At 46.9% G+C, this 115,343-nt stretch carries 93 protein-coding genes and 1 pseudogene; 40 read left to right on the top strand and 54 right to left on the bottom strand.

The features are described 5' to 3' along the window. Nucleotides 1-84 precede the first annotated feature (84 nt). From U2F10_RS11785 to U2F10_RS11770, 4 genes are all read left to right on the top strand, one after another. Nucleotides 85-630 (top strand): GNAT family N-acetyltransferase, encoded by a 546-nt coding sequence (locus U2F10_RS11785; RefSeq protein WP_163699293.1) that lies wholly within the window; start codon nt 85-87, stop codon nt 628-630. A 320-nt stretch (nt 631-950) separates the two neighbouring features. Next, entirely contained in the window at nt 951-1,391 is a 441-nt protein-coding gene (locus tag U2F10_RS11780) for a MerR family transcriptional regulator (RefSeq protein WP_499872179.1), read from the top strand. A gap of 33 nt (nt 1,392-1,424) precedes the next feature. Beyond that, nucleotides 1,425-2,207 carry a glucose 1-dehydrogenase gene (locus U2F10_RS11775; protein ID WP_499872177.1) on the top strand — a complete coding sequence of 261 codons (783 nt, stop codon included), beginning with the start codon at nt 1,425-1,427 and terminating at the stop codon, nt 2,205-2,207. A gap of 14 nt (nt 2,208-2,221) precedes the next feature. Next, complete coding sequence (locus tag U2F10_RS11770) at nt 2,222-3,208, top strand: Vgb family protein (RefSeq protein ID WP_499872176.1); 987 nt, start codon at nt 2,222-2,224, stop codon at nt 3,206-3,208. Between the two features lie 59 nt (nt 3,209-3,267). On the opposite strand, the gene U2F10_RS11765 is transcribed toward U2F10_RS11770, so the two are convergent. Next, complete coding sequence (locus U2F10_RS11765; RefSeq protein ID WP_499872174.1) at nt 3,268-4,332, bottom strand: hypothetical protein; 1,065 nt, start codon at nt 4,330-4,332, stop codon at nt 3,268-3,270. A gap of 200 nt (nt 4,333-4,532) precedes the next feature. Between U2F10_RS11765 and U2F10_RS11760 the strand changes: the two genes are divergently transcribed. Further along, entirely contained in the window at nt 4,533-5,360 is an 828-nt protein-coding gene (locus U2F10_RS11760; protein ID WP_499872173.1) for an AraC family transcriptional regulator, read from the top strand. Nucleotides 5,361-5,428: 68 nt separating this feature from the next. On the opposite strand, the gene U2F10_RS11755 is transcribed toward U2F10_RS11760, so the two are convergent. From U2F10_RS11755 to U2F10_RS11745, 3 genes are all read right to left on the bottom strand, one after another. Then, nucleotides 5,429-6,262, bottom strand: a complete 834-nt coding sequence (locus U2F10_RS11755; protein WP_163702672.1) for an SWIM zinc finger family protein — start codon at nt 6,260-6,262, stop codon at nt 5,429-5,431. Nucleotides 6,263-6,274: 12 nt separating this feature from the next. Beyond that, nucleotides 6,275-9,481 (bottom strand): DEAD/DEAH box helicase, encoded by a 3,207-nt coding sequence (locus U2F10_RS11750; protein WP_499872171.1) that lies wholly within the window; start codon nt 9,479-9,481, stop codon nt 6,275-6,277. 246 nt (nt 9,482-9,727) lie between these two features. Then, nucleotides 9,728-10,396 (bottom strand): HAD family hydrolase, encoded by a 669-nt coding sequence (locus U2F10_RS11745; RefSeq protein ID WP_499866704.1) that lies wholly within the window; start codon nt 10,394-10,396, stop codon nt 9,728-9,730. Between the two features lie 631 nt (nt 10,397-11,027). Between U2F10_RS11745 and U2F10_RS11740 the strand changes: the two genes are divergently transcribed. Beyond that, nucleotides 11,028-12,146 (top strand): DICT sensory domain-containing protein, encoded by a 1,119-nt coding sequence (locus U2F10_RS11740; protein ID WP_163668564.1) that lies wholly within the window; start codon nt 11,028-11,030, stop codon nt 12,144-12,146. 82 nt (nt 12,147-12,228) lie between these two features. Here U2F10_RS11740 and U2F10_RS11735 read toward each other — a convergent pair whose 3' ends face one another. The 7 genes from U2F10_RS11735 to U2F10_RS11705 form a co-directional block, all read right to left on the bottom strand. Further along, a complete protein-coding gene (locus U2F10_RS11735; RefSeq protein WP_499872169.1) occupies nt 12,229-12,642 on the bottom strand; it encodes a carboxymuconolactone decarboxylase family protein in 414 nt (137 codons plus the stop codon). Further along, nucleotides 12,639-13,049 carry a MerR family transcriptional regulator gene (locus tag U2F10_RS11730; protein ID WP_163668560.1) on the bottom strand — a complete coding sequence of 137 codons (411 nt, stop codon included), beginning with the start codon at nt 13,047-13,049 and terminating at the stop codon, nt 12,639-12,641. Before U2F10_RS11730 ends, U2F10_RS11735 begins: the two co-directional genes overlap by 4 nt. A gap of 546 nt (nt 13,050-13,595) precedes the next feature. Next, the gene (locus tag U2F10_RS11725) at nt 13,596-14,816 is read right to left on the bottom strand and encodes a PQQ-dependent sugar dehydrogenase (protein WP_499872358.1); all 1,221 of its coding nucleotides are present in this window, start codon (nt 14,814-14,816) and stop codon (nt 13,596-13,598) included. A 59-nt stretch (nt 14,817-14,875) separates the two neighbouring features. Next, entirely contained in the window at nt 14,876-18,064 is a 3,189-nt protein-coding gene (locus tag U2F10_RS11720) for an efflux RND transporter permease subunit (protein WP_163668556.1), read from the bottom strand. 84 nt (nt 18,065-18,148) lie between these two features. Continuing rightward, the gene (locus U2F10_RS11715) at nt 18,149-18,820 is read right to left on the bottom strand and encodes a GUN4 domain-containing protein (protein ID WP_163668554.1); all 672 of its coding nucleotides are present in this window, start codon (nt 18,818-18,820) and stop codon (nt 18,149-18,151) included. 54 nt (nt 18,821-18,874) lie between these two features. Beyond that, on the bottom strand, nt 18,875-20,176 hold the full coding sequence (locus U2F10_RS11710; RefSeq protein WP_163668552.1) for an efflux RND transporter periplasmic adaptor subunit: 1,302 nt from the start codon (nt 20,174-20,176) through the stop codon (nt 18,875-18,877). Between the two features lie 490 nt (nt 20,177-20,666). Next, on the bottom strand, nt 20,667-21,527 hold the full coding sequence (locus U2F10_RS11705; protein ID WP_499872167.1) for an AraC family transcriptional regulator: 861 nt from the start codon (nt 21,525-21,527) through the stop codon (nt 20,667-20,669). 163 nt (nt 21,528-21,690) lie between these two features. On the opposite strand from U2F10_RS11705, the gene U2F10_RS11700 reads away from it, so the two are divergent. Beyond that, nucleotides 21,691-23,658, top strand: coding sequence for an ATP-binding protein (locus U2F10_RS11700; RefSeq protein ID WP_499872165.1), 1,968 nt, complete (start codon nt 21,691-21,693; stop codon nt 23,656-23,658). 57 nt (nt 23,659-23,715) lie between these two features. Then, nucleotides 23,716-24,360: a response regulator transcription factor gene (locus U2F10_RS11695; RefSeq protein ID WP_163702684.1), complete on the top strand. Its 645-nt coding sequence runs from the start codon at nt 23,716-23,718 to the stop codon at nt 24,358-24,360. Nucleotides 24,361-24,621: 261 nt separating this feature from the next. Here the strand turns inward: U2F10_RS11695 and U2F10_RS11690 are convergent, their stop codons facing one another. The 8 genes and pseudogenes from U2F10_RS11690 to U2F10_RS11655 form a co-directional block, all read right to left on the bottom strand. Further along, complete coding sequence (locus U2F10_RS11690) at nt 24,622-27,384, bottom strand: protein kinase domain-containing protein (protein ID WP_499872164.1); 2,763 nt, start codon at nt 27,382-27,384, stop codon at nt 24,622-24,624. 87 nt (nt 27,385-27,471) lie between these two features. Further along, nucleotides 27,472-28,422, bottom strand: coding sequence for a GDP-L-fucose synthase (gene fcl, locus U2F10_RS11685; protein WP_163668527.1), 951 nt, complete (start codon nt 28,420-28,422; stop codon nt 27,472-27,474). A 433-nt stretch (nt 28,423-28,855) separates the two neighbouring features. After that, nucleotides 28,856-30,241 (bottom strand): adenosylhomocysteinase, encoded by a 1,386-nt coding sequence (gene ahcY, locus U2F10_RS11680; RefSeq protein WP_499872163.1) that lies wholly within the window; start codon nt 30,239-30,241, stop codon nt 28,856-28,858. Between the two features lie 400 nt (nt 30,242-30,641). After that, entirely contained in the window at nt 30,642-31,796 is a 1,155-nt protein-coding gene (gene metK / locus U2F10_RS11675) for a methionine adenosyltransferase (protein ID WP_499872162.1), read from the bottom strand. A 387-nt stretch (nt 31,797-32,183) separates the two neighbouring features. Continuing rightward, nucleotides 32,184-32,941, bottom strand: a pseudogene (locus U2F10_RS11670) (Uma2 family endonuclease). 202 nt (nt 32,942-33,143) lie between these two features. Then, nucleotides 33,144-33,515, bottom strand: coding sequence for a XisI protein (locus tag U2F10_RS11665; protein ID WP_499872161.1), 372 nt, complete (start codon nt 33,513-33,515; stop codon nt 33,144-33,146). Then, nucleotides 33,503-33,877, bottom strand: coding sequence for an element excision factor XisH family protein (locus U2F10_RS11660; RefSeq protein ID WP_499872356.1), 375 nt, complete (start codon nt 33,875-33,877; stop codon nt 33,503-33,505). Before U2F10_RS11660 ends, U2F10_RS11665 begins: the two co-directional genes overlap by 13 nt. Nucleotides 33,878-34,089: 212 nt before the next feature. Next, the gene (locus tag U2F10_RS11655; RefSeq protein ID WP_499872160.1) at nt 34,090-34,698 is read right to left on the bottom strand and encodes a YdcF family protein; all 609 of its coding nucleotides are present in this window, start codon (nt 34,696-34,698) and stop codon (nt 34,090-34,092) included. Between the two features lie 229 nt (nt 34,699-34,927). On the opposite strand from U2F10_RS11655, the gene U2F10_RS11650 reads away from it, so the two are divergent. The 3 genes from U2F10_RS11650 (at nt 34,928) to U2F10_RS11640 (ending at nt 35,956) form a co-directional block, all read left to right on the top strand. Next, nucleotides 34,928-35,335 (top strand): nucleotidyltransferase family protein, encoded by a 408-nt coding sequence (locus U2F10_RS11650; RefSeq protein WP_499872158.1) that lies wholly within the window; start codon nt 34,928-34,930, stop codon nt 35,333-35,335. Next, on the top strand, nt 35,332-35,712 hold the full coding sequence (locus U2F10_RS11645; RefSeq protein ID WP_499872157.1) for a HEPN domain-containing protein: 381 nt from the start codon (nt 35,332-35,334) through the stop codon (nt 35,710-35,712). Before U2F10_RS11650 ends, U2F10_RS11645 begins: the two co-directional genes overlap by 4 nt. Before the next feature lie 112 nt (nt 35,713-35,824). Further along, nucleotides 35,825-35,956 (top strand): hypothetical protein, encoded by a 132-nt coding sequence (locus U2F10_RS11640; RefSeq protein ID WP_499872156.1) that lies wholly within the window; start codon nt 35,825-35,827, stop codon nt 35,954-35,956. Here the strand turns inward: U2F10_RS11640 and U2F10_RS11635 are convergent. The 14 genes from U2F10_RS11635 to U2F10_RS11570 form a co-directional block, all read right to left on the bottom strand. Further along, entirely contained in the window at nt 35,941-36,276 is a 336-nt protein-coding gene (locus U2F10_RS11635) for a XisI protein (protein WP_499872154.1), read from the bottom strand. The two genes, U2F10_RS11640 and U2F10_RS11635, sit on opposite strands and share 16 nt — an antisense overlap. Then, nucleotides 36,264-36,392 carry an element excision factor XisH family protein gene (locus U2F10_RS11630; protein WP_499872152.1) on the bottom strand — a complete coding sequence of 43 codons (129 nt, stop codon included), beginning with the start codon at nt 36,390-36,392 and terminating at the stop codon, nt 36,264-36,266. The genes U2F10_RS11635 and U2F10_RS11630 overlap by 13 nt, the downstream gene beginning before the upstream one ends. A gap of 207 nt (nt 36,393-36,599) precedes the next feature. Next, complete coding sequence (locus tag U2F10_RS11625) at nt 36,600-36,725, bottom strand: hypothetical protein (protein ID WP_284681995.1); 126 nt, start codon at nt 36,723-36,725, stop codon at nt 36,600-36,602. 291 nt (nt 36,726-37,016) lie between these two features. Continuing rightward, on the bottom strand, nt 37,017-37,871 hold the full coding sequence (locus U2F10_RS11620; RefSeq protein WP_499872150.1) for an FkbM family methyltransferase: 855 nt from the start codon (nt 37,869-37,871) through the stop codon (nt 37,017-37,019). A 26-nt stretch (nt 37,872-37,897) separates the two neighbouring features. Further along, nucleotides 37,898-38,662 carry a glycosyltransferase family 2 protein gene (locus tag U2F10_RS11615; protein WP_499872148.1) on the bottom strand — a complete coding sequence of 255 codons (765 nt, stop codon included), beginning with the start codon at nt 38,660-38,662 and terminating at the stop codon, nt 37,898-37,900. Next, nucleotides 38,652-39,839 (bottom strand): glycosyltransferase, encoded by a 1,188-nt coding sequence (locus U2F10_RS11610; RefSeq protein WP_499872146.1) that lies wholly within the window; start codon nt 39,837-39,839, stop codon nt 38,652-38,654. Before U2F10_RS11610 ends, U2F10_RS11615 begins: the two co-directional genes overlap by 11 nt. A gap of 45 nt (nt 39,840-39,884) precedes the next feature. After that, entirely contained in the window at nt 39,885-40,475 is a 591-nt protein-coding gene (locus tag U2F10_RS11605) for an acyltransferase (protein WP_499872144.1), read from the bottom strand. A gap of 5 nt (nt 40,476-40,480) precedes the next feature. Continuing rightward, nucleotides 40,481-41,617, bottom strand: a complete 1,137-nt coding sequence (locus tag U2F10_RS11600; protein WP_499872142.1) for a glycosyltransferase family 4 protein — start codon at nt 41,615-41,617, stop codon at nt 40,481-40,483. Nucleotides 41,618-41,685: 68 nt separating this feature from the next. After that, the gene (locus tag U2F10_RS11595; RefSeq protein WP_499872355.1) at nt 41,686-42,963 is read right to left on the bottom strand and encodes an oligosaccharide repeat unit polymerase; all 1,278 of its coding nucleotides are present in this window, start codon (nt 42,961-42,963) and stop codon (nt 41,686-41,688) included. Between the two features lie 44 nt (nt 42,964-43,007). Then, complete coding sequence (locus U2F10_RS11590) at nt 43,008-43,799, bottom strand: putative capsular polysaccharide synthesis family protein (RefSeq protein WP_499872141.1); 792 nt, start codon at nt 43,797-43,799, stop codon at nt 43,008-43,010. A 135-nt stretch (nt 43,800-43,934) separates the two neighbouring features. Beyond that, on the bottom strand, nt 43,935-45,275 hold the full coding sequence (locus U2F10_RS11585) for an MATE family efflux transporter (RefSeq protein ID WP_499872139.1): 1,341 nt from the start codon (nt 45,273-45,275) through the stop codon (nt 43,935-43,937). Between the two features lie 164 nt (nt 45,276-45,439). Continuing rightward, nucleotides 45,440-46,126, bottom strand: a complete 687-nt coding sequence (locus U2F10_RS11580) for an O-methyltransferase (protein ID WP_499872138.1) — start codon at nt 46,124-46,126, stop codon at nt 45,440-45,442. Nucleotides 46,127-46,313: 187 nt separating this feature from the next. Beyond that, nucleotides 46,314-47,606, bottom strand: a complete 1,293-nt coding sequence (locus U2F10_RS11575; protein WP_499872137.1) for a glycosyltransferase family 4 protein — start codon at nt 47,604-47,606, stop codon at nt 46,314-46,316. A 493-nt stretch (nt 47,607-48,099) separates the two neighbouring features. Beyond that, complete coding sequence (locus U2F10_RS11570; protein ID WP_499866682.1) at nt 48,100-49,161, bottom strand: glycosyltransferase family 4 protein; 1,062 nt, start codon at nt 49,159-49,161, stop codon at nt 48,100-48,102. Nucleotides 49,162-51,642: 2,481 nt separating this feature from the next. Here U2F10_RS11570 and U2F10_RS11565 point away from each other — a divergent pair. Together U2F10_RS11565 and U2F10_RS11560 are read left to right on the top strand one after the other, a co-directional pair. Next, the gene (locus U2F10_RS11565; protein WP_499872135.1) at nt 51,643-53,073 is read left to right on the top strand and encodes a polysaccharide biosynthesis/export family protein; all 1,431 of its coding nucleotides are present in this window, start codon (nt 51,643-51,645) and stop codon (nt 53,071-53,073) included. A 70-nt stretch (nt 53,074-53,143) separates the two neighbouring features. Then, complete coding sequence (locus U2F10_RS11560) at nt 53,144-55,453, top strand: GumC family protein (RefSeq protein ID WP_499872133.1); 2,310 nt, start codon at nt 53,144-53,146, stop codon at nt 55,451-55,453. 37 nt (nt 55,454-55,490) lie between these two features. On the opposite strand, the gene dinB is transcribed toward U2F10_RS11560, so the two are convergent. Together dinB and U2F10_RS11550 are read right to left on the bottom strand one after the other, a co-directional pair. Next, on the bottom strand, nt 55,491-56,552 hold the full coding sequence (gene dinB, locus U2F10_RS11555) for a DNA polymerase IV (protein ID WP_499872132.1): 1,062 nt from the start codon (nt 56,550-56,552) through the stop codon (nt 55,491-55,493). A gap of 106 nt (nt 56,553-56,658) precedes the next feature. After that, on the bottom strand, nt 56,659-57,669 hold the full coding sequence (locus U2F10_RS11550) for an adenosine kinase (RefSeq protein WP_163702709.1): 1,011 nt from the start codon (nt 57,667-57,669) through the stop codon (nt 56,659-56,661). A 307-nt stretch (nt 57,670-57,976) separates the two neighbouring features. Here U2F10_RS11550 and U2F10_RS11545 point away from each other — a divergent pair, with 307 nt between their 5' ends. Beyond that, a complete protein-coding gene (locus U2F10_RS11545) occupies nt 57,977-59,461 on the top strand; it encodes an ammonium transporter (protein WP_499872130.1) in 1,485 nt (494 codons plus the stop codon). A 155-nt stretch (nt 59,462-59,616) separates the two neighbouring features. On the opposite strand, the gene U2F10_RS11540 is transcribed toward U2F10_RS11545, so the two are convergent. Beyond that, nucleotides 59,617-60,078, bottom strand: coding sequence for a hypothetical protein (locus U2F10_RS11540; protein WP_499872128.1), 462 nt, complete (start codon nt 60,076-60,078; stop codon nt 59,617-59,619). Nucleotides 60,079-60,663: 585 nt separating this feature from the next. On the opposite strand from U2F10_RS11540, the gene U2F10_RS11535 reads away from it, so the two are divergent. Both U2F10_RS11535 and U2F10_RS11530 read left to right on the top strand, forming a co-directional pair. After that, the gene (locus U2F10_RS11535; protein ID WP_499872126.1) at nt 60,664-60,981 is read left to right on the top strand and encodes a hypothetical protein; all 318 of its coding nucleotides are present in this window, start codon (nt 60,664-60,666) and stop codon (nt 60,979-60,981) included. A gap of 108 nt (nt 60,982-61,089) precedes the next feature. After that, nucleotides 61,090-62,736: a dynamin family protein gene (locus U2F10_RS11530; protein ID WP_499872124.1), complete on the top strand. Its 1,647-nt coding sequence runs from the start codon at nt 61,090-61,092 to the stop codon at nt 62,734-62,736. Here U2F10_RS11530 and U2F10_RS11525 read toward each other — a convergent pair. The 3 genes from U2F10_RS11525 to U2F10_RS11515 all read right to left on the bottom strand — a co-directional run bounded on the left by U2F10_RS11525 (nt 62,730) and on the right by U2F10_RS11515 (nt 65,455). Beyond that, nucleotides 62,730-63,092 carry a hypothetical protein gene (locus U2F10_RS11525; RefSeq protein ID WP_250565072.1) on the bottom strand — a complete coding sequence of 121 codons (363 nt, stop codon included), beginning with the start codon at nt 63,090-63,092 and terminating at the stop codon, nt 62,730-62,732. The genes U2F10_RS11530 and U2F10_RS11525 overlap by 7 nt on opposite strands. Before the next feature lie 84 nt (nt 63,093-63,176). After that, complete coding sequence (locus tag U2F10_RS11520; RefSeq protein WP_499872122.1) at nt 63,177-64,457, bottom strand: S8 family peptidase; 1,281 nt, start codon at nt 64,455-64,457, stop codon at nt 63,177-63,179. Between the two features lie 404 nt (nt 64,458-64,861). After that, the gene (locus tag U2F10_RS11515; protein WP_499872120.1) at nt 64,862-65,455 is read right to left on the bottom strand and encodes a hypothetical protein; all 594 of its coding nucleotides are present in this window, start codon (nt 65,453-65,455) and stop codon (nt 64,862-64,864) included. 575 nt (nt 65,456-66,030) lie between these two features. Between U2F10_RS11515 and U2F10_RS11510 the strand changes: the two genes are divergently transcribed. Continuing rightward, complete coding sequence (locus U2F10_RS11510; protein ID WP_163667153.1) at nt 66,031-66,966, top strand: phosphodiester glycosidase family protein; 936 nt, start codon at nt 66,031-66,033, stop codon at nt 66,964-66,966. A 271-nt stretch (nt 66,967-67,237) separates the two neighbouring features. On the opposite strand, the gene psbA is transcribed toward U2F10_RS11510, so the two are convergent. From psbA to hemF, 4 genes are all read right to left on the bottom strand, one after another. Next, nucleotides 67,238-68,320, bottom strand: a complete 1,083-nt coding sequence (gene psbA / locus U2F10_RS11505; RefSeq protein ID WP_163667151.1) for a photosystem II q(b) protein — start codon at nt 68,318-68,320, stop codon at nt 67,238-67,240. Between the two features lie 260 nt (nt 68,321-68,580). After that, nucleotides 68,581-70,005, bottom strand: coding sequence for an oxygen-independent coproporphyrinogen III oxidase (gene hemN, locus U2F10_RS11500; protein WP_163667148.1), 1,425 nt, complete (start codon nt 70,003-70,005; stop codon nt 68,581-68,583). 98 nt (nt 70,006-70,103) lie between these two features. Then, nucleotides 70,104-70,847, bottom strand: a complete 744-nt coding sequence (locus U2F10_RS11495; protein ID WP_163667144.1) for a biliverdin-producing heme oxygenase — start codon at nt 70,845-70,847, stop codon at nt 70,104-70,106. A 191-nt stretch (nt 70,848-71,038) separates the two neighbouring features. Then, nucleotides 71,039-72,091 (bottom strand): oxygen-dependent coproporphyrinogen oxidase, encoded by a 1,053-nt coding sequence (gene hemF / locus U2F10_RS11490; protein ID WP_250565071.1) that lies wholly within the window; start codon nt 72,089-72,091, stop codon nt 71,039-71,041. Nucleotides 72,092-72,380: 289 nt separating this feature from the next. On the opposite strand from hemF, the gene acsF reads away from it, so the two are divergent. The 3 genes from acsF to U2F10_RS11475 all read left to right on the top strand — a co-directional run bounded on the left by acsF (nt 72,381) and on the right by U2F10_RS11475 (nt 75,055). Then, a complete protein-coding gene (acsF, locus tag U2F10_RS11485; RefSeq protein ID WP_163667141.1) occupies nt 72,381-73,451 on the top strand; it encodes a magnesium-protoporphyrin IX monomethyl ester (oxidative) cyclase in 1,071 nt (356 codons plus the stop codon). A 23-nt stretch (nt 73,452-73,474) separates the two neighbouring features. Then, complete coding sequence (locus tag U2F10_RS11480; protein WP_499872117.1) at nt 73,475-74,290, top strand: radical SAM protein; 816 nt, start codon at nt 73,475-73,477, stop codon at nt 74,288-74,290. Nucleotides 74,291-74,476: 186 nt separating this feature from the next. Beyond that, complete coding sequence (locus U2F10_RS11475; protein ID WP_163667136.1) at nt 74,477-75,055, top strand: TetR/AcrR family transcriptional regulator; 579 nt, start codon at nt 74,477-74,479, stop codon at nt 75,053-75,055. Nucleotides 75,056-75,133: 78 nt separating this feature from the next. Here U2F10_RS11475 and devC read toward each other — a convergent pair whose 3' ends face one another. Both devC and U2F10_RS11465 read right to left on the bottom strand, forming a co-directional pair. Beyond that, a complete protein-coding gene (gene devC / locus U2F10_RS11470) occupies nt 75,134-76,309 on the bottom strand; it encodes an ABC transporter permease DevC (protein WP_499059790.1) in 1,176 nt (391 codons plus the stop codon). 113 nt (nt 76,310-76,422) lie between these two features. After that, complete coding sequence (locus tag U2F10_RS11465; RefSeq protein ID WP_163696505.1) at nt 76,423-77,766, bottom strand: HlyD family efflux transporter periplasmic adaptor subunit; 1,344 nt, start codon at nt 77,764-77,766, stop codon at nt 76,423-76,425. A gap of 294 nt (nt 77,767-78,060) precedes the next feature. Here U2F10_RS11465 and U2F10_RS11460 point away from each other — a divergent pair, with 294 nt between their 5' ends. Then, nucleotides 78,061-79,416: an ATP-binding cassette domain-containing protein gene (locus tag U2F10_RS11460; RefSeq protein WP_163667127.1), complete on the top strand. Its 1,356-nt coding sequence runs from the start codon at nt 78,061-78,063 to the stop codon at nt 79,414-79,416. 159 nt (nt 79,417-79,575) lie between these two features. Here U2F10_RS11460 and U2F10_RS11455 read toward each other — a convergent pair whose 3' ends face one another. The 7 genes from U2F10_RS11455 to U2F10_RS11425 all read right to left on the bottom strand — a co-directional run bounded on the left by U2F10_RS11455 (nt 79,576) and on the right by U2F10_RS11425 (nt 88,510). Continuing rightward, the gene (locus U2F10_RS11455) at nt 79,576-80,952 is read right to left on the bottom strand and encodes a fatty acid desaturase (protein ID WP_499872116.1); all 1,377 of its coding nucleotides are present in this window, start codon (nt 80,950-80,952) and stop codon (nt 79,576-79,578) included. A gap of 179 nt (nt 80,953-81,131) precedes the next feature. After that, nucleotides 81,132-83,465 (bottom strand): alpha/beta fold hydrolase, encoded by a 2,334-nt coding sequence (locus tag U2F10_RS11450; protein WP_499872114.1) that lies wholly within the window; start codon nt 83,463-83,465, stop codon nt 81,132-81,134. A gap of 96 nt (nt 83,466-83,561) precedes the next feature. Beyond that, nucleotides 83,562-83,837 (bottom strand): FeoC-like transcriptional regulator, encoded by a 276-nt coding sequence (locus tag U2F10_RS11445; RefSeq protein WP_163667118.1) that lies wholly within the window; start codon nt 83,835-83,837, stop codon nt 83,562-83,564. 83 nt (nt 83,838-83,920) lie between these two features. Then, nucleotides 83,921-86,239 (bottom strand): Fe(2+) transporter permease subunit FeoB, encoded by a 2,319-nt coding sequence (feoB, locus tag U2F10_RS11440; protein WP_499872112.1) that lies wholly within the window; start codon nt 86,237-86,239, stop codon nt 83,921-83,923. Next, entirely contained in the window at nt 86,232-86,903 is a 672-nt protein-coding gene (locus U2F10_RS11435; protein ID WP_163667113.1) for a FeoA family protein, read from the bottom strand. The genes feoB and U2F10_RS11435 overlap by 8 nt, the downstream gene beginning before the upstream one ends. Nucleotides 86,904-87,438: 535 nt before the next feature. Next, complete coding sequence (locus U2F10_RS11430; RefSeq protein ID WP_499866661.1) at nt 87,439-87,678, bottom strand: hypothetical protein; 240 nt, start codon at nt 87,676-87,678, stop codon at nt 87,439-87,441. Between the two features lie 592 nt (nt 87,679-88,270). Further along, nucleotides 88,271-88,510, bottom strand: coding sequence for a hypothetical protein (locus tag U2F10_RS11425; protein ID WP_006514548.1), 240 nt, complete (start codon nt 88,508-88,510; stop codon nt 88,271-88,273). A gap of 863 nt (nt 88,511-89,373) precedes the next feature. Here U2F10_RS11425 and U2F10_RS11420 point away from each other — a divergent pair. The 5 genes from U2F10_RS11420 (at nt 89,374) to U2F10_RS11400 (ending at nt 95,571) form a co-directional block, all read left to right on the top strand. Beyond that, on the top strand, nt 89,374-90,333 hold the full coding sequence (locus tag U2F10_RS11420) for a FecCD family ABC transporter permease (RefSeq protein WP_499872354.1): 960 nt from the start codon (nt 89,374-89,376) through the stop codon (nt 90,331-90,333). A 2-nt stretch (nt 90,334-90,335) separates the two neighbouring features. Then, nucleotides 90,336-91,163 carry an ABC transporter ATP-binding protein gene (locus U2F10_RS11415; RefSeq protein ID WP_499872111.1) on the top strand — a complete coding sequence of 276 codons (828 nt, stop codon included), beginning with the start codon at nt 90,336-90,338 and terminating at the stop codon, nt 91,161-91,163. Nucleotides 91,164-91,419: 256 nt separating this feature from the next. Next, nucleotides 91,420-93,627, top strand: coding sequence for a TonB-dependent hemoglobin/transferrin/lactoferrin family receptor (locus U2F10_RS11410; RefSeq protein ID WP_499872110.1), 2,208 nt, complete (start codon nt 91,420-91,422; stop codon nt 93,625-93,627). An 83-nt stretch (nt 93,628-93,710) separates the two neighbouring features. Next, a complete protein-coding gene (locus tag U2F10_RS11405) occupies nt 93,711-94,619 on the top strand; it encodes an ABC transporter substrate-binding protein (protein ID WP_499872108.1) in 909 nt (302 codons plus the stop codon). Nucleotides 94,620-94,848: 229 nt separating this feature from the next. Further along, nucleotides 94,849-95,571 (top strand): DUF8692 domain-containing protein, encoded by a 723-nt coding sequence (locus tag U2F10_RS11400; protein ID WP_499872107.1) that lies wholly within the window; start codon nt 94,849-94,851, stop codon nt 95,569-95,571. A 124-nt stretch (nt 95,572-95,695) separates the two neighbouring features. Here the strand turns inward: U2F10_RS11400 and U2F10_RS11395 are convergent, their stop codons facing one another. Continuing rightward, nucleotides 95,696-96,481, bottom strand: a complete 786-nt coding sequence (locus U2F10_RS11395) for an ABC transporter permease (RefSeq protein WP_163666224.1) — start codon at nt 96,479-96,481, stop codon at nt 95,696-95,698. A 395-nt stretch (nt 96,482-96,876) separates the two neighbouring features. Here U2F10_RS11395 and U2F10_RS11390 point away from each other — a divergent pair, with 395 nt between their 5' ends. Beyond that, nucleotides 96,877-98,838, top strand: a complete 1,962-nt coding sequence (locus U2F10_RS11390) for an FAD-dependent oxidoreductase (protein ID WP_499872105.1) — start codon at nt 96,877-96,879, stop codon at nt 98,836-98,838. Between the two features lie 18 nt (nt 98,839-98,856). Next, a complete protein-coding gene (locus U2F10_RS11385) occupies nt 98,857-99,951 on the top strand; it encodes an aromatic ring-hydroxylating dioxygenase subunit alpha (protein WP_250565024.1) in 1,095 nt (364 codons plus the stop codon). 79 nt (nt 99,952-100,030) lie between these two features. Here U2F10_RS11385 and U2F10_RS11380 read toward each other — a convergent pair whose 3' ends face one another. Next, a complete protein-coding gene (locus tag U2F10_RS11380; RefSeq protein WP_163666219.1) occupies nt 100,031-101,122 on the bottom strand; it encodes a DICT sensory domain-containing protein in 1,092 nt (363 codons plus the stop codon). A gap of 469 nt (nt 101,123-101,591) precedes the next feature. Between U2F10_RS11380 and U2F10_RS11375 the strand changes: the two genes are divergently transcribed. The 12 genes from U2F10_RS11375 to U2F10_RS11320 all read left to right on the top strand — a co-directional run bounded on the left by U2F10_RS11375 (nt 101,592) and on the right by U2F10_RS11320 (nt 115,315). Next, nucleotides 101,592-102,359: a proteasome-type protease gene (locus U2F10_RS11375; protein ID WP_163671718.1), complete on the top strand. Its 768-nt coding sequence runs from the start codon at nt 101,592-101,594 to the stop codon at nt 102,357-102,359. A 694-nt stretch (nt 102,360-103,053) separates the two neighbouring features. Further along, the gene (locus tag U2F10_RS11370; protein ID WP_499872103.1) at nt 103,054-109,062 is read left to right on the top strand and encodes an RHS repeat-associated core domain-containing protein; all 6,009 of its coding nucleotides are present in this window, start codon (nt 103,054-103,056) and stop codon (nt 109,060-109,062) included. After that, a complete protein-coding gene (locus U2F10_RS11365) occupies nt 109,059-109,427 on the top strand; it encodes a hypothetical protein (RefSeq protein ID WP_499872101.1) in 369 nt (122 codons plus the stop codon). The genes U2F10_RS11370 and U2F10_RS11365 overlap by 4 nt, the downstream gene beginning before the upstream one ends. A 211-nt stretch (nt 109,428-109,638) precedes the next feature. Next, a complete protein-coding gene (locus U2F10_RS11360) occupies nt 109,639-109,812 on the top strand; it encodes a hypothetical protein (RefSeq protein WP_499872100.1) in 174 nt (57 codons plus the stop codon). Nucleotides 109,813-110,262: 450 nt separating this feature from the next. Then, nucleotides 110,263-110,889, top strand: coding sequence for a hypothetical protein (locus tag U2F10_RS11355; protein ID WP_499872098.1), 627 nt, complete (start codon nt 110,263-110,265; stop codon nt 110,887-110,889). A 25-nt stretch (nt 110,890-110,914) separates the two neighbouring features. Beyond that, complete coding sequence (locus tag U2F10_RS11350) at nt 110,915-111,247, top strand: DUF6572 domain-containing protein (protein WP_163696766.1); 333 nt, start codon at nt 110,915-110,917, stop codon at nt 111,245-111,247. A 73-nt stretch (nt 111,248-111,320) separates the two neighbouring features. Further along, entirely contained in the window at nt 111,321-112,193 is an 873-nt protein-coding gene (locus tag U2F10_RS11345; protein ID WP_499059757.1) for an RHS repeat-associated core domain-containing protein, read from the top strand. Then, nucleotides 112,190-112,597, top strand: a complete 408-nt coding sequence (locus U2F10_RS11340) for a hypothetical protein (protein WP_163696768.1) — start codon at nt 112,190-112,192, stop codon at nt 112,595-112,597. The genes U2F10_RS11345 and U2F10_RS11340 overlap by 4 nt, the downstream gene beginning before the upstream one ends. A 106-nt stretch (nt 112,598-112,703) precedes the next feature. Next, a complete protein-coding gene (locus U2F10_RS11335) occupies nt 112,704-112,970 on the top strand; it encodes a hypothetical protein (RefSeq protein WP_499059755.1) in 267 nt (88 codons plus the stop codon). 108 nt (nt 112,971-113,078) lie between these two features. Continuing rightward, complete coding sequence (locus U2F10_RS11330) at nt 113,079-113,375, top strand: hypothetical protein (RefSeq protein WP_499872096.1); 297 nt, start codon at nt 113,079-113,081, stop codon at nt 113,373-113,375. 37 nt (nt 113,376-113,412) lie between these two features. Beyond that, a complete protein-coding gene (locus tag U2F10_RS11325; RefSeq protein ID WP_499872095.1) occupies nt 113,413-114,345 on the top strand; it encodes an RHS repeat-associated core domain-containing protein in 933 nt (310 codons plus the stop codon). 103 nt (nt 114,346-114,448) lie between these two features. After that, nucleotides 114,449-115,315: a hypothetical protein gene (locus U2F10_RS11320; RefSeq protein ID WP_499872093.1), complete on the top strand. Its 867-nt coding sequence runs from the start codon at nt 114,449-114,451 to the stop codon at nt 115,313-115,315. The last annotated feature ends 28 nt before the right edge of the window (nt 115,316-115,343 follow it).

Below are 115,343 nucleotides of genomic sequence, written 5' to 3'. Positions count from 1 at the left end.
TTGTTTGAGGTATATCCAGTGTATTGCTCTTCAGTCAACATTCAGTGCTGTTTCGCATAAGATCGAAATAATCAATCCAATACCATGCAGTCTTTTCAAGATATCAGGTCAGTAAGTGTGCGCGCACTCACCTCCGCCAATGCCGAGGCATATCATGCCGTACGCTTGTCTGCGCTCTGTGAACAGCCACCCGCTTTCGGTTCTCTCCCTGAAGACGAACTGAGCCTCTCCGAAACTGCCGTTAGGCTGGCAGAAAGCGATGACCGTTGCTTCTTCGGAGCATTCCAAAACGAACAACTCATTGGGATTATTCGGATTTCTCGCTATTCAGCTTCCAATGAGAAACATCGTGCATATTTGGCGGGACTCTATGTCTTTCCCTCGTTTCGTTGTCACGGCTGTGGCAAAGCGCTCATCCATAAAGCGCTGAATTGGGCAGCAAATGCCAAAGATATCAGGAGAATCTATCTAACTGTTGTCACCCAACAAGAAGCGGCGATCCATCTTTATCAGTCATTGGGCTTTCGCACATATGGTACTGAACCGGAGACCTTTTCGAAAGGTGGACAGTTCTATGATGAGTACCTGATGACCTTGGCACTCAGCTCGGATAATGACCGCAACGCTTAACCATCGCACTGCACCTAGACGTCAGGATATGGTTGATTGAGTCCCAAAAGATGTTTGCGTCCGGTGAGCGTGATCGTTAGCCAGAATATTCTCAGCACTGTGAGAAAATGGCTCAGAGCATACAGAGTTACTTTGAACTTGAGCAAACTGTATCTGCCCAACAAGGACGCTACGTAATTGAATCGGCACTCAACCAATGGGGTGGGTAATGAGGCAGCGGGCAATCTAATTACGTGCATCACCGAACACCTTGGACTGAGACAGTATTGATGCGAGCCGGCTATTGACCTAGAGCGCACTCTACCTTTTATAGTTGCGGTATGACGACTGAATTAACCATCCGACAAGCTGCTGAGGCAACAGGGCTAAGTATCCACACTTTACGTTATTACGAAAAAGTTGGGCTTTTAGCTCCGATTTACCGAGCATCTAATGGACATCGACGGTACTCCGCCGAAGATATTGCTTGGCTAGAGTTTTTGGTGCGTTTGCGGGAAACCGGAATGCCAATCAAAAAAGTGATTGCCTTTGCAGATTTGGTGCGTCAGCATCCCAATGAAGTTAGTGAACGACGCGTGTTACTTGAGGAACATCGCAATCAGGTCAAACAACACTTAGAGGAACTCACCCATCACTTGCAAGTGATTAACTTGAAAATTGAACACTATCAACAACTGGAAGCAACTGGTGAAAACGATCACAACTGCATTTTCTGGAAGCATCATCTTGCAAAATCTCTAGACAGCAAGTTGAACAAATAATTTTCACCTCAACCTAAATTAGGAGACTCAGAAATGAAGTTTCAAGGCAAAGTAGCCCTCATCACTGGGGGTAGTTCTGGCATGGGTCAAGCGGCTGCGATCGCATTTGCCCAACAGGGTGCAACAGTGATCATTGCAGCGCGACGTGAAGATCAAAGCCAAGATGTGATTTCTCAAATTCATGCTTTAGGGTGGAAGGCTCACTTTATTAAAACAGATGTGGCAAATTCTGATGAGATTCAATCACTGATCGAAAAAGTAGTCGACTATCATGGTCGCCTGGATTTTGCCTTCAACAACGCTGGAACAGAAGGTAAATTTGCCCCCATCACCGAGCTAACAGAAAGCGACTGGGAACACACAATCACGATCAACCTGAAGGCAGTTTGGCTCTGCATGAAGTATGAAATTGAACAAATGCTCACACAGAAAAGCGGAGGCGCGATTGTCAATACATCGTCTTGGCTAGCAAAAGGTGGGTTAGTCGGTTCTACGATCTATTCAGCGAGTAAAGGTGGACTGGATGGCATGGTCAGACCTGCCGCGTTGGCGTACGCAAGTCACAACATTCGCATCAATAATATCAATCCCGGCATCATTGATACGGCGATGTTTCGTCGCTTTGGCAATCCCGACGATCCAAATGATGCCGTTGTGCAAGCCTTCACTCACCACATTCCACTCAAACGGTTAGGTAATTCTCAAGAAGTGGCAGAAACCGTATTGTGGCTCTGTTCTGATGCCGCCTCATACATCACTGGACAAACCATCTCTGTGGATGGTGGATATGCCATTCCCGGACACCGCGTCGCTTAAAAGGAAGTAATGCAATGAAACGACGAGAATTTCTTTTGGGGTTGGGATGTGCGGGTACGATCGTGCTGTCCTCCAACCAACCGATTGCCACGTCTTCAAGAGAACTAGAGCCGATCGAACTACCTGCTGGTTTTCAGTATCCCAATGGTATATCCCATGGCAGCGACGGCACACTCTATATTGGCTCCATTACCAGTGGACAGATTTTGCGAATCACGCCTGATGGCAAAACCGAGATAGTTTTCCCCGGTAATGATGAAGTATTTGCCGCCACCGCATTACGACTAGATGAACCACGCGGTATTCTCTGGGGCAGTTCACCTGATTTCCTGGGAACCCGTAGCGCCAATGGGGAGACCGTTCATCGCCCACCGCGCATCTTTGCCATCGATGTTCGTTCTGGTAATGTGCTACAGGTCATTTTGATGCCGGAGGGTGGTTTCGGCAATGATCTGGCCATTGATCCAGACGGCGGCGTTTACGTCACCGACAGCACCCTGGCTCGGATTCACTACCTGGCTCCGGGAACAAGCCAGTTGCAGACTTGGGCAGTCGATGAGCGGTTTCGGGCCGAGCACATTGGACTGGCTGGCATTGCACGGCGATCCGATGGCGTCTTAATTGTGGGACATTATTCTAACGGTACTCTCTTCAAAGTGATGCCTCAACTTGACGGATCTGCAACGGTTGAAGAGATTTCTTTGGAAAGATCGCTAGAGAATCCAGATGGCATGCAATTTGCCCCCGATGGTTCGTTGATTCTCACCGAAGGCGCAGCTACCAGCGGTAATGGTCATCTTTTACGTATCCATAGTTTTGCATCTGGCACAAATCCAACGCCAATTGAGACATTAGCCTCTGATCTTAAGTCACCCGTCAATCTGACGCTGGTTGGACAAGAGATTTGGGTTACTGAGTCCCAGATCCGTCATCGTCTGAGGCCGGGGCAAGAAACCCAAGTTCCCGATCGTTTCTTCGTGCATCGATTTAAGCTGTTGTAAAGATAGGCAATCGCCGCAGCACAATCGTAATCGATCGACGGCGATAACAGTCTGCGCGATCATCGTCCATTCAACCCATCAGTTCGCCACTGCCGCCACTGCAGTAGCAACCAAGCTCGATGCTGCTTGAACAGCGTATAAAAGTAGATTGCCAGAATCGCAACAAGGCAGACTGTGCCCAACGTGTTATATGTGTTGATAATTTGCTGGTGGCTCCAGCCATGACCATAGGCGAGCCTCTCCATGTCGCCATCACCGCCCCACATTGAGCCCCACGGAATCTCCTGAAAACCACGTCGCACTTGCCGCCAGTTCCATAGGCTGCCAAAAAATGTAAACGATGCACCAACAACAACAGGGTAGCGGTACAGTCCCCACTGAAAATACTGCGGGAGTGGAAAATAGTAGCCCACAATTAGCAGAGCACAAATCAAAAACTCGCCACCAATGCCACCGAAGTACAACAACATATCAAACGTATTGGCCGACATTAGCCAGGTCATGCCAAACTGTATGACTGCAAGAGAGATAGCTAACAGCCTGGGCCAGCGCTTCTGTTCCCGCTGCCCAGCCCAAAACAGCAATCCCAACAGGAGCAACACACCAACATACACAAACAAAGACCGCTCCGGATTGACTGGCGTAAACCCAATGGGTAAAGGAATAGCACGCCGTCCAGACATCCAGGCTACGACCGCATGACCGAACTCGTGAAACCAGATATCAATACCCTGCAGCAGCCCTCCGATGGGCGCAAAGGCTTTCAGAAAAATACCGGTCAGTACCATTAATGGAAAATAAAACACCGCGCTAAAGCGGTTGTCAAAGGACATTAGATCAGTATCAGCCTTGGTCAGTGGCGCGATCGCAAACTTCTGTTGCCAGGCTGCCTGCTTTGGTGCCGTCAAACCATAAACATGCACCACCCGCACATCCGCCAGTCCCAGTTCAGCTAAGTCTATACGGTAAAGCAACGTCCGTAGGGTATTGGTCGCAGGCTCCGGCATTGGCGCATCGGCTATCGTCAGACCGATATATAAATGCTCTCCGCGTACACTGACCTGGGCCGAGAGCCCAACCTGCGCGATCTCAGCTACCAAAGCATTGAAGCTATCCGGCTGCATAGGCTATTTCACCGTATGAAACTAATGCTAGCGTTCCCATTCTTGCAAGTTGGGCAGGGTGCAATAGACATCAAACTTATCGGTCTGATCATCAAGTAACTGGTACAAGTTTATCAGAATCAACCTGAATATGTTCCTTGGAAAACGTCCCGATTTGATTTGATACCCTATATTTCTTCTATTTTGTTTGGAGCACGACAGTGCGCATACTAGCCATTGAACCCCATCCTCAACTGCGACCCTATGTGCTGAGTTATAGGATGGTTGAAGACAAGCTGGGAGAAGTTGCAGGGACACCTATTTGGACCTGCCCGGAACCCATTGGTGTGTTGAGCGCAAACTTTGGGAAACGTTCGTACCATGAATCGGGCAAGATTCACCCTAAGGTTGGTTTGCTAGGGGTACAAACGCGCACTCGTAAATGGATCTCCCAGCCAGAGACTTTGTTTGTCATGGCCATCCTGACCGTCCCCGGCATGATGATCTTGTTTCCAGATATCGGCCAAGATTGTGCGGATAACCTGCTTGATATGGCAGATTTGTGGGGTGAGCGAAAAGCAGGAGAATTTTGGCGCTGCCTTCCCCACGAATTGCCACCCGATGATGTCAAAAGTGCACTGGATGGGTGGCTCCTAAACTTGTTCAGGGCAGTGCCGGTTTCTGTTGTGCAGCGTCGTTTGCAGTTACATCAGGTGCTGACGTCCAATAGGCGCATTGATACAGCCTGTGAACAACTGGGAATAACTCCGAGATCGCTACAGCGTGAATTTCAACGCCATCTTGGCGTCAGCCCCAAGCAAGTGATGAACCTGTATCGATTACAACGCAGTGTCAGGGCCAATGTGGAGACTATAGCCCAAAGGCCGCTGCAAGACTTTGCAGATCAAGCCCACGAAATACGCGCGTGGCGTCGATATCTGAGCCGAACGCCTGGCCGATATAGCCCTGAGAATAGATCGATGCTGGCTGAAACGTTTGCGTCTTCAGCCCAGGGAGTCAGCCTGGATCCAACTATTTTCTACCTATAGATGCCGCATCTATAGATGTCGCATCGATGTCGCAAATGTTCAATACACTCAACAGTGATTGCTTGCCTTTATAACTGTCCCTTGGCTTTTACCTGCTCATACAACGTCTCCATTGCTTCAATAAACGAATTATCCCGATCCCAAAAGCCCGGAAAGTCTCCTTGTTTTTTCACTGGAATGCCTGACACTGGATTATCGGGTAAAACCTCCATTGTTTGAGGCAAACGCTTGGCTCCATGCCAAAAGTCTCGCAACTCAGTTTTTGCAGGTACTTTGATTGTCTCTAGTGGCGCGTAGTAAGAGTCTACTGGTTTAGGAGGTTGCTGTTCTAACTGTAATTCCGCTGACAGCGCCTGTCCTAAGGGAGATTTTGCCAGTTCCTGTAATAATTCCTCCCGTGACAAGCCCCGCAGTTCAAACAATAAAAACGGATCTTGATCGAGTTCTGCCGCGACCAAATAGTAAACACCGGCAATATGTTTGCATGGATTACTGTAGTCTGGACAAGAACAGCTGGTTTTGAAGTCTCTGGCACTTGCTGGTAGCAGATTGAGGTTTAGCTGCTTAAATGTATCCTCAATATTGTCTGGAATCTCGTTGAGCAATAAACGAGAAATCAAACTTGCTTTGGAGGCAATCAGTGCGATCGCAGCTGACCACTTGGCCTTACTCAAAGGCTGGAACTCAATCGTGGTGAAATACAGTGGTTCCTTATACACTCCAAAGTAAGGATTCACCGAACCTCGGACCTGTGCGGTGACTCGCCCACCCTCAATGTCAAAGCTTTTAACCTTATTGCCCCTGGCATAGGAGCGCCCACGACTGAGGCGTCCTGGGTCGGTTAGCTTTTCAATGGCTTGGATGAATTGTTGTCCCCACCAGCTGCGACTAAATTGGCTCATGATGCTTCCCTCCTACTCCATGATCGCACTTTTGTTCAACGAAATCAGCTGCCTAAACGCATCGTTATCCAGCTCTGTTAACCAGGATTCATCGGCCCCAACAATTGAACCCGCCAGCTTCTTCTTATCTTCGATCATTTCGTCTATGCGCTCTTCCAGGGTGCCCATGGCTACAAACTTGTGGACAAACACATTTTTCTTCTGACCAATTCGAAAAGCCCGATCTGTGGCCTGATCTTCCACCGATGGATTCCACCAACGGTCAAAATGGAAAACATGGTTAGCTTTGGTCAGGGTAATGCCTACACCACCAGCCTTGAGCGAAAGCACAAATACCGACGGTTCTGTTTCCGGATCTTGGAATTCAGCAATCATTGCTTCGCGTTTTTTTCGTGAGGTGCCGCCATGGAGATAGTAGGTATTACAGTGAAAGGTGTGACGCAGGTATTTCTCCAAGGCTGACCCCAGCTCGGTGAATTGGGTAAATACCAAAAGGCTATCCCGCTCCTCCATGGCCTCTTCCACCATTTCGGTAAGGCGGGTGAGCTTATGGGAGCGCACCGCCGTAAACTCACTATCATCCTGTAAAAACTGCCTTGGATGATTGCACACCTGCTTCAACTTTGTCAGCGTTGCCAAAATCAATCCCTTGCGGTGAATGCCTTCTGCGGCCTGTAGCTGAGTCTCCACATCTTTGACCACGGCTTCATAGAGCGATGCCTGTTCTTTCGTCAGGTTACAGAACAGTTTTTGTTCCACCTTATCCGGCAGGTCTTTGATGATTGATTGGTCTGTTTTTACCCGCCGCAAAATAAAGGGCTCCACCAGTTTTTTCAGGGTGGCCGACTGACGCGGATTGTTACTTTTCTGAATCGGTACCTCAAAGCTTTTACGAAACTGGGCCTGGGTGCCTAAATAGCCGGGATTTAAGAAGTTAAAAATGGACCAGAGATCCAATAGACGGTTTTCAATTGGGGTGCCGGTGAGGGCCAATCTGTGAGGCGCAGAGAATTTACAAATGGCTTTGGTTAACGCTGCTTTAGGGTTTTTGATATTTTGCGCCTCATCCAGCACAATGCGGTGCCACTCGACACCATTAAACAGCTTGGCATCTTTGCGGGCTAGTGCAAAAGAGGTGATCAAGATGTCATGCTCTCGACAGGCTTTTTTGAAGGTTTTAGCATCCTTGGCACGGTCGCTACCGTGATGCACGGCGGCCTTAATTTGGGGAGCAAACTTTTGGATTTCCCGGAGCCAGTTGCCGACCACAGAGGTGGGGGCAATCAGCAGCGTAGGCGGTACTTGGATGGCTTCTGCCGTTTTCTTTTTACGGCCTTTTTTAGGTTTAGGGGGTTGCCGTTCTTGCACCATGCGGGCAATCACCTGGACGGTTTTACCCAACCCCATATCGTCGGCCAGGCAGCCATTGAGACCCAGCTGTTCTAGATACTGTAACCAGGAAACGCCTCGCTTTTGGTATTCCCGCAGCTGACCTTGGAATGTATCGGGGTTATCCACGGGTTGGAGCTTATTTTTGTCGCCCAGTTTAGTGAGCATATCGGCGAGGGTGTCTTTGCGATCGCACTCCACCTCCAAATCATCCTCACCCGCCGCCGTTAGCTTCATAAAGTCCAACAGTGACAGCTCTGGATTCTCCTGCTGATGAGTTTTCCAAAACTCCAGCATCTGCTGCATCTTGTCCTGGTCCAGCTCCATCCATTGACCGCGAAACTGCACCAATGGCGTCTTAGCATTCACCAGCTGGTTCCACTCCTGTTCCGTGATCTTTTCTTCGCCAATGGCTAGTTCATATTGGTACTCCACCAGGCTCGCAAAGGAGAAATAACTCTTGGATTTATCGTCACCTCCTGACAGGGACTTTCCTTTGGCCTTGAGCCGCACCTTCGCCCGCTGTCGTCCCTTGGGGGTCCACCAGGCGGGCACAATCACCTTATAGCCCGCATTTTCTAACACCCAGGCCGACTCTTTGAGAAAGTTAAAGGCTCCATCCAGAGTGAGCTGAATGCCAACGGGCTGGTCGGTTTCCATGCCCTGCCAGAGATCGGGATAAATCCGAGCAGCATAGCCTAAGTTTAGCAACAGGTTTTGCTCAAACTCTCCCCCCAATTGGTCTTTTATCTGTTTCTGTTGCTTAGGTCCCATGCGCCAATAGTTATCTAAGGCTAGCTTGAGGGAGGGATCATCTTTAGGCGCAACCTGAAACTGTAGCTGCCAGGGGTCGTCTGGTTTGAATGGGTCTTGGAGATGAAAGTACAGATAAAAGGGCTGATCGGTCTGGGTGCGGACAATGAGATCGCGCCAGGCCTGCCATTGTTGATATTGCTCTAACCCTTCAGCCTGGGGCCACACATCTAGATCTAAACAGTCCGTCAGCACTGAATCTTTGATGGTGTTTTCAAATGCTTTTGTAAACTGAGTATGGGCCACAATTTCAGTCAGTAAGCATTCTGAGAAATGCCGCAGGAGAGACAACCGATCGTAAAACTGAGGTGTTGTAAACGGTTCCGCAAATCCTGCTGCACACATCAGGGGCATGTGCTCCACAAATTCCTCCAGGGTAGTCCCATAGTCTTCACCAATAAACTCCCACCCTGAATAAATTTCAAAGTTGTCTGACCGCTTAGATGACTGACGTTTCTTGATGGGGTCTAGCGAACGGTATTTGAGGGCAGGAACATAGTGATCTTTCCAAATAATCCGTTTTAACGCTTGGGTAAAATGGAACCAAAATAGCAGGTCTGCCCCTAGCTGGATCTCACTCAAATTGTGTAGGGCAAGAAAATGAAGCTCATTGAGTAAAGGAATAACAGAATTTGGACCTGCTTTACTTTTAACAGCGGCGGCAGCTGGGATAGAACAACAATCAATTTGCCAATATTCAAATTTAAACCGATCGGGTAAGTCAATCTCCAGGTAGCGCGATAGCTCTAAAGACGGCAGTGGCTGATTGTCAACCGTCGGCAATAGGAAGTAGCAGGGAGTGATCAGCTCCTCCAACGGATATCGATCGGGGGACTGAATCTTAAACTCATTCGCTAGTAGGTCAACTAAATCTGCCGCCACTAAGTGTCTAGGATGGCATGGCTCTGCCTCCTGAAACGCTGTTTCTGCAATAGTTTCAACCCATAGGTAAAATTCACCCGATAGAATAAAGTCAGTCCCAGATTCAGGAATCCAGGTACCGTGAAGGATTTGCATGGCAAGTCACGGAATAGAACGTAGATATGGCCCAAGTTAGCGCCCATACTATCGCGTTTGGCTTTGCTGTTACAGCTAATTGCTTGATGTAACGTAACACTATCTCCACATAAGCGTGTTCCTTGTTACATCATTTTTATGGATACTTAGGAAATACTGTTATGAGCGTTATTCCTTAATATCTAAGTCCCATGACCACCTATGAATGTCCTGACTCTGAGCTTTTGGCTAAACAGTAAACCAACATCACAGTTCACCATTTAAAATCCAATCAACCAGCTCTTCTACACCAGCACCGCGATATTGGGTGGTGACGCGGTCAGCCATATCCTTAACGGCTGGCAGAGCATTGGCGACGGCGACGCCCAAACCACAGCTTTTAAGTAAGTCAAAATCGTTTTCCGCATCACCGATCCCGACAACTTGATTAGCCGTCAGCCCCAGCTCAGTCAATGCCACGTTGAGCCCCGTCGCTTTGGTAACGTTGGCAGGCAACACCATGACAGCCCGCTTATTCATAATCACTCGGGATGCTAATCCCATGGATTGAATGGTTTGCTGCACCACGGCTCCATGGGGTTGCCAGGTGGATACAATTACCCGTCCTGTGTTGATCGGGCTAACGTGCTGAGCCTTGAGGGTGGCGATAAATGCGTCAGGGGGTGGGTCCGCCAACAGTTGAAGCCGCTCACTGGCGGGGTGGTAGAAAACCGCACCATTCTCAACAACGACACCATCAAAAATGGCCAGGGCTGAAAAAGCGTTTTGTAGATCTGTCAACTCTCGCCCAGTTACCATTAATAGCAAGCCCCCTGCTTGCTGATAACGCTTTAGAGCCGCCAACGTGGTGTCGGCAACACGCCCCTCGGTGGCTAATGTGCCATCATAGTCGGTTGCGATCGCACGATATTTCATACCCCTCCTCCAAAAAAATATTCTCGTCAGTTGTCAGCCTATGTGCAAGCAATTCCAAGTTATTGGTGTAACATCCCTCAGCAACTGTGCCTTAGAACACGTCGCTAGATATCATCTATTGGTACCTGTTGGTATCTGTCATTTATCCTATTTTAAGAACACTTTTATAGGCTAACCCATTAAACTTCTAGGAAACATTCCCTGAAGTCAATTGAATACGTTATCATCCTAGTAATTGAAAACAAGCGTTATTCGTCCAATTTCACCTCTAAATTGACTGTTTCTGCGTGTGTTTGACCTCAACTGTTAGAGTAAATAGTCAAATGTCTAGTATTCTTCTATCTTTAGAACATTCCTGGCATTTGAGTCAAAATGTTGAGCGGTGGAATATTTAGTGGCAAACGCTAGAGTAGTGTAAGAGTGAACTCATCAATGAATAGAGTCTTGTGAAACTCTTTTCATTGCTTATGTCTACAAGGACATGTACAACTAAAAATAGCCAGTATTAACGATGTCAAGGCAATAGTTTCAATAAACTTTGAACTATTGCCAGGTACTCAATGGCACTGGGGGCATCTATGTTGTTGTTGTTTAGGTTTGTCTACTAGTAGGTTCAGCCTGCGTATTTTTGATGGATATATCCCTCTTTCGCTCACTTGCAGGGCAATACGACACCCTGCGCTTTACGCGCTCGGTTGAAATGATGAACGTGATCAGTCAGCAGATTGAAGATCAGATTCTTCAGCATCAATTGGCGGTTGATTTTTACGCAGGTTTCCAGCGCTTTTCAAATTTTCCCGAACAAATGCGCCGTTATAGCCGGTTAGGCTCAGTTTGTCGACGGGTCTATGTGTTCGGTGTGCCAGATTGTCAGCCACCTTCAATCCAAGGGGTAGAATTTATTGAGCTGAGTCCTACGTCAGCTCTGGCACAGGAATGGTTTTTGTTTGTTGACACGTCTGAGTTTTGGGCGACCTTAGTGGCTCAAGAAACTGAAAACCAGCCTGGTACCAGTGGGCGTCAATACGATGCGCTATGGTCCTATGACGAAGCTGTGGTAGATCGCATTGCCTTGCTCATGTCCCAGGTAATGGAATCCATGTATCGCCCCGTGAAGGAGCGCCTCTACAGTCAGCAGTATATGCACATTGCTGAGATCAACAGTCGCATGCTGGAGTTGATTGAGCAAACTGACAAGGTGAGCCAGCGTCGCTGGCAACAGCTTCGTACTGTGCACAATATTGCAGAAATGTCATCTAACAGCCCATCAAAACTGTTGCAGAATACGGCTATTATTTTGCAATCTGTCTTTGGGGCAGCTGGCGTAGCCATTTCGTTCAAACTTGATAACGATTACTACACCGTTCCGGTGCTTGTGGGTGAGGCCAATGGTAAGGGTCGCAAAATTTCCTTGGCTAAGGGTATCAGCGGACAGGTCATGTGCCAGGGACGTCTGGTACAGATTCGAGATACTAATCAACGAACGGACGTAGACGTGGTGATGCCCACAGCCCAATCATTAATTGCGGCACCGCTCGTCTGTCGTAAAATTTCAGGGGCAATTTCCATTGGTGCACCTGAATCAAATCATTGGAATGATGAGGATGCTAAAACGCTGATGGCCATTGCCAAGGTTGTTGCGTTGCAATTTGAGCAGCTATTAGTTAAAAAAAATCAGCCTAATAGTACAAAAAACTCCAACTCAGCTCCTGTCCATGGGGTGCCGCACCGCATAGATATGGCTATTTAACGATTGACGCTGCTCATATCGGGATAACGTTTGGTGCCGGGAATGGGAACAATGGCATCGCCGTTTTCGAGTTTTCATGGGTTTATTCTCCAGGTAGGTGGATATTGCGCTCTGCAAAGACCTGCTTAACGGCGGTAATGCCATTGAGAGCAGCGGGGAATCCTGCATATACGGCCATCTGCATCACAACTTCAACAATCTCTTGGGCGGTACAGCCGACATTCAGGGCGGCGTGAATGTGAACTTTGAGCTGCGGTTGGGCATTCCCTAACGTTGTGAGGGCGGCGAGGGTGGCAATTTCTCGGGATTTTAGATCTAAACCCGGACGGGTATAGATATCGCCAAAGGGAAATTCGATGACGTAGCGGGCTAGATCGGGTGCAATGGATTGCAGACTATCGATTACTTTTTCTCCGGCTTCGCCGTCAATGGTTTTGAGCATTTGCCAGCCTTGCTGGTAACGCTCAGAGGTTGCAGACTGGGCAACGGAATTCATAATGTTCTCTGGGGTGATGTTTGCACAGGTGTTTCGGACAGTTTGGTTTCAATCTCTTTATAGTGTTGAATTTTCCAGTCGATTACGGTGAGGTTTTCTTGTAGCTCCTGTAGTTGTTGCACAACGGTTTGGCGATGGGCTTCTAGCAAGGCGCGCCGTTCTTGTACGGCGTCAGGATGTTGGCGTAGCAGTGTGGCATATTGCTGAATCTGACGAATGGGCATGCCGGTCATGCGCAGTTTGGTGAGAAACTGAATCCAGCGGATATCTTGCGCTGAGTAACGACGGTGACCGTTGCTGGCCCGATGGATGGGGGCAATTAGGTCACAGCGTTCGTAGTAGCGCAGGGTGTGGGTGCTCAGGCCGGTGGCTTGGGCGACTTGTTGGATGGTGAGTGCCTGGTCCATAAGCCTAGGTTAGGAGTTAGAGTGGGCTCTAAGTCAAGGGGGTATTTTGGGGGTATTGGTAGAGGGTTAGAGGGGTTGCTCAGGGCTTTCCTCCTTTCCGGAAATTTCTAAGCTAGTCTACCTAGGCCTACTGGGGTTTACCCTCCTAATGTGGGGGCCTAAACTCCCTTGTTCGAAGCCACATCAGCTACACCACTTAAGCAAGCTGGGGTTTCCCCCGACAGGGTGATCGCTTAGCGCAAACATTCTAGTGAAGGTTGGGTTACGGCGAGGTCCGGGTAAAAGGTATCTCTGTTGTACGAGATCTTCTTTGGTGTCAAGAATCTTTAGGTTCTCAGGTTGTTTCCAACATCTCTAACACCAAATGTGAATCATTCCCCTTCGTTTAAAGGAGATATCTCGTAGGGGCTGTGCCTTGTGCCAGCCCCCGCATCAAAGGCTAATCACTAACGGCTATACCAGAACACCATCACTCAAAACTCAAAACTTACATACGCCCCAATAACCAATAACCAATAACCAATAACTCCCCCTTCCTTTAGCCGCCTACCCTGGCTCTAACCGAATAAGCCGCCCGTTGGGTTCATCGGTCAAAATATAAATCAGCCCGTCCGGCCCCTGGCGCACATCCCGCACACGCTGGCCAATGGGGATAGGTGTTTCACTGACAACCATGTCAAGATCGTCCAGGGCAATGTGTCGCACATCTTGCGAAACCAGACCGCCAGCGAATAGGTCACCTTGCCAATCAGGGAAGCGATCGCCCTGGTAAATGAGTAGACCAGACGGTGCGATCGCAGGTGTCCAAACCACCAGAGGATCGATCATGCCCGGTCGCGATCGCTCCGATGAAATTTCGCCACCGGTATACTCACGACTGTGGGTCACCACTGGCCAACCATAGTTCTCCCCTGGGTCCACCCGATTCAGCTCGTCACCACCCCGTGAGCCATGCTCTGTGGCCCAAGCCTGACCGGTGATGGGGTCTACCATCAGTCCTTGAATATTGCGATGGCCATAGCTCCAAACAGCGGGATCAGCGTCTGACGTATTGGCAAAGGGATTATCCTCTGGCACGGACCCATCGTCGTTAAGGCGAAGAACTTTACCCAAATGACTATCCAGCTTTTGCGCCTGATGCCGAATCAGCTCACCCTCTAGCTGTAGCGGTGGATTACCGCCATCGCCAATGGAAATCAGCATTGTATTATCCGGCAACCAGCTAATGCGCGAGCCAAAATGCTGACTACCCTGTTTGGTCCGATTCACCTCAAAGATGACGGTCCAATCAGAGAGGGTATCACCATCAAATTGTGCTCGGGCTACACGGGTCTGATTTGCCCCCGAAGAACCAGCGGCATAGGTAAAATAGACCCACTGATTTTCAGCGAACTGAGGATGCACTGACACATCCATTAAACCGCCCTGGCCAGCGGCAAATACATCAGGCACACCCGATACGGGGGTGGGATCCAGAAAACCACCTGCCTTAATGAGCCGCACCCGTCCTGGACGTTCGGTCACCATCAGGGTGCCATCCGGTAGCCAAGCCATTCCCCAGGGATGCTCTAAGGGTTCTACCAGAATGGTTTGTTGTAGGCTCTCTGCCTGGACCTGGCTGGAAGGATCTGAGTTATTAGACAATGCAGCCTCTGCCGGAGCATCAGGTGAGGTCGCTGACTGCTCTGGATTAGACGTCGCACAGCTCAACACCATGGCCCCAGCCATGACAGCTCCAACGATGGAACTTAATCTATATCGGAGCATTGCCATCTCTCCTGTTTGTAATTACCTCAACGATAGACAAACATCTGCCGATTGTGTGTTTATTTGCGAGCCGCAAGTGCCATCTCAGGTGTCGCTTCTGTAGAAACCTCTGGTGGCATCGGTGATAGGTCACGACAGTTATCCTTAAACCGGCAAAAGAAACTGACAATGACGATATAGAGCACTGGCACAACAAACAGGCTCAACACTGTGGAGACGATCATGCCACCAAAAACAGCAGTGCCTAGAGATTGACGACTGGCGGATCCGGCTCCTGTGGCAATGACTAGAGGAAAAATCCCCAACAGGGTGGAAATGGCAGTCATGATAATGGGTCGCAACCGTTGCTGAGCAGCTTCTACAGCTGCACGTACAATGGATAAACCTTCATCTCTTAGCTGATTAGCAAATTCCACAATCAGAATTGCGTTTTTACTGGCTAAACCAATCAGCATTACCAGACCCACCTGGCAATAGACATCGTTTGGCAATCCCCGCATAGAAATCGCCAGCAGTGCACCCAACATGGCCAGCGGTACCGCCAACAAAATAATCACTGGGTCAATAAAGTTCTCATATTGGGCCGCCAGCACCAAGAAAACAAAAATAATGCCCAAACCAAAGATAATCGGAGCCTGGCCACCGGATTCTAGTTCTTCTAAAGAGATACCGGACCATTCAAACCCCATGGATGTGGGCAGGATTTCACTGGCGATGCGTTCCATAGCTGCGATCGCTTGTCCAGAACTGTAGCCTGCTGCTGGCGAACCATTGATTTCAATAGAACGAAACAGATTGTAATGATTGATGGTTTGGGGTCCCGTAGTGGGTGAAATGGTCACCAAAGTATCCAGAGGGATCATCTCCCCAGTCTCAGACCTTACATAGAGATTGCCAATATCGCTAGGATTCGAACGAAACTGGGCATCGGCCTGCATGTAAACCCGATAAGTCCGGCCAAAGGCATTGAAATCGTTAACATAGCGCGACCCCAAAAAGCCCTGTAACGTATTGAGAATCTCATCAATATTCACCTGCATCGCTTTTGCCAAACTGCGGTCAATATCCACATCTAACTGCGGTGCATTGGCCGTGTAGGTAGTAAAAACATTCTGCAATTCTGGAGCTGCATTGGCTGCTGCCACAAGTTCATCCTTAGCCTGCATAAATGTTTGCAGATCGTTATTGCCCTGGTCCTGTAGCTGAAAGACAAAACCGCTAATGCTGCCTAATCCCTGAATAGTCGGGGGATTAAAGGCAATCACATTGGCTTCCTTAATCTGACCAAACTGTGGCCACACCTGACCCAGTACAGCCTGAGCCGATTGCCCTTCCCTCGGGCGCTCACCCCAGGGAATCAGGGGAGAAAAAATCACACCGTTGTTGGGAATATTACCGCTAAAACCAAACCCGCCTAAGGAGAAGGTACCCTCCACTTCAGGAATACCAAGATACGTTTGATCTACCTGTTCAATGATGTCACTGGTGTAGTCTACCGAAGATCCTTCGGGTCCCTGCACCAGGCTAATTAAATAGCCCTGGTCTTCCTCTGGCAAAAACGCTGTCGGTACTGAGGTATAAAGCCAGGCTGCCACACCCAGGGCGGCAACAAACAAAATCAGCACTGTTGTTTTTAGGCGAGTGAGGCGTCCCAAACTCACTTGATAGCCATGACGCATAGCATCAATACCGCTATTTACCCAACCAAAAAATCGCCCCAGCCAACCACCAGGCTGTTGCCCTGAACGAATTAACAGCGCCGATAGGGCAGGGGTCAAACTCAGAGCATTAAACGTGGAAATAGTAACAGCAAAAGCAATGGTTAGAGCAAATTGGCGATAAAGCTGTCCTGTCGTCCCCGGAAAAAAGGCCACTGGAATAAATACAGCTAACAGCACTAGCGAGGTGGCAATCACCGCCCCTGTCAGCTCACGCATGGCTTCAATCGCAGCCAGGTGGGGCCGCATACCCTTATCCTGGATTTTGCCAGCAATGTCTTCTACTACAACGATGGCATCGTCCACCACCATCCCTGTCGCCAGAATTAAACCAAACAGGGTGAGACTGTTGATGGAGAAATTAAACACTTTAATAAAGGCAAAGGTGCCGATTAAGGCCACCGGAATCACCACCGCAGGAACAATGGTGGCGCGCCAGTTTTGAAGAAACAAAAACAGTACCAGCACCACCAAAATAATTGCCTGAAGCAGGGTACTGACGACCTCTTTTCTAGATTCCACTACAAATAACGAAGGGTCGTAGGGGACTGCATAGCTCAACCCTGGTGGAAAGTCTTCTGCCAGATCAGCCATGGTGGCTTTAACCGCATTGGCAGCTTCTAGAGCATTGGTGCCGGGTGTTTGTACAATCTGATAGCCAATCGCCCCCTGCTGTCGATAGCGGGCAAACGTGTTGTAGCTTTCTGCCCCTAGCTCGGCTCGACCAATATCGCGAAAATAGACTAGATTGCCATCATCTTCAGTTTTGATGACCAGGTTTTCAAACTCGCTCACCTCTTCTAAACGACCCTGGGTGCGCAGGGTTAGCTGATAGCTGAGGCCATCTTCCGTCGGCGGTTGACCAATACTGCCTGCCCCCACCTGCAGGTTTTGTTCTTGAATAACATCCACCACATCTTCGGTGGTAATATCACGAGCCGCCATCCTAGCTGGGTCAAGCCACAGTCGCATAGCATAGCGCCGTTCACCAAACGGCTGTATCTGAGCCACACCTGGAATTCGTCGTAGGGCATCTAGCACGTAGAGATCAGCGTAGTTACTAATAAAGTTGTCGTCGTAAAGACCTTCCTCTTCGCTGTAGATGGCCATCCCCACTACCACGCTGCTGGATTGTTTACGCACCGTAACCCCGGTCCGCTGTACTTCCTGAGGTAGCTGGGGGGTGACAATGGAAACTCGATTGAGAACGTCGACAGCTGCAATATCGAGGTCGTAGCCCTGACGAAATGTGATGGTAATTGAACTCGTGCCATCATCACTGCTGGTGGAGTTCATATAGCGCATACCGCTAACGCCGTTAATCTCACGCTCTAGTGTGGTGGTTACGGTTTCTTCCACCACTTCGGAGCTGGCACCAATGTAGTTAGCGCTGACAACCACCTGCACCGGACTAATGTCAGGATACTGTTCCACAGGCAGCGTCGGAATCACGATGGCCCCCACCATAAAGATGATGATAGAGAGCACCATGGTGAGCACAGGGCGGCGAATAAAAGTTTCGACAAACATGGGGCGATCAGGGGAGGGGGGAGAAGGGGAAAAATCTTGTAGGGGCTGTGCCTTGTGCCTGCCCCGCTATGCCGAAATTTTCTTCTACATATCGCAGGTAATTAAACGATTGAGAAAGTAATTTGTCATCCGAGACCCGTAGGGAGAATTCCACCAGCGAGATGGATGGCACCCCTTAGGTGCGTTGAGAGAAAAATCCAATTCATCACATTTGCGCCAGCGATTCCCGGTAGGAGTTTGTTCACTAACGCCTTCACGCCAGCCCAAAGCAGCACCCCATCGCTGGGTAAGCTGCAGGTCTTCACCGATGGTGCTTTCCAGGCTACCGCCTAACTCCTGGTAAATTTGCAGCTGCACACTAAAGCCAAAGTGTCCTTCGCTGTAGGTGGACCATAGACGGTCAATTACTTGCAGCTCACCACAGGAGAAGCTACGAATTTCGCGGGGGCTGAGGTCTTCTAAGTCGGAGACACCAGCAATATCGGCAATCAGCCGAACAGTTTCTTTGTCAGCAGCAAACCATTCCTGATTGGATAGCTGTTCGTGCAGGGTTTCGTATCGGTAGAGATCGCCCACCACCATTAAGCGACGTTCGATCTGGCGCACCTGTTGGGGCAGCTGGGATAGCTGACTGATTTCTTCACGCAGCGCTGAGATCTCACCCATCATTTTCTGAATGGCGAGGAGTTCTGGACTGGGTGAGCTGTCAACGGGGGTGGTTTGGGAGGGATCCTGTTGGGAGTTGGGGGAGGTCATGGGGAGTGGGGGAGAGTTTTGAATTGTGAACGGGGGCTCCAGGCTAAGTGCCTATTAGTTGGCTGAGGTGGAGTTGTCCGCAGTGACGGGTGCGCCGTCGGATAGGCGTAAAATGCCGGCGGTGATAATGGTTTCTCCTGTGTCTACACCGCTGATGATGTGATAGCGATTGTTATCTATGGTGCCAAGCTGGACCGGGCGTTGAACGGCAACAAATTCGCTATCACCTTCTGTGGCCGACTCCATCACGAATACAAAGCTTTGGCCACCGACACGGGAGATGGCGGTGGTGGGCACCATAACGCCGGGAGATTCGTCCCAGATAACATTGGCGCGAACAAACTGTTCATCCCGCAGTTGTCCATCGGGGTTAGGGAAACTTGCCTTAGCCAGGATGGACTGGGCTCCTGCTTCCACCCGCTCGGCGACAAAGCTGATGCGCCCTGTTACTAAGGGGTCTAAACCTTCCTGGGTACGAAGTTCTACGGGTAAACCTGCTCGCAGTTCGTTGCTACGTTCTACCGGAATCGAGAGACGCAGATCCATAGTTTGATTGCTGGTCAGGGTTGTGATCATCTGTCCGATGTTGACGTAGTCACCGACTTTGACGGGTAAGTCACCAACAACTCCATTGATGGGGGCGACAACCTGATAGTCGGATAGGTCTTCAGTGGCAACAGCAGCATTGGATTCTGCTCGACTTAAAGAGGCACGGGCTTCTGCCAGGTTGGCACGGGCAGTTTGAATACGACGCTCGGCTGCTGCTAGGGCTGCGATCGCAACATCCCGATTTCGCGCCACCTGGTCCAACGACTGCTGCGCCAGAGCTCCCGCATCTACTAAAGATTGTGTACGCTGATATTCAGTGTCCTGCAACGCCCGTTCAGCGATAGCACTATCCCGATCCGCTTCTGCCTCTAAAATTTCTGCCTGGGCTGCACTGCGTGAGGCGCGAGCCACTTCAATGTCAGCAATAGCTCCACTGACAACCGCTGCGGGACGGTCTGGGCTGAGCTGCAAAATCGGCGTCCCCGCTGACACCCGATCACCTGCCACCACCAGTATTTGAGTAATACGGCCCTCGACTTCAGGCCGCAGCATTACCCGTTCCTGAGCTTCCAGCGCGCCAACAAATTCTGAGAATTCTTTTACGGGGGCAGAGCGCGCTGTTTCGGTTTCAACGGTGGTGGATTGGGCTGCGATCGCGCCAGGTACTACATCCTGCTGAAATCGGCTCCATAAAAACCATCCACCCGCCAGTCCTAGAAATCCTACTAATAACCAGAGCCATCCTCGATGACGGTTACGGCCAAGACCAGACGATGCGGTTGGTGTAATCGCAGATTGTGTTTCCATGACTGTCTTTGCTCTGAAAGGGTGGATAAAATTGCAATAATTTTGTTGTGAATGCAAAAAACACTTTCTTCGACAATTTTCGACAATTAGACAATTATAAGGATCTTAAACAACCTAAAGTAACGTTAGCAGATCTGAAGCAACTGTGGAGGAATCCCTCGATACATAGGTTACGCCCCTGACTGTAACCAGTAAGTGTGCAGTGTTACCAAGTTTTTATTACAAGAAAAGAAATATAAATTTTGCCAAATTTTTGACTATCACTCAAAACTGAGTCAGGTCATTTTCCATCTAAGTCATTACCAACTCAAGGTACTAAGCGTTCTCGATCATGGATAGAAGATTCTTCCATAATTGCAATAAATGATGCGAGTGGTTGAGCCAAGAGCTTGGCATCGGGCTCAAACAGAAAGGCTTAGCTCTGACCCACCCGATATCGAAGAATATCAAACCCTAACATCGAAGTCTTGAACATTCTTGCGGTTTTTGATCATTTTTGTCGCAAATAGCGGCCTGGCGTCACCTGCAAGAATCGCTTGAACTGCCGTGTCAGGTGACTTTGATCGGAAAAGCCAGCATCTTCGGCCACTTGCCTGAGTGACAAGCCTTGGTGTAGCAACTGTTTCGCGCGGTTAACCCGAGCCTGGATCTGATATTGATGTGGGGCCATACCCACCTCTTGCTGAAAGATATGGTGCAGGTGGTAAGGACTGAGCCCAACCAGCTGGGCCAGCTGATCAAGCGATACATTTTCAGTTAGATGGGCCATCAGATAGTCCTGCACTTGCTGAACACGGTGGCGATCTCGCTTAGGTGTCTGGGGTACAACGCGTTGTTCTGCATGCCGTTGGATCAGCTGATTGAGACATATCGATAGTAGGGTCGTGCGTTCAAGGGTGCTAGTCTGTTGTTGAAAGGTGCCAAAAAACTGCAAAAATTGGGTGGCTAAGGTGCGATCGTAAATGACTGGGTTATCAAAAAAAGGTAAACCAGTAGAAGACCCTGATAAGGCCGTAAAAACCTCAGACAACCGATCAGGATGAATGTAAAGCATCCAATAGGTACGATATTGTTCGAGCCAGGTCTGTTTACGAGTGGTGGCATGTACCTCCCCCGAATGCAGGAGACTAAAGTGCCCCATCGGTACCGGATGTCCCCCGCCTCGATAGAAGTACCCTCCGTTGGTATCCTGACTAAACCCCAGTTGATACTCTGGATGACAATGTTTGGGAATTGGGCCAGCGGGTCCGGGCACCAAGTGATACCATTCCAGCAAAATTCCCTCAAGCTGCCATGTTTTAATGGTGTGTTTCGCATTGGTAAGATTGGTTTCAAAATGGTTTTGATGCATACATAAATTTTCGAGAAGGGCATGTATATCACTTATCAAACCTAGCGTTGGGGAAATGTTCTAGACAGGAGTACCATGTTTTTACCTTTGCAGAATCGGGCAATCTGATGGCAAGCCAATGCTTGGCCAACTATTGTGATCTGAACAAAACCAGTCTGTGGGTATGCAACATCTTTTAATTATCGAAGACGACCAGGGAAAGCGTGCCGTCAATTTATATGCTGATTCTGGATCCATTGGTCGCGATGTCAGCAACTCAATTGTTCTCCATTCTAAAGAAGTCTCGCGTCAGCATGCCATTTTATTACGGGTGCCCCATCCTGGTGAAGATGACTACGGGTTTCAGATTATTGATGGCAATTTACAGGGAAAACCTAGCACTAACGGTTTGTTTATCAATGGCCGACGCTGCGATTCTCGTAATCTGCGCCACGGTGATGAAATTGTATTTGGGGCCAATGTGAAGGTGCGGTACCACACGGCTGCTGATAGTGAGGATGTGCAGTGGCTGCTCTCAGGCAGTGATGAAGCAGAAAAGTATATGGCCACACTCATTGCCGCCCCTGTGGATTCATCGCTCATGGCTGAATCAGATCGCCCCCAAGATGCTGTTATTGCTCGCCTGGCGTCGTTTCCTCAACTGTTCTCCCATCCAATTATTGAGCTTGCTCTAACAGGGGAATTGACCTACCTCAACCCGGCTGCCGTTAGCCAGTTTCCTACCATTAGTTTGGCCAAACTCAGCCATCCGATTTTAGAGGGAGTGATTGATGCCGTTCAGGCCGAGGAAAAACAACAATTTGTCCGCCATATAGCGGTCGGCGATCGGATTTTTGAACAGGCATTTCACTATATTCCCCAGAGCGATCTAATTCGCTGTTATTTAGTTGATATTACTGAGCGTAAACGGGCCGAAGCTGAGCTTCAAGCACTCCACGATGGCTTAGAAGCTCAGGTCAAGGAGCGTACCAGCCAGCTATGGGCAACCGCTGAGCATCTAAAACAAGAACAAAAAGCTCTACAGGCCAGCTATGCCACTAATCGAGCCTTACTCAATGCCATTCCAGATCCCATGTTTCGCATTAGCGACAAGGGTCAGATTGTGAACTTTAGTGAACCCAAACACCATACGTTGCCCTTTGCTCCCAGTGCTTGCTTAAAGCATTATTTAACTGATGTGCTGCCCCAGCCGGTGGCCGCAGCAATGCAGCAATGCATTACTCGGGCATTAGCAACTGAAGAAATTGAGGTACTGGAGTTTCAGCTAGCCCTTGACAGTGAAAATCGTGATTTCGAGGCACGTATTGTTAACAGCTCCCCGCAAGAAGTCATGGCAATTATTCGTGACATTACGAAGCGAAAACAGATTGAAACAGAAATTCGCCACACCCTGGAGCGGGAACGAGAACTCAATGAGATGAAAACCCGATTTGTGTCGATGACATCCCATGAGTTTCGCACACCTCTGACAACAATTTTGTCATCGGCAGAACTATTGAAATATTATGGTGGACAGTGGGAGATTACCAAGCAACATCAGTATTTACAAAAAATTCAAACAGCTGCCACCCATATGACTGAGCTATTAAATGATGTGCTATTAATCAACAAAGTGGAGGCTGGTCGGATGGAGTTTAATCCGCAGCCGCTGGTGCTTAGTGAGTTTTGTCAGGAAATTATTGAAGAATTGCAAATTACGACGGATCGCCACAGTTTGGTGTTGCGATCGCACCTGCCCAACACATCCCATCACATTGACCGTAAACTCATGCGCCATATTCTGACTAATTTGTTGAGTAATGCCATCAATTACTCCCCTAGCGGTGGTGAAATTCTGGTTACCCTGGAGACCACAGACCATGATCTGACCCTATCGGTGCAAGACCACGGCATTGGTATTCCAGAAGCAGCGCGTCCGACACTCTTTGAATCATTTGTCCGGGGGCCTAACGTTGGCACAATTTCAGGGACCGGTCTGGGGTTGGCCATCATCCAAAAATCCGTAGAATTGCACCATGGACAGATCACCTTTGACAGTACCGTTGGTCAAGGAACGACGTTCGTGATTACGCTGCCTGTGATTTCTCTGAGTAACCCAACCACATTCTCGGGCAACCTAATAAATGCCTAGGGCTCTGTATTTATCTATCCATCAGTCGAACATATTAGGTCTACCCGAGAAAACGTAATGATTAAAATTTTAGTAATCGAAGACGAAGTAGAAATTCGTTCAAACCTTTTAGAATTACTGACATTAGAAGGCTACAATGTTGTTGGAGCAGACAATGGCATGACTGGCTTACTAGGAGCCTTTGAGCATTTGCCAGATTTAATTATCTGTGATGTCATGATGCCTGAACTTGATGGCTATGACGTGCTACGGGCCCTACGTCAGGAACCTAAAACCATAGCAACTCCCTTTATTTTTCTGACCGCCCTGGCAAACAAAGGAGATGTGCGTCAGGGGATGGTGCTGGGGGCAGATGATTATTTGACCAAGCCCTTTACCCGTGCAGATGTGTTAACTGCCATTAAAAGTCGTTTGCAAAAGCAGGCTGCTTCACAAGCTCAATTGTTAAAGTTGCAACAAGAGATTCAGCTATTCCGTGAAGGTCTTAGTGGCAATCAGGTAGAATTACTGACCAATATACGGCAACACATGAAGGAGGCAGCCACCAAATTAGAGATTGTTGTCAATATCCTGAAGGCATTACCCCCTAGTGAGCAACGAGAGCGTAGCATTGCCCTTGTCCAGAATGTCTGTGCTTCCGACATTAAAATATTGTCTCAAATTCCAAATTTTGAATATTTATTAGAGACAACATCAATGTAATGTACATCAACAATGTGTTGATCCCTGTAGTTAAAATATTCAGCTAAACTTAGCTCCAATAATAGCAACAACAACAATAACAATGATTAATGCAGCTATCATCAAAAATGCAGTTGTATACATAGGACATTAAAAGATAAACTGTATCAGATCACACACTTTATCACCATATCAGTATTTTGTTCGATTTTCAGGAAAGGTGGTAAAGTTCACCTTTTTTTGACAGTTCAGAGTTTTGAGTTCCCTTGAGGTCGCAGACAACTAGGTATTCTCTTCTCCAAAAGAGGCAAAATGCTCAAGCAAGAGTCGATGCATAAATATATACCCACCCCCCACTTTTTGGAGAAAAATGCTATCAGCAGCGTAATCCAGGAACTTACGGTAGTTCCAGGGAGTCGTGCCACTCAGGGTTAGAATTATTCGGAGCAGGGTGTGTTTGATCAGGGCTTCACCACCACCCGCGGCAAAGCCAAAAGCCAAACCGGTCGCAGCCCAAAATGAGGCTTTGGTATTGCCAATTAGAACTCCAGGTACGTACAGCGTAACCATGGATATCAGGGCAAATAAGGTGGAATTGCGGGCTGATTGCCAAATGCCATCATTGGGACGACTGGTATTGCCGATGCGTTTGCCGCTGAAGCCACGAATCAGGCCAAATGTGAGACCCAGGGTGGCCCCAAAAGCCAGACCGATCAAGCTATGGTTGGCGAAACAGGTGCCATTACGAAGGCAAGCGCTATCGCCAAATATAAACCCGAAGCCCACTTTGAGACTCCAGCCAATTAAGGGGCCTAAACTCAGCCCCAGCAATAAGTTATTGCGAGCTTGTCGCCAGGACCAGCGCAATGTCTCAGCAGGGGTGATGCGATAAACACCAAAGATGCGGCTACAAATCAGGCTACCTAAGCCAACGGCCAACAGTAGTCTGTCCCAAGCGAGCACCTGAGCACCCAGGAGAGTGGCGATCGCAAAAAAGCTACACCACAGTCCAGCCACATAACAACGTCTCAGCTTTGGGGCCAGCCAATCGGGTTGAATCCGTTCAATTAGAAGAACAGTTTGGGATGTGAGCACCAATTGCTGTGCCAGAGACGTTAACCAGCCCTGGATTTGGGCCGTGCTGTAGAGAGGGTGCCCAGGGCGATGGGTCAACATCCGCTGAATGTAGGCATCAAACAACTGATGTTGATAATCTCCATGGTGCGGCTTATGGCCCAATCGCAAAATCTCGTCAGACGATACTCCCTGATAGGTGAGCACCATAATATTCAAAATCAGTGGCGAACGGGCCAACTCCATCAGAGAGGTTGTGGCATCTTGAACAGCGGCATTTTGTTCTAAAAGAGATTTTAAGCCAGTTAACCCCTGCTCAGGACGATTTAGATACGCTAAAATCTGTTCATCGGTGAGGGGGCGCAGGTAAAGAGCAGCCTGAAATTCAAGCTTTTGGGGTAGTTGCTCATAGTCACGAATGCGACAACAAACCACCATTTCAGGACCATAGTCTCGATGGAATTGGTTTAAAGCCTCGATACAGGCGGTGCGACGGTCAGGTGCCACTTCATCCAGGCCATCTAACAGCAATAACAACTGTTGTTGATCTACCCAGCGTCGACCAATGGCCTGAGGTACCTGATATTTGCTGTTGAGTTCTTTAACCAGCCATGGAGCAATTGCGCCACTGCGCCATGACGAGAGATTGAAGATCACCGGTAACCGCTGTTGCTCTTCAGCCCGATCGAGCAATTTGCGGGCCAAACTCAGCAGTGTGGTGGTTTTGCCAGCTCCTGGTTCACCCAAAATTAAGAGAGTGCGACCTTCGCCAATGGCATCAAAAACATGGCTGACCTGGGTACCTGCTGGCAACGGTTGGGGCGACTGGCCGGGAGTAGCGTAGGTAATTTGCCAGGGAAGTGAGATCGCATCGGGTCGTTCTTCTAACCCTAAATTCAACAAAACTTGACCGTGGAGAGAGCGATCCAGAACACCTTCGATCCAGAAACGGCGCACCTTATTGAGTAGAGCCTGACGATTCCGATGGGTTTGTTGGGAGTACGAATTGGCGAGAGCGAAGTTAGACGTGCCCTCCACCGAACAATGAGAAAGCGACGTAGGTTGGGTTGCCCCTAAGAAACCCAACGTGCCTGCTAATGCCTCCTTTCCTGGCAAAGGGCTTGTCGGCAACACTGTCGGCCCAGACCCAGACGCTACCTCCGATGTTTCTAGCCCATCAAATAGCGTTTGAAACACCTGTAGCGCTTCCCCCGCAGTCCCATACCGTTCACGATGGTCCAAATGCACCAACCGGTCGATAAACTGGGCCAGCTCCTGGGGGACACTGACCCCCACACGGGCACAGGTGGCAGGGGTGCCAAAGCCCATAGGATGCCGTCCGGATAGCGCCTGGAGCATCACCATCCCCAGGCCATATAGATCACTGCCAAAGCAAGGATGGGCCGCTTGCTGCTCTGGAGCCATATAGCCCAAAGAACCAATGGCAACGGACAAGTCTGGGTTGGGTGATGCTTGCAGTGCTTTGACCGCACCAAAGTCAATCAGCACTAGCGGACCTGCGGGTTGATCCGGCTCCTGCCGTCGCAAAATATTGCTAGGTTTAATATCGCGGTGAATGACCCGCTGGCTATGGACGGCAGCCAATACCGTCAGCAGGCCTTGCAGATCCTGGATCACCTGCTCCACCGCCATGGGGCCAAGGGCAAATTCGTCCGCCAGGGACTGCCCTGGAATATATTCTTGTACCAGGTAAAGTTCGCCCGCTTCTTCTATGTGGGCGAGTAATCTTGGTATCTGGGGATGTTCCCCCAGCCGATAAAGGGTTTCAGCCTCCAGGTTAAATAGCCGCTTAGCAACCTCAAGGGCATCCGTGTGGATGGGATTGAGCTGTTTAACCACACAGATAGGATGGCCGGGCAATTGCTCATCGTGGGCCAAGAAGACTGTACCAAAGCCGCCTTGACCCATAGGTTTATCGATGTGATAGCGATGCGCTAGGCGCTGCACCATAGTGATTTGTGGCGTTGCTGAGCCACGATGGTAGTCAATCTGTCAGCGTCTGACAAGTAGATACCATATCAGCTGTAGCGCCCTTGCCTATGCGCCTACGCCCCGTAGGGATTCATAGTGCAGCTGGAACCAGTCGTAGGTTTTGGCAATGCCCTCCTGTAGAGAGGTTTGGGCCTGCCAGCCCAGGTCAGTAAGCTTAGAGGGGTCCATGAGCTTACGGGGCGTGCCATCGGGTTTGCTGCTGTCAAAGACAATTTCGCCGCCGTAGCCCACTACATCCTTGATGGTTAGGGCCAGCTCTTTAATGGAAATTTCCTTGCTGCTACCGATGTTGACAAACTCAATGCCCTCATACTTGTCCATCATGAATAATAGGCCATCGGCCAGATCATCCACATAGAGAAATTCCCGTAGGGGGTTACCGCTGCCCCACACATCTGCCGTGGGTTGGTTGGCGAGCTTGGCTTCATGGAACTTGCGCATCAGGGCCGGTAGGACATGGGAGTTGGCCAGGTCAAAATTATCGTTGATGCCATACAGGTTAGTGGGCATGGCGGAGATAAAGTTGACGCCGTACTGACGGCAGTAGTTTTCACACAGCTTGAGACCGGCAATTTTTGCGATCGCATAGGGCTCATTGGTGGGCTCCAGAAAACCCGTGAGCAGAGACTCTTCGCGCATGGGCTGGGGCGCTAGCTTGGGATAAATACAGGAAGAGCCCAGGAATAATAGCTTTTTGACACCCGTTTTATAGGCACTATGGATAACATTGGCCTCAATCATCAGGTTATCGTAGAGAAACGAGGCACGATAGGTGTTATTCGCATGGATACCACCGACCTTCGCCGCCGCCAGAAAGACATAATCTGGTTTAGTCGCTTCAAAAAAAGCTTCAACATCAGCCTGTCGGCAAAGATCCAGCTCCTTACTACTCTTAAGCAATAAATTTGTATAGCCCCGATCTTTGAGAGCACGGACAATAGCACTACCCACAAGGCCATTATGGCCAGCGACGTAAATCTTGGCGTTAGTTTCCATAATGGTTAAGTATGCGAAAAAAAATAAAAGTGTCTAAAGTGTCTATCGTTCTAAGTGTATCCTTAGCAGCTTAAATAACTTTAATCAACGCCAAGGAAACGGCACCCAGTTACTTTATTCACCCTTCACGCTTATGACTAAACTTCAGAACATTTTTATAACCAGACTGGCGTTCTAATGAAAAGAAATTGATTGGAATATGGGTGTTTTTCACCCGTGCTGAATATACCCCACTCATCTTTCACTATTCACGTATCCCCATAGCGATAATCTGATAAATCTCATTTCCGTTGGTGTTGGTGTTGCCGTGATATCACCACGAACAACAAGAAAGTTAAAAACCCAGTTAGCCTTTAGCATAAAAGGCTAACTGGGTTTGAAGCATGGTCAGATTAAACCAGACCAGATCTCACAACCTGGACCGTATTCAACCTTAGTACTTGTAGCTATCGGTCTTGAAGGGACCTTCTACAGACACATTGATGTAGTCAGCCTGGGTTTGAGTCAGCTGAGTAATCACACCGCCAAAGCCTTCAACCATGTAGCGAGCAACTTCTTCATCCAGGTGCTTAGGTAAGACATCTACCGTAATGGCATTGGCCTTATCTGCATCGGACAGATCAGCAAACTTGCGCTCAAACAAGAACATTTGAGCCAGCACCTGGTTAGCAAAGGAACCATCCATAATGCGAGAGGGGTGGCCAGTGGCATTACCCAGATTCACCAAGCGACCCTCTGCCAACAAGAGCAAAAAGTCTTGGGGGTCATCGCTACGATAAATCTTATGTACCTGGGGCTTTACTTCTTCCCACTGCCAGGTTTTACGCATGTAAGCAGTGTCAATCTCGTTGTCAAAGTGACCGATGTTGCAAACCACTGCGCCGGGCTTTAACGCTGCCAGCATGCTAGCGTCACACACATTGACATTTCCCGTTGCGGTGACCAACAAATCAGTGGCTGCTAGCAAATCTTTGTTGAGGTTAGCGCCTGTGCCATCGTTGACACCGTTATTGTAGGGTGACACAACTTCAAAGCCATCCATGCAGGCCTGCATAGCGCAGATGGGGTCAACTTCCGCCACCTTAACAATCATGCCTTCTTGACGCAGAGAGGCCACTGACCCCTTACCCACATCGCCATAACCAATCACCAGGGCCTTTTTACCAGCCATCAGGTGGTCAGTACCGCGCTTAATCGCGTCGTTTAGACTGTGGCGACAGCCATACTTATTGTCGTTTTTAGCTTTAGTGACAGAGTCATTGACATTGACAGCAGGAATCTTGAGTTCGCCCTTCTCTAACATTTCATAGAGACGGTGAACACCTGTCGTGGTTTCCTCGGTCACACCGTGGACATTGGTGAGCATTTCAGGATAGGTCTCGTGGATGTAACCGGTCAGGTCACCGCCGTCGTCCAAAATCATGTTGGCATTCCACAGCTGACCTTCAGGGGTCCGGCAGGTCTGCTCAATGCACCACATATATTCGTCTTCGGTTTCACCTTTCCACGCGAAGACGGGAACACCCGCTTCAGCAATGGCAGCGGCGGCATGGTCCTGGGTAGAGAAAATATTGCAAGATGACCAGCGCACCTCGGCACCCAATTCAATCAAGGTCTCGATGAGCACGGCTGTTTGAATGGTCATGTGAATACAGCCGATGATCTTAGCGCCTGACAGGGGCTTGCTGTCGCTATATTTTTTGCGAATAGCCATCAGAGCTGGCATTTCGCCTTCTGCGATCGCAATTTCTTTGCGGCCCCAACTGGCCAGACTAATATCAGCTACTTTGTAGTCTCTTGTAAGTGTTTGTGCGCTCATGGGCTTCCTTATGGTGAGTGACAAGTTTATCTGACCAACCTATTCATTATGCCGTTAGAGGATGTTCTAGGCATTCTACTTTCCAAATGCTGGCTTAAAGCAGATATTCTCCTTTTGGAGGGGGCCTGATTCTTTTGCAGAAGCTATTTCTATGATTAAGCGACTGTCAAAGTGGCTAACGGTTGTTCAGGCCCCCTTTTATGGAACTATTTGCATTCGCCTAATTAGGCATACTGGGGATTCCCTCAAAATCCGTCTCCCTAGGGAGACGGATTTTGAATGTAGACGCCAAAGCGGCTTCTCGCTGAGTGGGCTCAACTTTCCGAGTGATCTATTCGGTAACCTTGAGCAGCAAAGGACAGCCTATGCCAGGCTCGCATTTCAGGAAAAGCAAGCTTACCTAAAGTGCGGCTTTTAGCAAATCAGCCTTATCGGTTTTTTCCCAGGTAAAGTCAGGCAGTTCACGGCCAAAGTGGCCATAGGCAGCCGTTGGTCCATAGATCGGTCGACGGAGGTCGAGCATATCGATCAGACCCTGGGGGCGCAGGTCAAAATGCTCGCGAATGAGCATGGCAATTTTGTCATCCTCCAGCTTGCCAGTGCCAAAGGTATTGACTGAAATAGACGTGGGTTCAGCGACACCAATGGCATAGGAAACCTGGATTTCGCACAGTTCTGCCAAACCAGCTGCAACAATATTTTTGGCCACATAGCGACCGGCATAGGCCGCTGAGCGGTCTACCTTAGAGGGATCCTTACCGGAGAATGCGCCTCCACCATGACGGGCCATGCCGCCGTAGGTGTCAACAATAATTTTACGACCGGTGAGGCCACAGTCACCGACAGGGCCACCAATGATGAATTGTCCGGTGGGGTTAATATGGTACTGCGTTTCAGCATGTAACCATTGATGGGGCAGCACAGGCTTGATGATTTCCTCCATGACGGCTTCACGGATATCGCCCAGGGAAATGTCCGGATCATGCTGGGTAGAAAGAACTACGGCATCAACAGCAACAGGCCTACGGTTTTCGTAGCGCAGGGTGACCTGGCTCTTAGCATCAGGGCGAAGCCAGGGCAGCACCTTATTTTTGCGTAGATAGGCCTGGCGTTCTACTAGCCGGTGGGAGTAGTAAATAGGGGCGGGCATCAGCACATCAGTTTCACTGGTGGCATAGCCAAACATTAGACCTTGGTCGCCTGCACCAAGATCTTTGTTTTCGCCTTCGTCGACGCCCATGGCAATATCAGTAGATTGCTTACCGATAGCATTGACAACGGCGCAGGAAGCTCCATCAAAACCTAAGTCTGAACTGTTATAGCCGATGCCGATAATGACATCACGGACGATATCTTCAAGATCAACATAGGTGCTGGTGCGAACTTCACCTGCGATGATGGCCATACCGGTTTTTACCATGGTTTCCACGGCAACACGGGAGTGGATGTCATCTCTTAATAGGGCATCTAAAACGGCATCGGAAATTTGGTCGGCCATTTTATCGGGGTGGCCTTCTGAAACTGATTCTGAAGTGAAGGTGCTATATAAACTCATGGCAAACGCTAATCGCAGATACGAAAACTACCTAGGGCGAGCAATAGGTATAATGGCTTAACTATATTAGTTGATATGCATACAATCGTTAATGCTGTCTAAGTAGCGATGTTTTTGCTGCACTATTAGGGACATGCAGATAAATAGTCCCTCTATAGAACATCTAACGATACTTGGTTCCCTTGAGCAAATTAATCAAAGTCCAGGGTTGATTAACGGCTGCTCTATAGTTCGAGAGAAGGCCATGAACAGCTTTCTCTCAATTTTGCAAGAAAGAGATTATTGTTCTACAGAAATATTGATGCAGTATCGGGGATTTGTTCAAACCCTGTTGAACTGTAATACATAATTCTAGTAGTTCACACGTCCATTGTTGTAAATCCTGAATCACACAGTATTTGGATTAATTCCTTGAGATCGCAACATTTCAGCCAATCGCTCAGCCCGTTGGTGCTCTTGTTCAGCTCGTTGCCGTTCCTGGTCAGCTTCCTGGGTAACTGCCGCTACTTTTTCTACGGCCCAGGGAAGTAACTGTCCATTGGCATCCCACCACCGTAGCCAATAGCCATCTCTTTCTTCTTTTTTGCCGCGCCAGGTTCCTAAAAAGAACCCCATGGCTTCTAACCAATGTTGACCTTCTGGGTTAGGTTGTTCTAGTTCATAGCGTCCATTGGTCAGATGATAAACTTCTAGAAGTCCACCTTCTGGTTCAAAAATCACATAGGTAGGTACCTTTAAAATCTGTTCATAAAAGAACCACTTGCCGGGTGGAAATGTTTGCTTAGATGAATATTCTTTGCCATCTTCATCTGAGAGAAATTCCATCACCACGGCTGGTGCCTCACCGTCTAAATTAGGTGTATAGGCTTTGCGTGTCTGTCCGGGTTAATTCACTCGGGCAACATAGAGCCAGGCGGGGGCTTTAATTACCAGGTTTTCGTTCATCGTGGCACACAGGCCAAAATTAGATGCTATCAGCATTTCTGGTTGAATCCAGCTACTGAGTTCTAGGGGTTCGCGTAATGCCCCCCTGCAAGCAGTGGTTGACTAGTACTTTCTAAAGGTTTTTCGTCCAGATTGAAGTCCTCTGGTAAGGGGTTCCAGGTAATATGCAGCTCTGCTAGCTTAATTGAGGCAGCAACCATCACATTTTCCTTAGGAACTATCGCTTCTTATTTTAGGATGACTTACCGAAATAAGGGCTTGTAAAAATTAAGCTCATGGTTTTGACTATGGCTCTTTTGTCTAAAAGCAAATGGGATACCCTCTCCTTTTAGAATTTTGGCACACTGCGTAAAATTCTAAACCACCTCACCCAGTACCTAATACGCTATGGTATTTCTGGGGTTAAGCGCTGAGAGGAGTATGTTGCTGGCTTGCATGGCTATCGCCATATCCTGTATGTGGTCGAACTTCTGGTGACTGTAAACCGAAAACGATGTCTTTGGCAGGAATACCTATTTCTACTAATTCTTCTGCTATGAGGCGATCTGTGTTGTTGGCTTGAATCCAGACTTGGCCATCAATAATGTCAATGTGCATGACTATATGATGTATGCGCTGTCCTTTTGACCAGCCTAGAGACAAAAGTATGTAGCGGTTGTGTGTGTTATCGAAGAGAACCTTGTTATGAATGTCGATTTCATTGGCTATGGGAATGTTTGCATAGTCATTGAGCAAATCCATAACTATTTGCTTATAACGCTCTAGGGAATCCATTGCACAATCTCCTGATTTTGTGGGTCAAAAATAATTAGCTTGAACCGGTCGTTGTCTAAGAGAATTTTGGCAAATTGGTCTTCTTCGAAAAGTTCTTTATAGGCGACTAATGGCATTGCCAAATATAGGGTTCTGTCTGGTTCAACTTGTTTCAGAATGTCATCATATAAGATGAATTGCCCTAACGCTTGCTGTAAATCGGCTACTCTTGATTCTCTAATAAAGCTTTTGATTTCGACAGCGATTTTACGACTCGCTTGTTGGGCTGCTAAAAGTTCTTCTGCACCTAAATCTACTGACAGAGTACGTTTTGCCCATTTAAGCTGATAAGGGTCGTGGGTGATTGTCCAGCCTGCATTGATGAGGAGCTTTTAAACGACTTGATGATATAAATCTTTAGCAGGCATTGTTGGCAGTCTTCAGCTTATTTAGACTTATTTACTCTTAATTATAGTCGACATGGATGCTGGTACGAATTAGAAAAGCCCACAGAGGAAGGCCGTGCCGCAATTATGTTATCGCCAAAAGGTGGTCGCTGCAAAAGAGGCAATGCTGATGGAATCAACAATGTGTTCTAAGCATTAGGCTGTGATTTTTTAGATGGTCTAGAGGGAGGGTCAGGATCCAGACTAGAGCCAGTGCGACCGGTGACTAGCCATAGCCAACTGCGGGCGATGTCTCTCACAATTTTATGCTGAGACTCGGACGGTGTGTTGGAGGGAACAGAAATTGGGGTGTAGGCAATGCCGCGACTGCCGAGGACCCAAAAGGCGATGGCTTTGGAGCGGGGCATATGGAAGTCTGAGGTGACTAAATAGATGTGGCGGATGTTGTGGGCCTGGAGTTGGGCTACCAGTGTGGTGAAGTTGGTGACGGTATCGGTGGCGCTATAGTCCAGGTTGACTCGCGTTAGGGCGACGTTTTGGGCTGAGAAAATTTTATGGGCTTGGGTGGGGTCTAAGCCGCTGGATACCCACACTGCTAGTTGTGGGTTTTGGGTGGCTAGTTGGGCGGCGGCGGGCTCTCGGGTATTGCCGCCGCCGAGGACTAAAATGGCTTCGGGGTCAGGGGATTGATGAGCTGAAACTATTAGCCTGGCTTTGATGGCTAGGATGATTAGAAGGCTGGTGATTGTGAGTGCGATCGCGCCATAAAATATCCACTGTTGCCGAAACTTAACCATGACTCCGAATACCGCAACAGTCGATGTACACAAATGTACTTTAACCCAGACAGTGTGTTAGTGGCTTCTGATCAACTGCTGAAAGCTAAAATGCAGTGTATGGGCTGCTTTGTCTAAGTAACCGTGTAATCTAGTATGCTGGCGATTATGGAGAGTGCGTATTTCGGCATCGAAAATTCAATTCCAGTCTCTATCCTTATACTATCTAAACTGTAACTAGGCTGGAATTATGGTCGTTCCAGATTATCAGCATACGGGCTTGACTCCAGGTTTTAAGTTAGACGACCTTCCCACCATTGAGGAAGTTGATTTCCTTAATCCAAAAATCAAGCAACTCTTGGGCGAGTTCAAGCAATTGCTCAAAAAATTTTACGGACAGCGCTTAGCAAATTTAGTGCTTTTTGGTTCTTTTGCCCGTCATGAGGAAACGCAAGATTCTGATGTAGATGTCTTGATCGTTCTTAATGGTATTGATGTTTCTACGGGTGATGAGATTTGGCAGCTGGGTGATGCTGAAATCGAGCTGTTATTAAAATATGGTGAGTTGATTTCGGTACTTCCTATATCAATCTATGATTTCTTGTATCGTGATTCTCCATTATTGAGAAATATTCGCCAGGATGGCATTGTTATATGAGTGATGCTTCTCAGTTTCTAGATCTGGCTGAGGAAGAGTTAGTGGCTTCACAGCTTCTGTTACAGAATACATACTACCGTGCTTGTATATCCCGTGCATACTATGCAATGTACTATGCTACACAGGCTTTACTGACTACCAGGGATATAGAAAGTCGCACTCATAAAGGCGTTCTTCAACAGTTTAGTCAAAGTTTTGTCCAGCCAGGTGATTTACCTGTCAGTATGGCTCAAAATTTGAAAAGGACCTATGGTCTACGTCAGCTGGGCGATTATGAAGCCGCCGTGGTTGTGACTGAGGAATTGGCAACGCAGGCGTTAGAAGCTGCTGTTGAGTTTGTTGAACAGGTGAGAAGGTATTTGGGGAATAGTGATTAGGTGTTTCTCCAAAAGAATTTGGGTGCTACTGTTGTCGAGTAACAGGCTGGCTGAATTGACAGGCTGCAATTACCAAGCCTGGGGTTGATCCATAGGATGATTCAGAAGGCTGGTGGGTGTAAGTGCGATCACGCTGCGAACTAGTACCGACTGGCAGAAATATGGCAACTATCCCATCTACCCATCCACCCATCTACGTCGCCAGTTTTTAGAGTTAGAAGATAACAGTCAGCTTACAGCGTAGTCTGACAATTCACGCATGTAGCTAGGGTGAAAGCCGAGGACAATGTCTTGTTTAGGTACGCCTTTGTCGACGAGTTCTTGGGCTAAATCGTGTTCAGTGGAGTTGGCAAGTAACCAGATTTTGTTGTTACGGATGATAAAGTGCATGGGGCAGTGGTGGACCCAGCGTTTTTGTAACCAGCCTGTGTGCCAGATTTGGTAATGATGACGCTCTGTGTCGAAGGAGACGTCTACTTCGATATCTCCATAGGCGGGTCTTGTTTTAGCGTGTTCTAATAACAAGTCCTGAATAATTGTTTGATAGTGGCTTAGTTTATCCATTGCACAATTGCCATATCAACACCACCCACTTTTAATTCGAGGGGATCGTGGGTGATTGTCCACTGTTCTTTTAGGAGTGCAGTCCTGACAACGTCATGAAAAGTATCTTTGGCCACAGTGGTAATCCAACCTGTACACACACATATTATAAGTCTGTATCAAGTACTTCATTGCTGCGACTACCAATTAAATCCTCTCTATGAGGAATATGGCTCTCATAACCTTCGGAAGACGAAGCTCTGAGAGGACTTTTAGTGGGATGATGTTTCTCAGTTTCTAGATCTGGCTGAGGAAGAGTTAGTGGCTTCACATGTCGTCGAGTATTAGGCTGGCTGAATTGACAGGCTGCAACTACCAAACCTGGGGTTGATCCATAGGATGATCAGAATGCTGGTGGTTGTAAGTGCGATCGCGCCGCGAACTAGCCACTGTTGCCAAAGCTTAACCATGGTTCTGAATACTGCAACAGTAGATTAACACTACTGTACTTTAATCCAGACGGTTAGTTAGTTGCCACTGTGGTGTTGGAATTGACTAAGCAAACGATCTTCTTCGATCAGGCAATTGTTTGTTCTTTGCTTATGCTTCTTTTTCAATTAACCGTAGTGATAGTAGTAGCTCAGCAAACATTTGTTGAAATGCATGACACCAACTGTACTAATTATCAAGAATATTAACTTTGAAAATGAGACAATGAGAGTAGAATCCACGATTAAATGCTATCAGAATAGAAATTCTTATCAAGTACGTGGATCTGAGATTCGAGGTAGGTTAGAGCCATTCATTTCTAAGGATTCAGTAGGATAAGCCAAAGTATTGAAAGCACATTTTTCATTGTCAAATCTTGAGACTTTAGGCAAGTTTCCATCAAAGACTTTATATTGGAAAGAATGAAATATCTCTGTAATTTCTGCTCTATATTCTGTCCCAACTTCGCAGTAAATTATAGGCCGAGATTCAGACAATATTTTTCTAGAGCCTTTAAGAACATTTACTTCGGCTCCTTCAACGTCAATCTTGACAAAATTAGGTTTTTCAGAAATTTTTAGCAGATCATCCAAGCTAAAAGTAGGAACAAAATTTCGCTCACGATATCCACCCATTTGAGAACGCCCACCTGCTTTAGCTAAAACATTTGAAGCTCTTCCACGAGTGGCGACTAAAAAGGTTTCAATACCACAGTTTTCAGCAACAGCTACTGGCAATACATCTACAGACAAATTCTGATTCTCTCGAAGCCTGGTGGATCTTTGAATTAAGTTTGCTAACCATATATCTGGTTCAACAGATAGAACATGGCCTTTTGTACCAATAATACTAGCAGCAGCAAAGGTGAATACACCTACGTTAGCCCCGATATCCCAAACAACATCGTCTTTATTGACACATTCTAATGCTATATCAAGAAGTTCCTTATCAAAAGCTTCAGCCCCCAGCTTAAGATACTTCAATTGAGCATCAGGACTAACAAATAAAGGAGTCTTCGAAAACTTCGAGGGCAATCTCCGAATAAAAGTTTTCTCACGACTTAATTGTTCAGCTAGTTTACGCAACACAATAAATTTTCCTCCTAAAATAAGTGGAATAAAAATCATTCCAAGGCTTCAATAAAATCCTGCCACTATCTGAACTCTTTTTCTATAAGACGCAAAGAGAGTAATATTTCAGCAAACGTGCGTTGAAACGCATAGTAACAACCATACCAGCCATCAAGAATACCGCCCCTGAGAATGAGACAGTAAAGCAGAATAATCAATGGAGCTAAAACTTTTCGTTTGCGAATACGATCACCTAAACTCAACTCGTTATTGGGTGTATTAAGCAATTTGTCTACTTCAATTAGCATGTATCGATCTTGTGCCCACAGCCAGCGGCTGAGAGCTTTACGATCATCATGATGGATATAATTTTTAAGATGGCCTGAGTCACCTACGACCTGTAACAGTTGGGTATGTCCATCATTAATATATGAGCTACGGCCCTTTCGTGAAAGAATCTGGCGAGGAGGTAAAATTGTTCCCCGCAAAGGCTTACCGAATACGCAATATTTGAACCGAGCGAAATAACCGTCTATGCTGTCTTCAGGGTTCAATTCAGCTATCTCGGCTATTAGTTCATCAGGTAGCACATAATCTGAGTCTAAAGAGAGGATCCAATCGGTTTCTACTTGGTCTAAGCCATAGTTCCACTGGGGTGCATAGCTATCAAATTTACGCTTGAAAATATCTACTTTTGGATATTTTACAAGAATATCTAGTGTTGCATCTGTGCTAATGCTATCGATAACAACAATACGTTCGGCCCAATCAAGTTTTTTTAGAGTACGTTCGATATTGGGTTCTTCGTTATAGGTAAGAATAACCGGGGTAATTTGCTTAAGTAGCATATTCAACTATAGGTTGTTTGTCGAGAATATTCTGATACACCCCATGTAAGTTCTTGGCGATTTGGTCCCAAGTATAATGTTGGAAGATAAATTGTCTTGCTCTTTGTCCCATCTCAGTAGCACTGTCAGGATCGCTCAAACAGGCGAATAGCGCATCGGCAATAGCTTCTGCATTGATTTCAACAACATGGGCAGCATTAGCTTTTGCAGCTTCAGGAAAATTACAACCTGTTGTGATAATGCAAGGCAATCCAGCTGCCATACCTTCTAAGACAGACATGCTAAATCCTTCTGAGTAGGATGGGGCAATGTAGTAATCTGCTGCTGCTAAAGCTGAATATTTCGTTTGCCCGGTTAGAATTCCGGTAAAGGTAACTGAATCTAAGCAGTGGTTGTCTTTAAAATATTTCTGAGCAGTTGGTAAAAAGCCAATATTGTCGGGTCCTGCAATTGCGAGGTGTGCATTTGGAAATTGGGGTTTGATTTTGCCAAATGCTTTTGCCAAGAGATCAAGCCCTTTCTTAGGATCGATTCGACCTAAAAAGAGAATTAACTTTTTATCTCTTGTTTCTGGAAACCGTTCATAGAACTTTTGAGGTGTTGGTAAGGTCTCAAAATCTTTACGATGAATGCCGTTTGGCGCGATTACAAGGGGAGATTGTAAATTGAGTGGCTGAATTTGTTGTGCTTCAGTGGAAGCTAACATTTGTAGAGCACTAGCTCGCTGAAGAGCAGGCTTTTCGAAAAGGTTATAATAAATTTTCTTTTTGCCAGCTTTATAAGATAAAGCCCATGGTTCTAGCATTCCTCGGGGTATGACAACATAGGGGATGTTATTCCAACGACATGCTAGGTAGGCGGGGAGGTTAGGAACAGAGAAGATAGCGTTAGTCTGAACCAAATCGTAATTTTTGACATTTTGAAACAGCCATTGGGTTATTGAGAAGCTTAATTTATAGTCACCAATGGTTTTGCATGGAAAAACTTGCACACGATAATTATCTTTTTGAATCCAGGTTTTGGTAGGTTCAGCAATAACATCTTTTCCGTTAGCGTTAGTGCTTACCAAATCAACGTCAATACCAGACTTACCCAATGCTTGAGCAAGTTCTATAACGCTCTTAGATGGCCCACCATAAACAGATCCCAATGAGGGAACTACTACCAAAAGTTTCATAGCTCAAGTAATACAGAAACAGAATGAACACATATAAGTCATTGATCATTTAGTGGATGTAGTTTCTTTGTCTCTGTATTTAATGACCTTAGCAGGAGTTCCAACAGCAACTGCGTAAGATGGAATATTTTTAGTAACTACACTGTTAGCTCCAATAACAGCACCATTCCCTATTTGAACACCCTTGCCAATGTAAACTCCTCGGCCAATCCAAACATCATCTCCTATTTTGATAGCAGCACCTGTAAAGCCTTGTGAGTATATGAGGAGATTTGAGTTAGAGAACGTATGATCGTTATCTCGAATAGAGACAAATTCACCAATTCTAGTATTATCTCCAATCACTATGCCATATAAGGAGGAAAGATATGTATAGTCATTTAAGCCAACATTTGAGCCAATTCTAATAGCACTATCTGGTCCACAATTTAAGAATATTCCTTTGCCTAAAGTGCAAGCATCGCCTAAACGAATATCACGAAATGCATAGCCAAAACGTGGAAATCCTTTGAATTGACAACGTTGACCTAACTCCCTAAAAAAAAATCTAGGGAATAAAAAATAGCTGTAAGCTCTTAGAAAGAAAGCAACCATCTCGATTGCTTTAAAGACTTTTGCTAAAAACCGGTAAATCATAGAAATTAAGCCTTTTGGACTAAAGCATATTGAATAGCCTTATGGAGGCCATTTGCGAATAAGTTTGGTCCAAACTTAGCAATATGTTCTAATGCCGATTCTTTCATGCTGTTTATATCAAAATCAGGAGAACTAACTTTAAACATGAAATTAGCTAATTCTGATGGTTTCGTTGGATCAAACCCGAAGCCTGTCTTTCCTTCTATAACTAGTTCATCAAAACAGCCGCAAAGATTAGAAACAATAGCTGGCAAACCAGCTGCCATCGCCTCATTTACCACTAAGCCCCACTGTTCTTGAATACTTGCATGTATAAAACAACTGGCATAGGCAAAATAAGGTAAAAGCTCCTTCGGCTGAAGAAAACCAGTTAGATGTATGGATGACTCTAAATGTAAGGACTGAATTTGGGATTCTATTTGTGGTCGCAACTCTCCATCACCACATAACACTAAATCCCAAGGTTCAGATGGTTGCTTCTGCCGATATTCTGCATAAGCTTTAATGATTGTTGGGATATTTTTTTTAGTAATAAACCGATTAATCGCTAAGAAATAGGGTTTCTGAAGCTTTGATGGATGGGACAAATGGGCAAGCTTATTTGGATGATAGTCTTGATTGCCAATAATGTTATACCCCAAGAAAATAGCATCCTCTTTCAGACCTAGTTTGACAAGATAGTCTTTATGCTTTTTCCCACCAACTAATGCTGATTGATAATTACTTATAAGGGCTTTTTTGATAGTTTCTGTTAACCATTTCCTGGGTGCATCATCTTCTTTACTTTCAGAAAGTAGAATGGCTGGCTTTCTGTGGAGTTTCGTCCAGGCTAGGGCTGCCAGGGTTGTAGGCTGTTGATAGCCATTAAGCACTAAAGCGTCAGGCTGGATTCGGTTTAACCGTTCAATCAGTGATCGAATAAGCTTGAATAGTTGAGGAATGGATTGGTATTGAGAAGGACCATCGGAGAGAATTTCTCGGGTATATGGAACTTTAGTTTCAGTAGGTTTCCAATCATAGACACTAGAAACTCGTCCAAACTCAATATGAGATAGGACATAATCAGAATTATTTTCTGAGAATGCAGACCACCTTGCTTGAATATAGGGGTTAGTTGTAGAACTGAGGCCAACAATATTCATTTTCAAGGACTATTCTAATTCAAACAACATGCGTTTAAGCTAATCAATTGATAGAAAATAGATATTTTTTAGATTAGCTTATGAAGCAACTTAGACTTGAATATTTGACTAAAGCAGAAAGTAATTGTAAATAGAAAAGCATAATTTATAAATAAGTAGAAACCATGGGTAATACTTAAGAAGATAGAAGTCGTCATAAAGCAATAAGCAATCATAGCAACTTCTTTGCCCCTCTTGGCAGCCTCCCAAAGTGTTCGCATTATTTTAGATTGGAAGAAGAAACAAATACTTCCTAAGAAGCCAAACTCAGCAAACGTATTCCCTAAGCCCGTTTGTGTTGTGCCGAGCTTATAGCTAAAGTATTGATTCAGTTCAAAATTCTTCAAATAACTAACAGGAGATATATTGATGTAGAGAAGATCTTTAAAATCTTCGCCCAAAAACTGGCCAGGAATAAAGTTAAAAACCAAATCATTCCAAAAACCAGAACCTAGACCAAAATAGAGGTGATCAGTTGTCAAAGAAATTATATTTACAGCATTTGAAAAATCATATGGATAATCATCTGTAAAAGATTCGACTACAGTTTTTTGAAGGAATTCAATACTTATTTGACCACTGAATAAGCTGTTCCAAAAATCAAACCGCGAAACAGCTAATGCTGGAATCAAAATAATAGGAGCTATTAGAATAAAAACTATCAATGATCTATTTAATGTGATTTTTTTTCTAAAGAAAAGCATACAAATTACTGGAAGTAAAATAAGAGCCAGTGGACTCCGTCTACCCCCAGTAATCACCCGTTGTAAAGTCAGAAAAATTGTTGCTAGCAATAGTAATAAATTATTAAAACTCTTTTTCTCAATGAACTGAGACAAAAAATATGCATATGGAATATAAACTATTCTGGCTACGAAGAGAATTTTTGTACCTATCCCAGTTAATTGCTGCCCACTTTCATACTCAAACGAAGATTTAAGTTGTTCAAATTTAAATGCTGCAAAATTAGAAATAAGACTTAGAAATATCATTGTAAAAAACAAGGCTTTTCCATGTATCTCATCGCTAAACTTACATAGGAATCTAAAAAAGAACTTAATACACCCTGATCTCCAACCCAAGTAGGATGCTAACAGGCATATAATTGCGTATACCAATGTCCAGTAGTAAGCATCTGGATTTAATACTGTTCGCTCTAAATCTAGACTTTCAAAGGCAAACATCTGAGGTACTAGAAAGAAGATATAAGCACTAGAAACTAAGTTGGGAGCATGTAAAAATGCACTTCTAGAAATAAATGCTCTAGAGTAAATTAAGAGAGAAAGTATGATTAATATAATTAGCAATCTGTTACCCTCTAACTTAAATATTACATTTACAATAACTATATTCAACCTTTAATAAGGTAATCAGCAGACCATTTCTGAAAGATTGCATCTCTTTCAATGCTAGAATAAAAATGATTTAAGTATTTAGATTTATTAATATAATCCAAGTACTCGTTTGGAAATTTAGCTTCTTTCTTAAAGCGCTTATATGTCTTAGAATATGCTTTAGAATCACCTAAATTTTTATTTTTTATTCTAAAATCATCAATATTCAAGAATTCTTTTATTGCTTTCTCTTTTAAAGAATTTTCTATCTCACTTTTAATTAAAAGAACCTCTGCATTCCCTTTTTCAATAGTTACATAACCTTTTTTTACAGAGAAAGGATAATTATAAACATCGATATCTAGATATCGCTCTAGATTCTTCTCAAACCAAGTTTCCCAAGAAAAATCAAACTCCGTCGATAGAAATTTATTCATCGTCTCCTCAACAGTGAGTTGAGGGCTAATCACATTATCTCCTGTATAAATGCTATACCTATGGAAAAAATTTGATACTGATTGGCTAATTGGATCACGCACTGCCGTAATAATTTTAATTGGCTTTTTCTTAATGATAAATTCGTTATAAAGTGTCACTGATCTGGGCCAATCTGGAAGATTAAGAGTATGTTCACCAAAAACTCTATATTTCCCTAATTTAGTTTGTAGCGACCTGGCAATTGAAGTTGTGCCGACCTTAGTCATAGTCCACACTAATATTGGAGGACCAAATATATTGGCAAGGGCAACTCTTTTAGGAAAAATAAATTTATCAATTTGACGATACATCATTTTATTTTTAGTCATCATTAATTCAAGGTATAGATACGTATAAAGATTTACATTAAATAATATTTAAAACTATTTTTATAACACAATTAATCATTAATACTTTTCAAAGAGATATATTCAATATTTTCTTTATGAACTTATTTGATTGTCTATCTAAACTTTTTTAAATGATGGAATTTTAAATATGCTTACTAACATCGAAACCAACTTTTCATTCAAGATTTTTGCTGAACCATAAAAGACATAAACCACCATTACAACATCAACCAATAACAGAGAAGACGCAGCAGAAATTACTCCATATTCAGAGATCAACAATGATGCTACTCCAACAGAAAAAGAGATAAGGACTATATACGTTGATGTTAGCTTCGCATGTTTATTAGTCGCCGTATGAATAACAGAACTGCTAAACCACAAAGTGTTTGTTATCATCAGCAAAAGCATTATTAGAAAAACATTTCTGTCGAATATCAAAGCACCTTTAGTCCAAAAATCAAATATTTTCTCACCCAACAAACCTAAAATACTGACTAAAACTATGACACTCCAAAAAGATATGCTACAACAACGTCTATGTAATTTACGAGCTAATTGAAGGTTCCCTTCACCATAAGCCCTAGATATTTCTGGCCAAGTGGAGAATCGGATCGCATTCATAAACTGAAATGAAAATCGACATAGCGTTCTTAATGTTGCAAAGCTTGCAACGGCTGTCGGTCCAATATAATTAGCAATTACCAGTAATATGCCTTGATTATTAATTGCATTGCCAAGGGGTAAGCCGAGAAAAGTTAAAGCCGGGACAGTTAATTTTTTTAGAACACTTTGACTAAATTTTGAAAAACCGATTGGTAGCCATGAATTTGTTTTTCTAAGTTGCAAATAAAGATATATAACACCAATGATTCTTGAAAATAGCAGTGCTAATGCTGAGCCGAAGATATTTGCGCCAAAAACAACAATTAGCGTGGCCAACAACCATTCAATCAACCGAGTTATGTTTAAAATGGTGGTTCCCAGAGGATAATAACCAGTAGCCTTGAAACCAGCATGAATAACGTTACCTTGTAAAACGCTTATTGAATAAAGCGTTAATAATAAAGCTGTAAACTTAAACCCATACAAATTTAGTGTAACGTTAAGCCAATTTTGTATCGGAAAACTAAAGATTATATAGGTGCTTAATAGAGCAATTAACACCGAAACTAAAGTAGAAAATGCCCAAACAGTCTGAAAAATTTCAACTGCTTTATTTCTATTACCCTGAGCTAATTCCATTGCCATCGCATTAGCTGCTGCTGCTCCAAAGCCCAGATCGCTAATGGCTAAATAACTTGGAATTGCATTGAGTGTAACCCATATTCCGTATACTTCGGCTCCCCAGTAAGTTATAAAAAGTGGAACACTAAGAATTTGGATGACAATGCTTGAACCTTGACCGAGTAAATTAGCTTTAATCCCATTTATAATTCTGCTACGAACAGAGTTCATATGAGGTTTCCTAAATCATTTCTTTCAAATAACTAGAGAATTCGAAACTAATTTTCTAGAAAGACTTGATGGTTGTATACTCCCAGTAGATTCAATCCCTTATCCTCACAAGAACACTAAAATCTCCAAATAAAAACAGTGCAAGTAGGCTCTGCGTAGGCTTTCTAAGGTACTTTTATCATCAAGCCTTGTTGAACAAAAAACTGAGTAGGTGCAAGATCAGTAAAATATGTGATCTTAGCACCTACTTTATGAGCAAACTCAAGTGCATATTTCTCTGCGAGGCGTATGTCACCAATCCCTACAGAAGAATATTTATCCGAATTGTCGAGATACAATATGCCACCTGATCGGAGAAGCTTAATTGCATTTTTGACGCATTCACATCTAACCTTGCCATCAATCATAATAAGATCAAAGCCATCAGAATCACTAGCCATGAAAGTCTTATACTCCTGATGGTTTTCAGCAAAGTGATAGTTAACATTATCTAACTGCTTCTTTTCGAGAACTTTGCTTACCTTGTCATACCAAGTCCTGTAATCCTCGACTGAACAAACTTCACCTGCATATTTTGCATACCAAATGGTTGACATGCCGGAGCCAAATTCTAGTACACGTGATTCTTTTGAAAGAAACTCTCTTAATACTCCGATAGCTTCATAAGAAATCCATGGTAATTCAGGACGATAATCAATAGTAAGTCTCAGAATACCTGAGACTAGGGACAAAGGTCCGTGCTTTAGGAGTTTTGATAAACTAATCAAATTTCCCTTTTCATCATGCAATCTTGTTTTACGTTTTTGCCCAGAGATAATTTTGGTTGTTAGGTTAGATATAGTTTGAGTCATGATTTTCCTTATGATTAGAAGCCTGTTAGCTATTAGTCCTTTTTTAGCTAAGCTATCACGTTAACTAAAAACTAAAAGAATATTTTCATGCTTGCAAAAAAGAAATTAGAAGTCTGAATTAGTTCAATTACACCTTGCTTTTCTCTCTAAAAAGTCAAGCTTCTTCGGTTAAACCAGTTGAGAGAGTTTACCTAAAATGCTCCATCAACTTATAGTACTGCTGACCAATAGTATCTAGTGTAAACCGCTTCTCCATCTCTGCCCGTCCTCTCTGCCCCATTTTATAAACCAGCGCTAGATCTGCCGCTAAGGCTTCAATAAATCTCGCCACCTCCTCGCTGTCCCCATTCCTAAAAGCGGAACCGCAACCACCCGCCTTAACTAACTCCTTCAAATAAGTTCCCTCCGGACAAATCACCGCAATTGGTCTCCCTGCCGCCAACGCAGGATATAACTTACTCGGAGCCACCAAACTCTCCATCCCCTCACTTACACTAACCAACGACACATCACAGGCCGTCATCGAATACGGAAGATCCTTCTTATCCTGATATGGCAAAAACAAAAAGTTCTCCTCCAAACCCTCCGCCTTTACATCCTCAATCAGCTTCTCACGCTTTGCCCCGCCCCCAATACATACAAACTTAATCGGCTCATTCCGTAACAGTTTTGCCGCCTCAAAAATTGTCTTAATATCATGGCAGCGGCCCATATTCCCCGAATATAGCACCGTAAACGTATCCACTAAGCCATGCTTACGGGCAAACCAATTATCCTTCTTTTCCATCGGCTTAATCAAATCTGGGTCTGCCCAGCTATGGATCACCTCCACCCGGTCCGCAATATCCGGACAATGATCCACCACCCGATCCTTCATCGAAGGGCTCAACACAATTAAGGCCTTTGCCCGTCGCCATACCCGCTGATTTACCCAACGCCACAGCTTAGCCACCGGATGATGATAATCCACCACACCCAGCTCCACCGCAATGTCTGGATACAGGTCATACAAAATCACCACATAGGGTGTATTAAACAACAGACTAATCAAATACCCCACCACCGGCAAAAATGGCGGAGCCGTTGTCAGCAACAGCACCCTATCCTTTTGCCAACCATGGTGCAACAAATGCAAAAAAGCACGAATTACAAACAACAAACCATTCAGCGCCTTACCCCGCAACCGATTAGACCACAGCTGCGTCATCCGCGAACGATGTATATCTAAATTGTGAGCTTTCTCCCTGCGGGGAGCCTCGGCCTTACCATAGGCATAGCCCGGCTGGCCCGTAAACACCTCCACTGGCATGCCTTGCTTTGCTAACTGCCTCACTAGCTCATCCAGCAGCTGACCCGTGGCAGCATAGTCAGGGGCAAAAAATTGAGTAACAAGTTTAACAGTTTGCTGCGTCGACTGAACGTCAGATTGGTCGTCAAAGGAAACTGCTTGAGTAGGTGGGTATAGTTTTCCAGGAACCATAAAGCGTTAGCATTAGTAAAAGATAGAGCAGTGAAACAAAACTGTTGCCAAAAATTAGTAAGTAGGTAATCTCAGATCTTGCACGAAGGTCGGTTGTGAAGCTCAAACCCACGTTAGGTTCAAAACCCAACTAATTGAGGGCTGTCCACTAAAGGGACAAGATTGGCTAGGCAGCTCTAAATATAGAGCGTTTAGGGATTCTTTAACCGCTTGAGCGGTTTTGAGCCAGTTAGCCTTGCGACTTTGAGTCCAAGGTGGGTTAATGCTTCCTTGCCAGGTGCAAGATCTCAGTAATCGTAAAGATCTACAGCGTCTGAAGACCATCTTTTCCCAATATTAGGAGAGACTGAATCCAAGCCCCCAAGGTTGGGGGTTTGGGGGCCTGAACAAGCTGAAACCACTTGGGCAGCTGCTTGAACATAAACAATCTTTTAATAAAAGAATTCACCCTACCCAAGCCTGGGAGTTTGGGAGCCTGATAACAGTTGCATTTCTAGGAAACCTGCGCCACTCGCCAGGCTCGCCAGGAAGCAATGCCAAGGATGGGTGTAGAAATCACCATTGCCAAAATACCATTGGGAATCGGAGCCAGGGTAAAGGCCCAGCTACCAATCCAGAGGCTGAGGGCATAGATAAATAACACAGCACCACGATGGGAAAAACCAATCTTCAATAACCGATGGTGTAAATGGCTTTTGTCAGCAATAAAAGGAGACTTACGCCGCAGCAACCGTGAAATAATCACCAGTGTCATATCAAAAATTGGCACCGCTAATACAATCAATGGAATTGTAACGGCAGTTGCCCCTTTTACCAGACCGGTCACGCTAATCACCGCCAACATAAACCCAATAAAATAAGATCCCCCATCACCCATAAAAATACAGGCCGGGTTAAAGTTATAGACCAAAAAACCACACAGGCTACCCACCAAACACATGGCCAACAACGCCACCGACGGTTCGCCAATAAATAAACAAATCCCCACGGTGATCAGGGCAGCAATGGCGCTCACCCCCGAAGCTAAGCCATCTAAACCATCAATCCAGTTAATGGCATTCACCATCCCTGCAATCCATAACAACGTGATTGGCAAGCTTAACAATCCTAGATGTACCAGACCTATGCCTGGCACATTAAAAAAGTCAATGCGAATGCCGTTTTGCCACACTAGGGCTGCGATCGCTAACTGACAGACTAAACGAAACTTAGGCGAAAGTCCTTTTAAGTCGTCACAAAAGCCCAATAGAAAATAGCCACTGCCCCCCAGTAAAATAATTGCTATTTCTCGTTGGGCCATCGGCAATAAATAGCTAAAGCCACCTAATCGCCAGAGACAGATGGCGGCTGCCAGTGTACCCAGAAAAATACCAATCCCTCCCAAACGTACCATTGGAACTTGATGAACCTTGCGATCGTCGGGCAAATCCACATGGCTGCAACGAATTGCTAATGTCCTAACAATGGGGACACTAACAACAACAACAACAAATGCACTGATAAAAGCAAAAAAATAAAAACCGTAGCCAAAAAACAACGCTGACAAATCAAGCATCACATTAATGCCAACATAGATCTAACAAGTAATAGATGTTGGTATTCGCAAACAGCACGCTCTTCAGGTCTTAAATCAATAACCGTCAAGCAATTTCGATGCAACTTCTCTTAGTCAAGGCGTTTTCTTGAAAAGACTATACCGGCTAAAAGCCCCCAATCAGACATAACCCTGATATTCCAACTAGGCATACTAGATTTTTCTAAATGCTAGGAGAAATAAACCTCAAAGCTTCCCAATGGTGGAGGGTTCAGGGGCATAAAAATAGGTAGTTTCTTTATCAGAAATATCCTCAGTAAGTTGCAGATAACATTCTTGGTAGAGCCCGCTTTTTGCTGAAATACAGCAGATACATTGACTTAGGAAGCGGCAAATAAATAAAGTTCCCATACTACAATTTGTCACAGGCACTTTTGTCAAGCATATCCCTGATGTGGACACGTTATCCATAAAAAACAATTATCGATAACATGTGGTTTCTAAAGATTGTTCGTAAGAAAGAGCGCATCGTCAGCTAGAAAACCTATGAAAAAAATACTGCTACCATCCAACAGCCTCGGGAGTAAGAGGCCATTAGACATAGAAAATAAACAGACAGTTCAAAGAAACAATACTTTACACCAACCGACAAGATCGTATTTTTACATCACCTACCTAAACACACAATTGAAAAAACATAGCACTGTCTCAAGGTAAGCGATTACTGATTTAGAGGATAAACCGGTCTAGAGGCATTGATACTTGACGGTATCTCACAACTAAAGTCATCCCGAGGATCAGCAATGCCCCAGTTAAATAGCCTTGATGACGTACTGAGCAGATCTACTTGATATTTCCCAATTAAGTTACTGGTAACATTGTCATATTCCGGATGAAATAACCACCTATTTTTGATGGAAATCCTTTCCTAATAAAGGATACAGCCACTCAGTATAATCACGGGCAGGGGTAGTTAATCAAACGCAGCATGGGGGAACCCCCAGTATCCTAATTAGGCGAATGTAAATAGTTCCACAAAAGAGGGTCTGAACAATCTGAACCCACTTGGTCTGCTGCTCACCCACAGAAATATCCTGAGAAGGAAACTGTCCTACAAGATCATCTCATGCTGTTTTCTTGTTATAAAAATAGGGCAAACTCTAAAATGCCAGGTTCCTACTATCAGTGCTTCAGAGCTAAATATTTATATATAATCAGCAAGCTCAAGCATTGAGTAAATTTTCACAGAACGATTGACTAAATCAAAGCTATTATGCGGAGATAGCCTCCAGAATCTCGAATAATAATACTATCAGGTTATATTTTTGTCAATCGACCATTATCGACTGGCCGATAGTCTCAATTCTCTCTCAGCCATTGAATTTTCCTTTGGCAAACGATTGAATATTAATAAGATTCCAATCGTGAAATTGTGTAGCCCCCTCCCTTACCAAGGTCTACGGTGTATACATAAGTCAGAGAGAATGGCTAAAACCCTTAAAAATCCTAGGTTTCAATATGGCCTGCCAGGGGTTCCCCTGACGAAGGGGAACCGTCAGGGAGGGGGCTGGATAACTAGCGCTAACACCTGTAGACCACTCCGTTGGTTCCTCCTTCGTAAGGCTACAGTGTCCACACAAGTACTGGAAACTAGCGTTCGCGGTTGCCTCACCCCCTTTAACTCCCCCCTTGGTAAAGGCAGGGTTGTTTCGTGTTCACCAGAGAAAATCTGTAAGGCTTATTACTTCATTCATGCTGAATCGAGAGATGATCGGAGGGAGCCAAAACCGGTTGCTTGGGGTCCCTCCGAGTTCCCCGAACCCTCATGGTTAGGGCCGGGAGGCCGCCCTAAGGACCCAGCCTACTAGGTTGTCCTCAATGGCATTAAATTAAGGGTTACGGCGGGGTCAATTAATCAGGTTATCGCATTGTTGTTTGGCCCACCTCCAAGTAGGGCATGTCTTTCCTCAAATGAGCTTTCAATACCTTCAGATTTTCTGTCTAGACAATGAAACAGACCTACTCCTGGGAGGGGACAAGGTATTCCCCTCAGCCTAAAGAGCAGGCTTCGCCAACTTAAGGGAACAGACCTCCAACATGTCTCAAAACAGTACATTCTTTTCATGCAAAAGTCTTAGTCCTACAGTCCAAATTCTTGATGAGGACTCGTAAAAAACTATACTCATCTCTCCGTCTTTCTACTATTTGCTAACTATATAAAATAGATATATAGCAACGCCATAAAGTTCAGGATTTTCCGGATATTACGGGCCATCGACAGCATTTCTCTAGAGGGTGATAACGGCTTCTCTGACTATTTTCTGCGGTGTTCAGGTCTACCTACATTATTGTTAAACGTTTCAGTATTTGCCATTGCTGATTTAAAGGATAAACCAAACTGTTAAAAGCGGCATATCTCAGCATTTTTCGATAACGCCATCGTTTGGTTCAGCAACGCCCAGTATTATCTTGCATCGTTTTTAGCCTTCTATATGTCCTGCAATGACTAGCTCCAGATATTTGAAAACGGTAATTCGGACAGCCCTAATAACAGGGTTTGCCCTGGGAACTGCTGTCGGTAGCCCAGCCCTGGCCGTACTGCCCGACATAACAGTTTCTGCTGCATCCGTTTCATCCCTCAATGATATTTATTTATTGGGACCGGGGGATTTGATCACCGTTGATGTGTTTAATGTACCTGAGTATAGCGGTGAGCAGCGAGTGTTAGCCAATGGCAACATTAATTTACCCGCCGTTGGCCAGGTATCGCTGAGTGGTTTGACCCTGGCTCAGGCGGAATTAGCTATTAGCGAGAAATATCGATCAGAAGTCCGTTATCCGCAAATCACTGTAAATCTTTTAACACCCCGTCAGCTCCGTATTGCCCTCACAGGAGAAATTCATGTGCCCGGTCAATATACCCTACCCGTGGGGGGCGAAGGGCAGTTTCCTAGCCTGATCGAAGCGATTAAGGTAGCAGGCGGGATTACCCAGGCAGCTGATTTAAAGCGAGTGGAAATTCGACGCCGGGTGGAAAATGGTGGCACGCAACGGGTAGTTAGTGATTTATCTGCACTGCTCACCCAGGGGGATCTGACTCAAGATTTTCCTTTGCGTGATGGTGACTCCATCACCATCATTGAAATGGATGAGATTGACGTGCAAATGTCAAGGCAGATTGCCCTGTCTAATATTGGCCCCGACGAGGAAGAAGCCATTAGTGTTGCTGTGGTTGGTGAAGTCTTTCGCCCAGGCACTTACAACTATGCCTCGCGCTCTGGATCGGGTCAGTCTGTTACTAGCAATAATGCCACTGCCACCAGCGTGCAGCAGCCGGGTCGGCTGACGGTAACCCGTGCCTTGCAATTGGCTGGTGGGGTAAAACCCCTAGCAAATCTTCGCCAGGTAGAGGTCAAGCGAACAACGCGTTTGGGTGAAAGTCAAACGATTTCCCTCGATTTGTGGCAACTGGTGGAATCTGGTGAACGAGAACAAGACTTAATTTTGCAAGAAGGTGACACCATTGTGGTGCCAACTAACCTGACGGCCAGCTCAGAAGATATTGGTCTGCTCACGGCTACGAATCTGTCGCCAGATTCAATTGCGGTCAATGTGGTGGGTGAGGTCGAAAGCCCTGGCCCCGTGGCTGTGGCGGCTAGCACCACCCTCAATCAGGCTGTTCTGGCGGCGGGTGGTTTTAATCGTCGTGCCAAAGAAACGGTGGCCTTGATTCGCTTAAACCCTGATGGGACTGTTACCCAGCAGTCGTTTGAGGTGGATTTAGCCCAGGGTCTTAATGCTGACGGGAACCCCATACTGCAGCACAACGATATTGTTGTTGTTGACCCCAATGCGGCGGCTCGCCTATCCGATGGGTTAAGTAATTTTCTCGGTCCCTTTCTCCAGATTCTACCGTTTGGCAATCTGTTCTAACCGGCTCAATATACTCATTTTTCCTACTCTTTTATCCTCATTAGACTCCTAGTTTCTTTTTAACCGCCCTATGGATAATCTTGCTTCAGCCAACGGTGCGTCTGTTAACAGCCTGGCCAAAGCGTACCAACTACCTCAAATGCCATGGGCTCAGGATGACGATGAGCTAGACCTGGCTCAACTGCTCACCGTGCTGCGGCGACGATCCCTACTGATTACGGGGGTGGCTGCCGGTGTGATGGGCACGGTCATGTTTAATACCCTGCGCCAGGAACCAGTTTATGAAGGGAGCTTTGAAGTTCTGGTAGAGCCGGTTAATGCCGATGATAATCTCTCGGACTTAAGTGGTCTCCTGGCAGAAGCTGCCCCGGTCAAACAGTCAGGCCTGGATTATGAGACTCAGGTGCAGGTGTTGCGTAGCCCTGAATTGATTGCTCAGGTGATCGCAGAGCTAGAAACCATTAATCCAGATCTTGATTATGAACGTCTGCTAAAAAACCTCACTATCAGACGGGTGGGGGAAACTAAAATTATTGAGGTGAGCTACAAGGGCAATGACCCGGTCGAGATCCAGGCGACCTTGGATGCGCTTTCAACGGTTTATTTAAAGTACAGTCTGGATGAACGTCAAACGAATCTGCGCCAGGGGATTCATTTTGTTGACCGGCAGTTGCCTGAGTTAAAAGAGCGGGTTAATGAGCTACAAAGCCAGCTGGAAAGATTTCGTCAAACCTATAATTTCATTGATCCAACGACGCAAAATCAGCAGATTACCACACAGGCTCAGCAACTTAGCACCCAGCGTCTGGAAATTGATCGACAGCTGGCTGAGGCGGTGACTAACTACGAGCTATTGCAAAGTGAAGGGGGCAGTGAAGTTGCGCTGCAAAACGCACCGGTTTATCAACAGCTGATTCAAGAGCTGCGCCAGGTGGAAACAGAAATTGCCACTGAACTGACTCGTTTTCAGCCAGGAAGTCTGGCTATTCAAGTTCTTGAAGATAAGCGAGAGAGAATACTTCCGGTCATTGAGGCAGAGGCCCAGCGGGTATTAAATGCAAAATATGCTGAAGCTGAAAATGCCATCGAATTGTTATCCACTCAAAATGTCACCATTGCGGCGGCTGAAGCCCAGTTGCAAAATACGCTGACTCAGTTACCGACCCTGGCACGAGAGTATAGCGATCTACAGCGTGAACTGGAGATTGCCGTTGGTGCCCTCAGCCGCTTTTTGGAAACGCGCGAACAATTACAGATTGAGGCGGCCCAAACCGAAATTCCCTGGGAAATAATCGAAGCACCCAGTCGGCCAGAAACTCCCATATCGCCTAATCCAAGACGTAGTTTTGTGTTGGGCATTGTTGCCAGTCTGTTGATTAGCGTTGGGTCAGCGTTGCTGCTGGAAAAAATAGATACTGTTTGCCGCACCGTTGATGAGATTGAAAAGGTCGTAAAACTGCCGTTATTAGGCACAATTCCCTACCATGGGGAATTTGACACTGCTCCACAACAATCTAATGGGGCGGGCCAGTGGCTACAGCAACGTCTCAGTAAAAAGGGTACGGGGGCCACCGATGGATACTATGGCTATGGTGGCTCGCAGTTTTTGGAATCCATGCGGTTGTTGCACACAAATCTGTCGTTGATGGGGGCCGATCGGACAATTCGCTCAGTAATTATCAGTTCGTCCATGCCCAATGAGGGTAAGTCCACCGTTGCCCGCCATCTGGCGCAAACCGCTGCCACCATGGGCAAACGAGTCTTGCTAGTGGATGCAGATCTGCGGCGACCTACGGTTCATCAGCGTCTTGGGTTAAGCAACAAAACAGGTCTTAGCGATCTGCTCTCGGGCAATGTTACGAGGGGCAGTGGGATACTGCAAAAGGTCATGCCCTTTCTGGATTTCTATGCCATTACAGCCGGTACTGCGCCCCCCGACCCGGTTAAACTACTGGCATCTAAGCGGATGCGACTGTTGATGAATCAGCTAGAAAAACAGTTTGACTTGGTGGTTTATGATACGCCACCGCTGGTGGGTCTGGCGGATGCCACGTTGATTGCGGCTAACACCGATGGTCTGATCCTGGTTTCTCGGTTAAATGGTTGCGATCGCAACATCCTCCAGCATGCCATGGACAACATCAGCTTCACTAAAATTCCCGTCCTGGGTCTGGTCGCCAACGGTGTCTCCGCCAACGGCAATGGGTACAAGTATTACTCCTCCGGCGACTACGGAAGCCAAGCGGAACCAGCCAATCCCCCAACGGCTGACACCACAGATGAGGATGCCAACGTCCTGGCCGCCGCCGCCAGTAAAAATGGCAGCTCACCCCACCAAAATGGCCTCAGCATATCTGACTTCTTAAACGTCAAGAAATAGCCAGACAACCCATAAAATAGTCAAAAAACAAATTCACCTAAAGCAACGACAGTTGCTGAAACCCCACCGTTTCAGCAGGCACCAAATTTGCGATCGCCACCCCCAACAGTCTCACCTGCGGTTGAGGCTCAAGGTGATGCTCCAACAAAGCCTGAGCTAACGGCCCCATGTCAGTGGCCCGCTGCATCGGCACATCCACCGTACGACTGCGGGTAATTTGGCGATAGTTCGCATATTTAACCTTCAGGGTGAGGGTATAGCCCATCTTTTTTGCCTTGAGCAGCCGCGCTTCCACCTCATCCACAATCGTAGCCAGCGCCCGGCTCATGGCCTCTAAAGACCGCAGGTCTTCAGCAAAGCTGCGTTCGGCCCCAACCGATTTACGAATACGGTTGGGATCAACTCGGCGATTATCCTGGGCATTGGCCACACGAAAATAATGGCTACCCGCTTTGCCAAATTCTGCCACCAGATCAGTCTCACGCCAACGTTGTAAGTCGGCTCCCTTAGCAATACCCAGCTGTTTCATTTTGCGGGCAGTGGCCGGACCAATGCCATGAAATTTTTCAATGGGCAGCGTGGCAATAAAGGCCATGGCCTCGTCGGGCAAAATCACATACAATCCATTGGGTTTATTCACATCCGAAGCCATTTTGGCCAAAAACTTATTGATGGAAACACCGGCAGAGGCCGTCAACTCGGTGGTCTGCTGAATACGCTGTTTAATGACTTTAGCCGTTGCGATCGCCGATTCACAGCCAGTCACATCCAAATAAGCTTCATCCAGGGACAGGGGTTCAACCAACTCTGTATAATCCCGAAAAATTGTCCGAATCTGCTCGGATACTGCCCGATACACATCAAATCGAGGTCGCACAAAAATCACATGGGGACACCGCTGCACCGCAATGCGTGACGGCATTGCCGAATGAATTCCATAGCGCCTAGCCTCATAGCTAGCGGCGGCTACAGCCCCTCTCTGTTCTGGACGACCACCCACCACCATCGGCTTGTCCCGATACTCAGGATAGTCCCGCTGCTCAATGGATGCATAAAATGCATCCATATCAATATGGAGGATTTTACGATGGTCTACCATCTCCCTTATGGTTGTCGTCAGCCCTAGCTTACAAACACTCTTTAGTTTATGTAATCAGCCCTGAACATCGATCAAGACTCTTTTCAGCCAAGATCACCCATAGCCCCTACTCCCCAACCACCTGTTTCAACACCGCCTGCAATTCATCCGTTCCCATTCTGGCTCCATAGGCGGTTACCAACTGAGCGGCTGCCGTGGAGCCCAGTTTGCCAGCCTGGGGCCAGCCCAATCCGTGGGTAATGCCGTAAAGCACGCCCCCGGCATACATGTCGCCGGCACCGACGGTGTCAATGGCGGTGACTGGATGGGGAGCAATTTCCCAGACCCGTTCGCCATCAAACAGAATCGAGCCTGCGGGACCACGGGTAATGGCAAAGGTTTTAGCTAGGGTTTTGGTGTGTTCAATGGCGGTGGCAAAATCGTCCGTATCTGCCATTAAAAGCGCTTCGGACTCATTGGCAAATAGCATATCTACGCCGTCACCAATCATTTCTAACAGCCCTGGCCTAAAAAATTTCACCATGTTGTAATCCGATAGAGACATGGCGACTTTGCGGCCTGCGGCTTTGGCTAGATGGCTGGCTTTAATGGCCGCTTGCTTACTGTTTTCACCGCTGACTAAAAACCCTTCCATATACGTATATTCAGCAGCGGCAATGGCTTCGGGATTGAGGTCAGCCTCAGACAGCTGGGATGAAATGCCCAGAAAGGTGCCCATGGTACGGTCGGCATCTGGAGTAATCAGCACCAGACACTTGCCCGTAATCCCCGGTTCAGGGTCATGGCTGGTCAAATTGGTGTCCACACCACAGTCCACTAGATCTTGCGTGTAAAACTGACCATATTCGTCATCGGCGACTTTGCAGCCATAGAAGGTTTTGCCGCCAAGTTGGCTGATGGCAATGATGGTATTGGCAGCAGAGCCACCACAGATACGTTTGGTTTGATGGCTATTGAGCTGTGCGATCGCATTATTCTGCACGGCTTCATCCAAAAGGGTCATCACCCCCTTATCCATACCGATGGCTGCCAACGTTTCCACTGACAGGGCGCATTCTATATCCACCAGAGCGTTGCCAAGGCCATAAACGTTGTACTTCGGTGGATTGTGGGTCATGGGGATTATTGAATATCAAATGATTTTGCTCGCTTATTATCCCGCTGATTACGGTGGGTGGCAATGAGAAGCTATACAATTTCTGCGCTGTAGGGTGAGTAATTATCCAGGGTGAGCACCCATTGCCCACCCCGATCGCTAGTCTCCCATTGGGTCAGTTTGGCAAGATTTTAAAGAATCTGTCGGGGTTCGAGCAACATTCCGGACAGTTTTTATCGGGTATCGAAAAGTTGAGGACTTCAGCCTCTTGTAGGAGATTGCAAGTACCTAAAATCAGCGAACCATAGAACAAAAAACCTGTAGGACTATGAATATTTTGCGCCATGGATTATCAAAATACTGGTCCTTTATCACTTTATTGATAGTAGCTTTTGTTATAGCGATATCGCCTCAGGCGCTTGCCCAAGAATTGACTCCCGAAATCCCCCTCACCACGGAACTGTTTTCAGGGATTAATACTATCTGGATGCTAATTGCGGCTTTACTCGTATTCTTTATGAATGCTGGGTTTGCCATGCTTGAAGCAGGCATTTGCCGAACTGAAAATGCAACAAATATTTTAGCTAAAAACTTAATCGTTTTTTGCGTCTCAGCTACAGCATTTTTTGTTTTTGGGTTTCGCTTTATGTTTGGCGACAGTGGAAATCCTATTTTTGGACAACTGGGAATTTTTGTAGACTCTCTCTTTCCATCGGCAGCCAATGTTAACCCTTTCCCCCAAGGTTTTGAGAATTTAAGAACCTTTTGGGGTAATCGCTCGTTTGCCGCCATTTTCTTTTTCCAGCTATCATTTGCCGGAACAGCGGCCACCATTGTGTCTGGGGCCGTTGCAGAACGAATTAAATTCTGGGCGTTTATCCTTTTTAGCTTTGTTCTGGTGGGCTTTATCTATCCTTTAGTTGGCTATTGGGTATGGGGGGAGAACGGTTGGCTGGCCAGCACCCTCAACTTCCATGATTTTGCTGGTTCAACCGTAATTCATTGTGTGGGTGGTGCGGCAGCGTTGGTGGGGGCCTGGCTACTGAAACCCCGAGATGGCAAATTTGGCTATGATGCGGCAACTGGCAGTTTCCCTTACGGTGAAGAAGAAGAAATATTTAAGCCCTGTAACCCCGGCTTTACCACATTGGGCTGTTTGATTTTATGGGTTGGTTGGTTTGGCTTTAATGGTGGTTCAACCCGGTTTTTAGACTATGTCCCCCATGTCATCATTACCACCATGTTTGCCTCTACGGCTGGAGGTTTGGCAATTCTCTTCTATAGTCCCCTGGTTACAGGGTATAAGGTAAAACTGTCATCAATTATTAATGGCATTTTAGGGGGGTTGGTTAGCATTACAGCCTCGTCAGCCTATGTTGATATTTTAGGCGCGTGCATTATTGGTGCGGTGGGAGGCATTCTGGTGCTGGTGGGCGAAAGCGTTTTGGAATCAAACCTCATGCGGATCGATGATCCGGTCAGTGCTGTGCCCGTACACCTCTTTTGTGGTGCCTGGGGAACAATTGCCGTTGGCATGTTTGCCCAGGGGTTTTCCCGCGAGTTCAACAGCGTTTATTCGGCAGCTCAGCAAACCCTGTATCAATTCCTAGGCTGTGGCTGTATCATTGCTGTAACTTGTCTGTTGAGCTTATTGGCCTGGGCAATGATCGGGCTATTTCTCTATTACCTGCGCCCGAGCATCTCGTATCACGACTCAAAAGAGGCCATTGATATTTTTGTCATGGTTAGACAGGGATTGAGAGTCACTCTGGAAGATGAAAAAGCCGGTAGCGACGCGACAATTATTATGTAAGTCCAGGTTTTCAGAACCTGGCTGAGAGCTTTTGATGTAGAGGGGCTGGCACAAGGCGCAGCCCCGACAAGATTATTCATGATTCCAATGTAGAGGGGCTGGCACAAGGCGCAGCCCCGACAAGATTATTCATGATTTCTACACCGGATAGTTCACTAATTATTGCCTGCAAATATTTCTTTTGCTGCAGGACAACTCTCACTAACGGTTTCGTAATTTTGGAAGAAGTTTTCTAATAAAGGTTTGATTTCCTGAGATTCACCAGACGTATTACGATTTTCTTCCCAGAGACTAAATAAAAATTGAGCATCTTTGAATATTTCTGAATCAGGCCTTTCAGGGATTTGGCAAAGGCGAATAAATGATGTGTTAAATCGCCCTACTGCTGCTTTGAGAATAGCTGTTTCATAAAGGGCATTATCTAATCGATCCTGGCAAAAACTTGACCAATTATCACCCATACGATTTTTGAGGTCTGATAGCCTTTGTAAAAGAACTTCCTGATCCTCCAAATTTTCTTGGCAATAACTATCTGGTGTTGGGCTATCGTCAACTGCCTGTTGCTGAGAGCCAGACCTAAATAAAAAATACGCAAAAATAGCTAGTGCTGACAACATGAGGGCAACTGTCGATAGAAATATAGAGGGACCAGAGGCATCTCGTTTGATGTCTTGTTTGCGCATTTGTTGACTATAAATCTAGTGGGATTTCAATGTTGAGACTATAGCTTTAAGGTCTCCTAATTCCGTATAAGAAGTACCCGTTTATTTGGTAAGGATTACAGAATTTGGATGGTTCTATTCGCCACAATAAATAAATCAAAAACATAAAGTTTTTACCAATTAAAACTCTATACTTTTGATTTATTTTTTAAGCTAATTTTTAGCTTATATATTGTGTGAACCCGTGATCTTACGGAACCGACGTCCTAACAATGCGACACCTGATCGTTGGGATTATATGTATTTACCACTCTAAACATGAGAATCCGCACATGAAAGCAGTTTTTGTATAAAAATGTGTTCAGTCAAGGGTAGATTCAAGCTTTTGTCGACACCACCATAACTGTGGCATTCTTTATATATCTGCTGTCCCCCCATTTTGAAGGAACTATGGGTTTGGAGTTCAAGTTTTTTTAAGGTTGCAGGTGCTTAAAACTGCGCATATTTTGGTAGAGAAGCGGTTGGTCCTTTTCAAAATCTATGAATTCTGATCATCAATCTAAAGAACAAGAACTCAAAAATCTGGAAGCGGAGCTCAAGGAACGCGAAATAAAGTTGCGGATGCGTGAGCTTGAATCTGAGATAGAGACGTCGACGTCGGTAAAACCTACGGTTAAACACAAGGGAGCCTTAAGCTTTGGCTGGTATAACCGTCTACCGAAATTTGTACAGTTTGGTTTGCTCGTTGTGGGTGTGATCATAGCTATACGAGTGGCCACCTGGTTGTCTGGAGTATTGTTACTGTTTGCGGTTGGCTGGGTTATTTACAAGCTGTTTCTAGAGCGCTCTAGAAATTAATTTCTAAAGCGCGATCGCAATTAGGTTCTAGGGCGCGATCGCAATTAAAATTTTTCACCAGGGCCTGAGGTGGGCCATCCCACTGTCCACACCATAGCTCCCTAACGTATGGCCGCTATTACATCACATTTTCCGCTCATCAACTCCCTGAGAAAAGCGGTAGGCCTGCTCGACCCAACGCACGCTGCATTAAAGGCCGATGTGTTATGTCAATGCGATCTCATCTCCCATACCACCCTACGCATCACCGTCTTTGGCCCCTTTAACTACGGCAAATCCACCTTACTCAATGCCCTCCTCGGTGAGAAAACCCTGCCCATTGATCTCGTCCCTACCACTGGGGCCGCTATCACTGTCACCCATGGGCCTGCATTGGTCAGCCGCATCACCCTCACCGATGGCACAGTCCTAGAAGAACCTGGAACAGACCTGTTGCAACGTTACGCCATTCTCGATGAGCAGCGGCAGATGCAGGCCCATGTGGCAGCGGTGGCAGTGACCTGTCCCCACCCGTTTCTGCAACCAGGCGTAGAGCTGGTGGACCTGCCGGGCACCGATGACCAAGAAGCACAAAATGAGCGGGTGTACGCCAAACTGATGGAGACCGATGTGGTAGTGCAGCTCTTGGATGGTCGTAAGCTCATGACCCTGGCAGAGCGAGAGCATCTGCGGGACTGGCTGATGGACCGAGGCATTACCACAGTGCTATTTGTGGTGAATTTTCTCAATCTTATGGAACCTGAAGAGCGCAAACAGGTCATGTACCGTTTGCGATTGCTAGCCCAAGACTTTCGAACAACACTGCCGGATGGTGTGAGTAATCTCTATGCGGTGGATGCTTTACCAGCTCTGCGGGCACGCCTTAAAGGAGATATGGCTGCTGCAACCCAGGCCGGGTTACCAGCATTGGAGTCGGCTTTGCATAGGTTGGTACAGGTCCGTTTACCGGAGTTGGCTGTTCATCGCATACCGCGATTGTTGCCCTTAGTGTCCCAGGTGCACCAGGCTCTGCAACAACAGCTGCAATCTCTGAATGCAGCCCCCCACCCCGATGCCCGTCGCGTCGCTATTCAACAACGGGCTCAGCAACTGATACAAAAGGGGTTTCAGCAAAGTGTGATAGATTTGCAAGATTGGCTTAGCTTAGAGAATCTGTTGCATCAATATGAATATGATTTTGCGGCCTCTCTTCAAGCGGGCACGGCCCCCCTATGGTTAGAAGAGAGATTACAACCTGTCTGGAAACAAAAAAAGCGAGCGGTTGCCGACTGGGTGTATCAAGCCTGTGATTTTTTTGAGCAGCCACGTCCGGTGGATCTGTGGGTTGGTTGGCAGCGACCCGATGAGACTGTGCAGCCGACAGCCGACCCCAGTGAACCGGAGACAAGTCAGGGGGATGGGATGGCGTCGGTGGCGATCGCCACCGGCCTGGGCTGGGTGTTAGCAGGTCCCATGGGGGCAGCTGTGCTCGGTGGCACCAGCCACTTGCTCAATCGCGCCGGGCGTACAAAGAAAGCGTCGGAACCAGAGCCATCCGTGTCACCCCAGGCTAGCCGTGAAGCTGCCCGTGAGTACCTGGCCCATTTTTCTAAAACCGCCCTGGATGCCCTTGCCTCCTATCAACAGCGAGCTCAGCCAGTTATGCAGATGGCCATTACAAAACCAGTGTCCGTAGACCAACAGGCTGGCCAACGGACACTACTGGAAAATATTTTGATAGAACTGCAACAGCTACAGGAAGAATTTAATTATTGAACGTCAGAACCGGGTGGCGGCAACGTAATTGTTCTGTCTACCTCAACGGAGTCAACACCGGTAACCTCGGACAACGAAGACATGCTGTCTGAGGCCACTGAGCCGGTAACAATGCCGAGGGTTGTCAAGGTTTGCTCCACGTCAAGGCCTGCTGCCTTTAGCTGTTCAGTGACCTCATCAATCTGTTCGATGTGAGCGTCATCGATTGATACCGTTACCTTGACCTTATCCATGTCTGCTCCTGGGTTTGCATTTATAGCGTCTGACCCTTGGGGCCAACAGCCCACTAGGCTGACTGTCACGATGGCAACAATTAGCCAATGAATCAGTTGTCTAGCCCACCTAGTGTTTCTCATATCTCCCATTGTCGCTGCTGATCTCAATAAAGAATAAAGATCAGCAGCAATTCTACAAATGTAACAGCGCTAATAACAATAACGTTACTGCAACGGTGCCTGGACTAATCCGATGCCAACATCGGTACCAGCTAGGCCCAAGCGTTGGGCATCACGCATTAGCCACGCCCAGAGTTCCATGCCCCGTGCCCCAGTGGCTTCGGCATAGAGAGCGGCAATGCCGGATACGTGGGGGGTGGCCATGCTGGTCCCGCTAATCTTTCTATAGCGATCGGGCATGGGCCATGTGGAATGAACCGCAACTCCCGGTCCAGCAATATCCACTTGACCACCGTCCAGATTAATGCTGCCATTGGAGAAGAATCCCATTTGTAGCTTATTATCTAGAGCACCCACCGCCATTAAGGAGGGAGCGTTAGCAGGATAACCGACTGGATTGATGCGTCCGTCGCGTCGATCACTTTCATTACCGGCTGCCGCAATAATTAGAGAGCCACGATTCAAGGCCCGTTGTCCCACTCGCTCATAGATGGGTGAGTAGGTATCTCCTGGGCGGGTGGGTGCCCCCAGGGACATGGAAATAATGGCGCAACCGTTATTGACTGCCCATTCAATACCAGCCAGAATGCCACTATCTGAGCCTGAGCCACGATTACTTAAAACCTTACCGGCATAAATTTCAGCGTTATAAGCTACGCCGTAACGGGGTAGTTCCGGTGGATCCTTAGGACCACAGGCTGTACCAATGCAATGGGTGCCGTGGCCATTGGCATCCTGAACAGCCTCGCCAGCAATAAATGACCGGCTTTGGATGATGCGACCAGCAAAGTCAGGATGATTGAGGTCCATGCCTGTATCTAGCACAGCGACTTTGATTCCCAGGCCACTGTGGCCTGAGTCGATCACCCGAGTTGCCTGAAGGCCCCAGGTGCTCTTGCAGTCTTGAAACTCTGGGGCCGAACCCTTATGGGCGCGGACAGCCAATGCCCCCTGGTCTGGGCCTGCTTGTTCATATAGATGGGTGGCGGCGTCGCTGTAGCCCCGTAAATAATCTGTGGATAGACCCTGACCGATAGCGTAGACGACTCGTTCTGGCTGAATTGCCAGCACATTACCATGGGCAGCGGCACTGGCTCGTACGGATTGTGCCTGATCAGGATCAAGGGGAACGACAGCGACTCCGAGATTGTCAAAAACTGACGCATTGGGGCTATCGAGTTCTGCAGACGTAAAGGCGTGACCTTCAAAATCTGCGGCTCTGGCCACACCTTGAATACCCGTTGCGCTAGATAATGCTTGAATACCCGCGTTCACATCTTCGTCGGGCAGAAGTACAAGATAGCGCCCGGTAGTTTCTATAGACATAATTCACCCTTTGATTATGTATAAGTGGTCTTAGATTCAGTCTGCGATGCGATTTTGTCGCATCAAATGTCACACTTAACTCCATACAAGTTGCCAAGAAGTTATTACGGAATGGGAAAACCGAAATGTAAATTAAAGAAGAGTTTGAGTGTGGAGAAATTAGCTGGCTAATATTCGTATAACCCTTGCAGAGAAAGCTTTTTAGGATATTTTTTAATTTGTCCTAGAAATGATTTGAGAGTAAACAATCTTTTTGAAAATTCAAATATTATTAGGGCTCAAACTTTTATTTTCTGACGTTCTATGGCTAAAAAGGCTGTTTTGACCCATTAAATTGATCTAAAGCTTAAAAAATATAACTAAAAACTGATTTACTCTTAAAAATAAGCGTCTCTATTGCTCTTCTATTTTTGGAGTTCTCTTTTTATGTCACGCTGCCATTGGTGATAGACCCACGTCAGTCCTTGTTGTGTAAACCAGAGATAGAGGGCTGTGCATAACCCCAGACCGATGGCGATCAACCACCGTTGAGTGGTGGCGGCGGCCCAGGCCCAGCTGCTGAGGCCAAACGCTGTTCCATAGGCACAGAGGCTGCTGATCAGCGCGATCGCAACTTGCCAAAACCCTTGACGATGCCCTGTGCAAACTCCCACCCACCCACCTACGATCAAACCCGCAATAGCGCCGATCAGCACCCCTTCAGCCTGGTGTCCGCTCAACTCTCCAAGGCTGAAGGCCGCCAAAATGGCGATGGATGATGCGCCGCTGACTAAGCTAGTTAATCTTTGGGGAATAAAGTTAAGAGACTGCATCCCCACAGTGGCTCCAGCAATGGCTAAAAAGCTACCGAGGATAAGGGCCAAACTCCATTGGGGACTGCTGGGAGCCAGACCCAAGACGCCGAATAGTAAGCTGCTGAGGGCATGGAACGTGAAGAGTGCGATCGCAACTAACCCAGCTACACGTAGCGTCATTTGCCAATTGTGACGATGGGCCATAAACAGTGACTTTTCCTAAGGAACGTGTTTAGAGTAGCTACAGACTAACCCAAACCCATGCAACCCAAAAATGATCTAAATGATCTAATAAATACATCTACAACAACAAACTTATACGGAGATACGTTTCTCACTGAGACTAATGGAACAGATTACCCCTCCCCCTGGTCTAGCTACGGTGTACACACAAGTGATCGAAAATGGCGATTACATTGCATCACCCCCTCTAACTCCCTCCCGTGTATACATAAGTAGGAGAGCTAGCTCTAGATTTCGAGCCCTCATCCCCCAACCCCTTACTCCCTGGGGGAGAAGGGGGGCCTGGCCTCAAAGTCCTTCGCCCCCAGGGAGAAGGATTTAGGATGAGGGCCAATTCAAGGACAGGCCTACCTTTTGGGACATTAGTCTTCTAGATGTGTATACACAGTAGTCTTAACAAGAGGGGATTAAGGGGGGGTAAGGCAGGATTTTGAGCCATCTGCCGAGATGCATGTACACAGTAGCCTGGTCTAGGGGAACAACGTCTTGGTTGAGGTGAAAATAAGCAGATAGCAGCGTTTGTGCAATAAACATCTATGTCTCGTTGGCGTCACCTAAAAACCGGATTACTTTGGTTCGCGTTCTTGCTGCCAATTGCGCTCCATGGCTCCACGGTATGGCGTCGCCCTCACCTCACTGAGATTAATCGCCAGCCACTATTTCAGGGCATTATTTACAGCCGCCGTACCCGTGAGCAACCGCGACCCAATATCATTCACATTATCGATATTGATCTGACGACTGCTGGATTGCGACCGTTGGTCACCCCCGTGAATCCGCAGGCAGATCTGAAAAAATATGGTACGAAAAGCCATAGAGCGGTGGGGCAAAAAACGTCAGCATTTTTACAAACCCACGGACTACAGCTAGCCGTGAATGCTAACTTCTTCTCTCCATTTAAAGAGGTTACTCTCTGGAACTATTACCCTCGTCCTGGAGAACCGGTCAATTTAATGGGGTTATCAATGTCTAACGGCAACGTGGTCGCTCCAGCAAATCCTGATCAGCCACCGGTACCGACGCTGTGTTTTATGAATCAGCGAGCCGTTATCAACGCCGATGGCACCTGTGAAGACAACACTCAACAGGCGGTGGCAGGCAATCTGATGCTGTTGGAAAATGGTCAGATTACCACTCAGCTGCAAGACCGACTCCAGTATGAAGGGAAAAAGCCCTACTCATTTACCGTGGCAGCCTTAGATGCCACGGGTGCACGTCTATGGCTGGTCCTGGTTGATGGCAAGCAGCCTTTTTACAGCGAAGGGTTGACCGTGGGCGAAGTGACCGCCCTGGTACAAGAATTAGGCGCTGATACAGCTTTGCGCTTAGATGGCGGTGGTTCAACAACGTTGGCCGTGTCGTCACCCAGGGGTCCCACCCTACTTAATACGCCTATTCATGGCAAAATCCCTGGTCAAGAACGACCGGTCGGTAATCATTTAGGCTTTTTTGCTGACCCCATAGAACCGTAGAGGGCATGAGTTCTGAACCCATTAATCAGGAGAAAGCCAGCTTACGGTACGCACCGTGTCCACTGCCAAAACTGTAAGCCCAGGCTTGATATTCCCTACAAAAAAAAAGGGAGGGAGTTTCCCCCCTCCTCTATAGGTAACGAATCAAATCTCAACCAATTGAAACTCTGGCAATTGCTAATTTAGGGGCTGCACTAGTCTAGAGCTCTTGCTATTTGACGGTGTTTTACACCTAACGTCAGCCCGAAGATCAGCAATGCCCAACCCGGATTTATGCGGCGATAGCGGGTGCTGTCAGTGCAACGGGAGCGGCTTCTCCAGACGCCAAATCCAGGGGAAAGTTGTGGGCATTACGCTCATGGATAACTTCAATGCCTAAATTGGCGCGATTCAGCACATCGGCCCAGGTATTCACCACGCGCCCTTCACTGTCTAGAATGGACTGGTTAAAGTTGAACCCATTGAGATTAAAGGCCATGGAGCAGATGCCCAGGGAGGCGAACCAAATGCCGACCACCGGCCAGGCGGCCAGTAGAAAGTGCAACGAGCGACTGTTATTAAACGAGGCATATTGAAAGATCAAGCGTCCAAAGTAGCCATGGGCGGCGACCAGGTTATAGGTTTCTTCCTCTTGACCAAAGCGATAGCCAGCATTTTGGGATTCAAGTTCGGTGGTTTCCCGCACTAACGACGAGGTGACCAAGGAGCCATGCATGGCCGAGAACAAGGCCCCCCCGAAGACACCGATGACCCCCAGCATATGGAAGGGATGCATGAGAATGTTGTGCTCGGCTGTAAACACAATCATAAAGTTGAAGGTGCCCGAGATGCCGAGCATCAAGCCATCTGAAAAACTGCCTTGGCCGATGGGGTAAATCAGTAACACAGAAGTAGCCGCTGCCACTGGAGCCGAATAGGCCACGGCGATCCAGGGTCTCATGCCTAAGCGATAGCTCAGTTCCCACTGACGGCCCATATAGGCATAGGCAGCAATGAGAAAGTGAAAGATAATCATCTGGTATGGGCCACCGTTGTAAAGCCACTCATCTAGACTGGCGGCTTCCCAGATGGGATAAAAGTGGAGGCCAATGGCATTGGAGGAGGGCACCACGGTGGCGGTAATCATATTGTTACCGTAGAGCAAGGAGCCGCTAATGGGCTCTCGAATCCCATCCATATCCACGGGGGGTGCCGCCACCATGGCCAGGACAAAAACAACCGTAGCGACCAGGGCTGTGGGAATCAAAAGGGTCCCGAACCAGCCAACATATAATCGATTTTCAGTGCTGGTGATCCATGCGCAAAAGCGTTCCCATGGACTAACGGATTGATACGGTCGAAGTGTATGCATCATGAATCCATTTGGTATGTAGCGAAACAAAATTAAAAGCGCTCATTGAGCTATATAAATATATAACTGAATGGTTATCTAATTGTCAATTTTTTTCTGACATTTTACGAGTTTTTTGTTGGCGTTATCCCTTAGAGGCTAGTCAGGCCCTTGACTTAGCCTCTAAGGGATAAACATAAGCACAAAGCCCGATGAAGCGTTTGGATGGGGCGATGAGTGATGAGTAACGGACGGTAATCTAGCGGTGATTTAATGGCAAACGCCTAAACTGATTGAGAGAATTGACGAATTTTGCGATTTCTCAAATAGGTATCAAATACAGCGGCAATGTTTCTGATCAGTAAACGCCCCGCTGGTGCCACTTCAATGTGGTTAGGGGTGAGTCGTACCAGACCATCTGCGGCCAAGGTTTCTAAATCCCGACGTTCGCGGGCAAAATATGTATCAAAATCCTGCTCAAAATTGAGGTGGTATTTATCTTCAATCGCGGCTTTCGATAGCTCAAACTGACACATTAATTCCATGATGATAGCCCGCCGCAAAATGTCGTCCTTGCTAAGAACAACGCTGCGTTCAATGGGAAGGTGTTTGGCTGTGAGCTGATCCGTCGGCGATGGTGCGATCGCATCATAAAACCCCTTCAGCCGTTTATAATTCTGGGTATAGACATTTTGAAACATACTAATGGCAGTTATGCCAAAGGATAGAAGATCGGATTCAGGCTGAGTGGTATATCCCTGAAAGTTGCGATGTAGCTGACCAGTTTGTTGCGCCAGGGTCAATTCATCATCAGGTTTAGCAAAATGATCCATGCCAATAAACTGATACCCATGGTGAGTCAGCTGATCAATGGACATATGTAAGATATCGAGCTTTTCCGATGGGGATGGTAATGTAGCCGGATCAATGTGTTTTTGCTGCATTGGTAATAAATGCGGCAGATAGGCAAAGTTAAACACTGCAATCCGATCTGGGTCTAGCGCCAGGGTTTTAGTAATGGTATCGCTAAATGTGGTTAGGGACTGGTATGGAAGGCCATAGATCAAGTCAACATTCACACTATCAAAGGCCGCTTCTCGCATCCAATCCATCACCTGGAAAAGCATGTCTTCTGGCTGTAGACGATTAATCGCCACCTGCACCCGGGGGTCAAAATCTTGAATGCCAAAGCTAATGCGGTTAAAACCAATCTCTCGCAAGCCTAGTATATAGTCACGGCTAAGGGTGGCAGGATTCACCTCAATGGAAATCTCAGCATCTTGAGAAAAGGAAAACTGTTGGTGCAAAACTTGCCAAAGTCGATCCACCTGCTCAAGGGTTAGATAATTGGGAGTCCCACCACCCCAGTGAAGCTGGTTGACCACTCGTTGTGAATCGGTTAAGCTTGCAACCTGCTCAATATTACGAATGAGAGCGTCCAGATAAGGATTTGTCACCGCTGTATTTTGGGTGACAATTGTATTACATCCACAGAAATAACAGGCGCTCTGGCAAAAGGGAATATGACAGTAAAGGGAAAGCGGTGTTTGTTTGTAGTTCCCTGTGGCAAACGCTGCATCCACCACATGGGCATTGAATTGATCCGTTAACTCAGTCGCTGGAGGATAGCTGGTATAACGGGGTAAGGGCTGATTATACTTTTGAATTAAATCGGCATCAAATTCAACGGTTTGAAGCAAAGATTTCATGTCTATCTCAGATTGAAGAGCGAAAAAAACCCCCCGCAAAAGGGGGGACATGGAGGTTCATACAAGAGGAGATTTCTGAAGCTCAGCAGCTAGTCTGCTTATACCATTTCAGGAGACTGGTGATGGTGGCGATGTTCTGTACTGCCAGACTTATCTTGGCGAGTGACTAGATCAAAAACATGATCACCAATAGCCTCCTTCACCAACGGTTCCAGTTCATGCATAACATCTCGATTAATCTGAAAGGCTAAATTCGCTTCATCCACAATTTGCTGTGCCAGACTGGTTTCGATTGGTAGAGAATTGAGGTTGTTTCTATACTTTTCCTTGAAGGCTCGTCGAGATTCCACTGTGGGGATATCTAAAAATTCGTAGAAGGCTGTTCCCACACCATTTGGCAGATCCAGGGCGGAGCGAGTAATGGCCTTTAACCCTTGCCCACCAGAGAGATCACCCATATAGCGGACATAGGAATGGGCTATGAGCAACGCAGGATTCTGTTTAGCCACCTCACGAATGCGCTCTACATAACGAAGCCCTTCGGGAGATGCAGCAATTTCATCACGCCAATTATCACCATAGTAGAAGGCAAGGTCTTTTTCTAATTGAGGGACCCGCTCTAATAAGGGAAAATACATGGGACCCACCACAGAATGTTGAGCATGGCCACGCATTTCTTCTTCCAAGGCACTATAAACAAAGTACAGATTAGCCATCAATTTCCGAAAAGGTTCCTTTTCAAGAATCCCTTTGAGAAAACATTTCATAAACGCTGTATTTTCCGCCAGGGTATGGGATTGTTGGGTTCCTTCTCGAAGACAGGATGCTAAATTGTGATCCATTGTAAATACCTCAAATGATTAATATTGATCAAGCGGAGACAATCTTAAACAGAACGATTGGAAGAGAAAAGGCAAGGGATAGGCAACGTACTCAGGAGTTTGGAGCCTTCCTGAGTAAAAGTCTCTCTAGATGATTAGTGTAGTTGGAGATCCCCATTGTTATCCCTTGCTGAGCAGCTTTGACAATTAAATCAAGGCGTTGGCACCCAGTTCACCCAATCCTGGGGCTTGAGAAAGAGATTAGTCAGCTCAGCTTCTGGTGTATCGGCTTCGGCCTTATAGCCATACTGCCAGCGAGTCAGAGGCGGTAGCGACATCAAAATAGACTCAGTTCGACCATTGGTCTGTAAGCCAAATATAGTACCCCGATCATAAACCAGGTTAAATTCGACATAACGTCCCCGACGATAGAGCTGAAACTCGCGCTCGCGCTCACCATAGGGTTTATTCTGATTACGCTCTGCAATGGGTAGATAGGCTGGCAAAAATGCATTGCCACAACTTTGCACAAAGGCAAACCAATCTTCCCAGCTGAGGGTCACTGGACCTACCTGCTGGCTATAGGCGGCCGCATCTCCACTTAAATTAGGACCTGAGTAGAGATTGCCACGGTAATCCAGATAGTCAAAGAAGACACCGCCCACACCCCGCGATTCTTGACGATGCTTAAGATAGAAGTATTCATCGCACCAACGCTTAAAAGCAGGGTAGAACTTAGGATGATGAGCATCACAGGCCCGTTTTAAGGTGGAGTGAAATTGGATCACATCCTCAATCGTGGGATAGTAGGGGGTTAGATCCACACCGCCACCAAACCACCATACAGAGCCAGCTTCAAAATAACGGTAGTTGAGGTGCACTGTGGGCACGTAGGGATTACGCGGGTGCAACACCATGGAAGTACCTGTCGCATAAAATCCATTCCCTGCAGCTTCTGGGCGTTGACTTAAGATACCGGGGGGTAAGGTATCTCCCCACACTTCTGAAAAGTTTACGCCACCCTGCTCAAAAACTTGCCCATCCTGAATCACCCGGGTACGACCACCGCCACCGCCATCACGCTGCCAGTTATCTTCTTGAAATTTTGCTTTGCCGTCTAATTGCTCTAGGGCAGAACAAATATCATCCTGCAATGTTTGCACATATTGCTTGAAGCGCTGACGCCCATCGCTGGGTGGCAGAACTGGAACATCAGCGGCAGACGCAGTTGCCTTAGCTTTTGGTAGGTTGACTTGAAGACTCATGGATCAAATCTTTCTCAACGGGTTTAGCTTTAATCACCGTATAGCGATTAAGCAATTTAACCTTATGTTTGTTTTCAAAACTTTACTTTCTAAGGATAGTGTTGGGTCTCTAGGACGATCAGCAAACCATAGCTACCCGAGGGGAAAAAATTGATGCATCTAGGGTTAACGATGTTGCTAAAAGAATTCGAGAAAATAAAAAAATATGACGTCTATGTTATCTGTACTGAATCAGCCTATGCTTTTAATAGCTATAAAGCTATGAATGATATCTGAGGAAAAAAATTGTATGGTCAGCACTGCATCATCCCCTGAGAACATCGCCACAAGCCGAAAATCCCAGGTTGAGGAAAATTTACTGACCCCTCGTTTTTACACCACTGACTTTGAAAAAGCTGCCAATTTAGATCTTTCTAGCGGGGAGGAGGATCTGAAAGCCATGCTGTCAGAGATGAAGGCTGACTATAATCGCCATCACTTTGTGCGTGATGATGCCTTTAAGCAAGTCTGGGATCATATTCAAGGGGAAGAACGGGAGGCCTTCATTGATTATTTAGAGCGCTCCTGTGTTTCAGAGTTTTCAGGGTTTCTGTTATTTAAAGAACTGTCGCGTAAGCTGAAGGGACGCAGTCCGATGCTGGCAGAGATCTTTGCGCTGATGGCTCGAGATGAGGCTCGTCATGCTGGTTTTCTGAATAAAGCCATGGCGGATTTTAATATCTCATTAGATCTCGGTAAGCTCACCAAGAAACGTAACTATACGTTTTTTCCAGTGGAGTGGATTATCTATGCTGTGTATCTATCGGAGAAAATTGGCTACTGGCGCTATATTTTGATCCATCGCCATTTAGAGCAGCATCCTGAAAATAACTTTTATCCGCTGTTTAACTACTTTGAGAGCTGGTGTCAGGATGAGAACCGCCATGGCGATATCTTTAAGGCATTGTTGCGATCGCAGCCCAGCATGTGGAATACCTGGAAATCTCGCCTCTGGAGTCGCTTCTTTTTGCTATCGGTTTTTGCTACCCACAGCCTCACCGTCCACGAGCGCACCAAGTTTTACGAATCCCTGGGTCTCAATGCCACCCAGTTTGATGTCGACGTCATCCGAGAAACCAACAACACCTCAGCCCGTGCTTTTCCCGTGATTCTCGATGTGGATCATCCCGAGTTCTTTAAGCGCCTCGATCGATGTGCTGCCCGAAATCTAAAAATGAAGACCATTGCCGAGAGTTCAGCGCCTAAGGTATGGAAGTTCTTGCGAAAAGTTTCCCTGGTGGCAGGTACTGTAGGAGATTTATTGCGTCTATATATGCTCCGTACCATCGATACTGAAGCGATGAAAGGGACGATACGCTAGGGTAACAATGAAGGCAAAGCATCATGGCTTCCACATCGTTTAATCCCATTTATGGTCCAGTACCATCATGGCAGTTTGGTCAATCTTTAGAGATTGATCCTGTTGGACCCATTTCAACGTGTTCCTTTAATTGCATCTACTGTCATCTGGGCAATATTCAACACAAAACGAGCCAGCGTCAAATCTTTGTGAGTACCCCGCAAATTTATCAAGCCCTTACAGACTTGCTGCCCTTGGGGGCCATTGATGTTGTCACCCTCAGCGGCAGTGGAGAGCCCACATTAGCGCTCAACCTGGGTGAAATTATCGCCTGTATTAAAGAACAGACAATGGTGCCGATTACGGTTCTAACCAATGGTAGTTTGCTGAGCGATCAGACTGTTTGTGCTGATCTACAGTTAGCCGATCACGTTGTTGTGAAGCTAGACGCCATATCCCAGCAGCAACTTCAGGGCATCAATCAGCCTGTTGCACGGCTTCGTCTGAAATCTATTTTTCAAAGCATTTGCCAGTTCTCTAACAGCTATTCAGGCAAACTCACCCTCCAAACAACACTCTCGAATCTGTGGGACTCACAAAGTCAAGCTAAGTATATTCAGATGATCCAAGATATTTTGCCCGATACGATTCAACTGAACGTGCCCGCTCGACCTTGTTTAAAGAGACAGCAGCAAAATGCCAGGGAAAATCAACTGTCCATCACCACATTCAATGCAGAACCAACGCTCAAATGTATCAGTACAGAGTACTTAAGGGAGTTTGCAACTAAAATTGAAGCCTGTTTAGGCATCCCCACAAACTATCCAACCATTGATGTGGAAGAACTTAGATCTAACTAATACCCAATGGCAGAAATTTGGCAGCTATTGCATCCCCCCATCACCCCATATTGCTTGCCTTTTTGCAGATTTGAGTCACACGCTTTTAAGCGGTGCAGTTATCCAAGGAGCCAATTTATCTCAGACTAAATCGTTTACAATATACAGACCTGTCTACACGATCGGAACTAACTGGTTATAGCGCCTATGCCGCCTCGTACTAAACGCCCATCTGCTCGCGATCGCATCCTGACGGCTGCTTCTGAACTCTTCTACAAAGAAGGCGTTCAAAACGTCGGCATTGACCGCATCATTGCCGAGTCGGGTGTTGCCAAAATGTCCCTCTACAATAACTTCAAGTCCAAGGATGCCTTGATTGCAGCCTATCTTCAGCAGCAGGATGAAAGTTGGGGCAACTGGTTTACACGCCGGGTAGAAGAAATTACCACCGAGCCTCGCGAACGTCTGCTTGTTGTCTTTGATGTGTTGCAAGAATGGTTTGAAGCACCCAACTTTCGCGGCTGTGCCTTTATCAATTCTGCTGTCGAACTGGCCGATCCAGATCACCCTGGCTACCAGGTATCCCTCAGACATCAGCAAGTGATTAAAGATTATCTGCTCAGCCTGGTCAAAGCAACGCAGCATCCGAATCCAGAAATAATCACACAACAGCTGGTGATTTTGATCAATGGAGCAACCATTGTCGCGATGATGGAGCAATCTTCAGACGCTGCCCAACAGGCAAAACAAGCCGCAACTCTTCTAATAGAGACTGGGTATCCCTAAAGAGTCAGGATATTCGTGATGTCAAACAAGATCGACCGCTGCTACCACATTGATGAGTGGAGTGATCATCAGCAACCCCTAGTTAAAAACGTCTACAGGATTTGCTTCTTTCAATTTATTTGTTGCAATAATTCCAGAAACTGTACAAATAAAGAAAATTACGAACAGGACAAAAGCTGCTATGTTGAAGCTCATTAGAAACTTCATCTTAGTAGCTGCAGATAACGCATCATAGACAAAACAAGAAGCAATAAAGCCAGGAATGTAACCCAAAATAGCGAAAACGAATACCTGCTCCAACACAATTTCCACCAAAAATCGTTGACTATAGCCAATCGCTTTTAATGTTGCATACTCCTTAGCGAACCTTGATATGTTTTGATAAAGAACTTGGTATAGTACTACAATTCCAATTAAAATCGAAAAAAGCATTGCGAAGAGAATAACTATGCCCATGGGCGAGCTAGTTTCTATAAACGCCTTGTCTTCCCTGATGAGTTCTTTTCGAGACATAATCTTCACATCGTCAGGCAGATAACTTTTTATTCGAGATATTAATTGAGGAACATCAACTCCGGGTTTGACATGAACTAAACCAGCAATAATTTCTCCTTGACCTAGGCCAAAGACTTTCAAGAAATTAGCTTCACTGGTGATTAAGTTACCATTGTAGAAGGTGCTTGCACCCATCTCAAATAAACCCACAAGATCAACTTTTTTTCTTTCAAAGCCAATACTTGTTATTTCAGTGCTCACTCTACCATTATTTTTTATTTCAGCAATTAATGAAGATAGTTCTGGACGCGACCTTCCATCCAGTAAGAAAAAATTATCATCTTTTATCTTGTCTAAATTTTCTGCCAACCCTGGCACATCCATCACATTGGGTTTGAGGGGAAAGGCAATGACTTGCATAGAAGACATGAACTTAGGTTGTTCTTCCAGCCTTTTTACGAAAATCATTGTGATATAGATAGGCGTTACCGATTCCACCTCTTCAAAGGCTAGAACTTGATTTAAGCGACGTTCCGAAAACGGTACGGCAACAGAAAAAGCTATAGAAGAGCTACTGATTAGAACAATATCACTTTGGAAACTAGCAGGAAGTTGAGTACTACTCTCTAAGAGACCTACACGGAATCCAACCTGCATGAACAGTAGAATTGCAGTAACAGCAACGCCCAGAATCGTAACAATTGTTTGGACCTTTTGGTGCAATAGTTGAGCCCAAGCGACCGAGAATGTCCGAAACATATTGAAACCTCAGAAATATGAGGGACAGAATGAAAATCTAACCTGCACAGTATGCCCTCATCCAACAGTAGCCTCTACTTACTCCTGCCCCAATATATTAGGAAAGAATTGTCTTATCCAGGGGTTTTAATTACCGTTTCAACTCTCAAATTGGTCATACCTGAAACTTTTTGACTATCTTCTGGATTAAGACGGATTTTGACTTCTACCACCCTAGCATCTACATCAAAAGCGGGGTTAGTACTAAATACTTCTTGCTTACCAATTTGTAAGCCAATTTCATCGACAGTCCCCTGCAATGTGTAGGGGATAGCATCGCTCGTAATAGCTGCTTTCTGTCCTATATGGACTCGACTAATATCTGTTTCATAGACCTCAGCGATCGCATACATTTGCTGAGTTTGACCTAGCTCTAAAATGCCTTGATTGGAAATAATTTCACCTGGCCGGGTGCTAATTTTCAAGACCTGACCTGCTCTGGGTGCCCTGACATAGGCAAGCTCAAGCTCTGCCTGAGCTTGCTCAACACCAACCATTGCATCTGCTAATTCAGCCTGGGCAAGGGCAATATCCACGTCACGAACTTCAGAACTCTGGTCGAGGGTAGCTTGAGTTTCCGCTTTCTGGTATCGCATGGTGTTAATTGTTCTCTCAAGTTGTGCTTCTGCCTCTACTATTTGTTCTTGACCACTATTGATAATGCGGGTTAGTGTAGCTTCAGACTCAACTTCTTGCTTGTAAGCAATCTCTTTTTCTAAACACTTCAAGGCATGCTCAGACTCTGAAATTGCTCCTTGAGCATGTAAATGCTCAAACCGCGTACATTCGGCTTCAGCATTTATAAACTCTGCTGAAATCCGATCGTTAACTGCTTTTTGAGCTGCCATTTTTCCGGCTAAGTCTGCCTCTAATCGTTTAATGGTCGCTTGTTGGACAATAATTTGACCTTGCAGTTCAGCGTCTAAATTTTCCAGTTTAGCTGCCAATGCATTAATCTCTCCTTCTTTGGCTCCTGCTTCCACTTGCAAAAGCCTGGAGCGGGCTATGTTGACTTGGGCTTTAGCCTTCTTCAAAGCGGCTTTCAAGCGAGGTTCATTATCAAGAACTGCAACTATTTGACCCGCTTTAACGTGTTCTCCTTGAGACACTAGTAACTGATCAATCCGCGCTCCCTGAGGTGAAACAGCTCCTGATATATTGGTCACCTCATCTTCAGGTTTCAAAAAACCTAAGGCAGAGACTGACGCTGGTTCAGCATAGTCATTTAAAGCCCCCAAGGCAATCTGACTAGCCACATTGTCCTCCCGGCCAATGCCACTAATCAAAAAAGCACCAAGGGCCGATGCCATCGTCATACTTAACAACGCAATCATCCAAAGCTTAGGGTGTTGAGTGAGTTGCTTTCGGTAAGGTTTTGTAAAATTATTGTTGAAAATATGTTCGATGAAAGTTCGCATAGTGAAAACTCCGCTTGAGCAGATTGATGCAACTAAAGTTGCTTACACGTTGAAGCCGAGGTCCGAACGCTGCTGATCACGCACTTATGGGGCGAGTTGTCATGTCCATTGGCTTGAGAATGAGTTATTTTGTCAGCCTTAATAGAGTTCCCTAAGGCTGGCAGGTAAACCATTAGAGCCCAAAATAAAAGCGCCCCATTGACTCTTTCAGTAATCTCCACTACCTTCGGCAAGTTGTATGAGTAGATTTAATTTTGCGTAGGCATTTACCACAATTCTGAAGTACTAAAAGCAATGGCATTAGAATCCACCATTGTCGCCAATCAGCTAAGCCATTATTACGGTGCAGGACGTCTCCGCCGACAAATATTATTTGATATATACCTTGAGATTCAAGCGGGGGAGATTGTCATTATGACAGGACCTTCTGGGTCTGGTAAAACGACATTACTCACCTTAATGGGCGGATTACGAACTGTTCAGGAAGGCAGTTTGCAAGTCTTAGGGCAGGAAATGAGAGGGGTCAGTCATGGTCGTTTAGAGAAAATTCGTCGCCAAATTGGCTTCATTTTTCAGGACCATAATCTATTAAGCTCTCTAAACGCCATCAAAAATGTCGAAATGGCGGCAGCACTATATCCAATTTCAGCCAAGAGATCCAAAGCCCAAGCAAAAGCTGCGCTAGAGGCAGTGGGTTTAGGAAAACACCTATACTCACGCCCCGAGCAACTATCAGGAGGACAAAAGCAACGGGTTGCCATTGCTCGTGCATTGGTTAATAAACCTCAAGTCATTTTAGCCGATGAACCCACAGCCTCTCTCGATGGACACACAGGGCGTGAAGTTGTAGAACTGATGCAACAATTGGCAAAGCAGCAAGGTTGCACAATTATTTTAGTGACGCATGATAACCGTATTTTAGATATTGCTGATCGTATTATTAGTTTGGAAGATGGACGTTTGTCTATTTCTAAAGGTGAGTTTTTGCTTGGTTTAAGTAACCTGACTTCATTTATTTTAGAAACAGATATTAATGCGATTAATAACCTAATCTCTCCTCTATCTGCATCTCAATTCTCTGATTTTCTAAATAAACTTAATCACGAATTAGAACAAGTCGTGAGTTCAATGAATCTGCTTAGAGATCAATCCTTTAACTCTAAGCTTCAAATTACTTTTCAGGCGATTTCATTAAAAATTGCTCAATTGCTTCAAGCTGAACAAGTCACCTTTTTTGTAGTTGATCATAGTCGCAAAATTTTGTGGTCAAAAAATGCGCGCGGCAAAGATGATCAGTTAATCAGTATTGAAATCCCTATAGATTCTGGCATTGCAGGATATGTGGCCACAACGGGGGAAATTTTGAATATTGAGGATCCCTACAATGATGCAAGATTTAATCCTCAAGTTGATCGTGATACGGGTTGTCTCACCCGGAATATCCTCTGTTTACCTATAGTAAATGACAAAAATGAGGTTTTTGCAGTAGTTCAAGCCTTAAATAAGATAGGCGATTCATCGTTTGATCATAACGATGAAGAGCATTTCTTTGAGTTAACTCAGTCCCTCGGGTTTACGGTGAAATCTAGTATTTTATATACTCAAAAAATGTATCATTCAATGACTTCATCTAACCATACATCCAGATGAAACGAGGGAAAAAATATTATTTCACGCAGAGGTGGGACTAAAGGGAAAAAATATTCTTACCATCAGGCAAACTCTATCGTGCTCGATATTTTTATCCTGTGCTGAGGTGCGTGAGTTGTGATGGTCCCCTAAGCTGGAGCAGCTCCACATTTTACTCTTTTAGGGAAGCCCCATTTTTGTGATATGCCTTTGAAATGAGCGATGAACCTCAAAAAATGTTGTTGAAATGTATGGAATATCATATTTGTCGCATACACCTTTAACGATTGGGCTTATCTTTTTCAGTAAGCTTGGCTTAAAACTCGGAAATAAATGATGTTCTATGTGGTAATTAAAGTAGCCATAATGAAATTCGATAAAGGATAGTATCCAGTTAGTTGGATGCCAATTACCAGATGTTCTGACTTGAGTTTCAGCCCATGAAAACTTCTTATGATAAAGATTTATATTTTCATTTACTGCTAAAACATTATGGGTTTCTTCGTGATCATTGTAGAGCAAGATAAAAGCAAAAAATGAGTAAGATATCGAATATATGGTTAATAGAATCAGCGCATTCCAAATACTACTGATGTATCCACAATAAGCAATAAGTGAAAGAAAGACTAATTTGGCAAAAATATGGGCGATCACCTCATATTTATAACGCACAAACTCTCTATTTTTAATGAGCCAAATAGTGCCCATGGGAAAAACACGAAAATGATAAAATAAAATCCCTATCCAAAAATAAATATATTGATATTTGTGGTACTTACCATGCTTTACATACTTATGAATACGTATGGGGGCGTATTGATTAGTTTGATAATCTATGGATGAATGGGGTTGATTATGGTGGGTTTGATGAGAAATTTGCCATTCTAAACATGAGTATCCGCCCAAATCCATCAGATACAAAGCGACGAAATTTAGTAACTTATTTCTCGTGAAGCCAAAATGCGCAACCATATGGGACATACCAGCTGACACACAAACCATATGGAATCCCAGTAATGTCGCTGACAAGATTGAGGAATTTATCCAGGTGAAATATGATAAAAGTACAAATATACTGGAATAGTATAGAAGATAGAAAATTCCCTCATGTGCAGAGTAATGAGTCGATTCATCATTCTCTATCAAGTATTCATGGACCTTGGCTTTTAGCTCCAACCAAAATTCATCATTGCATAGTTTCTGATAAACGATTCTATCTAAATATTTGTTGTCATTATCTTTGTATAAGTAATCTTGGGTGACGTCAAGTTTGCCTACTAGTTTTATGTCATTTTTCTGTAAAAAATGCTCATTCTCCATGAGGCTTTCTACATTCGTGCGAACATGTGCAGACGAAAAAAAACCGCTACAATCTGTCCCTAAATTCCCTCTAAAGGTGTCACCAAAAGGGTGTTTGGGGATGAAATCCGTAATGTCGTAAACAAGCCCATTAATGGCAATCCACGCATCTGAATAAGTGGAATGTTTTTTTAATTCCTCATAACTAATGCAAGTTTCTGCCGAAAGAAACTTGCATTCATGTTTATGATTAATCATCTTGGCAATAGTTCTTTCAGTAAAAGGAGTATGCCCTAGATGGAGTATGCCCTAAACAACACAAATTGATTGATCAGTCCAAAATTCATGTAAGCATATCTTAATGATTAATCAGATTATGGTGTCAAAGGGCATCCACAAGGGAGTGCCCCTACAGGATTGTTCACTTTTAATGACGTTTACTCTTCAACCTTGGGGGCAACGAGTTCTTGCCCTGATTGATAAAGCGTCAGACCGCTAACGGTTTCTGCTGTTGACACATCGAACTGAATAAAAATATCGGCGATGCGGGCAAAGAACTGGGTCTCGGACGCAGGGTAAAGGGGAAAAGATTCTTGGCCTGTGGCCTGAGCGATCAGCTGTTCTTCTTCTACGCGAATGTCGAGCTGCATATTGGGTAACAGTTGGTAGGTACCGACATAGCGCTCATACACAGCGGGATCAACGGCAACCTCCTCAGGCTCTGTGGAAGCATCTGCCGTAACAGTGGCCACATCAACGGTTAAAGCTGTCAGCTGAGCCTCTACTTCTGTAGACATCTCCGGCTGATAGCGCCCACTCAGGTGCTCGGCGAAAAATCGTTCTAGGGCTGCCGTCATGGCTAGATTGTTAATCTCTTTCCGAAAACCATGGCCTTCATCGGGAGCTACCAGGTATTCGACAGGTCGGTCTAGATCTCGCAGGGCTACCACAATTTGATCGGACTCAGCCTGTTTAACGCGGGGATCGTTCGCGCCTTGAATCACCATCAGCGGTGACTGGATCTGATCAGCGGAAAATAAGGGTGACTGTGCTTCTAGCCGGTTGCGATCGCTTGGGTTATTGGGGTCACCCAAACGCAACGCAAAGGTAGCTTTTAGGGACGCCCAATAGGGGGGAATTGAGTTTAACAGGGTGATCAGGTTAGACGGCCCCACAATAGATGCACCGGCGGCATAAATATCAGGGGTAAAGGCTAATCCAGCCAGGGTGGCATACCCACCGTAGGAGCCCCCCACAATCCCCACCCGTTCTGGATCGGCAATCCCGGCCTCAATCAGGTACTGCACACCATCGGTGATATCGTGCTGCATCGCCCCTGTTCCCCACTCGTTATTCCCCGCATTGAGAAACTCTTTGCCATACCCCGTGGAACCACGAAAATTAGGCTGTAGCACCCCATAGCCACGATTAGCCAGAAACTGAACAAAGGTGTTATATCCCCATGTGTCCCTATCCCAAGGCCCTCCGTGGGGCAGCACCACCACCGGCAAGTTTACAGGTTCTACCCCCTGGGGCAGGGTTAGATAGGCGGGAATCTCCAGGCCATCGCGGGCGGTGTAGCGGATCGGCTGCATGGTGGCCATGTGCTCCCTTGGTAGCTCTGGCCGAACATCGTATAGTTTTTCCAATGATTGAGCATTGCGATCAAACAGGTAGGTTGACCCTGGATTGACATCGCTGTGGGCTGTGATCAGAACCAACCGATCATCCTCAGTCGCAGACTGCAACGAAACATCCACATCGGGCAGCTGTTGCTGCAGAAATGCCAAATCAGTGGCCACCTGATCGGTTTGCGGGTAGAGACGGGTGCGATCGCCAATGTAGTAAGTGGCGATCAGCTCGTCCGTGGCCTCTGAAAACAGGGCCCCCCCCAGGTCTACCTGGTTTTCAGGATCGATTTCTATAACTTGGGTTTGTTGGTTTTCAAGATTCAGCAGTTCCAACTGGATCAAGTTTTGATCGCGGTTGCTCATCAGATACACCTGTTGTCCATCTGGGTGAAATCGCAACGGAATACAGGTTTCTTCAATACGACAGGTATAGACAGGGGTTAATCCATTGTCGTCCACCGCTAAAATCTCAGTTCCTCGCTCCAGGGTCTGACGATACCCCAAACGCACATTACCGGCTAAATCCGTTGTCCAAGAGCCAATGTTGTCATCATTCTGGAGCAGTAACGTGCGTTCGCCTGTGGTTAAATCCAAGCGATAGATATCATGGAACTGCGGATTGCGATCGTTAAGACCCACAATAATTTGATTAGGCGTTTGCCTAGGAACCGCATAAATTTGAGCCGCAATACCCTCAATGGGGGTCAAATTACGGGCTGTCGGAACAGTCTCATGCAACGAGCCGGGTTCAACCGCGTAAATGTGGAAATTCTCATTGCCCTCTTTATCTTGACCATAGAGAATGTAGCGGCCATCGGCACTCCAAAAGTAAACAATGATTGGGCTATCCGTATCGGCTGTCACCGGGCGAGCGGCCTCCATCGGCTCATCGATGCCCTTTACCCAAACATTGATCACCCCGTTTAAGGGCTTTTGAAATGCCAGAAACTGACCATCAGGAGATAGCTGTGCCCCTGTAATCTCTGGATTAGCAAAGAATAACTCTCGCTGAACTAACGGAGGTAAACCAGCTTGAGCTTCAGTGGCTGGTTGGGCAGTGGCTGACAACTGTAGGCTAGCCCCCCCCATAAAACCAACGGATATCACCATTAAACCTGCACCAAGCCAACGTTTTTGCATAACTGATAAATTCCTCTGGAGCTTCCTATGGTTCAAGCGTATCCAGGGTTTAATGTCACGACTATGGCGTCAGGTCATGGGGATAAATGACAATTGTCATGTCTTAGTACAGGTGTGCAAAGCAACAGAATCGGCTTTGCACTGAGGTCTGTCGGTATTGCCTATCCATTCATAAAGCTTGAGGCTATCTTGGGAACAGGCTGTGCAACCACAACATTTTATCGGCATCGGCAGTTCTTGAATACGTCCCTTGCGTCTCAGTTTTTGGAGCATTGGCTGGAGCGCATAACTATCCGTATGAAAGTGCAGCGCTAGATCCGCCATGGAGACTGTGTGTTTTTGAGCAATGTAAGTCTGGATATCCTTGAGCATTGTGAGGTTCGATTCATATGAGACGTAGCTTGTTTAAGACCACTAGAGGGAGCGATAGATGACTCCATCGCTCCCTCTGTCGTTTACTGACCCTCAAGGGTAAGTCGTCGTCGCCGTTTGGTTCGTGAAGAGAGTCTCATGATCACTATGGTTGAGATCGCAACAACTCCCAATCCCACAATCCAGGCCAACGCACTACGGGGATGTTGGCTAAAGGTCATGACCTGGTAATAGGCTACGGCGGTCCAATAGGCTAACCCCGTGGTCCAGAGACCCACAAACGCGGTCCATCCAGCATTGGTTTCCCGATATACAGCTCCCATGGCTGCAACACAGGGGAAGTACATCAACACAAATAATAGATAGGCAAAGGCGGCCACCCGACCGTCAAACCGCAGCACCATTTGACCAAAGGTGGTGTAGGCCACCTCTTGTTCGTCGGCTGCTACCTCAAGGCTACTAACATCACCGACCGCCAGACCTAGAGGGTCTAAAAAGGTACCGGAAAGATCAGCCAGATTGGCGGGAATAGTGGCAAAAGCCTCTCCGATATTCCCCCAGAAATCAAACGATTCAGTTTCAACCTCTATCCCAGAGGCCATGGCCGCATCATTGCCTAGCTGGCCATAGAGAGAATCCAGGGTGCCAACAACCGCCTCTTTGGCAAACACCCCGGTAAAAATACCAACGGTGGCAGGCCAGTTATCTTGGCTAATGCCCATGGGGGCAAAGACTGGCGTGATGCCCTGACTCAGGGAACTGAGCACCGAGTTTTCGCTGTCTTCATTGCCAAAGGAACCATCAACACCAACGGTGTTTAACAGACTCAGCACCATCACCATAATCACGATGACTTTTCCTGCCCGCAGGATAAAGCTTTTGAGTCGTTCCCAGGCTCGCAGTAACACCCCTTTGAATGTGGGCACATGATAGGTGGGCAGCTCCATCACAAATGGATTGGCCTCTCCCTTCAGCAGGGTGTATTTCATGATCAGCCCAGTGATGATAGCCATGGCCATCCCCACCAGGTACAGCAAAAACACAATATTCTGCCCAGCCCTGGGGAAAAAGGCAGCGGCAAATAGGGCATACACCGGCAGTCGTGCACCGCAGGACATAAACGGATTCATTAAAATAGTGAGGATGCGATCGCGGCGACTCTCCAAGGTGCGCGTGGCCATAATCGCAGGCACATTACAGCCAAACCCCACTAACATGGGCACAAACGATTTACCCGGTAGCCCAACAAATCGCATAAAGCGATCCATCACAAATGCAGCCCGCGCCATGTAGCCGCTGTCTTCTAGAAATGCTAAGCATAAAAACAAACAGCCAATCACTGGGATAAAGGTGGCCACCGTTTGAATGCCCCCTCCCATGCCGTCTGCCAATACAACCTGGACCACTTCCGGCATACCAATAGCGGCTAATAAATGGCCCAGCCCGTCAACAAACACGGTGCCAAAGAGAATGTCAAAAAAGTCGATAAAGGCGCTACCAACATTGATAGCCACCATAAACAACAGATACATCACCCCCAGGAAAATAGGGATGCCTAGCCAGCGGTTTAACACCACTTGGTCAATCTTATCGGATGTGGTAACACCAAGATTTTGCGGCTGGCTAACCACATCACCCACTAACCGATGGACATAGCTATAGCGCCCATCGGCCACCACAATATCAATATCTTCGCCTAACACCTGATGGATACGGTGACGATGCTCTGACACCCGCTGTAGAACAGCTGAAGAGATATTCGGCACAGCCGCGTCATCATATTCCAAAAGTTTTAGGACCGACCAACGCCCATGGGACTCTACCATTGGCAGCAGGTCCGTCACCGCCGATTCGATCAAGGACGGGTAAACCACCTGGGACTCAGGCAAGTATGGGGAGGTGAGAAAGGTATCTAAACAACGGCGCAGGTCATCTATGCCCTGTTCTTTAGAGGCCACCATGGGGATTACTGGACAGCCCAACCGCTGTGACAGCAGGGTAGCATTTACCTGGGCACCCTGGTCTGACGCCACATCCGTCATATTTAATGCGACTATCAACGGTAGCCCCATTTCCAAAATTTGTGTTGTCAGATAAAGGTTACGCTCCAGGTTTGAGCTATCTAAAATATTGACGACAACCTGGGCTTGCTCCGAGAGCAAATAGTTACAGGCAATTGTTTCATCGATAGAGTTACCATTATCACTGATGTCGATGGCGTAAATACCTGGCAGGTCAACCACATTGATGGTCTTCCCACCATATTGATAGCACCCTTCTTTGCGATCTACAGTCACCCCTGGCCAATTACCCACATGCTGGTTGGCTCCAGTTAGGGCGTTAAACAAAGTTGTTTTGCCACAGTTTGGGTTTCCCAATAGGGCAATGGTCAAGTTATCCATGGCGTTCCTCCTCCACCTCAATGACTTCGACTTGTAGAACAGCTGCTTCTCCTTTACGCAGGCTCAGATGCATCCCTCGCACATTAATTTCCATGGGGTCTCCCATCGGAGCCTGGCGAACAACCACAAACTGGGCACCCGGTGTTAATCCCATAGACAGGAGCTTGCCGCGATAGGTTTGGCTGCCAGGCTGATAGCCTAGAACACGCCCTGACTGCCCCACCTTTAAATCACTTAACGTTAAACTAGCGATCTCTGACGTCATGTCATTCTCTCCATTAATTGACTGTGTGGGCTGCCGAGATACAGCCCCGTTAGTTGTGTTGGCCGTTGTCACCATGACCCGGTGGGCCATACCAGCCCCCAACCCAATCCGACATCCTTGCAGGGCAACAACTACTGATCCACTGCCTGTTCGACTTGCGACGGTAATTTCCTTTCCTGGCACAATCCCCACCTCTGTTAGGCGACGAACCATCGATTGCCCTCCGTTAAGTTGGGCAATCCACACCCGATCCCCCACCGTAGCCATGGCAAGTGGCAAACGGGAGCCATGACCAGGCTCAGACATCTCGGTGTCTGAAGGAGGCTCTTGCAAATCAGCTGTGCCACCGATATAGGTAACATTCCAGCCGTTATTAGTGTTATGGATACTGTCAGACATCACTCTGCTGGCTGAGGGTAACAATTAAACTGTTTTAACTAACACGAGATTGTCTTATTAGGTCCTAAAGGTCCGTGCCCTTGAAATCTAGTAATGACCACCTTGTTTTGGGGATGATCATTAGCGTTAACAGGCAGGTGCAGCGAACAAAAACGAGAAGCATTCTTAATAAGTAGCAGAGATTTCCTAGGTACTTTTACTACTATGGCATACTTTAACAAACCCTTGCAAAACACTATACTTATGTGACTAGATGTTACTCAGGATGTTGTTTTCCTTAAGATACAAGTGTTTTATAGGGAGCATTGACATGTGCCCTTGTGGTGTATCCTCAATACTTCTCAGGTGATCTGACGGCCAGTCATCTCTTTTGTAAATGTGAATTAATGTCAGCAAATTTGGAATAGTATCTAAAATTAACGGGTCGTTTTTGGTCAGGGGTTTTACAAAAAAAAGCCCGCATGATGCGGGCAATGGTTAGCTAAAGCAATAAATGTCTTTAGTGACTGAGCTTAATCAAGAGCTTGTCAACAGCTTAAATAGCGATGGGCACAAACTGATCACACGCCATGACAGGAGAATCTAGCGAACCATTTAGGGCACAATCTGACTTGTCACAGAAATAACAGTTGGCCTGCCGATAGCTATTGCAAAACTGTACTGGATACTCTGCAGCACCAGCCATAGGACAATTGCGACTTAAACAGGCAGTGCAGTTGGCTTGCCGGGGTGCAGTTTGTGTGGGGGAAACTCTCTCAACAGTTGCATGGGCCATTATTCAATCTCCTTAGCGAAGCTAACGTTAGATAGCTGTTTTGTTGCGTTTGAGCTATCTCCTATACAGTAGCGCCAGCTGCACCATGGCGCAGCAGACGCCATTAAACAATAGCTAGTAGTTAATGGCAACTAGAATTCATCTCTAACCCATTAAAAGGCGACAAAACACTGGTCAACCTCTTTTCGTTCTTACTTTAGGAAAAAAAGTAAAAAATATCTTGTTCAACGTTCTTGCAACTAGCATCTGATAACTTGTTACAATTGTTTACGCATAGTTTGTCTCCGCATGACATCTATAGGGAACAGCCTGTAGCCCATAACAGAGTTGGACAGGTAGAGTAGCCAATTTTGTCGCTTGAACAACCATCCTCGGTCAACAATAAGATAAGCAGGCCCCCCAATTAGCGATCAGATATCAAAGCCCTATTCCGTACCCCAAATAATGCCAGTTAAGCACTGTCATATTGGCCATCAGAATAGTCCTGAAGGTAATCCTTCAAACAAGAAAAGCCCGCATAGTGCGGGCTAATGGTTAACTAAAGCAATCAATATCTTTAGTGACTGAGCTTAATCAAGAGCTTGTCAACAGCTTAAATAGCGATGGGCACAAACTGATCACACGCCATGACAGGAGAATCTAGCGATCCATTTAGGGCACAATCCGACTTGTCACAGAAATAACAGTTGGCCTGCCGATAGCTATTGCAAAACTGTACTGGATACTCTGCAGCACCAGCCATAGGACAATTTCGACTTAAACAGGCAGTGCAGTTGGCTTGCCGGGGTGCAGTTTGTGTGGGTGAAACTCTCTTAACAGTTGCATGAGCCATTATTCAATCTCCTTAGCGAAGCTAACGTTAGATAGCTGTTTTGTTGCGTTTGAGCTATCTCCTACACAGTAGCGCCTGCTGCACCATGGCGCAGCAGGCACCGTTAAACAATAGCTAGTAATTAATGGCAACTAGCCTAAACACCTGAGATGTCCCACTGCGTAGTCTGCTCTTGTTGTTCTAAATTTAGGCAACAAAGAAAACCAATAGGGTTCAACGTTCTTGCAACTAGTAACTGATAACTTTTTGCACTTCTTTACATATAGCCTGTCTCCGCATTCTGTTTCCGCACTGTATTTAGAGGGAACAACCTGTAGCCCATGGAGAGTTGGGCAGCCCTGGCCAGGGTTGACAAGAAAAAGCTGTCTAGTGAGAGGAGAACAAAGACAGCTTAAAGGCATTATTTCTGGCTTACGTTGAGCAGACTTGACATTCCCCCTGAGACGTTCGCATCTAAAAAAAGTGGAGACCACAAGATGACGCAGATGTAGTCTCCCGGACGAATCCCTACTTAATTGACTTTCATTTGCAATTAAGCTCCTGTTTTATCGAGTATATATCAAAATCAAGTTATTGAGAAAGATTCTTTTTAATTTAAAGAAGGTAGTAAGCATCTATATGATAAAGCTTTACTAGCATGGGCTCTGAATGGATATTTTCTTTATGTAATTAAATATACTTGACATCTATTGTCATTAATAGAATGATTCTTCTAAGTAATTACCCGTATTTATTGCTCATTTTTAATGGGCTTAATTGCAAGTAGTATGGCGGATATGGGTTCAGTTCGTTCGAAAGCACATCTAACCAAGGCATGGCCAGTGCCTCATCGGCGACGCTACAAGGTAGTGCTGGTGAGTTTAATGCTGGTCTTAGGGCTGTTGTTAGCGATCGCAATATCCCTATCCTTCGGCTCGGTTGCTCTGACGCAGCCAGAGGTGTGGGCCGCCCTCAACAGGGAAGGTAGCAGCATTAACCAAACCATCGTCTGGGACCTGCGACTGCCCAGGGTGCTGATGGCCATTGTGGTCGGTTCAGCCCTGGGCATGGCTGGCGCATTACTCCAGGGCATGTTGCGCAATGGACTGGCTAGCCCCTTTTTGCTGGGGATCTCCTCTGGTGCTGGGTTAGCCGCTGTGCTGATCGTGGGCCTTAATGTCTGGGATATTTGGTTGCCGTTGGGGGCCTGGCTGGGATCGGTGATCGCCATGGCCATTGTGTTTGGCCTGGCTAGAACCAAGGGGGAAATCTCAGTGGAGCGGCTGATTCTGGGGGGGGTTGCCGCCAGTACATTATTTGCCGCGTTACAAACCATGCTGCTATTGCTATCTGCGGACGGTCGGGTGCAGGCGGCACTGACCTGGTTGACCGGCAGCCTCAATGGCCGTGGCTGGCAAGAATTAATCATTGTCAGCCCTAGTTTAGTGATGGGTTTGCTGGCGGGGTGCCTATTGGCACGCCAGGTGAACCTGTTAAGCCTGGGGGATGATTTAGCTGTTGGACTGGGGTCGTCATTGATGCGATCGCGACTGCTCATTGGCGCAGTTGCCACCCTACTCACCGCAGGAGCCGTCAGCATTGCCGGGTTAGTGGGCTTTGTTGGTTTGCTCGTGCCCCATGGTGTTCGACTATTGGTGGGCAACGATTACCGATTAGTGCTTCCCTTCTCTGCCATTGGGGGTGCCCTGGTGCTTTGCAGTGCCGATTTGCTAGCCCGCCTCGGCCCGATAGAACTGCCGGTGGGCATTGTCACCTCCATGATGGGAGCCCCTGTATTTATGTGGCTGCTGTATCGTCGTAGTGGAGCTATTACAAGGGGTTAGCCATGGTTTTAGAGGCACAGGGTCTACAGGGCGGCTATGGCAACAAAGCGATTATTGAACAGGTAAATTTAACCCTGCATCAAGGCGAATGGCTCAGCATTCTGGGGGCTAACGGCTCTGGTAAATCCACCCTGCTGCGATTGTTTGGTCGTATTCTCTCTCCTCAACAGGGCTCTATTTTGCTCAGCGGTCACGATATTCAAAATCTGTCGCCCACATCAGTGGCTCGTAAACTGGCCTTATTGCCCCAACAGCAGATTTTGCCAGCGGGTCTCAGCGTCTATCAGCTGGTTAGCCTGGGCCGCTCGCCCCACCAGCCCTGGTGGCAGTGGGATCTCACCAGCCGTGACCATAAACACATCGACCAGGCCCTGATCTGGACTGACATGGACCAGTATCGCCACGAACCCGTTGCCAATTTGTCTGGCGGTCAGCGACAGCGAGCCTTTTTAGCCCTGGCCCTGGCCCAGCAACCCAGGGTATTGCTGCTGGATGAACCCACCACCTATTTAGATATCCACTATCAGCTACAGCTTTTAGAGTTACTCAAGCAGCTCAATCAACAAGAACAGCTAGCCATCATCACCGTATTACACGACATTAATCTGGCGGCTCGCTACAGCGATCGGCTGGCCTTTATGCGCCAGGGCAAGCTATGGGCCATTGGCTCAGTCCATGACACCCTCACCCCCGACATTGTGACCCAGGCATTTGATGTGGATGTGGCCATTTTGGACACCCCCGTCGGTCCGCAGATTTGCCCCCTGGCAGCAACCTCTCACACCCCACCCAGCAAAACCACCGAATTAGCCTCAAACGCCATTAATTAAGGTCAACCAGGCTCACGGTCTGTGCTTCTCGGTTTATTGCTTAGCTTTTCAATCAATTCTTTCTTCTGAAATGAACCCTATGCGCTTATTGAGATTTTTTCTTTTTAATATCCCTTTTTTTGTCATCCTAATAGCTCTCAATAGCACTGCTCAAGCTAGTAATAGATGTGACTATTTAGCCACCTCAGAAAACGCCGAATCTTTTTGTAGACGGGCAGTTAGGTCCTCATTTGCAATCACATCAGAGGCGACATTTATGGCTCAGGGAGAATCGTCTGAGGAATCAGAAGAGTCGGAAGAACTTATCGATAACGATGATGATGGTCTGCTGCGCATCACCGTCACAGGCACCCGTACCCCCCGCACGATTCAGACAGCGCCTGCCACGGTCACAGTGATTGACGCCGATGATGTCAATCGTCGCCTGATTCGCGATATTTCTGACCTGATTCGTTATGAGCCTGGGGTATCAGTTGGCAACAATCTCCAGTTTGGCCTCCAGGACTTTAATATTCGCGGTATCGATGGCAATCGCATTCTCATTCAGGTGGATGATATTCGACTGCCCTCGGCCTTCCAATTTGGGGATGCCGTCACCGTTGGCCAGGGATTTAATTTAGGCCGAGATTATTTTGATACAGAAATTCTTCGTACAGCTGAAATTCTGCGGGGGCCAGCCTCCACCCTGTATGGCAGTGATGCGTTAGGTGGAACAGTCAGCTATTTTACCCTGGATCCCACCGAGCTGATTGAAGCCGTCGGTCGTGACTCAGCTGCCACAGCTTCAACCAATTTTGATAGCCGCAACACCGGGTTTACCAGCACGTTTGTGCAGATCAATCGCTTTGACAATATTGACACGCTGTTAGCCTATTCTCGCCGTGATGGTTCTGAAGCTGAAAACCTGGGTGATGACCAAGATAGCCAACGCAACAGCCTATTGGGCAAATTGGTTTATAACCTGGATGAACGTAGTGCCGTCGACTTTACGGTGGAGGTGTTTGATAACGACGTCGACACCACCACATCGGATGAAAATTTGCCTTTGATTACAGGTACAACCACACGATTTGGGGAAGAGGTCGATACGAATCGCACCCGGTTAAGTTTGGCCTATAACTATGACAATGCCGAAAGTGATGCGTTCTTAGATTTTGCGCGGGCGCGCCTTTACTTTCAAGATTCTCGCACCCAAGAAGAGAACGAGCGGGAGCTGTTGGGCTTTGACTTTAGAACATTTCAGCGATTTCCAACATTGCGCGTGAGTGAAAACCGCTTTGTGGATCAGGTTTTTGGCGGTGATGTGCAACTGCGCAGTGACTTTGACTGGGGAAAGACCGACCATCGTCTGACCTACGGTGTGGATATTTCTAACACCTTTAATGCCCGTCCCCGTGAGCGAGAACAAACCAACCTGATTACGGGGGATACCACCCAAAATGCTATTCCTGACGATTTTCCCACTCGGGACTATCCCAACTCAGATACCTTCAGGGTGGGAGTTTATCTCCAGGATGAAATTGAGTTTGGCGATGGCACCTTTAGCGTTATTCCCGGCCTACGTTATGACTATTACGACCTGAACATTTCCATTGACGAAGACTTTGAGCGTAATGGGGCAACGGCAACGGACTTTAGCGATAGTTCATTCTCTCCCACCCTGGCCCTGGTCTATCAGCCAACGGATACCCTCAGCTTTTACGGTCGCTATGCTCGCGGTTTTCGAGCACCGCAGTATGACGAGATCAACAGCGGTTTTACCAATCAAATCTTCGGCTACCGTACGGAGCCCAACCCTGACCTGGAGGCAGAGACCAGCAACAGTTTTGAAGTGGGCATGCGGGGAAATTTTTCGAAATTTAACGTTAGCTTGGCCGGTTTCTATAATCGGTACAACGATTTTATTGACAACCAGTTGGTGGATACCGAATTTAGCGGCGGTCGCCCCCTCTTGGTCTTTCAAAACGTCAACATTGATGATGTAGAGACCTATGGTGTAGAAGCAAAAGCAGAGTATCAATTTACCCCAGGTCAGGGAGGATTTAGTTTACTCGGAGCCCTATCCTGGACTGAGGGCAACAATCTTACCTCTGATGAACCGCTATCTACCGTAGACCCGATTGAGGCCGTCTTAGGATTGCGCTATAGCTCGCCCAATCAGCGCTGGGGAGCTGAGTTCGTGAGTACTTTAGTGGGTGAAGCCAGGGGTGAAGGCTTTGAACCCGAAGCCGATCAGGATCCCTTTGTACCCGATGGTTACTCAGTGTTTGATCTGATTGGCTATTATCAAATCAATCCTAATTTGACCTTTAATTTAGGATTGTTCAATTTGTTTGACACGGATTACGAGCGCTATTCTGACGTGCGCTTTTTAGATAGCAACGACAGTTTATTTAATTTACGGCGGGCTCGTTTTGAGCAGCCAGGGTTAAACCTTCAGGCTGGTGTGACCTGGCAGTTTTGAGCCAGGGTCGCCATATATCAAGCACCTGGGCGTGCTGCCTGAGGCAACAATCAATTGTGTAATTGTGTATTAGGAGAAGAGACATGAACGAAAAACCTATGGGACAGCGGTGGAGACGATGGGGGATGTTTGCGATCGCCCCCATCCCCATGGGTCTTGCCTCCTGCGGCCCCAGCGCTTCCCCCCCATCCAACACCCCAGCCCCCGAGACCACCGCCTCTCCTGAAACCACCGCCCCAACAATCCCAACAATTGTTGCCCTCACCTCCATCAGTGCCGACATTGTCCATAGCTTAGCCGCCGATAGCCTGGTGGGCATTCCCGGCAGTCCGTTGCTTGCTAACGATCCCCGTTTTGCAGGATTAACCACCGTGAGCAGCGGTCGCACCGAGCCCGATTTAGAAAAAATTGTGGCGCTAAAACCCAACCTGGTGATTGGTGCTGCCGGATTCCATGACAAAACCCTGGAGCGACTAACAGATCTAGAAATTAATGTGTTATCCGTCGACATTAAAGGGTGGGATAGCCTTAAAACAATGACCCAGAGCTTAGCCACCCAGCTGAATGCAGATCCCACACCCCTGACTGAACGCTACGATGCATGCCTGGCCAAGGCTGATGATAGCGGCCCCACAGCCATTGTGCTCGCCAGTCGAGAACCGTTGTTATCCCCCAACAGTGAAAGCTGGGCTGGAGACTTTCTGCAAAAGTTTAATATTCAGAACTTAACAGCTGACTTGCCCGGTCAAAGCGAATTTCAGGGGTACATTACCCTATCCCCCGAGAAAATCTTAGAACTGAACCCACAGCAGCTATTGTTTATTGATGCTGGCGGCGGACTTGACGAAGAGATTGCCCAGCTGAAAACCGATCCATTCTGGAGTCAGCTAACAGCGGTGCAGTCAGATCAGGTATACCCCTTTAATTATCACGGCTTGATTAATCCAGGCAGTGTTCAAAGTATTGAACAGGTGTGCGACAGCTTGGGTTAACGCTCCATAGCCTCCATACTTGGGGGTTGGTAGGGCTGATTCTCTGTAGCAATCCTGGATAAGTGTGTGCCTAAATCTAGCCACACCGATTGTTAACCTCACATTAAACTGGTTAACCTTGCGTTAAACTAATCTTTACCAAAGCAGACAAACGCAGCGGCTATGTGATCTTGGTTCACTGTTTGCTGCCGTTTATCAGTGCTGACAGATGTAGGAGCGCAAGCTTAACGTGAAACTTTCTGTATCCTCGATCACGTCCGACTTGTCTAAGGACAAATCCCATACTGGGTGGCTGTTAAAAATTCTCTTAACAATCAACACCCTGGTGGTCGTGCTGGCGGTATGGACCGGTATCAATAAAGGCAATGTACGCGCTTATTTTAATGAGGAGAGTTTTATTACCTCCCTATCAACCGCGTATCTGATAGCCATTGCCCTCCTATCCATGGGGGTGTATATCAGACGCTCTAGAAAAAATTGGAGTTGGCGTTCCCCTGCCTTCGTGTGGTTGATCATCGCTATGGGGTTTGTCTTTTTGGCCGCCGATGAGCATATGGAGATTCACGAACGGTTCGATATCTGGCTCCACGGTATTTTAGGTATCGAGGAAAATGCGATTACCGACCGCATTGATGATGTCATTGTCGGTCTATACGGTATGGCTGCCGCTGGCTTAGTCTATCGCTATCGTGCTGAGATGAAACGCTACAGAAATGTGCTGCCGCTGTTGCTGACTGGTTTTGCCTTTCTTTTCGCGATGGTCTTTTTAGATCTGTTAACCAATCGACCCGATATTCTAGCTTTCCTACTGGGTATGGATATGGGCCTGATTATGCAAACTGCGCTTGGGGTCCTTGAAGAATTTTGTAAACTGACCGCATGCACCGTATTTGTAGGCAGCCTGTATCAGGCGTTTAGAACTGCAAAACCCCTAGCCATTGATCCAGCCTAGGTGTCAGTGGTACATAAAGACCTGTCTAATAACAATTCCCGCAAATTCAGCCATGGACTCCCGGCGTCACATGCTTTGATACCAAAGACTGCCATCATTCAAAACTCAAAACTGGCACCAGTGCTTATAGCTGACGCTCAAGGTTTAACATCCGCCGATAGGCCAGCCAGCCAGCCACCACCATCGCCAGGGCAAAAATGCTAAGGAAGGCAATGTGTTCGTTTGCCGGTTCTGCAGCCATGACCAGCGTGAGGGCTTCCGTCATGTGAAAAATTGGATTAAACCGTGCTAGCTGTAAAAGGGAGTCGGGAAAAATCGAGGTGGGCATAAAGGCTCCACCCATAATCAGTAACGGTACACCAAATGCAGCCACTAGGGCGTTGACATCTTCAGTGCGGCGAGCAAACTGGGTGCCAAGGATAAAGCCCACCCCCACATAGGCCAGAATGCTCAGCAGGATAATCAGCATCGCCAGGGGCCAGGAACCGGGAAAGGTGGCCCCCAGGGTAAGTGCGATCGCAAACACCAACAACGCCTGGCCTACACCAATGGCACTGTGGGCCAAAACAATTCCCAAGAAATAAGACACTCCCCGCAATGGCGATAAAAACAGCCGTTTGAGGGTATTTTGCTCGCGCTCAGCAACAACGGTCGCAACACTTCCCCCCAGGCAACTAAAAAACAGAGCAGCCCCCACTAGGGTAGGTGGAGCAACGACCTCCAACGCATCAGCCAAATCTAACTGAGCCCGTTCTGTCGTAATGACCCCATTTAGCAATAACAACAATGTGGGGAAAATAGCCCAGAAAATCAGGCTGCGTCGCCGTCGCACCAGCTCTAACAAAATTCGCTGCGCGACCGCCAGAATTTCCTGCCAATATCGGGTAATTTGAGCCATCAGATAGGCCATAAATGGTTCACCGCTGTAGTGCTTTATGGTTTAAGATTTGTACCGAAAATGATTTATATCAGGTTTGGGTAGGGTTTCGCTAGATCTGTAAGCTTAGCCAACAGTCTGTAGTTGATATTCCGAAACGCAGCAATGCCAACAGTAGTTTTATAGGTATTTATTTAAAGGCTGATTACCATGCTCACCTGTCAATAGACTAAATGCACTCATCAGACTAAATGCACTCATCAGACTAAATGCACTCATCGGCAATCCATAGGAGCTGATGTATCCGTAGCTTTTTAGGGACTCTATCACCAAAAATCGGCTAATCCAGTTTGTGATTCAGCTCTTTTAACAAATTTTCCCTCTAATACTAGTCTTCCATAACCAATTACCGAGTATTTCCCTTTTTAATGAATCCATTCCCTGAGACCTGGCAAACCCCTGATATTTCACGACGGAGTGCACTTAAATTATTAGGCGTTGGAGCCGTTGGCGGCACCCTAGGCTACACCCGTTTTGCCAAACCTCAACCGACGCTACATCAAGTTGACCGCCTCGATTTACCTCAAACGGTGGGGCGCGCCACAAAAGCTATTATTGTCGGTGGCGGCTTAGCGGGTTTAGCCACTGCCTATGAGCTGAGTAAGCGCGGCATGGCCGTCACCCTGCTAGAGCGTTCTCCCCAACTCGGGGGTAAAATTGCCAGCTGGCCGATCCAAGTTGGCGATCATGAACTCCGTATGGAACACGGGTTTCATGGCTTCTTTCCCCAGTATTACAATCTGTTTAGCCTGGTGGATGAGCTCAAGGCTCAGGACAACTTTCAGTCGCTCAATTTTTACGCCGTCCTCTATAAAAATGGCTACAAGCCTGAGGCGTTTTACCCCAGTAATGCCGCTTTTCCCTGGAACATTGTGGACCTGGCGGTTTCCTCAGAAAACCGGCTGAAATGGGGTATCAACCTCACCAAGCTCAAACATTTGGAAGTCTTTCGGGAGATTACTAGCTTTCGGATGCCCCAAACCTATGAGCGCCTGGACCATCTGTCGGTGGAGGAGTGGGGCCAGGGACAGTTTCCTAAAGGTTTATACGACCTCTATTTCCTACCGTTTGCTAAGTCTAGCCTGAATTCACCGGATGTGCTCAGCGCCGGGGAGCTGATGCAGTTTTTCCACTTCTACTTTTTTGGCAACCCCGAGGGTTTGGCCTTTAATGGCACCTGTGAGGACATGGGTCGTTGCCTGGTGGATCCATTGAGTCATGCCATTGAAACCAATGGCGGTCAAATCCTCACCGGGGTAACGGTTAGCCAGATTAATTGGGCCGATGGCAAAATCGCTAGCGTCGATTACCAAAAAGGAAACATCGCGGTGAATCCGGTACCCTTTTGGTGCGATCGCAACCCTCTCCTCAGCACCGATACCACCGAATATTTTGGCGCAGGCGACCGACTCTTTGTTGTCGATGCCAACAGCGATCAGGCCATATCGCTCACCTGTACCCACCAAGGCTGTAGTGTCCACAAAGAAGTTGCGGCCAACAACGGCGATGGCTTTGTGTGTCCCTGCCACGGTGCCACCTATGCTGGTGACGGTCAGGTAATGAGCGGTCCGGCCCAAGAGAATTTAGCCCAGTTTAAGGTACTCAAACGAGAGAACAATCGCATTCAACTGATGGCCGCTAACCCTGTCAAAAATGCGGAGGGTCTGGCCGACAGTTTGGAGGCCGACTACTTTATTTTTGCCGCCGATATTCCCGGCATCAAAAATCTCTTTGCCCTCTCCCAGGGAGAGCCCAATTCCACGGTGATGGCTCAGATTAGTCAGCTACAGGTGGCCGATCCCTTTGCCGTGGGGCGTTTCTGGCTAGACCGTGACTTTGAATGGGAGCACAGCTGGTTTACCTCTCTTTCTGGCTATGATCTGACCGATAGCATCACCCTTTACCATAAGGTACAAGGAGACTACACCCAATGGGCGGCAGAGACCGGCGGCAGCGTTGTAGAACTGCATGCCTATTGCTACAAAGAGAAAGAGTTTCCCACACAGCAAGCTTTATTAGACACCTTTAAGAGAGAACTTTGGGAGATTGTTCCAGACTTAGAAGGAGCCAACATTTTGCACCAGGAGCTGGTCAACCAAAAGAACTTTGCCGGGTTCCCACCGGGCAGCTATCCCAACCGTCCCAGCAGTGCCACGGCTGTTCCCAACCTCCTGTTTGCTGGCGACTGGGTTAAAATGCCATTTCCCTGCGGTTTAATGGAACGAGCCGTCAGCAGTGGCTTACTCGCCGCCAATGAAGTATTACATAGGGAAGGCAGTGCTCGCCGTCCGCTCATGTCAGTCAATCCCGAAGGTGTATTTAAGGTATAAATCAGGCTCCTATTACCCATGGACTCTCTCTCCTCCCCCGCTTCCTTGATCTCTCCGGCTGTCTCTACGCCATCTCCCCCGCCCATCGACTCTATTCGCCGCGCCCCCATTAACCTCAATCATTGGTATGTGGTGGCCCAAAGCAGTGAACTCACTGATCAGCCCTTGGGAGTGGTGCTATGGCATCAGCCCATAGTGCTGTATCGAGATCGCAACCAGGTGATCCATGCGTTAGAAGACCGCTGCCCCCATCGGCAGGTACGTCTGAGCCACGGTCAGGTCCATGGCAATCAGCTGGAGTGCGTTTACCATGGCTGGCAGTTTAATGGCGCAGGGGCCTGTGTGGAGGTGCCCTACTTAAGCGCTAAACAAAAGCTGCCCAGCTGTCGTCTACGCACCTACCCAGTCAAAGAACAGGATGGCTTTATCTGGCTATTTCCAGGGGACGCAGATCAGGCAGACACCTTAGCCCCCATGGGATTACCTGAATGGGATCACATTAATTACATTGCCTCCTATACCACCATCGACACCCCGTCCCATTTCTCATTTCTCATCGAGAATCTGATGGATATGTACCATGGACGACTGCATGATAATTTACAGGCCTGGGCAAATCCAGTACTGCGTGACATTGAAACCAGCCCAACTCGGGTAGACGCCCATTACGACGCCGAGAGTTATTACAAGATCGACAAGATTTATTCTGTCGGCCAGCTGTTTATCCCAGCCATGCGCAAGCTACGCCCCACCAATTTGGATGTTAGCTATGTCTATCCCCACTGGCAATCGGTTCTAGGTAACGATTTTAAGATTTACTGTCTCTTTTGCCCGGTGAGTGAAACCCAAACCAAGGCGTATCTGGTGCATTTTGTTTCCCTAGGAGCCTTTCATCGGTTACATAAACTACCCATGGGCTTTCGTCGCTTTGTTAAAAATAGTCTGTTTAATGCAGCCCGTGGCCTACTGGCTGGTCTGGTGGTGCAGGATGTCCTCATGATGGAAGATGAGCAACGCGCCTTTGAAGCCATGCCCCATCGCAAAGGTCCAGAGTTTAACCAGACGATTGTTAAGGTACAACAGCTGATTGATTATCAGGCCCAACAATCGTAGGAACCAAGCTCGAATAAGGTGTCCATGTCCTGAAGGACGAATGTCGGTGCGCCCCTACATAGGATTCTGTTTAAGACTGCTACATGGTTTCCTGTTGCTGTTGCTGCTGAGATTTTAGTTTTGACTGGACATGCCGGACAAACTGTCTGATGCCGATAGCCATAAATCGGCCTGCTGTTTCTAGCATATCCAAATCTTCTTCATCCCACATATTAGGTGTCGGATGTCCCAGGGCAACTACACCACTTTGTTTATGGTGATGAATTGGAGCCGCAATTAAACACTTGGCCGTGGGTAGCTGTGAGTCAAACCGTTGGCTGTGGCTAATATCTTGATAACGAACGGGACGGCTTTCTCGAATGGACTTGCCACAGATGCCATCGGTAAGATGTACTCCCCAGCCTTTACCCATGGCCTCTCCAGCTGCAACAACAACTTTATAGCTATCGTTATCCACCTGGAATGCGATCGCAACCCCCGTCGCTCCAAAAACCTCCAGCAACACCTTGGCCGATTCTTCTAGAAACGGCATCAACCGTTGCGCAGAGATCGCCGAAAGAGCCTGCAACGTTTGCAACCGCGACCACCGTCGTTGGCTAAGCTCATTAATGCCCTCTATCTGATTTACCATACTGCTGTTCATTTCAGAAATATGGAAATTTTGCCGGGCATAGTCTCGATCACGGATCGGCTGGTACGGTTGCTCCATCATCTGGGAAGTCAGCAAAGCCACACGCTCCACCACCTCCACATCGTAGGACCAGACCGCATCAAAGCGCCGGCTCTTGGTCACCGGATCTTGCCCATCCACCTCACGGGCCACCAGGGTGGCCCAAAAAGTAGGCGTATTTACCAATAAAAACCATTCCTGAGCTAACGATGAAGCTGGGGCCAATTCAAGAAATTCTAGACCTGAAATTGCAGGGGGCTCACAGTCTGGAATGCCAAAAACATAAACTCGACGACAAACGGCCCCTAAGCGGCTATAGCGACGTAATTGCTCGGGAAAATGAGAAAACCGCTGAAACCCTGCAAAAAAATCAGCCGTAATCTGATGGTTAATTACCTGATCTTCAATCTGATGACTAATCAGATTCATAACCGGAATGCTATTTACTCGTCGCAGCGATTCATACTGATTTTCGATGGAGAGAAATAAAGAAATGCCCATGTGTAATACGCCCTAACTGGCATTCCATAACAGAACAACAACGTTGCTATTCCCATGGAAGCCAGATCCCGAAATAACGCTAAATTAAGCAACCACATCAATAAGCATTGATGAGAGTCAATGCTTATTGATGTGGTTGCTTTTACTAATTAAACTATAGAAATCAAGCGATGTTGGAGCGTGCACATTATCTCGTTACGTATCGAAATAGAATGTCCGGCATTCCGGCAGATCTCTCAATATAGACGCCTATTTTCACCATTAATTTACCCCTTCTGCTCCATGCTTGCTGTCCCATGGGGAAACTGCCCCAGCCAACAACCCAGTATTCTTAACACCAGACAGAATGCCAGAAGGTTGGGTTTAATACCATCATGATATCTTGACAAGGCATCAGATTTTACAAACGACCTGGTGTGTGCATATCTGTATTCAGTGCAGCTGCTAAATGAAAGAGGAGTCGATATCAGTGACCTATTGTTTAGGCATATCCGTCAAAGAAGGATTAGTATTAGCAGCTGATTCTCGCACCAATGCTGGTGTGGATTATATTTCGTCTTACCAAAAGTTGTTTGACTTCTCGATTCCGCGAGAGCGGGTGATTGTGGCCTGTGTGTCTGGCAATTTGTCGGTTACCCAGGCGGTGATTCATCAGTTGGGTCAGGATATTAAAAACGGGGCCAAGGACTCGCTACATACTATCCCCACCATGTATGAGGTGGCCCGCTACATTGGGTATGAAATTCGTAAAATTCAAGATGAGGATCGCACCTGGCTAGATCAGGATGGCATCAAGTTTCAGTGTAATTTTTTGGTGGGCGGGCAGTTGCCAGGGGAAGCACCGGAGATCTATCTGGTCTATAGCCAGGGTAACTGTATTAAAACCACACCGGAAACGCCGTTTTTGCAGATTGGGGAGACAAAATATGGTAAGCCGATTTTGGATCGAGCGTTAACCCATGGGTCGTCGTTGGATGCGATCGCAAAATGCGCCCTTCTTTCCATTGATTCCACCATGCGCTCCAATATTTCCGTCGGTCCGCCCATCAACATGGTTCTGTACGAAGCCGACAGCTTTGAAATACGTCATCGGGTCCAGCTCCAGTCCAGCGACCCCTATTTAGCGAAGATTCGCAAATATTGGGAAGGCACCCTGCGGGAAGCCACCAATAATATGCCCACCCCCGAATGGAATCGCGTTTCCATCGATGCCGAGCCCGACTTTTCCATTGAATAACCTAAAAACTAAGCCCGGCCATAACGCGATCAATGGAGACTGTAACAACAATAGATAACTACAGTGATACATTGTCGAGTAGTTGTACTATAATTTCAACATACGCAATTACTACATTGTTCACCGTTTCCCTGTTTATCTCCTCAGCTCTGACCAGGGGGGATAAAGAACCGTTTTTACACGCACTTTTTTGCACGCACTTTAAAGAGAAAAATGCTTAATAACGTTGGTCTTGCAGATCGGCTAACTTCGATTAGTTTTTGCAGGCGTCTTGCTGTAATTAGGGATAGGTGTTTACCAAAACGCTATTAGACAAGGAATGATATTTTGGGGATACTAGTATCCCCAAAATATCCCCATGGATGCTCCTTTGTTACCCTGACGACAACTCCTCAATTTCCTCACTGGAGCTGTTGTTGTCAGCACATTATTTCCTGGAACCTTATCCGTTAGTTAATTAAAACGGGTACAGGTGGAACTAGCATGTGAATACATCAAACTCTCCAATTGGAGAGAACACGAGCCGCGTACAGGGTAAACGCCTGGGTGGGCTATTTTTTGCAAGTTCCCTAAAACAACTGAACAGGTAATAGAGTATCGCAATGTAAATAACCGATTCCATTCGGTTATGGAAAATGGCGGGGACACGTCAACAACTACGATTTTTTATACCTCATAATTAGGAAGTTATCTCATGGTGGATCATAGCTATGATCAGTCTTCTCTATTGGAGACTAGTCATCTAGACGGCAGTCACCTCAACTTGGCAACATCTGAATCCCCATTGGGTCCGGTGTTGCCAAGATCTTCCCAGTCAGCAGGCGCGATTGCAGTAGATGCCCCGCTACCCATCGATCTTGCACCAGCACCCTTGCTTGGTGAGGAGAGCGCTGTTCTGTCTGAAGTCTCTTTAGACGCTGAAACTCACACAGCCCATGGCAGTACAGTGCAGCAAGACAGTCTGACGGGATTGAGAGAAGACAGCGATCCACTCGTGAGTGCATTTATCGGCATCGGTTGCATCTTTCGAGTGCCAGATTTAACAATCGCCCCCGAAGCAGAGCTGCGTAGTAATCCGGATGGGACAGTCACGGTGAGCTGGGCCGTAACCAACAACCGCACGAGAACTCAATGTGCCGATGTGGCGGCCAACAGTTTTTTCAATCGGTTTTGGCTCTCTTCTGATCCAACTTTAGATGTTACAACAGACACTGCAATCCCAGTGGTTGGCGGTCCGAATATTGACGACACTTACTACACCAATCAGCAGGCAATTGCCGCAGGCGCAACCTCTGCTTTCCGTGAAGAAACATTGGTGCTGAGTGGCGATCAACAGTATTTAATACTGTCCGTCAATCAGCCGCAAAATATTGGGGAATCAGACTATAACAACAATATTTTTGTGTTTGATTTACAGGGGTTGGAGCAACCCATAGGGGCTACACCGCTGGGCGATACCAGCTTTAACCAAAGCAATAACTGTGCTGCTGAATTTGATGTTGACGTCAATTCCAGAGTTGAGATGCATTCTGGGGCATTGACAGAGACCCACACCCTGACGGCCTATCAATCCCAGGGCCGAGCCCGAGCCCTTACCCTGCACTATGACTCTACCGCCGCTGACGTTCGCCCCATTGTGCATTTTGCCTATGAGAACGTGCAAGATGCACCGGGGACACAGTTGATGATTGCAAAAATGAGTATCCAGGCCGGAGATACAACCATCGCTCTGCCAGGGTACACGGGCGATCAGTTTGGCTTAACTGGTGGAGAGAACTTTTGGAGTGTGCCAGATCAAGACAATGCGGTGGTTCAGGGGGCGCTCCAGGCCGATTTGCGAAATCAGGCTTCGGGGGTCTACACCTATCAGGTTGAGCGAGACATTCAAACCTTTGACCCGGCGGGCACCTTTGACCCTCTGCGGCACACCACCACAGGCACCTTTACGGTGGTGAACCGAGCGGGCAGTCCTTTCGGCAATGGCTGGAGCCTGGGGGATTGGCAGGAAATTGTGGTCAATGCCGACAATTCAGTGCTGCTAATTGATGGAGACGGTACCCACCAGATTTTTCAGGCCCCGACTGAGGTCGGGGGCGTCTACGGGTCTCCTGCGGGCGACTATTCACGGCTGGAGCGGCTTGCTGATGGTACGTTTCGTCGCACCCTAAAAGATCAAACGGTGACAACCTTTAACGCGCGCAATCAGCTGGCGACCGTGCAAGATCGCAATGGCAATACCCTCACCTACCTCTATGACACCGAGGGCAAGCTCACCACCATGCGCGATGCGGTGGGGCTAGAAACAACATTTACCTATACCGAGGGTCGGGTCACGACCATTACCGACCCCGCCGGTCGACAAACCCAGCTAGCCTACGACCCCGCTGGCAACCTGCAAAGCATCACCGACCCCGATGCCGCCGTTCGTACCTGGGAGTATGACAACAACTTCCGCATGACCGCAGAGGTCGATCAGCGGGGCCATCGAGAAACAACCGAGTACGATGGCTTTGGTCGTGTTGACCGCTCGATACGCCGGGACGGCAGCGTCATCGACATTGACCCAATTCAGGTGAAGGGGCTGTATCTACCCAGTCAAACGATCGATCCCACCACCGCGCCGCTGGCATTTACCCCCACGGCCACAGAAATTATTACGCCCACCGCTACCCAGACGGATGGTCGGGGAAATGTGGAGGTCTTTACCCTAAACAAGGCCGGTAATCTGCTGAATCAAACCGACGCGGTGGGTAACGTGCTCACCCTTGAGCGCGACTGTAGCTGTGGCCGGGTATCTGCCATGGTGGATGGCACGGGCGATCGCACCACCATTACCTACGATGACCAGGGCAACCCTAACCAGATTGTCGATAGCCTTTCTGGGGCCGCTGGCCGCCAGCAGGTCTTTGACCCCCAGTTTAATCAGCTGATTCAAGCCACCGATGAACTGGGCCGCCAGACCCTGCATGAGCTGGATGCCACGGGCAATATTATCGAAATTCGTCAGGTGGTGGGCGAAGTGGGCGGCACGGACGACCGGGTCACCAGTCTGACCTACCTGGGTGACGGGCTGGTAGATACGGTGACGGACGCCCTGGGGCGGATTACCAATTTTGACTATAACGCGCGCGGTCTGGTCACCACAATTACCACGGCCCAAGGCACCGCAGACGAGGCGGTTGAACGCTATGAGTATGACAGTGCTGGCAACCAGAGCGCCTTTATCGATGCGCGGGGCAATCGCACCACCTTTGAGTACGACGGGCGCAATCGCCTGATTGAAATGGTGGAGGCCGACCCCGATGGCGATGGACCGTTGACCACCACGAGCACCCAGTACTTCTACGATGCCGCTGGCAACCGGGTGCGGCGGGTAGATGGGCGGGGCCATGAAACGCTCTATGCCTATGACACGATGAATCGCCTGGAGCGCATCACCGGGGCCGACCCCGATGGGGCCGGGCCGCTGACATCACCGATTACCAACTTTGGTTACGATGCCGACGGCAATCTGACAACGCTCACCGACGCACGGGGCAATGTCACCACCTATGCCTACGATGCCCGCAATCGCCAGACACAGGTGACCGAGGCCGACCCCGACGGCACCGGGCCACTGGCCGCACCCGTGACGCAGTACACCTATGACCTGGACAATAACCTGACCGCACTGACCAACGCGCGGGGTGTGACAACCCAGTTTGAGTACGACGCCCGCGATCGCCTGATTCGCACCACCTCCGCCGACCCCGACGGGGCTGGAGCGCTGCCCGCCCTGGTGACCGACTACCAATACAATGCGGTCGATTTGCTAACCCAGCTGACCCGCCCTGGCAATCGGACAACGGCCTACCAGTATGACGAACTAAACCGCCTGGTGGAGGTGACGGAGCCAGATCCCGATGGGGCCGGGGCGCTGACGGCACCGGTGACTCAGTTTGGCTACGACCTACTGGGCAACCAGACCCAGATCACCGATGCCCTGGGGCGGGTGACCAATTTTGGGTACGACGCTCGCAACCGGCTGACCCAGATCACCGATCCTGACCCCGATGGGGCTGGGCCGTTGGCAGCTCCGGTTACTGGCTACACCTACGATGCGGCCAATAATCAAACGGCGTTCATCGATCCCCTGGGGCGCACTACCACGTTTCAGTACGACGGGCGTAATCGCCTGATTCAAACTACAAATCCTGACCCCGATGGCGCGGGGGCACAAATCGCGCCGCTGACCCGCTACAGCTATGACGCGGTGAGCAACTTGACCGCCACCAGCGATGCCCTGGGCCAAACGACGCAGTATCAGTACGATGCGCTCAATCGCCAGATTGCCATCATTGACCCGTTGGGGCAGGCCACACAGTATGGCTACGATGCGGTGGATAATCTGGTGTCGGTGACGGATCCGCTGACCAACCAGACGACCTATGCCTACGACGGGCTGAACCGGCTGATCCAGGATACTAACGCTCTCGGCTTTAGCCGCAGCTATGGCTATGACGCGATGGATAACCTGACTCAGATGAGCGATCGCAACGGGCAAACGCGACAGTTTACCTACGACAATCTTGACCGTCGCACCAGTGAGCAATGGCTGAGTGCGACAGATGCCGTGCAGCGCACCGTTGGCTATGGCTTTGACGAGCTAGGGCGGCTGACCCAGGTACAAGATACCGATGCGCTTACCGACACGGTGTTGAGCCTTAACACCTATAGCTTTGACGCCCTCGACCGGCTAACTTCAGAAAGCATCACCACGGCACCGTCGGTGCCCCAGGTGGTGTTTGGCTACGCCTATGATGCGGTCGATAACCTGACCCAGACCACCGATACAATTGCCGGTACCCTCAGCGGGACAACGGACTATACCTACGATGCTCTGGACCGCATGACCCAGGTGCAGCAGGGGGGCACAGCGGTGCAGCCCAAACGGGTCGAGATGGGCTACAACGTTGCCAGTGAGTTGACTTCCCTGGCGCGGTTTGCGGGAGCCGATGGCAATACCCCCGTTGCCAGCACTAACTACAGCTATGACGGCAGCGGGCGGCTGAGTCAGCTTACCCATGCTACAGATGCTGCCACCATTGCCGACTATCAGCTCAGCTATGACGCGGCCAATCGCCTGACCACCCTGATCTCGCCAGACGGGACGGCCACCTACACCTATGATGACCGGGACCAGTTAACCGGGGCAGACTATACGGCCCAGGACAATGAAGCTTACAGCTACGATGCCAACGGCAACCGTACCAATGCGGGCTATCAGACGGGGACCAATAATCAGCTCACCACTGATGGGGTGTTTAATTACGAGTATGACAATGAGGGTAATCGCATTCGGCGGACTCGCATTAGTGATGGCACGGTGACCACCTATGAGTGGGATCATCGTCAGCGGCTAGTGGCGGTGAGCGAGGGCGATGGTGCTACGGTGACTCAGCGCGTCACCTATACCTACGATGCCTTTGACCGTCGCCTTAGCCAGTCGGTTGACCCGGATGGGGACGGCCCTGCCGCTGCAACCACGGAGCACTTTATCTATGATGGCGACCACATTGCCCTGGTCTTTGATGAAGCGGGCAATCAAACCCATCGGTATTTGCATGGGCCAAATGTGGATCAAATCTTGGCAGAAGAGACGGCGGATGGAGCGGTTCATTGGGCGTTAACGGACCATCAGGGCAGTGTTCGCGACGTGATCGACAACAGCGGCAACAGTCTCAATCGCATTGTCTATAACAGTTTTGGGCAGGTGACGAGTGAGACGAATCCCGATTTTGACTTCCGCTTTGGCTACACCGGCAGGGAGCGGGATGACGCGACGGGGTTGATGTACTATCGGGCGCGGTACTACGACCCGACGGTGGGACGGCTCCTCTCGGAAGACCCGCTGGGCTTTGACGCGGGCGATGCCAACCTTTATCGTTATGTCTTCAATAGTCCCACCAACTACACCGACCCCAGCGGGGAAGTTGCCCTTGTTACTCTAGCAGCCGTAGGCGGCGTCAAAGCCATTAAAGCCGTAGGTGGCGTCAAAGCCATTAAAGCCGTAGGCGGCGCTGCAATCGCGCTAGGGGCAGTCAATCTCAATAACCAACTGCAATCAGAAGAGACCCGTGAGGCCCTTGAAGACTTTGCTCAGCGGTGTCTGGAAACTGTCACCGGTGGCTACAACCCCGACTTCGACCCCAACCGCCCCATCTGGGACAATCTGCCTTTGCCGCAAGTCGATTGGGGTGAAATCTTACAGACGCCACCCGTCAATCTTGAAGATCTGTACCCTGGTGGCTTTGGTGAAGGACCACAGCCGGAGATTGAGGATTTCATCTCAATACCAGGTGATGTTCCTGATTGGTTATCTCAGCCGTTTTTTGAAGTGCAGGGTCACGGCATGGGTGCAGAGTTGCCAGACATGAATGAGCTTCCTGGGCAACAGGTAAGAGATATTCTTAATGACACTGGATTCCAGCCTAGTAACCCAGTACCCTCAGCAAGAGGATGGCAGAAATTCAGGCATCCGGATGGTTCACAAGTTGATATAAATTGGGAAAAAGGGAGAATTGTTCGTACAGAAGCTCCTATTTATGGTTCAGATGGTTCAAGAATAAATAAAGGACAGCGATTAGCCCCAGATGGGAGTAGGATTCCTCGTGATCTCCCACATAGCCAGCACCCAACGGAATATTTCGATCCAACTTTATGAAAACGCTTTTCTTGACACAACTTCCTCTCACTTATGCCGACTCGTTCAAATTTGAGAACTGCGAAACTGGCTTCCAAATCAGAATTACTAACATCGAGCATCAGTTAGTAGTTCTTCTTAAAAACGTGCTTGGCTTTAGTTTTTCAAGAGATTCTCTGCAGCCTACTGAGGATTGGCTAGAGCTGATTGAGATTACTCATGAATATCGAAAACTGACAAGCCTTGATTTAAGCAAATGCTCATTTTCTATTAGTAATGTTAATGAGCTACCTCCACTACACATTATCACCTTATATGGTAGTGCCACTATGGATATTATTTGTGGAGAAGTTGAATTAGAAAATTCGACAGCTCCAGCAAAATAGTATACAAGGAATGAAGTGCCCTCCTTCATTCGGACAGCCAGGAAGGACGCGTGACTAACGCCCCTTTTCCAAAGGGACTTCATCACCCTCTCCATCAACGACGCAATCATTGATTCTGCCAATGCATTGCGAGTCTAACCATCTCAGCCCTCTCCCTAAATCCCTCTCCTAAGTTTGGGAGAGGGACTTTGATGTCGGCTCATTATCGGTGATGACATCCGCAGAGCCTTGGCGGGCTCCGGGGATGACCTTGTTCCAGCATTGCCCCGTGGAGGCAGACTTCCAACTGGGGCAGCCGATGACCTTAATCCGGCGGCTCCGCTACAATCTCAAGGTACTCCAGGTAGTGGAGGTGCAAGTAGTGCGAACAAGCAAAGCAAGTTAAATCAACTAAACAAGAATAAAGCTCAAGGAAATGCTTTCGAAACGCTGGCAAAACAAGAGTTCCAGAAAACAAATGTAGGAGTTCAAACGCAAGTTACAATTAAAGCCCCGAGTGGAACTAGAACAAGGGTTGATCTCATTGGCCGCGATACAAAGACCGGGAATATTACTCTCGGAGAGGCTAAAAGCTCCCAAACAGCACCTCTAACCAGAAATCAGAAGAAAGCTTTTCCTGAAATAGCAAAGTCTGGGGGGGTAGTAGTTGGGCAAGGTAAACCTGGTTTTCCTGGTGGCACCCAAATCCCTCCTACGACAGTTCAAATTATACGCCCTTAAAGAAAATTCAAGCAAATGAATGGGATGGGATGTTAGAGGGAACTCTTTCAAACTTTGAAATAACTGGAATATCTCATAAAATAAATATTCCAGTTATTTCAAGTGGTCGACTCAAATGGGCAAAATTAAAACGCTACTTTTTGAAAAGATGAAACCGGAACTAGGGAAAGCTGGTTTTAATCTTGTTAAGACACGGAATTGGTTCATAAGAAAGCAAAACCAAAATGTTTCTTTTGTTTTTTGGATAGTATCTTATAAGGATCAAGGGAATATCAGGGTTACTCCAACAACTGGAGTCAGGTTCAATAATATAGAAGACATTTTTCATCAATGCGCTGGCTTTGATGAAAAGTACAAGAAATATACACTTACACTCGTTTCTGAAATTTGGCGATGGAAAAAGACTGAAACCTCTTATCAATACATATTGAAATCAGAAGATAATGTTCAAGATATAGCTATTCAGATTGTTCATGATTTTTGGGAAGATGCGCTGAAATACTATGAGAGTTATGCAACCTTGTCTCAGGTAGACTCAGAACTCAATAACGATCCTTCTGGAGAGTGTATTCATCAGATAATGGATTTTGCACGATGCTCACGAGGTATAATTGCTGCAAAGCTTTGTAACCGACATAACTACGAAAAGTTGGTTCAGATATATCGTGAGAGAATGTTAAATCAGGATAAAGGTTTTTACTTAAGTTCGTTTGATTGTATCGTCAATCTTCTTAGTTGCTGATGAATCTGTATTCTGGGAGTTTATAGTGTCTATTCAAAACTTGGACGAGGTAGACTTAATAGGTGTCAATAAAGAGATAGGAAGGATCGAGTTGGCAATCATTGATGACTTAGATTGGAACGATGTAAAATCTCATCTCCTAATCTTGCAAGATAAAGTTAATGCATATTTGGGATTTATTGAAAGTGGCCAGATATATGAGTCCTATCCTGAGGCAAGTAGCTTTCGCCCTGTAATACAAGTACTTGCACAATACAGCCTGCCTAAAGAGGGTCGAGAGTTTATGGAAAAATTAAAGATTTTTTTGGATGAGGTCGGTTATGACTTTGAGTTCAAAATGGCTTTGGTGCGTGAATAAGGTATCTGCAAAGCCATAAGAGCCGGTACAGTGTAGCCCAAGCGGCAGAGAGCGTGATGACGCGACGGGATTGATGTACTACCGGGCGCGCTACTACGACCCGACGGTGGGACGCTTTATCTCAGAAGACCCGCTGGGCTTTGATGCGGGTGATGCGAATTTTTATCGTTATGTCTTCAATAGTCCCACCAACTACACCGACCCCAGCGGGGAAGCCGCCCTTGTTACTCTAGCAGCCGTAGGCGGCGTCAAAGCTATTAAAGCCGTAGGCGCTGTACTCGCGGTAGGGGCAGGAGGTGTCTTTCTCAATAACCAACTGCAATCAGAAGAGACCCGCGAGGCCCTTGAAGACTTTGCTCAGCGGTGTCTGGAAACTGTCACCGGCGGCTACAACCCCGACTTCGACCCCAACCGCCCCATCTGGGACAATCTGCCTCTGCCACAAGTCGATTGGGGTGAAATCTTACAGACGCCACCCGTCAATCCGGAAGATCTGTACCCTGGTGGCTTTGGGGAAGGGCCACAGCCAGAGATTGATGACTTTGTTCCACCCTTCCCTAACACGAACGACGACCTCGGAGTACCTTTCTTTGATATTGGCAATACTGGCGATAATTTTGTACCCCCACAAATTACAAGGAATAGGCATGGCCAACTCACTAATGGTACTTATACACTTGATCAATCTGGAATGACGCCACACACAACTGGTTCTTTTGCTGATGGGAAGAGCCAGTTTCTATCAGGCGTTGATGCAGATAGGGCAGTTTTAGATGCTGCTGCTTATGCGGATCAGCATGGGCTGTGGAATGGTCCTAAAGCAACTGTACCAGTTAGCAATGGGCCTGTAGGTGTACATGGAAGAACAGGAGAGCTTACCGATACAATAAATGTATACAGAAATAGAAATGGATTTGTTCATGGTTCGCCAGGTAGTCCACAATGATTCGAGATATTACGAGCCAAATTCAATGGGCATTCTCAAAAGCTAGTTATTGGGATAGAAAGGAGTTCATGAAGTGTCTGACTACTCTTGAAACTCTGATTCCAGGATCACGAAAAAATTGGGATGAATATGCGGGAGAGAAATGGGGAATTATCCTCATAGAAGGAAACGTTTTGGCTTATGTCAATAGAGATTTCCCTTTGCTCTTTATTCAATATGAATATCAAAGTATTCAGGACTCTCTTGATGGTTTAGTTGTTATTCTATTCTCAGATCATGATACTTCGGAGTTTGCTCTTGAGACTGCTATTTTTAATCAGTGGTCTCAGGGAAGATCTGATACAGGAGGGCTAAATTCTGATGAGTTGTCAGCTAGCGATATATGGTGGGCGACTATTCTGTAAAACTATCAAGAAGCCTTGATAGAGCTATTCGGTGAGAAGTGAAAAATCTTGAAAATAGGAGGGCCGTCCCCTTTTTGTGAAAGTAGACATGATTTAGAGAAGTTTAATGAAAAAAATCGAGTTTGAATTTGAAGATCTGTCTTTGCAGAACAGAATCCAATTTGATTATGACGAAGAGGTAGATGAAGAGTTAAAGGTCGTAATTGAAAATGGCATGCCAGTTTTATATGCTAATAAACAGGCTTACATGGCTCTAGCAAAGATCTTTGTAAAGATGGCTCTTGGTGAGTACTCGGATGGATTTCATATTCACCTCCGGCAAGACTTTGATGGAGATAAGCAAGAGGCTATGCGCTGCCATCTAGTAAGTTAGCCAGGTAGCTACTGTTCTGTCCCCTAATTGTCAAGTAGTTGGCAAAAGTTGATCAGGGTCAAAGGGTTTTCCAGATTTGAGGACCCCATAAATGACTCTGATAAACTTTTGCATCAATGTTCCTACCCCTACTTGCTCAGCTATGACGCCGCCAATCGCCTTACCACCTTCATCTCGCCAGACGGGACGGCCACCTACACCTATGATGACCGCGACCAGTTAACCGGGGCGGACTATACGGCCCAGGACAATGAAGCTTATACCTATGATGCCAACGGCAACCGCACCAATGCGGGCTATCAGACGGGGACCAATAATCAGCTCACCACTGATGGGGTGTTTAATTACGAGTATGACAATGAGGGCGATCGCATTGTCATACTCGCATTAGCGATGGCACGGTAACCACCTATGAGTGGGATGCGAGGGCGATGGTGCCACGGTGACTCAGCGTGTCCGAGAGCTAGATGAAGCGGCGGGGTTGATGTACTACCGAGCACGGTACTACGACTCAGCTGTTGGGACGTTTGTTAGTAAAGACCCGCTGGGATTTGATGCCGGGGATGCCAACCTTTATCGTTATGTCTTCAATAGTCCGACAAACTTTACTGATCCATCTGGAAAGTTTATTGCAACACTGGCTCCAGCATTCACTCTAGGGGGGCCTCCTGGATGGGCAATTGGAGCTGGAATCGTCGTTGTAGGTGTAGGTGCTGCCTATCTACTAAATAGGTCTCAAAATACTGCTTCATCAGCTAGATCAACTGATTGGGATTTTTCTAATGCAGCAGCATCCAATGCGTTTCCTTCGATCACAGCAACTGACCCACGAGAATTTGATCCTAATCGAGGCGTGCTTACACCGAGTGCACCTATCGATTTACCCAACAACACGGCTTATCCTCAACCTGATGTAGAGGGTGTTAATGATGCTGGTCCATTTGATGGTGGTTTCTGTGAAGATTTATCAGACATATTGGGAGAAACAACGAATCCATTTCCTATACCACAGATAGATCCTAGAGACTTTATTTTTGATTCCTCGAATATAGATGATTCTCATTGGGATGATCTTGAAAGTTTCGAAAATAACTGGGAAAACCCTGTAGCAAGGGCTGTTCAGCATATTCTTGCTGATAACCCTGATAGGATACAAAAGCTTGGCTTAAATGATGCGGTCGAGCTAAAAGAGGTGATTAATAATGTTTACTACAATCCTCAGGAAACATGGATTCGTGATGACAGATATAGGACAAGAGCTTATGTCCGACTTAATCAAGGAATTTTTATAGATAACCCAGCAAATCCAACACTGATTCCTCCCAGATCTGATTATGCTAGGTATCTAGCTAGAAGTGGTTTTATTCGTGATTAACATGAAATTAGTAGAGTCAAGGCCAAATTCAGCGCTTATAACAATGCCTGAGGATGAGCTTTTCATCCTCATTAATTCGCTCACAGTGATAAATAAGCTTCCCATGAACACTGACTTAGAAGCAATGATAATGATTTCGAAAAAAGATTTGATATCTCTTGAAGAAAATTTTCAAGAAGCCCTATTAGTTAGAGAAAGTCATTTCAAACAAAACTCCTTTTCTTTATTCAAGAAAGATCAAATATTTCACTTAGATGCACCTGTTTCTATTCTTTTTATACTAAGAGGCATTTTGAATGAGCTTCTGTATGGCATGGTATCTAACTCTGAAAGCTTGAAAAATCTCGATAAAGTCAAAGCCCTAGAAATTCTTGATTTTTTACATGAAGATGTTTTAGAACCAATACAGAAAAAAACAGTGAGTTATGCTACCTCTCAAATACAACGTGCTCTTTTTAAGGAATTTGATTTAGATCCTGCTAATCTTAGCCTAGCAAGCAAAGAAAACCGTCAAACGCGCAGATGCTCTATCAAGATTAGTGACTATTTTTTCTCTCTCTTACTCTCAAGTAACTGGCATGATAAAAACTCATCTATTATTCAGGTTAAAGTTATCAACAGCTCTGACTTAAAACTAGTTGGAAAATCTGAAATACATAGCGTTCGTTTAGATTTTTTACTAAGAATAGCTGCATATATCATTACAATAATAGAATCGGAAAAAGAATATTCAGACACTCAGAGTTATTCCCTTCCCATAATTAACACTAAATCACAGGAGATCTTAAACATCAATATAAAATGTGTTGAGCGCGAGGATGCCACAAAAGAATACTTAATAACCATAAATACACAGATGAGGAGGATGACTTGTATTTATGGAAATGTTTTTGAAGGTGATCTACTAGATTTCGTTTCTTGTTTAAAGGAATTCTTTGAAGCTTTGCCTAAAAAAGGAACTCGTATTTAGACCCAAGTCAGGTAGGAATGATTAATTG

The sequence above is a fragment of the Leptothoe sp. EHU-05/26/07-4 genome, from assembly GCF_043421015.1.
GTDB classification, from domain to species: Bacteria; Cyanobacteriota; Cyanobacteriia; order Phormidesmidales; family Phormidesmidaceae; genus Leptothoe; species Leptothoe turfae.
The sequence above is the reverse complement of the archived record's forward strand: the minus strand, read 5'-3'. Positions and strand labels throughout refer to the sequence as shown.

Bases quoted from the DNA above. Each gene is read 5' to 3' on its own strand.
- U2F10_RS11785 (WP_163699293.1), top strand. From the start codon at position 85: ATGCAGTCTTTTCAAGATATCAGGTCAGTAAGTGTGCGCGCACTCACC.
- U2F10_RS11780 (WP_499872179.1), top strand. From the start codon at position 951: ATGACGACTGAATTAACCATCCGACAAGCTGCTGAGGCAACAGGGCTA.
- U2F10_RS11775 (WP_499872177.1), top strand. From the start codon at position 1,425: ATGAAGTTTCAAGGCAAAGTAGCCCTCATCACTGGGGGTAGTTCTGGC.
- U2F10_RS11770 (WP_499872176.1), top strand. From the start codon at position 2,222: ATGAAACGACGAGAATTTCTTTTGGGGTTGGGATGTGCGGGTACGATC.
- U2F10_RS11765 (WP_499872174.1), bottom strand. From the start codon at position 4,332: ATGCAGCCGGATAGCTTCAATGCTTTGGTAGCTGAGATCGCGCAGGTT.
- U2F10_RS11755 (WP_163702672.1), bottom strand. From the start codon at position 6,262: ATGAGCCAATTTAGTCGCAGCTGGTGGGGACAACAATTCATCCAAGCC.
- U2F10_RS11750 (WP_499872171.1), bottom strand. From the start codon at position 9,481: ATGCAAATCCTTCACGGTACCTGGATTCCTGAATCTGGGACTGACTTT.
- U2F10_RS11745 (WP_499866704.1), bottom strand. From the start codon at position 10,396: ATGAAATATCGTGCGATCGCAACCGACTATGATGGCACATTAGCCACC.
- U2F10_RS11740 (WP_163668564.1), top strand. From the start codon at position 11,028: ATGGATATATCCCTCTTTCGCTCACTTGCAGGGCAATACGACACCCTG.
- U2F10_RS11735 (WP_499872169.1), bottom strand. From the start codon at position 12,642: ATGAATTCCGTTGCCCAGTCTGCAACCTCTGAGCGTTACCAGCAAGGC.
- U2F10_RS11730 (WP_163668560.1), bottom strand. From the start codon at position 13,049: ATGGACCAGGCACTCACCATCCAACAAGTCGCCCAAGCCACCGGCCTG.
- U2F10_RS11725 (WP_499872358.1), bottom strand. From the start codon at position 14,816: ATGCTCCGATATAGATTAAGTTCCATCGTTGGAGCTGTCATGGCTGGG.
- U2F10_RS11720 (WP_163668556.1), bottom strand. From the start codon at position 18,064: ATGTTTGTCGAAACTTTTATTCGCCGCCCTGTGCTCACCATGGTGCTC.
- U2F10_RS11715 (WP_163668554.1), bottom strand. From the start codon at position 18,820: ATGACCTCCCCCAACTCCCAACAGGATCCCTCCCAAACCACCCCCGTT.
- U2F10_RS11710 (WP_163668552.1), bottom strand. From the start codon at position 20,176: ATGGAAACACAATCTGCGATTACACCAACCGCATCGTCTGGTCTTGGC.
- U2F10_RS11705 (WP_499872167.1), bottom strand. From the start codon at position 21,527: ATGCATCAAAACCATTTTGAAACCAATCTTACCAATGCGAAACACACC.
- U2F10_RS11700 (WP_499872165.1), top strand. From the start codon at position 21,691: ATGCAACATCTTTTAATTATCGAAGACGACCAGGGAAAGCGTGCCGTC.
- U2F10_RS11695 (WP_163702684.1), top strand. From the start codon at position 23,716: ATGATTAAAATTTTAGTAATCGAAGACGAAGTAGAAATTCGTTCAAAC.
- U2F10_RS11690 (WP_499872164.1), bottom strand. From the start codon at position 27,384: ATGGTGCAGCGCCTAGCGCATCGCTATCACATCGATAAACCTATGGGT.
- fcl (WP_163668527.1), bottom strand. From the start codon at position 28,422: ATGGAAACTAACGCCAAGATTTACGTCGCTGGCCATAATGGCCTTGTG.
- ahcY (WP_499872163.1), bottom strand. From the start codon at position 30,241: ATGAGCGCACAAACACTTACAAGAGACTACAAAGTAGCTGATATTAGT.
- metK (WP_499872162.1), bottom strand. From the start codon at position 31,796: ATGAGTTTATATAGCACCTTCACTTCAGAATCAGTTTCAGAAGGCCAC.
- U2F10_RS11665 (WP_499872161.1), bottom strand. From the start codon at position 33,515: ATGGATTCCCTAGAGCGTTATAAGCAAATAGTTATGGATTTGCTCAAT.
- U2F10_RS11655 (WP_499872160.1), bottom strand. From the start codon at position 34,698: ATGGTTAAGTTTCGGCAACAGTGGATATTTTATGGCGCGATCGCACTC.
- U2F10_RS11650 (WP_499872158.1), top strand. From the start codon at position 34,928: ATGGTCGTTCCAGATTATCAGCATACGGGCTTGACTCCAGGTTTTAAG.
- U2F10_RS11645 (WP_499872157.1), top strand. From the start codon at position 35,332: ATGAGTGATGCTTCTCAGTTTCTAGATCTGGCTGAGGAAGAGTTAGTG.
- U2F10_RS11635 (WP_499872154.1), bottom strand. From the start codon at position 36,276: ATGGATAAACTAAGCCACTATCAAACAATTATTCAGGACTTGTTATTA.
- U2F10_RS11625 (WP_284681995.1), bottom strand. From the start codon at position 36,725: ATGGTTAAGCTTTGGCAACAGTGGCTAGTTCGCGGCGCGATCGCACTT.
- U2F10_RS11620 (WP_499872150.1), bottom strand. From the start codon at position 37,871: ATGATTTTTATTCCACTTATTTTAGGAGGAAAATTTATTGTGTTGCGT.
- U2F10_RS11615 (WP_499872148.1), bottom strand. From the start codon at position 38,662: ATGCTACTTAAGCAAATTACCCCGGTTATTCTTACCTATAACGAAGAA.
- U2F10_RS11610 (WP_499872146.1), bottom strand. From the start codon at position 39,839: ATGAAACTTTTGGTAGTAGTTCCCTCATTGGGATCTGTTTATGGTGGG.
- U2F10_RS11605 (WP_499872144.1), bottom strand. From the start codon at position 40,475: ATGATTTACCGGTTTTTAGCAAAAGTCTTTAAAGCAATCGAGATGGTT.
- U2F10_RS11600 (WP_499872142.1), bottom strand. From the start codon at position 41,617: ATGAATATTGTTGGCCTCAGTTCTACAACTAACCCCTATATTCAAGCA.
- U2F10_RS11590 (WP_499872141.1), bottom strand. From the start codon at position 43,799: ATGATGACTAAAAATAAAATGATGTATCGTCAAATTGATAAATTTATT.
- U2F10_RS11585 (WP_499872139.1), bottom strand. From the start codon at position 45,275: ATGAACTCTGTTCGTAGCAGAATTATAAATGGGATTAAAGCTAATTTA.
- U2F10_RS11580 (WP_499872138.1), bottom strand. From the start codon at position 46,126: ATGACTCAAACTATATCTAACCTAACAACCAAAATTATCTCTGGGCAA.
- U2F10_RS11575 (WP_499872137.1), bottom strand. From the start codon at position 47,606: ATGGTTCCTGGAAAACTATACCCACCTACTCAAGCAGTTTCCTTTGAC.
- U2F10_RS11570 (WP_499866682.1), bottom strand. From the start codon at position 49,161: ATGCTTGATTTGTCAGCGTTGTTTTTTGGCTACGGTTTTTATTTTTTT.
- U2F10_RS11565 (WP_499872135.1), top strand. From the start codon at position 51,643: ATGACTAGCTCCAGATATTTGAAAACGGTAATTCGGACAGCCCTAATA.
- U2F10_RS11560 (WP_499872133.1), top strand. From the start codon at position 53,144: ATGGATAATCTTGCTTCAGCCAACGGTGCGTCTGTTAACAGCCTGGCC.
- dinB (WP_499872132.1), bottom strand. From the start codon at position 56,552: ATGGTAGACCATCGTAAAATCCTCCATATTGATATGGATGCATTTTAT.
- U2F10_RS11550 (WP_163702709.1), bottom strand. From the start codon at position 57,669: ATGACCCACAATCCACCGAAGTACAACGTTTATGGCCTTGGCAACGCT.
- U2F10_RS11545 (WP_499872130.1), top strand. From the start codon at position 57,977: ATGAATATTTTGCGCCATGGATTATCAAAATACTGGTCCTTTATCACT.
- U2F10_RS11540 (WP_499872128.1), bottom strand. From the start codon at position 60,078: ATGTTGTCAGCACTAGCTATTTTTGCGTATTTTTTATTTAGGTCTGGC.
- U2F10_RS11535 (WP_499872126.1), top strand. From the start codon at position 60,664: ATGAATTCTGATCATCAATCTAAAGAACAAGAACTCAAAAATCTGGAA.
- U2F10_RS11530 (WP_499872124.1), top strand. From the start codon at position 61,090: ATGGCCGCTATTACATCACATTTTCCGCTCATCAACTCCCTGAGAAAA.
- U2F10_RS11525 (WP_250565072.1), bottom strand. From the start codon at position 63,092: ATGAGAAACACTAGGTGGGCTAGACAACTGATTCATTGGCTAATTGTT.
- U2F10_RS11520 (WP_499872122.1), bottom strand. From the start codon at position 64,457: ATGTCTATAGAAACTACCGGGCGCTATCTTGTACTTCTGCCCGACGAA.
- U2F10_RS11515 (WP_499872120.1), bottom strand. From the start codon at position 65,455: ATGGCCCATCGTCACAATTGGCAAATGACGCTACGTGTAGCTGGGTTA.
- U2F10_RS11510 (WP_163667153.1), top strand. From the start codon at position 66,031: ATGTCTCGTTGGCGTCACCTAAAAACCGGATTACTTTGGTTCGCGTTC.
- psbA (WP_163667151.1), bottom strand. From the start codon at position 68,320: ATGATGCATACACTTCGACCGTATCAATCCGTTAGTCCATGGGAACGC.
- hemN (WP_163667148.1), bottom strand. From the start codon at position 70,005: ATGAAATCTTTGCTTCAAACCGTTGAATTTGATGCCGATTTAATTCAA.
- U2F10_RS11495 (WP_163667144.1), bottom strand. From the start codon at position 70,847: ATGGATCACAATTTAGCATCCTGTCTTCGAGAAGGAACCCAACAATCC.
- hemF (WP_250565071.1), bottom strand. From the start codon at position 72,091: ATGAGTCTTCAAGTCAACCTACCAAAAGCTAAGGCAACTGCGTCTGCC.
- acsF (WP_163667141.1), top strand. From the start codon at position 72,381: ATGGTCAGCACTGCATCATCCCCTGAGAACATCGCCACAAGCCGAAAA.
- U2F10_RS11480 (WP_499872117.1), top strand. From the start codon at position 73,475: ATGGCTTCCACATCGTTTAATCCCATTTATGGTCCAGTACCATCATGG.
- U2F10_RS11475 (WP_163667136.1), top strand. From the start codon at position 74,477: ATGCCGCCTCGTACTAAACGCCCATCTGCTCGCGATCGCATCCTGACG.
- devC (WP_499059790.1), bottom strand. From the start codon at position 76,309: ATGTTTCGGACATTCTCGGTCGCTTGGGCTCAACTATTGCACCAAAAG.
- U2F10_RS11465 (WP_163696505.1), bottom strand. From the start codon at position 77,766: ATGCGAACTTTCATCGAACATATTTTCAACAATAATTTTACAAAACCT.
- U2F10_RS11460 (WP_163667127.1), top strand. From the start codon at position 78,061: ATGGCATTAGAATCCACCATTGTCGCCAATCAGCTAAGCCATTATTAC.
- U2F10_RS11455 (WP_499872116.1), bottom strand. From the start codon at position 80,952: ATGATTAATCATAAACATGAATGCAAGTTTCTTTCGGCAGAAACTTGC.
- U2F10_RS11450 (WP_499872114.1), bottom strand. From the start codon at position 83,465: ATGCAAAAACGTTGGCTTGGTGCAGGTTTAATGGTGATATCCGTTGGT.
- U2F10_RS11445 (WP_163667118.1), bottom strand. From the start codon at position 83,837: ATGCTCAAGGATATCCAGACTTACATTGCTCAAAAACACACAGTCTCC.
- feoB (WP_499872112.1), bottom strand. From the start codon at position 86,239: ATGGATAACTTGACCATTGCCCTATTGGGAAACCCAAACTGTGGCAAA.
- U2F10_RS11435 (WP_163667113.1), bottom strand. From the start codon at position 86,903: ATGTCTGACAGTATCCATAACACTAATAACGGCTGGAATGTTACCTAT.
- U2F10_RS11430 (WP_499866661.1), bottom strand. From the start codon at position 87,678: ATGGCCCATGCAACTGTTGAGAGAGTTTCCCCCACACAAACTGCACCC.
- U2F10_RS11425 (WP_006514548.1), bottom strand. From the start codon at position 88,510: ATGGCTCATGCAACTGTTAAGAGAGTTTCACCCACACAAACTGCACCC.
- U2F10_RS11420 (WP_499872354.1), top strand. From the start codon at position 89,374: ATGCTGGTCTTAGGGCTGTTGTTAGCGATCGCAATATCCCTATCCTTC.
- U2F10_RS11415 (WP_499872111.1), top strand. From the start codon at position 90,336: ATGGTTTTAGAGGCACAGGGTCTACAGGGCGGCTATGGCAACAAAGCG.
- U2F10_RS11410 (WP_499872110.1), top strand. From the start codon at position 91,420: ATGGCTCAGGGAGAATCGTCTGAGGAATCAGAAGAGTCGGAAGAACTT.
- U2F10_RS11405 (WP_499872108.1), top strand. From the start codon at position 93,711: ATGAACGAAAAACCTATGGGACAGCGGTGGAGACGATGGGGGATGTTT.
- U2F10_RS11395 (WP_163666224.1), bottom strand. From the start codon at position 96,481: ATGGCCTATCTGATGGCTCAAATTACCCGATATTGGCAGGAAATTCTG.
- U2F10_RS11390 (WP_499872105.1), top strand. From the start codon at position 96,877: ATGAATCCATTCCCTGAGACCTGGCAAACCCCTGATATTTCACGACGG.
- U2F10_RS11385 (WP_250565024.1), top strand. From the start codon at position 98,857: ATGGACTCTCTCTCCTCCCCCGCTTCCTTGATCTCTCCGGCTGTCTCT.
- U2F10_RS11380 (WP_163666219.1), bottom strand. From the start codon at position 101,122: ATGGGCATTTCTTTATTTCTCTCCATCGAAAATCAGTATGAATCGCTG.
- U2F10_RS11370 (WP_499872103.1), top strand. From the start codon at position 103,054: ATGGTGGATCATAGCTATGATCAGTCTTCTCTATTGGAGACTAGTCAT.
- U2F10_RS11365 (WP_499872101.1), top strand. From the start codon at position 109,059: ATGAAAACGCTTTTCTTGACACAACTTCCTCTCACTTATGCCGACTCG.
- U2F10_RS11360 (WP_499872100.1), top strand. From the start codon at position 109,639: ATGACATCCGCAGAGCCTTGGCGGGCTCCGGGGATGACCTTGTTCCAG.
- U2F10_RS11355 (WP_499872098.1), top strand. From the start codon at position 110,263: ATGGGCAAAATTAAAACGCTACTTTTTGAAAAGATGAAACCGGAACTA.
- U2F10_RS11345 (WP_499059757.1), top strand. From the start codon at position 111,321: ATGTACTACCGGGCGCGCTACTACGACCCGACGGTGGGACGCTTTATC.
- U2F10_RS11340 (WP_163696768.1), top strand. From the start codon at position 112,190: ATGATTCGAGATATTACGAGCCAAATTCAATGGGCATTCTCAAAAGCT.
- U2F10_RS11335 (WP_499059755.1), top strand. From the start codon at position 112,704: ATGAAAAAAATCGAGTTTGAATTTGAAGATCTGTCTTTGCAGAACAGA.
- U2F10_RS11320 (WP_499872093.1), top strand. From the start codon at position 114,449: ATGAACACTGACTTAGAAGCAATGATAATGATTTCGAAAAAAGATTTG.